The organism is Sphingomonas sp. H160509 (genome assembly GCF_024124765.2).
In the GTDB taxonomy this organism is placed as follows: domain Bacteria; phylum Pseudomonadota; class Alphaproteobacteria; order Sphingomonadales; family Sphingomonadaceae; genus Sphingomonas.
In genome coordinates, this window is the sequence record NZ_JAMXSR020000002.1 from 85,001 (window position 1) to 197,959 (window position 112,959).

Annotated in this window: 111 protein-coding genes, 3 tRNA genes, 2 rRNA genes and 10 pseudogenes (1 of these 126 running past the window's edge); 76 read left to right on the top strand and 50 right to left on the bottom strand. The window is 60.5% G+C overall.

From position 1 onward, the window contains the following. The first annotated feature begins 133 nt into the window (after positions 1-133). The 5 genes from NHF48_RS02015 to NHF48_RS02035 all read left to right on the top strand — a co-directional run bounded on the left by NHF48_RS02015 (position 134) and on the right by NHF48_RS02035 (position 4,107). Positions 134-210 (top strand) — tRNA-Ile (locus tag NHF48_RS02015). 15 nt (positions 211-225) lie between these two features. Then, a tRNA-Ala gene (locus NHF48_RS02020) sits at positions 226-301 on the top strand. Between the two features lie 464 nt (positions 302-765). Beyond that, positions 766-3,565, top strand: a 23S ribosomal RNA gene (locus NHF48_RS02025). A 224-nt stretch (positions 3,566-3,789) separates the two neighbouring features. Next, positions 3,790-3,904 (top strand): 5S ribosomal RNA (gene rrf, locus NHF48_RS02030). Between the two features lie 126 nt (positions 3,905-4,030). Then, positions 4,031-4,107, top strand: a tRNA-Met gene (locus NHF48_RS02035). Between the two features lie 74 nt (positions 4,108-4,181). Here NHF48_RS02035 and NHF48_RS02040 read toward each other — a convergent pair. The 4 genes from NHF48_RS02040 to NHF48_RS02055 all read right to left on the bottom strand — a co-directional run bounded on the left by NHF48_RS02040 (position 4,182) and on the right by NHF48_RS02055 (position 9,926). After that, entirely contained in the window at positions 4,182-5,732 is a 1,551-nt protein-coding gene (locus NHF48_RS02040) for a recombinase family protein (protein WP_342454546.1), read from the bottom strand. A gap of 267 nt (positions 5,733-5,999) precedes the next feature. After that, positions 6,000-7,229, bottom strand: coding sequence for a hypothetical protein (locus tag NHF48_RS02045; protein ID WP_253070027.1), 1,230 nt, complete (start codon positions 7,227-7,229; stop codon positions 6,000-6,002). A 749-nt stretch (positions 7,230-7,978) separates the two neighbouring features. Beyond that, positions 7,979-8,800 (bottom strand): SAM-dependent methyltransferase, encoded by an 822-nt coding sequence (locus NHF48_RS02050; protein ID WP_263816630.1) that lies wholly within the window; start codon positions 8,798-8,800, stop codon positions 7,979-7,981. Between the two features lie 223 nt (positions 8,801-9,023). Then, complete coding sequence (locus tag NHF48_RS02055) at positions 9,024-9,926, bottom strand: hypothetical protein (protein WP_253070029.1); 903 nt, start codon at positions 9,924-9,926, stop codon at positions 9,024-9,026. Positions 9,927-10,394: 468 nt separating this feature from the next. Between NHF48_RS02055 and NHF48_RS02060 the strand changes: the two genes are divergently transcribed. The 9 genes from NHF48_RS02060 to NHF48_RS02100 all read left to right on the top strand — a co-directional run bounded on the left by NHF48_RS02060 (position 10,395) and on the right by NHF48_RS02100 (position 18,894). After that, on the top strand, positions 10,395-12,998 hold the full coding sequence (locus NHF48_RS02060; protein WP_253070030.1) for a MobA/MobL family protein: 2,604 nt from the start codon (positions 10,395-10,397) through the stop codon (positions 12,996-12,998). 118 nt (positions 12,999-13,116) lie between these two features. After that, positions 13,117-14,052 carry a hypothetical protein gene (locus NHF48_RS02065; protein WP_253070031.1) on the top strand — a complete coding sequence of 312 codons (936 nt, stop codon included), beginning with the start codon at positions 13,117-13,119 and terminating at the stop codon, positions 14,050-14,052. A gap of 270 nt (positions 14,053-14,322) precedes the next feature. Continuing rightward, positions 14,323-14,559 carry a hypothetical protein gene (locus NHF48_RS02070; RefSeq protein WP_253070032.1) on the top strand — a complete coding sequence of 79 codons (237 nt, stop codon included), beginning with the start codon at positions 14,323-14,325 and terminating at the stop codon, positions 14,557-14,559. 41 nt (positions 14,560-14,600) lie between these two features. Beyond that, positions 14,601-14,885: a hypothetical protein gene (locus tag NHF48_RS02075; protein ID WP_263816631.1), complete on the top strand. Its 285-nt coding sequence runs from the start codon at positions 14,601-14,603 to the stop codon at positions 14,883-14,885. A gap of 411 nt (positions 14,886-15,296) precedes the next feature. Continuing rightward, positions 15,297-15,794 (top strand): hypothetical protein, encoded by a 498-nt coding sequence (locus tag NHF48_RS02080; protein ID WP_253070033.1) that lies wholly within the window; start codon positions 15,297-15,299, stop codon positions 15,792-15,794. A 1-nt stretch (position 15,795) separates the two neighbouring features. After that, positions 15,796-16,422, top strand: a complete 627-nt coding sequence (locus NHF48_RS02085; RefSeq protein ID WP_253070034.1) for a hypothetical protein — start codon at positions 15,796-15,798, stop codon at positions 16,420-16,422. A gap of 109 nt (positions 16,423-16,531) precedes the next feature. Beyond that, positions 16,532-16,876, top strand: a complete 345-nt coding sequence (locus NHF48_RS02090; protein WP_253070035.1) for a hypothetical protein — start codon at positions 16,532-16,534, stop codon at positions 16,874-16,876. A gap of 48 nt (positions 16,877-16,924) precedes the next feature. Continuing rightward, positions 16,925-17,116, top strand: a complete 192-nt coding sequence (locus NHF48_RS02095) for a hypothetical protein (RefSeq protein WP_263816632.1) — start codon at positions 16,925-16,927, stop codon at positions 17,114-17,116. Positions 17,117-17,658: 542 nt separating this feature from the next. Beyond that, positions 17,659-18,894, top strand: a complete 1,236-nt coding sequence (locus NHF48_RS02100) for an integrase (RefSeq protein ID WP_253070038.1) — start codon at positions 17,659-17,661, stop codon at positions 18,892-18,894. A 22-nt stretch (positions 18,895-18,916) separates the two neighbouring features. Here the strand turns inward: NHF48_RS02100 and NHF48_RS02105 are convergent, their stop codons facing one another. Together NHF48_RS02105 and NHF48_RS02110 are read right to left on the bottom strand one after the other, a co-directional pair. After that, on the bottom strand, positions 18,917-19,453 hold the full coding sequence (locus NHF48_RS02105; RefSeq protein ID WP_263816633.1) for a hypothetical protein: 537 nt from the start codon (positions 19,451-19,453) through the stop codon (positions 18,917-18,919). Positions 19,454-19,583: 130 nt separating this feature from the next. Beyond that, positions 19,584-19,901, bottom strand: coding sequence for a hypothetical protein (locus NHF48_RS02110; RefSeq protein WP_253070040.1), 318 nt, complete (start codon positions 19,899-19,901; stop codon positions 19,584-19,586). 238 nt (positions 19,902-20,139) lie between these two features. On the opposite strand from NHF48_RS02110, the gene NHF48_RS02115 reads away from it, so the two are divergent. The 3 genes from NHF48_RS02115 to NHF48_RS02125 all read left to right on the top strand — a co-directional run bounded on the left by NHF48_RS02115 (position 20,140) and on the right by NHF48_RS02125 (position 22,303). Further along, positions 20,140-20,310 (top strand): hypothetical protein, encoded by a 171-nt coding sequence (locus NHF48_RS02115; RefSeq protein ID WP_253070041.1) that lies wholly within the window; start codon positions 20,140-20,142, stop codon positions 20,308-20,310. A 288-nt stretch (positions 20,311-20,598) separates the two neighbouring features. Next, positions 20,599-21,576: an SDR family oxidoreductase gene (locus NHF48_RS02120; protein WP_253070042.1), complete on the top strand. Its 978-nt coding sequence runs from the start codon at positions 20,599-20,601 to the stop codon at positions 21,574-21,576. A 190-nt stretch (positions 21,577-21,766) separates the two neighbouring features. After that, entirely contained in the window at positions 21,767-22,303 is a 537-nt protein-coding gene (locus NHF48_RS02125; protein ID WP_253070043.1) for a class I SAM-dependent methyltransferase, read from the top strand. A gap of 99 nt (positions 22,304-22,402) precedes the next feature. Here the strand turns inward: NHF48_RS02125 and NHF48_RS02130 are convergent, their stop codons facing one another. Then, positions 22,403-22,768 (bottom strand): DUF4440 domain-containing protein, encoded by a 366-nt coding sequence (locus NHF48_RS02130; RefSeq protein WP_253070044.1) that lies wholly within the window; start codon positions 22,766-22,768, stop codon positions 22,403-22,405. Positions 22,769-23,071: 303 nt separating this feature from the next. Between NHF48_RS02130 and NHF48_RS02135 the strand changes: the two genes are divergently transcribed. The 3 genes from NHF48_RS02135 to NHF48_RS02145 all read left to right on the top strand — a co-directional run bounded on the left by NHF48_RS02135 (position 23,072) and on the right by NHF48_RS02145 (position 25,318). Continuing rightward, positions 23,072-23,656, top strand: a complete 585-nt coding sequence (locus NHF48_RS02135; RefSeq protein ID WP_263816634.1) for a DUF937 domain-containing protein — start codon at positions 23,072-23,074, stop codon at positions 23,654-23,656. A gap of 468 nt (positions 23,657-24,124) precedes the next feature. After that, on the top strand, positions 24,125-24,694 hold the full coding sequence (locus NHF48_RS02140) for a hypothetical protein (protein WP_253070046.1): 570 nt from the start codon (positions 24,125-24,127) through the stop codon (positions 24,692-24,694). Positions 24,695-24,916: 222 nt separating this feature from the next. Further along, positions 24,917-25,318 (top strand): DUF3617 domain-containing protein, encoded by a 402-nt coding sequence (locus tag NHF48_RS02145; protein WP_253070047.1) that lies wholly within the window; start codon positions 24,917-24,919, stop codon positions 25,316-25,318. A 264-nt stretch (positions 25,319-25,582) separates the two neighbouring features. Here NHF48_RS02145 and NHF48_RS02150 read toward each other — a convergent pair whose 3' ends face one another. Further along, a complete protein-coding gene (locus NHF48_RS02150; protein WP_253070049.1) occupies positions 25,583-25,732 on the bottom strand; it encodes a hypothetical protein in 150 nt (49 codons plus the stop codon). A 202-nt stretch (positions 25,733-25,934) separates the two neighbouring features. Then, positions 25,935-26,279, bottom strand: coding sequence for a hypothetical protein (locus NHF48_RS02155; RefSeq protein WP_253070050.1), 345 nt, complete (start codon positions 26,277-26,279; stop codon positions 25,935-25,937). A gap of 2,067 nt (positions 26,280-28,346) precedes the next feature. Between NHF48_RS02155 and NHF48_RS02160 the strand changes: the two genes are divergently transcribed. The 6 genes from NHF48_RS02160 (at position 28,347) to tnpC (ending at position 33,080) form a co-directional block, all read left to right on the top strand. Beyond that, the gene (locus tag NHF48_RS02160; RefSeq protein WP_253070051.1) at positions 28,347-29,210 is read left to right on the top strand and encodes a hypothetical protein; all 864 of its coding nucleotides are present in this window, start codon (positions 28,347-28,349) and stop codon (positions 29,208-29,210) included. 150 nt (positions 29,211-29,360) lie between these two features. Next, positions 29,361-29,843 carry a hypothetical protein gene (locus tag NHF48_RS02165; protein WP_253070052.1) on the top strand — a complete coding sequence of 161 codons (483 nt, stop codon included), beginning with the start codon at positions 29,361-29,363 and terminating at the stop codon, positions 29,841-29,843. A 230-nt stretch (positions 29,844-30,073) separates the two neighbouring features. Continuing rightward, positions 30,074-30,259 carry a hypothetical protein gene (locus NHF48_RS02170; RefSeq protein ID WP_253070053.1) on the top strand — a complete coding sequence of 62 codons (186 nt, stop codon included), beginning with the start codon at positions 30,074-30,076 and terminating at the stop codon, positions 30,257-30,259. Positions 30,260-30,722: 463 nt separating this feature from the next. Next, complete coding sequence (gene tnpA / locus NHF48_RS02175; protein WP_253070054.1) at positions 30,723-31,121, top strand: IS66-like element accessory protein TnpA; 399 nt, start codon at positions 30,723-30,725, stop codon at positions 31,119-31,121. After that, on the top strand, positions 31,118-31,465 hold the full coding sequence (gene tnpB, locus NHF48_RS02180) for an IS66 family insertion sequence element accessory protein TnpB (RefSeq protein WP_253070055.1): 348 nt from the start codon (positions 31,118-31,120) through the stop codon (positions 31,463-31,465). Before tnpA ends, tnpB begins: the two co-directional genes overlap by 4 nt. 61 nt (positions 31,466-31,526) lie before the next feature. Beyond that, the gene (gene tnpC, locus NHF48_RS02185) at positions 31,527-33,080 is read left to right on the top strand and encodes an IS66 family transposase (RefSeq protein WP_253070056.1); all 1,554 of its coding nucleotides are present in this window, start codon (positions 31,527-31,529) and stop codon (positions 33,078-33,080) included. A 1,211-nt stretch (positions 33,081-34,291) separates the two neighbouring features. On the opposite strand, the gene NHF48_RS02190 is transcribed toward tnpC, so the two are convergent. The 3 genes from NHF48_RS02190 to NHF48_RS02200 all read right to left on the bottom strand — a co-directional run bounded on the left by NHF48_RS02190 (position 34,292) and on the right by NHF48_RS02200 (position 35,814). Next, positions 34,292-34,612, bottom strand: coding sequence for a Rap1a/Tai family immunity protein (locus tag NHF48_RS02190; RefSeq protein WP_263816637.1), 321 nt, complete (start codon positions 34,610-34,612; stop codon positions 34,292-34,294). Positions 34,613-34,703: 91 nt separating this feature from the next. Next, positions 34,704-35,102 carry a hypothetical protein gene (locus NHF48_RS02195; RefSeq protein ID WP_253070058.1) on the bottom strand — a complete coding sequence of 133 codons (399 nt, stop codon included), beginning with the start codon at positions 35,100-35,102 and terminating at the stop codon, positions 34,704-34,706. Positions 35,103-35,514: 412 nt separating this feature from the next. Then, a complete protein-coding gene (locus NHF48_RS02200) occupies positions 35,515-35,814 on the bottom strand; it encodes a hypothetical protein (RefSeq protein WP_253070059.1) in 300 nt (99 codons plus the stop codon). 117 nt (positions 35,815-35,931) lie between these two features. Here NHF48_RS02200 and NHF48_RS02205 point away from each other — a divergent pair, with 117 nt between their 5' ends. After that, on the top strand, positions 35,932-36,306 hold the full coding sequence (locus NHF48_RS02205) for a hypothetical protein (RefSeq protein WP_263816638.1): 375 nt from the start codon (positions 35,932-35,934) through the stop codon (positions 36,304-36,306). 19 nt (positions 36,307-36,325) lie between these two features. Here NHF48_RS02205 and NHF48_RS02210 read toward each other — a convergent pair whose 3' ends face one another. The 4 genes and pseudogenes from NHF48_RS02210 to NHF48_RS02225 form a co-directional block, all read right to left on the bottom strand. Beyond that, complete coding sequence (locus tag NHF48_RS02210; protein ID WP_253070061.1) at positions 36,326-36,985, bottom strand: SOS response-associated peptidase family protein; 660 nt, start codon at positions 36,983-36,985, stop codon at positions 36,326-36,328. Positions 36,986-37,321: 336 nt separating this feature from the next. Continuing rightward, a pseudogene (locus tag NHF48_RS02215) lies at positions 37,322-37,486 on the bottom strand (IS3 family transposase); the annotation flags it as partial. 827 nt (positions 37,487-38,313) lie between these two features. Continuing rightward, positions 38,314-38,421 (bottom strand): annotated as a pseudogene (locus tag NHF48_RS02220) (30S ribosomal protein S21); the annotation flags it as partial. Between the two features lie 16 nt (positions 38,422-38,437). After that, positions 38,438-39,194 (bottom strand): IS5 family transposase gene (locus NHF48_RS02225; RefSeq protein WP_253070063.1). Its coding sequence is split into 2 segments (ribosomal slippage): positions 38,438-38,870 and positions 38,869-39,194, totalling 759 coding nucleotides; the frame shifts between segments, so codons are not numbered across the junction. Positions 39,195-40,890: 1,696 nt separating this feature from the next. Between NHF48_RS02225 and NHF48_RS02230 the strand changes: the two genes are divergently transcribed. The 6 genes from NHF48_RS02230 to NHF48_RS02255 all read left to right on the top strand — a co-directional run bounded on the left by NHF48_RS02230 (position 40,891) and on the right by NHF48_RS02255 (position 43,645). Then, positions 40,891-41,460, top strand: coding sequence for a GAF domain-containing protein (locus NHF48_RS02230; RefSeq protein WP_253070064.1), 570 nt, complete (start codon positions 40,891-40,893; stop codon positions 41,458-41,460). 397 nt (positions 41,461-41,857) lie between these two features. Further along, positions 41,858-42,070 (top strand): hypothetical protein, encoded by a 213-nt coding sequence (locus NHF48_RS02235; protein WP_253070065.1) that lies wholly within the window; start codon positions 41,858-41,860, stop codon positions 42,068-42,070. Between the two features lie 384 nt (positions 42,071-42,454). After that, positions 42,455-42,625, top strand: a complete 171-nt coding sequence (locus NHF48_RS02240) for a Flp family type IVb pilin (RefSeq protein ID WP_056489358.1) — start codon at positions 42,455-42,457, stop codon at positions 42,623-42,625. Positions 42,626-42,665: 40 nt separating this feature from the next. After that, on the top strand, positions 42,666-42,812 hold the full coding sequence (locus NHF48_RS02245) for a hypothetical protein (RefSeq protein ID WP_253072518.1): 147 nt from the start codon (positions 42,666-42,668) through the stop codon (positions 42,810-42,812). Between the two features lie 16 nt (positions 42,813-42,828). Then, positions 42,829-43,461, top strand: a complete 633-nt coding sequence (locus tag NHF48_RS02250; protein WP_342454713.1) for an SOS response-associated peptidase family protein — start codon at positions 42,829-42,831, stop codon at positions 43,459-43,461. A gap of 28 nt (positions 43,462-43,489) precedes the next feature. Further along, the gene (locus NHF48_RS02255) at positions 43,490-43,645 is read left to right on the top strand and encodes a hypothetical protein (protein WP_253070067.1); all 156 of its coding nucleotides are present in this window, start codon (positions 43,490-43,492) and stop codon (positions 43,643-43,645) included. A gap of 901 nt (positions 43,646-44,546) precedes the next feature. Here the strand turns inward: NHF48_RS02255 and NHF48_RS02260 are convergent. Further along, positions 44,547-45,368: a hypothetical protein gene (locus NHF48_RS02260; RefSeq protein WP_253070068.1), complete on the bottom strand. Its 822-nt coding sequence runs from the start codon at positions 45,366-45,368 to the stop codon at positions 44,547-44,549. Positions 45,369-45,554: 186 nt separating this feature from the next. On the opposite strand from NHF48_RS02260, the gene NHF48_RS02265 reads away from it, so the two are divergent. Then, positions 45,555-45,812, top strand: a complete 258-nt coding sequence (locus tag NHF48_RS02265) for a hypothetical protein (RefSeq protein WP_156362105.1) — start codon at positions 45,555-45,557, stop codon at positions 45,810-45,812. Positions 45,813-45,902: 90 nt separating this feature from the next. On the opposite strand, the gene NHF48_RS02270 is transcribed toward NHF48_RS02265, so the two are convergent. Both NHF48_RS02270 and NHF48_RS02275 read right to left on the bottom strand, forming a co-directional pair. Next, positions 45,903-46,082 carry a hypothetical protein gene (locus NHF48_RS02270; protein ID WP_253070069.1) on the bottom strand — a complete coding sequence of 60 codons (180 nt, stop codon included), beginning with the start codon at positions 46,080-46,082 and terminating at the stop codon, positions 45,903-45,905. A gap of 381 nt (positions 46,083-46,463) precedes the next feature. Then, entirely contained in the window at positions 46,464-46,841 is a 378-nt protein-coding gene (locus NHF48_RS02275) for a hypothetical protein (RefSeq protein WP_253070070.1), read from the bottom strand. 270 nt (positions 46,842-47,111) lie between these two features. On the opposite strand from NHF48_RS02275, the gene NHF48_RS02280 reads away from it, so the two are divergent. After that, a complete protein-coding gene (locus NHF48_RS02280; protein WP_156362102.1) occupies positions 47,112-47,453 on the top strand; it encodes a hypothetical protein in 342 nt (113 codons plus the stop codon). 877 nt (positions 47,454-48,330) lie between these two features. On the opposite strand, the gene NHF48_RS02285 is transcribed toward NHF48_RS02280, so the two are convergent. Continuing rightward, the gene (locus tag NHF48_RS02285) at positions 48,331-48,717 is read right to left on the bottom strand and encodes a hypothetical protein (RefSeq protein ID WP_263817010.1); all 387 of its coding nucleotides are present in this window, start codon (positions 48,715-48,717) and stop codon (positions 48,331-48,333) included. Between the two features lie 198 nt (positions 48,718-48,915). Further along, positions 48,916-49,050, bottom strand: a pseudogene (locus NHF48_RS02290) (type IV secretion system protein VirB10); the annotation flags it as partial. Here NHF48_RS02290 and NHF48_RS02295 point away from each other — a divergent pair. Together NHF48_RS02295 and NHF48_RS02300 are read left to right on the top strand one after the other, a co-directional pair. After that, a complete protein-coding gene (locus tag NHF48_RS02295; protein ID WP_253072519.1) occupies positions 48,995-49,276 on the top strand; it encodes a hypothetical protein in 282 nt (93 codons plus the stop codon). The pseudogene NHF48_RS02290 and the gene NHF48_RS02295 overlap by 56 nt on opposite strands. Before the next feature lie 3 nt (positions 49,277-49,279). Next, positions 49,280-49,567, top strand: a complete 288-nt coding sequence (locus tag NHF48_RS02300) for a hypothetical protein (protein ID WP_253070071.1) — start codon at positions 49,280-49,282, stop codon at positions 49,565-49,567. 782 nt (positions 49,568-50,349) lie between these two features. Here the strand turns inward: NHF48_RS02300 and NHF48_RS02305 are convergent. Next, positions 50,350-50,556 carry a hypothetical protein gene (locus NHF48_RS02305; protein WP_253070072.1) on the bottom strand — a complete coding sequence of 69 codons (207 nt, stop codon included), beginning with the start codon at positions 50,554-50,556 and terminating at the stop codon, positions 50,350-50,352. A gap of 333 nt (positions 50,557-50,889) precedes the next feature. Between NHF48_RS02305 and NHF48_RS02310 the strand changes: the two genes are divergently transcribed. The 4 genes from NHF48_RS02310 (at position 50,890) to NHF48_RS02325 (ending at position 53,048) form a co-directional block, all read left to right on the top strand. Continuing rightward, positions 50,890-51,174, top strand: a complete 285-nt coding sequence (locus NHF48_RS02310; RefSeq protein WP_253070073.1) for a helix-turn-helix domain-containing protein — start codon at positions 50,890-50,892, stop codon at positions 51,172-51,174. Next, complete coding sequence (locus NHF48_RS02315; protein WP_253070074.1) at positions 51,171-51,890, top strand: hypothetical protein; 720 nt, start codon at positions 51,171-51,173, stop codon at positions 51,888-51,890. Before NHF48_RS02310 ends, NHF48_RS02315 begins: the two co-directional genes overlap by 4 nt. Further along, positions 51,832-52,458, top strand: a complete 627-nt coding sequence (locus NHF48_RS02320; RefSeq protein ID WP_253070075.1) for a type II toxin-antitoxin system HipA family toxin — start codon at positions 51,832-51,834, stop codon at positions 52,456-52,458. Before NHF48_RS02315 ends, NHF48_RS02320 begins: the two co-directional genes overlap by 59 nt. A gap of 317 nt (positions 52,459-52,775) precedes the next feature. Further along, positions 52,776-53,048 (top strand): hypothetical protein, encoded by a 273-nt coding sequence (locus NHF48_RS02325; RefSeq protein WP_253070076.1) that lies wholly within the window; start codon positions 52,776-52,778, stop codon positions 53,046-53,048. Between the two features lie 52 nt (positions 53,049-53,100). On the opposite strand, the gene NHF48_RS02330 is transcribed toward NHF48_RS02325, so the two are convergent. Both NHF48_RS02330 and NHF48_RS02335 read right to left on the bottom strand, forming a co-directional pair. Then, the gene (locus tag NHF48_RS02330; protein WP_253070077.1) at positions 53,101-53,304 is read right to left on the bottom strand and encodes a DUF5818 domain-containing protein; all 204 of its coding nucleotides are present in this window, start codon (positions 53,302-53,304) and stop codon (positions 53,101-53,103) included. Positions 53,305-53,413: 109 nt separating this feature from the next. Further along, positions 53,414-53,596 (bottom strand): hypothetical protein, encoded by a 183-nt coding sequence (locus NHF48_RS02335; protein ID WP_263816641.1) that lies wholly within the window; start codon positions 53,594-53,596, stop codon positions 53,414-53,416. 575 nt (positions 53,597-54,171) lie between these two features. Between NHF48_RS02335 and NHF48_RS02340 the strand changes: the two genes are divergently transcribed. Then, the gene (locus tag NHF48_RS02340) at positions 54,172-55,602 is read left to right on the top strand and encodes an IS1182 family transposase (protein WP_253070079.1); all 1,431 of its coding nucleotides are present in this window, start codon (positions 54,172-54,174) and stop codon (positions 55,600-55,602) included. 240 nt (positions 55,603-55,842) lie between these two features. Here NHF48_RS02340 and NHF48_RS02345 read toward each other — a convergent pair whose 3' ends face one another. Beyond that, positions 55,843-56,262, bottom strand: a complete 420-nt coding sequence (locus NHF48_RS02345; protein WP_253070080.1) for a GNAT family N-acetyltransferase — start codon at positions 56,260-56,262, stop codon at positions 55,843-55,845. Positions 56,263-56,898: 636 nt separating this feature from the next. Continuing rightward, the gene (locus NHF48_RS25690) at positions 56,899-57,270 is read right to left on the bottom strand and encodes a DUF6894 family protein (RefSeq protein ID WP_446741103.1); all 372 of its coding nucleotides are present in this window, start codon (positions 57,268-57,270) and stop codon (positions 56,899-56,901) included. A 173-nt stretch (positions 57,271-57,443) separates the two neighbouring features. Here NHF48_RS25690 and istA point away from each other — a divergent pair. Both istA and istB read left to right on the top strand, forming a co-directional pair. Continuing rightward, positions 57,444-58,974 (top strand): annotated as a pseudogene (gene istA, locus NHF48_RS02350) (IS21 family transposase). Between the two features lie 11 nt (positions 58,975-58,985). Beyond that, positions 58,986-59,727, top strand: a pseudogene (istB, locus tag NHF48_RS02355) (IS21-like element helper ATPase IstB). A gap of 185 nt (positions 59,728-59,912) precedes the next feature. Here the strand turns inward: istB and NHF48_RS25695 are convergent. Both NHF48_RS25695 and NHF48_RS25700 read right to left on the bottom strand, forming a co-directional pair. Continuing rightward, entirely contained in the window at positions 59,913-60,323 is a 411-nt protein-coding gene (locus NHF48_RS25695) for a helix-turn-helix domain-containing protein (protein ID WP_253070081.1), read from the bottom strand. After that, complete coding sequence (locus tag NHF48_RS25700) at positions 60,301-60,714, bottom strand: cyclic nucleotide-binding domain-containing protein (RefSeq protein WP_446741104.1); 414 nt, start codon at positions 60,712-60,714, stop codon at positions 60,301-60,303. Before NHF48_RS25700 ends, NHF48_RS25695 begins: the two co-directional genes overlap by 23 nt. Positions 60,715-60,959: 245 nt before the next feature. Between NHF48_RS25700 and NHF48_RS02360 the strand changes: the two genes are divergently transcribed. Beyond that, positions 60,960-61,721, top strand: a complete 762-nt coding sequence (locus NHF48_RS02360) for a Crp/Fnr family transcriptional regulator (RefSeq protein WP_253070082.1) — start codon at positions 60,960-60,962, stop codon at positions 61,719-61,721. Between the two features lie 12 nt (positions 61,722-61,733). Here NHF48_RS02360 and NHF48_RS02365 read toward each other — a convergent pair whose 3' ends face one another. Continuing rightward, a complete protein-coding gene (locus tag NHF48_RS02365; RefSeq protein ID WP_263816642.1) occupies positions 61,734-62,147 on the bottom strand; it encodes a BLUF domain-containing protein in 414 nt (137 codons plus the stop codon). A gap of 570 nt (positions 62,148-62,717) precedes the next feature. On the opposite strand from NHF48_RS02365, the gene NHF48_RS02370 reads away from it, so the two are divergent. Continuing rightward, a protein-coding gene (locus NHF48_RS02370; RefSeq protein WP_253070083.1) for an IS630 family transposase occupies positions 62,718-63,664 on the top strand; the annotation gives its coding sequence in 2 pieces (ribosomal slippage) (positions 62,718-63,057 and positions 63,057-63,664; 948 coding nt in all). Positions 63,665-63,688: 24 nt separating this feature from the next. Beyond that, a pseudogene (locus NHF48_RS02375) lies at positions 63,689-64,393 on the top strand (pyridoxine 5'-phosphate synthase); the annotation flags it as partial. A 54-nt stretch (positions 64,394-64,447) separates the two neighbouring features. Here NHF48_RS02375 and NHF48_RS02380 read toward each other — a convergent pair. Beyond that, on the bottom strand, positions 64,448-64,909 hold the full coding sequence (locus NHF48_RS02380) for a VOC family protein (RefSeq protein WP_253070085.1): 462 nt from the start codon (positions 64,907-64,909) through the stop codon (positions 64,448-64,450). A gap of 606 nt (positions 64,910-65,515) precedes the next feature. On the opposite strand from NHF48_RS02380, the gene NHF48_RS02385 reads away from it, so the two are divergent. Next, a complete protein-coding gene (locus tag NHF48_RS02385) occupies positions 65,516-65,890 on the top strand; it encodes a hypothetical protein (protein WP_056487123.1) in 375 nt (124 codons plus the stop codon). Between the two features lie 11 nt (positions 65,891-65,901). Here NHF48_RS02385 and NHF48_RS02390 read toward each other — a convergent pair whose 3' ends face one another. Next, positions 65,902-66,993: a TonB family protein gene (locus NHF48_RS02390; protein WP_253070086.1), complete on the bottom strand. Its 1,092-nt coding sequence runs from the start codon at positions 66,991-66,993 to the stop codon at positions 65,902-65,904. A gap of 187 nt (positions 66,994-67,180) precedes the next feature. On the opposite strand from NHF48_RS02390, the gene NHF48_RS02395 reads away from it, so the two are divergent. The 11 genes from NHF48_RS02395 (at position 67,181) to NHF48_RS02440 (ending at position 75,253) form a co-directional block, all read left to right on the top strand. Then, on the top strand, positions 67,181-67,393 hold the full coding sequence (locus NHF48_RS02395) for a hypothetical protein (protein WP_056487126.1): 213 nt from the start codon (positions 67,181-67,183) through the stop codon (positions 67,391-67,393). Between the two features lie 18 nt (positions 67,394-67,411). After that, complete coding sequence (locus NHF48_RS02400; protein ID WP_253070087.1) at positions 67,412-67,981, top strand: recombinase family protein; 570 nt, start codon at positions 67,412-67,414, stop codon at positions 67,979-67,981. A gap of 73 nt (positions 67,982-68,054) precedes the next feature. After that, positions 68,055-68,258 carry an antitoxin VbhA family protein gene (locus NHF48_RS02405; RefSeq protein WP_253070088.1) on the top strand — a complete coding sequence of 68 codons (204 nt, stop codon included), beginning with the start codon at positions 68,055-68,057 and terminating at the stop codon, positions 68,256-68,258. Then, positions 68,258-69,850, top strand: coding sequence for a KfrB domain-containing protein (locus NHF48_RS02410; protein WP_253070089.1), 1,593 nt, complete (start codon positions 68,258-68,260; stop codon positions 69,848-69,850). The genes NHF48_RS02405 and NHF48_RS02410 overlap by 1 nt, the downstream gene beginning before the upstream one ends. A 115-nt stretch (positions 69,851-69,965) precedes the next feature. Next, positions 69,966-70,883, top strand: coding sequence for a GGDEF domain-containing protein (locus NHF48_RS02415; RefSeq protein WP_253070090.1), 918 nt, complete (start codon positions 69,966-69,968; stop codon positions 70,881-70,883). A 166-nt stretch (positions 70,884-71,049) separates the two neighbouring features. Continuing rightward, complete coding sequence (locus tag NHF48_RS02420) at positions 71,050-71,544, top strand: MucR family transcriptional regulator (protein ID WP_253070091.1); 495 nt, start codon at positions 71,050-71,052, stop codon at positions 71,542-71,544. Positions 71,545-71,579: 35 nt separating this feature from the next. Then, positions 71,580-71,909 (top strand): DUF805 domain-containing protein, encoded by a 330-nt coding sequence (locus tag NHF48_RS25705; RefSeq protein ID WP_446741105.1) that lies wholly within the window; start codon positions 71,580-71,582, stop codon positions 71,907-71,909. 437 nt (positions 71,910-72,346) lie between these two features. Continuing rightward, on the top strand, positions 72,347-73,114 hold the full coding sequence (locus NHF48_RS02425) for a hypothetical protein (RefSeq protein ID WP_253070092.1): 768 nt from the start codon (positions 72,347-72,349) through the stop codon (positions 73,112-73,114). Beyond that, positions 73,111-73,722 (top strand): hypothetical protein, encoded by a 612-nt coding sequence (locus NHF48_RS02430; RefSeq protein ID WP_253070093.1) that lies wholly within the window; start codon positions 73,111-73,113, stop codon positions 73,720-73,722. The genes NHF48_RS02425 and NHF48_RS02430 overlap by 4 nt, the downstream gene beginning before the upstream one ends. 294 nt (positions 73,723-74,016) lie before the next feature. After that, positions 74,017-74,703 (top strand): hypothetical protein, encoded by a 687-nt coding sequence (locus NHF48_RS02435; RefSeq protein WP_263816645.1) that lies wholly within the window; start codon positions 74,017-74,019, stop codon positions 74,701-74,703. A 79-nt stretch (positions 74,704-74,782) separates the two neighbouring features. After that, a complete protein-coding gene (locus NHF48_RS02440) occupies positions 74,783-75,253 on the top strand; it encodes a DUF805 domain-containing protein (RefSeq protein WP_253070095.1) in 471 nt (156 codons plus the stop codon). 187 nt (positions 75,254-75,440) lie between these two features. Here NHF48_RS02440 and NHF48_RS02445 read toward each other — a convergent pair whose 3' ends face one another. The 3 genes and pseudogenes from NHF48_RS02445 to NHF48_RS02455 form a co-directional block, all read right to left on the bottom strand. After that, positions 75,441-76,499, bottom strand: a complete 1,059-nt coding sequence (locus NHF48_RS02445) for a M48 family metallopeptidase (protein WP_253070096.1) — start codon at positions 76,497-76,499, stop codon at positions 75,441-75,443. A gap of 519 nt (positions 76,500-77,018) precedes the next feature. Continuing rightward, positions 77,019-77,195, bottom strand: coding sequence for a hypothetical protein (locus NHF48_RS02450; protein WP_253070097.1), 177 nt, complete (start codon positions 77,193-77,195; stop codon positions 77,019-77,021). Between the two features lie 233 nt (positions 77,196-77,428). Further along, positions 77,429-78,305: pseudogene (locus NHF48_RS02455) on the bottom strand (LysR substrate-binding domain-containing protein). 108 nt (positions 78,306-78,413) lie between these two features. Between NHF48_RS02455 and NHF48_RS02460 the strand changes: the two are divergent. From NHF48_RS02460 to NHF48_RS02500, 9 genes are all read left to right on the top strand, one after another. Beyond that, positions 78,414-79,505 carry a YeiH family protein gene (locus tag NHF48_RS02460; protein WP_253070098.1) on the top strand — a complete coding sequence of 364 codons (1,092 nt, stop codon included), beginning with the start codon at positions 78,414-78,416 and terminating at the stop codon, positions 79,503-79,505. A 357-nt stretch (positions 79,506-79,862) separates the two neighbouring features. Next, a complete protein-coding gene (locus NHF48_RS02465) occupies positions 79,863-80,267 on the top strand; it encodes a DUF305 domain-containing protein (protein ID WP_253070099.1) in 405 nt (134 codons plus the stop codon). Beyond that, a complete protein-coding gene (locus tag NHF48_RS02470) occupies positions 80,191-80,964 on the top strand; it encodes a YncE family protein (protein WP_263816646.1) in 774 nt (257 codons plus the stop codon). The genes NHF48_RS02465 and NHF48_RS02470 overlap by 77 nt, the downstream gene beginning before the upstream one ends. A gap of 43 nt (positions 80,965-81,007) precedes the next feature. Further along, positions 81,008-81,784, top strand: coding sequence for a YncE family protein (locus tag NHF48_RS02475; RefSeq protein ID WP_253070101.1), 777 nt, complete (start codon positions 81,008-81,010; stop codon positions 81,782-81,784). Beyond that, positions 81,784-82,293, top strand: coding sequence for an RNA polymerase sigma factor (locus NHF48_RS02480; protein WP_253070102.1), 510 nt, complete (start codon positions 81,784-81,786; stop codon positions 82,291-82,293). Before NHF48_RS02475 ends, NHF48_RS02480 begins: the two co-directional genes overlap by 1 nt. Continuing rightward, positions 82,290-83,054, top strand: a complete 765-nt coding sequence (locus tag NHF48_RS02485) for an anti-sigma factor family protein (protein ID WP_253070103.1) — start codon at positions 82,290-82,292, stop codon at positions 83,052-83,054. Before NHF48_RS02480 ends, NHF48_RS02485 begins: the two co-directional genes overlap by 4 nt. A gap of 181 nt (positions 83,055-83,235) precedes the next feature. Continuing rightward, the gene (locus NHF48_RS02490) at positions 83,236-83,946 is read left to right on the top strand and encodes a serine aminopeptidase domain-containing protein (protein ID WP_253070104.1); all 711 of its coding nucleotides are present in this window, start codon (positions 83,236-83,238) and stop codon (positions 83,944-83,946) included. Between the two features lie 200 nt (positions 83,947-84,146). After that, positions 84,147-85,037 carry an alpha/beta fold hydrolase gene (locus tag NHF48_RS02495; RefSeq protein ID WP_253070105.1) on the top strand — a complete coding sequence of 297 codons (891 nt, stop codon included), beginning with the start codon at positions 84,147-84,149 and terminating at the stop codon, positions 85,035-85,037. Between the two features lie 110 nt (positions 85,038-85,147). Then, on the top strand, positions 85,148-85,975 hold the full coding sequence (locus NHF48_RS02500; RefSeq protein WP_263816647.1) for a retropepsin-like aspartic protease: 828 nt from the start codon (positions 85,148-85,150) through the stop codon (positions 85,973-85,975). 232 nt (positions 85,976-86,207) lie between these two features. Here NHF48_RS02500 and NHF48_RS02505 read toward each other — a convergent pair whose 3' ends face one another. The 5 genes from NHF48_RS02505 to NHF48_RS02525 all read right to left on the bottom strand — a co-directional run bounded on the left by NHF48_RS02505 (position 86,208) and on the right by NHF48_RS02525 (position 89,448). Continuing rightward, a complete protein-coding gene (locus tag NHF48_RS02505; protein ID WP_253070107.1) occupies positions 86,208-86,651 on the bottom strand; it encodes a hypothetical protein in 444 nt (147 codons plus the stop codon). A gap of 106 nt (positions 86,652-86,757) precedes the next feature. Further along, on the bottom strand, positions 86,758-86,961 hold the full coding sequence (locus tag NHF48_RS02510; RefSeq protein ID WP_253070108.1) for a DUF5818 domain-containing protein: 204 nt from the start codon (positions 86,959-86,961) through the stop codon (positions 86,758-86,760). Positions 86,962-87,071: 110 nt separating this feature from the next. After that, on the bottom strand, positions 87,072-87,269 hold the full coding sequence (locus tag NHF48_RS02515) for a hypothetical protein (RefSeq protein WP_253070109.1): 198 nt from the start codon (positions 87,267-87,269) through the stop codon (positions 87,072-87,074). 328 nt (positions 87,270-87,597) lie between these two features. Further along, positions 87,598-87,771, bottom strand: coding sequence for a hypothetical protein (locus NHF48_RS02520; RefSeq protein ID WP_263816648.1), 174 nt, complete (start codon positions 87,769-87,771; stop codon positions 87,598-87,600). Positions 87,772-89,001: 1,230 nt separating this feature from the next. Beyond that, on the bottom strand, positions 89,002-89,448 hold the full coding sequence (locus tag NHF48_RS02525; RefSeq protein WP_263816649.1) for a hypothetical protein: 447 nt from the start codon (positions 89,446-89,448) through the stop codon (positions 89,002-89,004). 562 nt (positions 89,449-90,010) lie between these two features. Here NHF48_RS02525 and NHF48_RS02530 point away from each other — a divergent pair. After that, positions 90,011-91,090 (top strand): AraC family transcriptional regulator, encoded by a 1,080-nt coding sequence (locus NHF48_RS02530; protein WP_253070111.1) that lies wholly within the window; start codon positions 90,011-90,013, stop codon positions 91,088-91,090. Between the two features lie 45 nt (positions 91,091-91,135). Further along, positions 91,136-92,614, top strand: a complete 1,479-nt coding sequence (locus NHF48_RS02535; protein WP_263816650.1) for a S41 family peptidase — start codon at positions 91,136-91,138, stop codon at positions 92,612-92,614. Between the two features lie 109 nt (positions 92,615-92,723). Here NHF48_RS02535 and NHF48_RS02540 read toward each other — a convergent pair whose 3' ends face one another. Then, a complete protein-coding gene (locus NHF48_RS02540; protein WP_253070113.1) occupies positions 92,724-93,314 on the bottom strand; it encodes a hypothetical protein in 591 nt (196 codons plus the stop codon). Positions 93,315-93,672: 358 nt separating this feature from the next. Here NHF48_RS02540 and NHF48_RS02545 point away from each other — a divergent pair, with 358 nt between their 5' ends. The 5 genes from NHF48_RS02545 to NHF48_RS02565 all read left to right on the top strand — a co-directional run bounded on the left by NHF48_RS02545 (position 93,673) and on the right by NHF48_RS02565 (position 101,072). Further along, entirely contained in the window at positions 93,673-94,014 is a 342-nt protein-coding gene (locus tag NHF48_RS02545; RefSeq protein WP_253070114.1) for a type II toxin-antitoxin system RelE/ParE family toxin, read from the top strand. Further along, positions 94,011-94,295, top strand: a complete 285-nt coding sequence (locus tag NHF48_RS02550; protein ID WP_056485555.1) for a helix-turn-helix domain-containing protein — start codon at positions 94,011-94,013, stop codon at positions 94,293-94,295. The genes NHF48_RS02545 and NHF48_RS02550 overlap by 4 nt, the downstream gene beginning before the upstream one ends. 99 nt (positions 94,296-94,394) lie before the next feature. After that, positions 94,395-95,510, top strand: coding sequence for a metallophosphoesterase family protein (locus NHF48_RS02555; RefSeq protein ID WP_253070115.1), 1,116 nt, complete (start codon positions 94,395-94,397; stop codon positions 95,508-95,510). Further along, complete coding sequence (locus NHF48_RS02560) at positions 95,507-98,140, top strand: AAA family ATPase (RefSeq protein WP_253070116.1); 2,634 nt, start codon at positions 95,507-95,509, stop codon at positions 98,138-98,140. The genes NHF48_RS02555 and NHF48_RS02560 overlap by 4 nt, the downstream gene beginning before the upstream one ends. A gap of 736 nt (positions 98,141-98,876) precedes the next feature. Continuing rightward, complete coding sequence (locus tag NHF48_RS02565; RefSeq protein WP_263816651.1) at positions 98,877-101,072, top strand: AAA family ATPase; 2,196 nt, start codon at positions 98,877-98,879, stop codon at positions 101,070-101,072. Positions 101,073-101,607: 535 nt separating this feature from the next. On the opposite strand, the gene NHF48_RS02570 is transcribed toward NHF48_RS02565, so the two are convergent. From NHF48_RS02570 to NHF48_RS24540, 10 genes and pseudogenes are all read right to left on the bottom strand, one after another. Further along, the gene (locus NHF48_RS02570) at positions 101,608-102,675 is read right to left on the bottom strand and encodes a LacI family DNA-binding transcriptional regulator (RefSeq protein ID WP_253070118.1); all 1,068 of its coding nucleotides are present in this window, start codon (positions 102,673-102,675) and stop codon (positions 101,608-101,610) included. A gap of 10 nt (positions 102,676-102,685) precedes the next feature. Further along, entirely contained in the window at positions 102,686-104,197 is a 1,512-nt protein-coding gene (locus NHF48_RS02575) for a tryptophan halogenase family protein (RefSeq protein WP_253070119.1), read from the bottom strand. Next, entirely contained in the window at positions 104,194-104,994 is an 801-nt protein-coding gene (locus NHF48_RS02580; protein WP_253070120.1) for a cupin-like domain-containing protein, read from the bottom strand. Before NHF48_RS02580 ends, NHF48_RS02575 begins: the two co-directional genes overlap by 4 nt. Before the next feature lie 224 nt (positions 104,995-105,218). Next, a complete protein-coding gene (locus NHF48_RS24515; protein ID WP_253070121.1) occupies positions 105,219-105,563 on the bottom strand; it encodes a SapC family protein in 345 nt (114 codons plus the stop codon). Between the two features lie 85 nt (positions 105,564-105,648). Beyond that, positions 105,649-105,930: pseudogene (locus NHF48_RS24520) on the bottom strand (SapC family protein); the annotation flags it as partial. Next, on the bottom strand, positions 105,930-106,160 hold the full coding sequence (locus NHF48_RS24525; protein WP_342454548.1) for a hypothetical protein: 231 nt from the start codon (positions 106,158-106,160) through the stop codon (positions 105,930-105,932). The gene NHF48_RS24525 and the pseudogene NHF48_RS24520, both read right to left, overlap by 1 nt. Then, positions 106,157-107,518 carry a tryptophan halogenase family protein gene (locus NHF48_RS02590; protein ID WP_342454549.1) on the bottom strand — a complete coding sequence of 454 codons (1,362 nt, stop codon included), beginning with the start codon at positions 107,516-107,518 and terminating at the stop codon, positions 106,157-106,159. The genes NHF48_RS24525 and NHF48_RS02590 overlap by 4 nt, the downstream gene beginning before the upstream one ends. 314 nt (positions 107,519-107,832) lie before the next feature. Then, positions 107,833-108,702: a TonB-dependent receptor domain-containing protein gene (locus NHF48_RS24530; protein ID WP_342454714.1), complete on the bottom strand. Its 870-nt coding sequence runs from the start codon at positions 108,700-108,702 to the stop codon at positions 107,833-107,835. Next, entirely contained in the window at positions 108,584-109,498 is a 915-nt protein-coding gene (locus NHF48_RS24535; RefSeq protein ID WP_342454715.1) for a TonB-dependent receptor domain-containing protein, read from the bottom strand. Before NHF48_RS24535 ends, NHF48_RS24530 begins: the two co-directional genes overlap by 119 nt. 901 nt (positions 109,499-110,399) lie before the next feature. Further along, positions 110,400-110,882 (bottom strand): annotated as a pseudogene (locus NHF48_RS24540) (TonB-dependent receptor plug domain-containing protein); the annotation flags it as partial. A 243-nt stretch (positions 110,883-111,125) separates the two neighbouring features. Between NHF48_RS24540 and NHF48_RS02600 the strand changes: the two are divergent. Further along, positions 111,126-112,959, top strand: a pseudogene (locus tag NHF48_RS02600) (beta-glucosidase); it runs 385 nt beyond the window's last position.

A 112,959-nucleotide genomic window follows, 5' to 3' on the forward strand; every position in this document is an offset into this window, starting at 1 on the left:
CAGCATCCGCTGTCTTGGCTGTGGGCAAGCTCGGCCAGCGCGCGAAGCGCGCCCTGGGTCCCATCAAAGTAGTACTTTGATGGGGGGCCCTATTAGGCGCAGTTCTGCTGCGTCTGACGGGCGCAGCGGGTGTGGGCCTGTAGCTCAGTTGGTTAGAGCGCACCCCTGATAAGGGTGAGGTCGGTGGTTCGAATCCACCTAGGCCCACCACACACAAGTGCGTTTGGGGCCTTAGCTCAGCTGGGAGAGCGGTTGCTTTGCAAGCATCAGGTCATCGGTTCGATCCCGATAGGCTCCACCATTTCGCAGGATACGAGACGAGGCAGCAAAGCTGCCGTGCACGTATCCAAGAACGGCCAGCGCAGAGAAGCGCGCCCACAAGGCGCAGCTTGGCTGCGACTGACGGGCTCGCGGGCAACGCACCATCAGCCACAACCTAGAGATGAAGAGAAACGGTTCGCCGTGCGAGAGCACGGTGATTGACGGGCACGCCCGTCGTATTTGACATTGTGAATGGGTTTTTTAAAATCGATGCCGTGAGGTGCTCGATTTTGGAGACGAGGATTGCTTCGGCGGTTCGTGAGGCACTTCTGTGCAGCGCGGATTGGACGAGCGGTTCGAGGCTCCAGATATCGACATCATCATAACTAATAATCTGGCTGAGATTATAATCATCCGCACCTGACAAAGGCCAACGCGCACTGCTCTGCCGAGTTGGTGACCTCTTCGGAGGCACCCAGTGATGTCGTTGGTGGTGTGGACTCTCAAGCGTGAGGTAAGGGCAATTCGTGGATGCCTTGGCACATACAGGCGATGAAGGACGTGGCACGCTGCGATAAGCGTCGGTGAGCTGTGAGCAAGCTTTGACCCGACGATTTCCGAATGGGGAAACCCACCTATCCCGATTAATTCTACTTGAGCAGCAATGCTGGGGTAGAGTTAATTAGGTTAGGTATCACTTAGCTGAATACATAGGCTTCGTGAAGCGAACCCGGCGAACTGAAACATCTCAGTAGCTGGAGGAAAAGACATCAACCGAGATTCCGTTAGTAGTGGCGAGCGAACGCGGACCAGGCCAGTGCCTGAATTTCAACTAGTAGAAGTCTCTGGAAAGTGACGCCATAGCGGGTGACAGCCCCGTATACGAAAGTGAGAATTCAGGACTCGAGTAGGGCGGAACACGTGAAATTCTGTCTGAACATGGGGGGACCACCCTCCAAGCCTAAATACTCGTATGTGACCGATAGCGAACTAGTACCGTGAGGGAAAGGTGAAAAGCACCCCGATGAGGGGAGTGAAACAGTACCTGAAACGGATTGCCTACAAGCAGTTGGAGGGCTTTTATGGCCTGACAGCGTACCTCTTGCATAATGGGTCTGTGACTTAATGTATCAAGCAAGCTTAAGCCGATAGGTGTAGGCGCAGCGAAAGCGAGTCTGAATAGGGCGCCAGAGTTTGATGTATTAGACCCGAAACCCGGCGATCTAGGCATGACCAGGATGAAGGTGCAGTAACATGCACTGGAGGTCCGAACCGATTAACGTTGAAAAGTTACCGGATGAGTTGTGTTTAGGGGTGAAAGGCCAATCAAGCCGGGAAATAGCTGGTTCTCCGCGAAAACTATTGAGGTAGTGCCTCGCACGAACACCTTAGGGGGGTAGAGCACTGGATGGGCTAGGGGGGTCGCGAGATCTACCAAACCTAACCAAACTCCGAATACCTAAGAGTGATATGCGGGAGACAGACGGCGGGTGCTAAGGTCCGTCGTCAAAAGGGAAACAGCCCTGACCTACAGCTAAGGCCCCCAAATCGTATCTAAGTGGGAAAGCATGTGGGACTTCCAAAACAACCAGGAGGTTGGCTTAGAAGCAGCCATCCTTTAAAGAAAGCGTAACAGCTCACTGGTCTAAACAAGAGGTCCTGCGGCGAAGATGTAACGGGGCTCAAGATACGTGCCGAAGCTTAGGGTGTGCCACTTATGTGGTACGCGGTAGCGGAGCGTTCCGTAAGCCTGTGAAGCGATCTGGTAATGGGTCGTGGAGGTATCGGAAGTGCGAATGCAGACATGAGTAGCGATAAAGAGGGTGAGATGCCCTCTCGCCGAAAGACCAAGGGTTCCTGCGCAAGGCTAATCCGCGCAGGGTGAGCCGGCCCCTAAGACGAGCCCGAAGGGGGTAGTCGATGGGAACCACGTTAATATTCGTGGGCCTGGTGGTGTGTGACGGATCATGTGTGTTGTCATCCCTTATCGGATTGGGATGGCTTCGAAATGGTTCCAGGAAATAGCCCCACCGTATAGACCGTACCCGAAACCGACACAGGTGGTCAGGTAGAGTATACCAAGGCGCTTGAGAGAAGTGTCCTGAAGGAACTCGGCAAATTGCCTCCGTACCTTCGGAAGAAGGAGGCCCCTCACTATGCGCAAGCACTTTGAGGGGGCACAGGCCAGGGGGTAGCGACTGTTTAGCAAAAACACAGGGCTCTGCTAAGTCGGCTTCAAGACGACGTATAGGGCCTGACGCCTGCCCGGTGCCTGAAGGTTAAGTGGAGGGGTGCAAGCTCTGAAATGAAGCCCAGGTAAACGGCGGCCGTAACTATAACGGTCCTAAGGTAGCGAAATTCCTTGTCGGGTAAGTTCCGACCTGCACGAATGGCGTAACGACTTCCCCACTGTCTCCAGGACATGCTCAGCGAAATTGAATTCTCCGTGAAGATGCGGAGTACCCGCGGTTAGACGGAAAGACCCCGTGCACCTTTACTGCAGCTTCAGAGTGGCATTAGGGAAGAAACTGTGTAGCATAGGTGGGAGGCTTTGAAGCATCGGCGCCAGCTGATGTGGAGCCATAGGTGAAATACCACCCTGTTTGTTTCTGATGTCTAACCTCGTTCCGTAAGCCGGAACAGGGACCCTCTGTGGCGGGTAGTTTGACTGGGGCGGTCGCCTCCTAAAGAGTAACGGAGGCGCGCAATGGTGGGCTCAGGACGGTCGGAAACCGTCTGTTAGAGTGCAATGGCATAAGCCCGCCTGACTGCGAGACTGACAAGTCGAGCAGAGACGAAAGTCGGTCATAGTGATCCGGTGGTCCCTCGTGGAAGGGCCATCGCTCAACGGATAAAAGGTACGCCGGGGATAACAGGCTGATAACCCCCAAGAGCTCATATCGACGGGGTTGTTTGGCACCTCGATGTCGGCTCATCACATCCTGGGGCTGGAGCAGGTCCCAAGGGTTTGGCTGTTCGCCAATTAAAGTGGTACGTGAGCTGGGTTCAGAACGTCGCGAGACAGTTTGGTCCCTATCTGCCGTGGGCGTCGAAATTTGAGAGGAGTTGACCCTAGTACGAGAGGACCGGGTTGAACATACCTCTGGTGTACCAGTCGTTCCGCCAGGAGCGCAGCTGGGTAGCTATGTATGGACGGGATAACCGCTGAAAGCATCTAAGCGGGAAGCCTCCCTCGAGATAAGATTTCATAGAGCCGTCGGAGACCACGACGTTGATAGATCGGATGTAGAAGTGCGGTAACGCATGGAGCTAACCGATACTAATTGCTCTATTCGCGCTTGAGAGTCTCACACCATCAATGACAACACTGGGCAACCAGCTAGCCATTCGATAGTGCGGATGATTAAGACGACGCCAGATTGCCAATCCCCTCGCCGTCGAGGGATTGGTCGAATACCACTACAAACCTTGCACGGTATCGATTTTAAAACCCTCAAGCTTCGCAGCAATGCGAAACTTTGAGGGACCCAGATATGAACGCAAACGCATGTCGCACCGGCTCCATTGCCTGGTGGCTATAGCGTCGGTGTCCCACCCGATCCCATTCCGAACTCGGCCGTGAAACCCGACTGCGCCAATGGTACTATCGCTCAAGCGATGGAAGAGTAGGTCGTCGCCAGGCATTGAAGCCCGTGCAACATGCAAACACACACCATATCCAAAACCCATTCACAATTTCTCATACACTCAGTTCCGCACAACGCGGACACTCGGGCCCCATCGAAGTACCACTTCGATGGGATCTCGGCGCGGGGTGGAGCAGCCCGGTAGCTCGTCAGGCTCATAACCTGAAGGTCACAGGTTCAAATCCTGTCCCCGCAACCACCACTATAGAACTCGACATGCCGCCCTTACGGGCGGCGTTGTCGTTTGTGGCAAAGGCGACGAGGTCTGCGACCTTAGCGACGACCTCCGCCTCCGGGCCATCCGTGCCGTCCGGGTAGATCGTCACGCTTTCGATAAGCGTCGACAGGATTTCTGCGGCTCCGCCGCGGACCGTCTCGGCATCGAGCGCCTCGCGCAAGCGGCCGACCTTCTCCTTGAACAGTTGCTGCACTGCCGGACGCGACAGAATCGTCGCGGAGGGGCGCGACCGCCGTTGGCGTATTCAACTGTCCTTCAAGGCGCGCTTTCTCGGCCTCGCGGTCGCCAAGGAGCTTCAGCAGGGCGGGGCTCGCCACCGCGGCCAGCATGTTGGCGGCCAGCGTGTCGATCTCGCGGGTGACTACGGCGAGGCGGTCGATGATCGATTGATCCTGCCTCGCGGACGTGCTCGTCAGCCGTGCCAGCTCCCGCTGGAACTCCTCGGCGAACAGCCGAGCATGATCCTCGGTCAGCAACTGGTGTTGGAGAATCGAGAGGGTCGCCGTTTCGAGGGGGCCCTTGCGTACCGAGACCGTGTTCGAGCAGGTGCCGCGCTCCTTCTGGCCGGCGCAGCGATAATAGTCCTTGCCCGATATAGTGTAGCCCGACCCGCAGCAGCTGCAGCGGATGAGTCCCGACAGCAAGTGCTTCCTGCGGTTCTGACGGGCGACCGGAACACCGGTGCTGGGACGCGAACGGTGCTCGATCTGGGTCTGAACCGCGCTCCACTGTGCGTCATCGACGATGCGCAGATCAGGTACGGCGACCTCGATCCATTCTGAATGTTCGCGTAGGCGATAGCGTCGCTCGCGCTTCTCGCTGTCCGGGTTGCGACGCCATTGCCGGCGTCCCCATACCAGCCGGCCGACATAAAGCGGGTTGTTGAGAATGCCGGTCGCCTTTTTCGGGTCGCCGCGGACCGTCGAGGCATTCCATTGCCCGCCGCGCGGACCGGGCACGCCGTCGGCATTCAGCCTGGTCGCAATCTGGATGGAAGACGCTCCGGCCGCGAACTCGGTAAAGATCCGCTCGACGATTGCGGCCTGTGCCTTGTCGACCTCCAGCAGGCCGCGAACGCGCTCGCCGCGGTCGTCGAGGCGGATGACCCGCTTGTAGTCATAGGAGCGACCGCCGGCACACCGTCCCGCAAGCACCGCTGCCTCCATGCCGCGCAAGGTCTTGTCAATGAGGTGCTTGAGGAAGATCGCGCCCAGCAGCCCGGCGACGGCGAACTTGATCTCGTCGACATGCCCCTCGCTCACCGTGTGCAACTGCACCCGGTGGTATGCCAACTTCTTGCCGAGCCACGCCACATCCTCCGCGTCTCGCGCAAGCCTGTCGAGCGCTTCGCAGACGATCAAGTCGACTGTTCCCGACTCGATGTCCGCCAGCAGTTTCCTCAGGCCGGGCCGATCACGGCGATAGCCGGACTGCTCGGGGTCGTGATAGGTCGCTATCACCGCGCCGCCAACATAGGCGACAAGCTTCATGCACGATTCTGTCTGATCAATACTCGACGTAGCCGTTTGCATCGCGGTCGAGTGGCGCCCGTAGAGGACGATGCGGGGGGCAGGGCGCATCAGCATGGCGGAGGAGCACCTTGTGTCAGGAGTACATTAAGGAGCGGGTGTGTCGGGATCATTGGTTGCCTGCGAGGCGGATGCGCAGCGTGCATAATGTTCGGCTGCCGCCTGCCTCGCCATCAGTCGGACGAGCTTTGTCATGCCGATGGCGAAGGCTGGATTGGCAGCGTGCGATGGGTTGGCGGGAGCAGGAGTGGCAGCGGGTCTCATCCATGATGGGATGAAGGCTCGGACGATGAGCGGACAGGGTACCTAAAACTGCTGCGGCGATCATCGCCGCAGCCACTCCGCGGGCGAGATCTGAAGCAGGGCCGCACCGTGCGGCGGCTTCGAGTCTGCCAAGAGCTTAATGACCCGCTGATGCAGTTTTCTGCCCGCCTTGTTGTCGGGGTCGGTACTCGTATCGCCGATATGCCGGTCGCAAAGGCTGATCGCCTTCAGCGCGGTGGCAGTCCGGCGCACGCGGTTGGCGGTGCCAGGCAAGGCAGGCGGTGTCGGCGCCGCCATCGACACCTGCTGTCCTTCGTCGATGGCGTGGAGTGCCGCATCCAGTCGGCCGGGCAGGGCGATAAGGTTCATGGCCAGGACGGTAACGGCCTCGGGAACCGACAGTCCGAGCTGTGCCTGCGCGAAGCTCTCCTTACCCATCCCATCGGTGCGAAGCATCTTCGGGGTGATGGCGGTCAGCGGCGCGATCTCGGTCTGGATGCTTGCAGCTATGCGCGGATTCGCTGTGGCGTCGAACGCGGCGGGACCGATGCGTTGGTAGATGCGGCGTGCCATCGAAAGGAGCCGATGATCATAGGCGAGCCGGCCGCTGGCGATCGCGCGATCCAGCGTTTTTCTACCCGAGCCGCCCCCTGCCATGCCGAGAAACTGGTCTAGGCGTCTAGAGGGTTTGACGAGCCGATCAATAAGAAGGGTGCCTTGCCTCGCCCAAGCTGGATCGTCATCGACGAAGCGCGGACCCATCGGCTCGGTCGCAAGGCGTCGTAGATACTCGGCGAGGAGTCGGGCGCGGACGACACCGAGGAGCAGTGCGTGGTCGCGTACGACTGCGCGGAGAAGCGTTCGCTGGTCGGGTGAGTCAGGTGCCAGCAGGTAGAGGCCGGCAAGATCGCCTCGAAGGAGAAGCCGCCAGCCGATGGCAGACGAGGCGCGAAGTGCCTGCAGGTTTACCGTGTGCCGCACGATGTCGAACACGAGATCCTTCTGTAGTTGGTCGACGTCGGCGATCGTCGTTCCGCCCGTCAGCATGCGCGTTACCCATACGCCGATGCTGCCGGGCAGGCGATAGTGGCGGGGAAATACCAGCGGCTTGAGAAGCAGCTCGCCGGAAAGATGGCGAAGGTCTCGCTGCCGGCCCTCGACAGCAACCTTCAGTGTGTATTTCCTCCAGGTGACGTCGGCGCGAAGGGCGGAAGGCGCCACCGGCTCTTGTCGCTGGTCGTTCAGGACCGAGGAGATATAGGCAGCGGCCAGATCCTCGATACGGCTCAAAGGAGTGCCGCTGGAGAAGAGGGGCGTGGTTTACGAGGCTCGCGGGGCGATGACGACCGACGAACGGCACCGTGTTCAAGTATGTGTTCATAGAGAATACTCAGGTCAGTGCATACGGTCCCTGGAACCGTATCGATCAACCCCGAAGGGCGTTTGCTGACCCGCACTCGCAGCGGCGGGAGACGGAAAGGCGGGGTTGATAGCGCGCCCCGGCGACCTGCATGCAGCCGCTCCAGGTGGCGACCATGAACCTAGTGCTTCGTTCGCGCATCTCAAAACGAAGCGCTGGCTCATTAATACGTGAGACGCCTCATGTCTACAGGCGATAAATCTTAGTTGCGCCAAAAGCACTTGGCGGACTGCATCCAAACGCAAGACGGGTAAAAAAAAAGTGCCACCGCAGGGTCGAACGTGATCGCATGTTATGGTGAAGCGCGAAATTCTTTTTCGAAGGGTACGACCGGTGACAGCGTAATCGCTTAAGCGTAGGCAAGGCATTGGGTGTCAAAAGATAGAACAATCGCTCTCTATCCCAAGCCGGTTATTCTGTTCTGGCGAGCCACTTTACGTCATCGATGTATGGTCGAAATAAGAATACGCTGTTCCGACACACGACCGAATGAATAGGTTGATTTCCCGACTGTCGCGATCTGGCGGCCACTGAAGTCTTTCCCGCTGGAATGCCGGTTGTATTCAGTGCTCGAGAGGAGGCTTAGCTTCAGCTGCTAAAGTTGTTTGGTAATGGCATGCTAGCTAACGTTAAGTTTCGGATTTTTCTTTCGCCAGTCACGATACAGTGCGACGATCTCGGACTTCGCGAGGCTGGGATTACCTGCAACGTCGCCAGTGACTCTAGCGAAGTCAAGTTGTTCCATCACGTGCTTGACGTTCCCCTGTATGAAATAATGCGCAGACGGGCTCTTGGAAAAGTCCTGATGCACTCGACCGGCCTGTCCACCTACGCGCTGAATTGCGAAATCGGCACATTCCTTCGTCGTGAATTTGAAGTCGGGGTGTCGCGTCTGGACTGGGCGCAATTTGCGGAGTTCCGGCTTGCGACGCCAGATCTGGAATACCGCTGGCACATCGTACGGCTTGGACCGGAACAGGAATGCGTCGGCAGGCACATCCCATTCGCGCACCAGATGGAAGGAACGATCAAGCCGGTTCACGATCGATGCCTTCCGGAACGTCCTTGGTAGAATGAACGCAATTACGCTGGACTGGCGAGCAGCATGGTTGAAGAATCGGACTGCTGTGCTGGAGTTCTTGCCAAAAGGCGGATTGCCGATGATTGCAATTGGTCGGTCAGTTTTGATTATAACGTCGAGAAAGTTGGCGTTAATGATGCCAGGGTATTTAGGTTCGATATCAAAGGCGATACTGCCGCTGGGCAATATCTTGTAAAACGATCCCGTCCCGGCGCTAGGCTCGACCATTCTGTATTCGGAAGGATCGAAATATTCTTTGAAACAGTCGTAGAAAAAGGCGGCGACATCTGGTAGCGTATAGTACTGATCGTACTTCCTGTCTGACGCGCTATTGTCGTTGCTTGCCGCTCGTTTCGTCATGGCTGACGGCTTTGGTTCGAACGTCAACTTCCGGGGAGGATGAGGCGGCCTTCCGAAGGCCGCTTACCGGATGTGTCGAAACCCTGGAGGCTGTGGTCTTAACGTCGTTGATCTTGCCCATCGTCTTTGCTCCTCATTCATGTCCGTATGTTCGACGAAAAAATCCCGGCTGCTCGACAATTTGAGCCGAGCAGCCACTCGCATTTGCTTCCCACGAATGAACTCACGCGGGCTCGTCGTTGTCATTGGAAGCGTCAGACCGCAGGCTCGCGAAGGCATCGAAAACATCGATGACGTCTGCCCGCGGTGCGGCCGGGTGGACGTCGCGCTGTTGCGCCTCGGAGGTGCGGCGTACCGCCTGTCGCTTCCTGACGGTGGGCAACCTCTGACCAGCTTCACGCGCTGCCGCGTTCTCGGCCTCCCTCTCGTCATGAAAGGCCCGAATCACCTTCAGCATGGCGCGATGAAGCTTCAGTTCGAGCGCCTGCTCGCCTGCGTAGCGGTCGAGCCGGTCGAGCATCTCGCGACTGTCTTGTTCGCGGGTTTGGCGACGCTCGTTCAGGAGGATACGCCCCTGATCGTCGAGTGCGTTTTCGAACGCCAGATCCTGCTGCAGATAGGGTGAGACCGCGCGCGCGAGGGCATAGAGAGGACCCAGCGCGATACCGGATGCCTGACGGCCAATCTCGACCATGATTCGGTAGACGACCACAGCGCGGAGCTGGTCTGCACTACGTTGACGGTCTGCTTGGGCAACTACCTGTTCCTGCTTCGCCTGCACCAGCTGCGCTTCCAGACGGGCGACTTTATCCATTGCCGACTGATGCTTGGTCGTCGCTGCTTGCACTGCGCCACGTGCGGATGGCCGGGCGCTGTTCTCCGGGTTCTGCAGACTGGCCGGGACTGGCGGCTGGTCGCCCTGTATCCAGGCAATCCATTGGCCGGCATCGATCGTTGCAGGCAGGATGCCGAACAGCAATTCGGTGACGAGATCACGTCGCGCAGGCATATCGATCAGAGCGGCGATCCGGTCCATACTCCACGGTTGCCGATTGGCCGTGATGCCTAGTTCGACGGCGAGAGCAGCGAGCACATCCGTGATGGCGGGATCGGTTTTATCGGTCATTGTCTTTGGCTCCTGATGATGCAACAGTGCGTCATTGGCCGTGTCTTAAGGCGGCTGACCGAACCCCGGACAGGGTACCTAAATCTTCATTTCACACAGGCGCGGATGTGCGCGCCTTCACCCATGACGTGCTCACCCGCACATGTGTGTTCGCGTGCACGTGTACGCGAGGGGGAGAAAACAGTGAGAAGTTCAGGTTTTTGTGCAAAGCTGCAAACAACGGCTCAAGCCGTTATTTGCGCGCGCTGCGCTATAATCGGATTTCCGCGTGCGGAAGTCGGGGGGCAGGGTCGGCCTGCACGCCGAGCGCGCAGGGGTCCTCTGGCTGTGCCTCCGGAAGGCGGGGCAGGGGCAGCATATCTTGGGCGATTGTTAGTTACCCATTACTGCGTATCGCCATTCGGGCATGCTGGTTGTCGCACCATCATCCTGGACACCGAGATGCCCGTTCCCGCCGACATAACTCATATGACCGAAGCGCTGCGTCGACGTATCGATTGGCAGGAGCGGGAAGCGCTTGTCGGGACAGTCAGACCCGGACGGGAGCGTGGAATCCAAGCCGTGACGAGCCGGAAGTCTCGTTGGGTCGGTACCATCAATCTTCAACGACCGGCTGCCGGCGAACGGCCGACCGTGGCGAACGGCGCAACCAGTTTTCACACGCGCCTTTCGACGATCTCCAGAAGCGACGGCGTGACCGCAGCAGGCCGTAGTTCAGTCAATGCTGCCGTAGGGCAAGAACGGTATCTTACCGACAACTGGGCCCGTGAATTGTCGAGGGCAGCAGGTTCCGAGCGCTATGTCGTCGATGGTGATCAAGCCGATGATTCAGTCAACGACCCGGACTCTCGCGTCGTCTTCATTCACTCGAACATCTCGGACGTTGGTGTAGAACGCGTCGCGTTCTGGGAAGAAGCTTGGAGGGTCGAACGCAAGGCCGGTGCGCCGCGCCTGCGATTGAACCTGACCACGATGAGCGAAAGCGATTGGGAGATGCTGAGCGCCGACCCGAACGCCCCAGCAGCTCTGATCGACATTGTTGCGGCGCTCAGGAGAGGGGAGCAAATTGATCAAGGTCGCTGCTACGTCCGCGATGGCAGCCGGTTGCTGGAACTCGAGCTTCGACAAGAAGATCTCGACTGGGCAGGACAGCTTGGCACAACCTACGGCGCGGACCTGAAGACACGAGGGCTGCACTTCGTTCGACCACGTTTTGGGCAAGTGCAAAAACAGTTCGTAGCATCACTGCCAGCCGAGCTTGATGCCGCCGCGCATAGGGACATCGTCACACAGTTTGGTGCAGAGCTTGACACCCTTGGCCTTCCCTTCACAGCAGCACTTCACAGACCCAATGGCTACAACCACCGCGCCAATCATCATCCTCATTTCATATTCTATCCAGCGATTTGCAGGCGCGGCGCGGACGGTCGCTTTGATCTTGCTTCGGGCCGCAAGCTCCGTCCTGGCGAACTGGCGGGCTGGACGAAGGAACGTCGGCAAAGCACGTTTCATCAAACCAGTGCCAGCGCAGACGTTGTTGCCCTGCGCAAACGTTTTGCCGACATATGTAACTTCCATCTCACGCGGGCACGTTCCGGACGGTTGTACGATCCGCGCACCTACGAACAGATGGGCATAGCAGCGGCGCCGATGATGTCGCTCGGCAAGGCGGCTTCGGCGTTGGTGAAGGCGGGCATCGATGTGCCGAAAGATCGCGACAATGCGCAAACATACTGGTCTGCACGCAAGCTCGAGCTGGCCAACCGTTCGCGCGAGCGCCGTGATCGTCACGTCGAAATTCTTAAGGCCTTTCGAGCGGTCGAGCCGCGTGTTGGCGACGTGCCGATGGCAAAGCTGCGAGACGAGCTCACTGGCATATTTCAACATATCGAAGAAGGCCGTGATGGACTTGATGAGGTGGCTCTACAGCTTGAAATGGCTTTGTCAGCGGCAGTTCGGCTGGCCGAGAACTGCGCTCGCCTTATTGCGGATATCGGTGCCGGGCTGGCGAAATCGGCGGATGTTCGAGAGCGGAGCAGGATCGCGGCCAGGCACCAGCTGGCGCTCGCCCACATGGACGAAATTGAGCAGGCCATCGCACCGTATCAAGCCACAGCGAAACACCATACCTTGGAAATGGAGCGCCTGGAAGCGCGGGCTCAAAAGCTGTGCGACCGGATTGCGTTAGAGCAGGCCTGGGTTGCCGGCTCGGTGTTGGCCGCGCGGCATATCACTCGCCTGTCACCGCACCGGCACTTCGACAAACTCATCCGATATATCCACCGGCATCCACAACAGGCTGATGACGCTACGACGTTTGTTCACCTGTGGCGTGAGGACGGGCGCACGCAGTTTAAGGGGCTCAAGTCGCTCGACCTTGAGTTGCTCGTAAACCCCGCCTTTGCGTTTCGTGCAGACCGTGCTCTGGAAGCGGCCATCTTGGCGCAGACCGACGGCGTTGAGCGCCTGCTCCGCTACGTCGCGAAACACGGTGTTGACCAACTTGAAGCCCGGACACGGCCCCCGAAAACAGCCAACGATGCGATAGCAACACTTAACCGGCGTTATGGGGCGCATCCGCTGTTTCTGCGAGGCCGCTTCGACGCTGACGTTGCCTTCGTCAACAGGAATGCGCCGAACGAGAAAATCCTGATTGGCGAGCCGCATGCGACGCAAGAACGCGGCGAGATGATGAAACCCGTAACGGATCACTCGACGGTAAAACTGGTGTCGGCACTCTCGCCGCTACGTGCCGGTTCAGACGGAGTCAGCGCTGCTGTTGTCCCAGTCGCGACCCGGACGTTTCGGCCAAACGACGCCGGGCTGTTCGCAAAACAACCGACATCTGCAGAGACCAAGTCTGTGGAAACTACGGCCCCGATTACCGCCAGTTGGAATCTTGACGAGGATGTCAGGGCCGCACTGGGCGCAGCAAACTTCTACCCACGTTTGAGCGGCGAAGACGATGGTGGACCGGGATCGATTTCTGGGGCGGACGTCCAGGCCCCTGCCATGGAAGCTCCAGATACGAGGGGGGAAGGATATCGCCATAAGCCAACTCCCAGAGGTTGAATTAAGCGAGAATGATCAAGTCGAAAACGAGGCGAGGATCCATGATCGTCCCGTCCAAGAATCTGAAAACATCGATTTTACTGCGTCGCCAAAACTGCCGAATACCACTGACAAGCCGATGTCGGCTTCTGCCGCTCGCATAAAACCGATCTCGGGCGATGCGGTTGAACTAATCGGTCCCGACAACGTTGCGACTAAAGCCGCGCTCCAGAATGAGCCAGACACACCCGCGCGCATTAACGGTCCCCCGTCGGACAATCCACTGACCCGTTCGTCAGATGAAGCTTCTCCGAATAGTTCGGCTAAGCAAGCGAGCGCCGTTGATCACACTGAGCCAGCGCCAAAGCTAACAGACGATCGCATCCCACGGCGTCCGAAACGCCGTCCAATTTCGCCGGTCATCGCGATGGATCCCGCTTCTGTCGCGGATCAGGAGACGCTGCCCCGCGGGGAGAAGCAGTTGGAGACTGAAGAGACTGGGAGCGAGGACGGGATCTGCTCGAAAGCAGACGACAGCCATATGCCGAAAACGCCGGCGAAAGGCGAAATTCGCGTAAAGTCATCCACAGAGCGTGCCCGCGATATCGCTAAAACTCGGACGGTTGATCGAGCGGCCCCTCCGATGCCAGTAAAATTTCAGAACGGTGCATTGCTTGACATCGCAGGTCGTCCTGTAGACGGCCGAGCAACGCCGACGACGTCGGCGCGTGCGCAAGCGATGCTTCCAAATAGCAAACCTGTCGGGCGCACTCACTCGGCCGTTGAAGAGGCACTCTTTCCTGAACCTTGGCTCTCCAATCAGTTAGCCGCCCACCGAGAGTCACCGCAGTATCGGGCGTTGCCAAGCCCGCAGCGCGATCTTCTCGATGAAGCGGCCGCAATGCCATTGCATTACCTTGGGGCAGGTCTTGGTGCGATCGTGCGAAGCGACGATTGCATCAATATCGGCTTCAGTTCTGCAGCGGTCTGGGAAAGCTTTTTGCGCGTTACGGGACATTCCCGGTGGATGGCAAATGCTCAACGCCGTTGCGCGGCCATCGTCAGCAAACGATAAATTTAAGTCCAATCTTCAATGGAACCGAATACTCATCGCAGATCAGGTCGAGGCAGAAATGCCGAGTTCTGGTATTGGTAGACCTCGCGATCGCGGGCGCTGACACCGTCAATGCCTGATTAGAAATATCAAGTCCAGCCAATGTCTCTGTCGTGATTGTCCTACTACCCAAAAGATCCCTGATACGAAGTTGAAGCCTGAGGAGCGTCGGGTCGTGATGGGAAGGAGCAAAAAAGCAGTTCGCCTGGGCCCCCGCGACGCGGAGGACATATGGACGGTCTCAACAACGTGCGGGCAGCGCACGAGTATTGGGCAGGTTTGCGCGGTATCGTCGCCCGGCTCGATGGATTTATCTCGTCACTGGCCGATCGAAGGATCGCACAAACGGCCTGCGGCGGCGAGCAGGTCGAGTGGCGCATGACCATCACGGAGGTCGCATATCTAGCGGCGCTAGCGGAGATGGACTGTGCATGCGCGCGCCGCCAGATCGCTCAGGTGACATTGTGAGAGGTGGCCGTCGGCTTGTCCTACCGCCTCACTGGACGACCGTGCGCGGCTTGTGGCTGCGATCGTCCGGTCTGAACGGAAGTGTGCTGACCGACAGCGAAACGATCTGGACCTTTGAGCAGCGACGCGTGATTGAGGTGGATGTCCGTAGCTGGACCATCATCGAAATCATCGAATGTTTGGCGACTTTAAAGACGCCACCCTTCGCTCAGCCTGAACTGCGTCATCTCGCGGCAGCCGATTTGGAACCTCTGGTCGCCTGTAAGGCAATTGGTCACATCGAGGCGCTTCGGCTCATGGCGCTCGTTCCTGGTTGGCAACCCTGAACTAAAAGCGTCGCCCAGCAGGGTAATCAATCGTCGATGAGATGGCTAATTGAGCCGAAGATTGGAAACCTGCACTGAAGGCGCGCGCGTCTTAGGCCACGAAGAAAGCCTGGACATGCACGCCCGCGCCCCGGCCAAAACCGGTTCGAATCAGGTCTTCGGCTACTTACTGACAAGGTTCAGCGCCTCAGCCTGCCTGCCGGCGAACAGACCAAACCTAGGCGAGCCAGCTTACGAGCCAAGACCATCTGTATGCGCCGATGAGCCGGCTGCACGGCAGCGGCATGACGTTAACCCAGAGACGAGTGAAGAGAGGGTGGGGGGAGCCTTTCGGTTGAACCGGAAGGTGAAATAATCCCTGACAGGCGCCGCGAACAGCCCGCGCGCCTGCTCGCCAGAGAGACGAACACAATGAACCATTATTCGAACGAGGCTGCCGCGATTGCGGCAGCGCTCATGGTTGCACGCTTGGCGGCTTTGCGCTTCGAACCTGACCTAGACGTGCCGATGTCGAGAGTCCTCAACTATCTCCACGCGCGCACTGCACGGCTGGTACTCGTGCCCTCCACCGTGTCAAACGGCAGCGATGCCGCCGCCGTGGGCGAGGTGATGGCGGCGTTCGGCTGCGACGCGCTGGTGGCGCGAGCAGATGGCGCCGATGCAGCGAGTGTCCGCTTCACGATCGGTTTGCATGGACATCGCTTGTTCTGGTCGGCGCCTGCCAGGCTGTGGCTCGGAGCAGGGGCACCGGCGCATTTCGTCCCCAATCACCCAGACGACACCGTCTTTGCGCTCTTTAGCGTAGGGCTGCGCGGTTGCGAGGTGCCACCGTGGAGCAGCGACGAGGATCGCGACGATGGATTCGCGCTCGGCGCCGACGCGCTTGCGGCCTTGATGGTGGAACGCTGATATGAGCCAGCTCCAGGTCTGGGCCAGCCCCAGCGAAGCGTCGGACATGATGTTCGATGTGCGCCAGCCGGGCGTGACGGGGCTCGGTTACGCTCTACTACGTCCCCGCTCCAAGGGGCAGGAGCGAAGTCTGTCGCGGCTTGCCTTCGCCAAGATGAATCCGATCGAGCCCGGACCGACCAGCCCGCATACCCGCTGTGGTATGCCGACGAGCGCCCGCGATCACCGGCTGCTACTCGCGCCGGGCGTCGCAGACCCGGTGTCGCTTGAACGTCTGTTCGCCGATTATGACGCGGCGGTGCCCGAGCACCAGCGGCTGCTCGCTGCTGTCCTGACGCTGCCATTCGTTTGCGGTGAACCGCTGCACGATCAGTTCGACAAGGTGACCACCTGGGCCATGCTGCATCTGGCGCGGGCGAGGCAACTCACCAGCCTTGCCGTGCTGCACGCGCCCGGTGATCAACTCGCCGCGGAAGCGCCGCACGCTCACATTGTCGTGTTCAGCCGTATCCATCATGCGTGCGGATGGGCTCAGCTGCATCCGGACCTTGCCGAAAGCGAGCATGGCGCTTGGGCCGAGCGATGGCTCGACTTCTGCGAGGCATGGCGTCGTAGGCCGGAGGCTTGAAGATGAGGGTTCCGAGCGCCTCCGGCAATCGGCACCACCGGCATCCGGATACCGGTGGCGAGACGGTGGATGATCTCGATGGGGCAACAAGCCCGATGGAGAAAAGACGATGATCGCGCGCAATCCACCCATGGTGTTCCGCTTCGCCGCCATGCTGCTGCTCAGTTCTGCTGTGCTCGGTCAGTGGTGGCAGCGGCAGCCGCTTGGCGCCGATGGCCATGCTTTGGTGACCGTGATGCACTCCTATTGTCCTGGCGTCGGTGGCGAAGCTGGCCCGCTCACCGTGGCGGACAGCGCCCGTTTGCTCGACCGCTGGGGCTACGCCCTTCTCGGCGATCGGACCGGATGGAACGGTAGGGATCGCTGCACGCTGCCGCGACCGCGGAAAGGGGAAGGGATCGGCAGGACAGGCAGGCGAAGCCCGGGAAGCGCGATGAAAAGCGAACGGGCCTGATCCGAACCAGTCGGTTCGGGGATCACGCCGAAAAGAAGGTCTACCGTCATGCACCGCATGCTCCATGAACCGCTGCCGTCCACGTCGAACGCGTTGCTCGACTATTTCCTCGCCGCGCTCGGCGGCGAAACCTACTACCCGCTCGGCGGCAACACCGGCTTGCCCGCCGGCGCCCTCGAGAGCCTCGACCACAACGTCGTGCTGGCCGCCACCCCGGTCAGCGTCCCGCGTTTTCGATGAGGCGCTGCTGCGCTCGGCGGAGTATCGTGACACACTCCTTGTGCGTCACGGCTTCTACCCCGAGACGCTCGATCCGGTGCGGGTCGATGTCGCCCCTCAGGTCGACCACCGGGCCGATCCTCTTGCCCGACCTCAGTCTCTTCCGCGACATGGACGGGCAACTCCACCTCGTGCCACAGCACCAGGACCTGTTCCTCACGGTCGGCCCCGATGGGATCTGGGTGTCGCTCATCGCACCGTTCGACCGGTGGACCGATCGTGCGGCTGGGCTTGAGCGAGCCGCAGCTGATGTGGTTCGAGCCTGTTGCAAAGCACGAGCCGGTCAATAGGTACCGAAATGCGGGCGGGGCGGCATTACTAACGCCCCGCCTCAAACTTGGATTTCGTAGTGATCTCGATGCTCAATGCGGACGACACCTACTCTGTTTGCTTGGTTTTTAAAGAGCGCCGAAGCACTTACCATAATCGGACATTATGGTAATTACAGCGATGTGCTACTTAGCCGGAATGCAGGGTAAAACGGACCAGCGGGCAGGTGCGGTATGAGCGAGATCGTCGTCCATCGTACCGACGGGGAGGGGCTGCCGATCCGCGCGCGGCGAGGCCTGGTTGAGCCGATCGATGTCCGCGTTACCCGGTTGCTGGGTCTTGCGCTGCCGGCTGAAGGTCTCCCCGTCAGCGAGATCGGCTTCGCCGCGCAACTTGGCGCTATGGCAGCGGCGAGCAAGGCGGCGCTGGCGTCGGACCTGGCCTGCTATCTGCGGTGGTGTGAGGACATTCGTGTCGCCCCGCTGCCCGCCGAGCCCGAAAACCTGGTCCGCTACATCGCCATGCTCGAGGCGCGGGGCGCCAAGCCCGCCACGGTCGCCCGGCGGGTTGCCAGTCTCGCGACGGCACACGGCCTGTCAGGCCTGCAGGAGAGGGGGCATGCGCCCACGAGCCACGTCATGGTCCGCGCCGCCCTCAAGGGCCTGCGCCGGCGTCGTGGCGCGGCCCAACGCCAGGCGGCCCCGTTACGCTTCGGGGCCTCCCTTGATCCGCATACCAAGGGTTTCACGCTGACGGCGCTGCTCGGTGCCTGTGGCAGCGACCTGCAGGGGCTGCGCGATGCCGCACTGCTGTCGCTCGGCTATGACGCTGGATTGCGCGTCAGCGAGCTCGTCGCGGTCACCGTCGCGCACATCGATCCGCACAGTGATGGCTCGGCGCTCCTGTTCATCCCGTCGTCCAAGACCGATCAGGAAGGGCAGGGGGCCTGGGGCTGGCTGTCCGCCGACACGATGCGCCGGGTCGGCGCCTGGCTGGTAGCGAGCGCCATCACCGAAGGGCCAGTCTTTCGCCGCGTGGGGGTCGATCGGCGTCGGCTGCGCGCGGCGGTTCCGCCGATGGCGTACGAGGCGATCCCGGGGCACACGCGGCACTGGCAGGAGAGGCTCCGTGGCAAGAAGGCCGAGCCCGCGCGCACCGTCTATACCGTCGGGACGGCCCCGCTTAGTCGTCAGGGCGTCAACGGAATCTATCGGCGGGTGGCATTGAGCGCATTCGATCAGGGGCTGGTGGAGATGCCGATCGCCAAGGTCGAGGAGGCGGCGCGCGCCTTGTCGAGCCACTCCCTGCGCGTTGGGCTTACGCAGGATCTGTTTGCCGCCGGCGAGGACGGCGTTGGCATTGCTCAGGCACTCCGTTGGTCGTCGCCGTCGACGGCACTACGCTATGGGCGGAAGCTTGCCGCCAGGAGCAATGTTGCAGCGCGCGTGTTGTCGAAGATCAGAGGCTGATAATCGCCTTACCCGGTGCGTCTTACGGGACAGACAGCGGTCCCGGCAGCTGCCGGGGAAACCACGTCAGGAGGGCATCAGACAGGGTTGCTGCAACAACCGAGGGATCGCCCGTTCGTGTGCCACTAGCGCGCACCGTCGTCGCCTGCCCCGTCCACACGACGTGATTGTCGCGCCGCAGCGATACCGTCACCTGGAGACGGGTTACGATCAGACCGCGCAATTGATCCTTTCCCGAAGGCAAAGTCAGCGACAGGCCTCGAAGGCCCGCTGCCATGCCCGGTCGGTCTGATCGGTCGTTGCCGGACCGGACGACGCCGCGCTGTGTCTGCGATACCTCAACCTTGGCGACGTAAAGGCTGTGGTTTGCGTCGGGCAGGGGCAGGAAAGATGTTCGAAGGAGGGTGCGCTGAACGGCGTCCGTGAACGTTTTCGTGATAGTGGGAGACGTGGTCGGACTGTCAGCAGCAACGATCGCTATCGTGCCCGGCTTCACCACGGATCCGGCAACCGGAGATTGCACTAGAGCTGCGGCCGCAGCGAACAGGAGAACGTACATCTGACAGGCGCCGATCAATTACAGGAGTGAGGAGCGCCAACGGCATCGGGGCCGGCAATCCGCGTTAAAAGTGGTGATGAACCGTGATCGAATGCTGATCGTTATCGCGATCTTCCGCTCCGACAGCCTTTTAGTCGAGCTTCTCAACGTGTCGATCGGCCCATTCCTTTCCCTCATCGCCTCCCCAAAGAAGCCAAGCGATGTAGCCCGCGGACGGATCAGTGTCCGATCCCCACTCGTGCGTTTTGCCGTCTTTGTCGACCTCGTGACGCGCGAAGTAGCTGTGCATCGACTTCACATCCTCGGCGGTCACAATGTCCTGCGCTGCCAGTTGCTCGGCACGACGAACCCCGACGTCCGTACCGCCTCGCCCGAAATCGTCGCGCAACTTTAGTCCCTTCTTGGCATTGGCGGCGATTTTCGCAGTTGGTTTGAACGTATCGGACATCATGCTCTCCCTGTGACGATGTTCAGAACGCCTAGATTTTCCAACATATTCATGAGGGCGTAGCGGCAGAATTGCCTCCGGTCCTCCCAGGTGATGCTGGATGACTTGGCCATCGGACCGAGTGAGCCGAGACAGTGTTCTCGGGGTTCCTGTCTCCTGACAACAAGTAGTTAAATCGTTGAGTTGATCGGAAACTAGCCTCGCTTGGAAGGTTCTAGAGCGAGCAAAGGAGATCGACATGGCAACCGAACAACCGAACATTGCACCTGACGACATGAAGCCGGAGCCGAACGACGCCGATAGCGCGGCGACCGTTTTAGACGATGCGCAGATGACCGAAACGCCGGGCGGCGGGGGGTCTAGGCGGTGCCGATGCCGCGGATGTCTTGAGCGGATCGGGAAAGCTTAGCGGTGGTGCAACGCCGAACAGCCCTATCGACGTGCCAGTTCCGCACGGCGGTAGTGGAAACCCAACCCGCGAGGCGCAGGTGAGATCGTTGAACGATGGCCCCAAGGAACCGCATACTAATCCGAACTGATCATCCCTGTAGCGATCCCCGAGGCACATCGTGCTGTCTCGGGTGGACACCCCTGCGCCTCCGAGACGTTGAGTGTCTATGCATGATGATAGGACAGTTCGTCTAACGCGACCGCGTTGTCTTCCCGTAATTGAGGTAGCCGACTTGAGCATCGTCCGATGAGCGCTGATCGTAATCTAGCCGGGCGCCGCATAATAATCACCGGTGCATCGAGCGGTATCGGCGCGGCAACGGCGGTGGCTTTCGCAAAAGCGGGAGCGCGGCTTGTCCTGGGGTCTCGCGGCAAAGAAGGGCTGGACGACGTCGCGCAGCGCTGCGTCGAAGCTGGCGGCAGCGCAATCGTCCGTCCAGTCGACTGCACCGACGCAGGCGCCGTGGCCGTGTTCGCTGCCGACGCGCGCGATCTGCTCGGTGGCATTGATCTGTGGTTCAGCTGCGAGGGTGTCGGTGTGCTTGGGCGATACGAAGACGTCCCGATTGCGGATCATGCCCGCGTCGTCGACGTGAACCTCGTCGCCCATATGAACGACGTCCATGCCGTACTGCCGATCTTCCTCGCGCAGGATCACGGCATTTGGGTAAACATGATCTCAGCCGGCGGTTTTGTTGCAACGCCTTATGCCGCGGCCTATTCGGCGAGCAAGTTCGGGTTGCGCGGGTTCAGCGCGGCGTTGCGCGGTGAGGTGTCGAAGCGCCCGCACATTCACATATGCGACGTCTGCCCAACCTTCGTCGATACGCCCGGCGTGGACCATGCTGGCAACTATACCGGTGCCCGGCTTTCGCTTCCCCCCGGTTCGCTCGCACCGGAGACGGTCGCGAAGGCAGTCGTGCGGCTCGCCACGCACCCTCGTAACCTTACCGCGGTCGGCGCGCCGGCAATCGCATTCAAACTCGGCGAGTTCGCGGCGCCGAATCTGCGGGCGGCGATCATGAGTGGCTTTCTCGACTCCTGGTCGGCCCGTGCGGCCGACGGCAACGATAACGATGGGGTGTTGTTCGAACCTGGCGTCCCCGCCGGTCCAGATGGTGGCCGGCGCGATCCACACCGGGGGCGCAAGGTGGCAGCCGCGGCAGGCGGTATGGCGGTTCTTGGCCTTGCGGGGGTCGGTGTCTGGCTCGGCCGTCGTCGGTGATTGAGGACGATCGCTACCTCGCGGTGCGCTCGGGCATACGGGTACGAACGGACGCTGTGGTTGCAAATACCGGCTGGTTTACTCGGCAGGGGGTTCACCGCGTGACCGAAGCGATCGAGTTGGGACTGCCGGCGCAGGCCTTCGACCGACAGGATGATGGCGACGACCTTGGCTTCTACGCGCCCCGCGTTTGCTCACGCACATTGACGAGGCAGCTGTCGGCGCACTGACCAGCCTGTACCGCGATGCAATCCCCGCTGGCGGGCGGGTGCTCGACCTCATGTCGAGTTGGGTGAGCCACCTTCCGGACGACGTCGCCTATGGCGAGGTCGTCGGCCACGGCATGAACGCAGAGGAACTCGCGGCCAACCCGCGCCTCGATCGCTGGTTCGTCCAGAACCTGAACGATGTGCCTGACCTGTCCGAAGAGGACGCGCGCTACGATGCCGTACTGATCTGTGTCGGCGTTCAATATCTGCAACACCCCCTGGCGGTACTGCGCGAGGTTCGTCGTGTGATGAAGCCGGGAGGCCGCGTCATCATAAGCTTCTCGAACCGGTGCTTCCCGACCAAGGCCGTGGCGGTCTGGCGTGCTCTTGATACGCAGGGCCACACCTCGCTTGTACGCCTCTATCTCAAGACGGAGGGTTTTCGCGGAGTCACGGCATCCTTACTCGCCGACGGTCGCCTGGGCGATCCATTGGTCGCGATAACCGGTCGCAGTTGAGGCTGTTGGGATTATACCAGCAATGGGGGCGCTGCCTTCCCGGTTTAGTACTGTCGCGCCTGTTACAGGTATGTATCGGGCGCAACGGCAAGCCCGCGGTCAGGCCTCGACGCTGGCGGTTAAGGGTGGCGTCTGCTGATGTTGGACGACCAGCCAATCGTCGTGTCCCCGCATCCGCAAAGTCGAGGTGCAATGTGCCTCGTACTTCTGGTCGCCGCTTGCGCAGCGCGCGGTGTACGCAACGACGATCAGGCCCTCTTGAGGTCGTGACACTCGTCGATCCGATAGCTCGACCGTATCCCAATCGGGCGTGACCTTGACCGCATCCTTCGCTTCCTGCCCCTGGAAGACATAAGGCGGACGGGGCAACACCATGACGATCTCCTCGTCGATCCGGTTCTGGTAATGCTCATCGCTGGCATCCCATAGGCTCCCTTCGAATTCCCACACGCGCTGGTCGTCCATGCCGTATCTCCTTCATGGCTCAAGCGCGAGAGGATGGGGGGAGGGTTCCAGTGTCTCGGCACCATCGCGTCAATATCTACCGACGGATAAAACGTTTTGGCGCCCGTACGCCCGAACTCCCCGACTAGTTGCGCAGACAGCGCATGCCTACCGATCCATGGTCCAAGCGCGATCGAAGGGGACCGGACCTATAGGTCGCAGCATCTGTTGGTACCCGTCACAACAAGGAAGCTGCCATGAATCTCAATGACCTCCTCCCAGATGGTGGCATCGATGCACTCGCCGCCCAACTAGGCATACCGCGTGAGCAAGCTCAGCGCGGCGCAGAGGCGCTGCTGCCGTCGGTTCTGGGCGGCATGGGGGAATAACACGACGCAGTTAGACGCCCATGTGAACACGCTTGGCGGCGCAGACCTTGCTTCGAACGTGTTGGGCAACGAGCCGACGCAGATCGATCGCGGTAATCAGATCCTCGGCGGTATCTTCGGGTCGAAGGACGGCAGTCGTGAGGTCGCCAACAGCGCGGCGCAAAGCAGCGGCCTGGCGCCCGAGCTTCTGAAGCAGATGCTGCCGATCCTTGTCATGCTGGTGGCGGGCCATCTGACAGAGCGCTCGGGCGGGCAGCAAGGCGGCCTTGGCGGGATCCTTGGATCTGTACTTGGCAGTCTAAGTGGCGCTGGAGTCGCAGGCGCTGCGCCCGGGGGCGGTCTTGGCGGCGGACTCGGGGGGCATTCTCGGTTCGGTCTTCGGCGAGCGGCGATAGAGCCGTCCGGACATAAGACGGTCCTGCTCGATCAAACGGGTGGACTTGAGGTCCACGAACATCTCGTCGCCACGTGGCTATGGCACGGCGATACCTTCGACGGTATGACCAGGGAGCGCATGTGATGCGGAGACGAGGAAACAAGCGAGCCGGTCCTGTGGCAATTGTTATCTTCGTGATGATCGTGGCACTCGTCGTCACGATCTGCGGGCTCGCGGTGCGTGGCTTTCACAAAGAGCCGAATGGACCGCCGCGTGGTAGTCAGACGCTGCCAGCTCAGGCAGCGCAGGGGACCGTCGCTGGGACGCCTCCGAACGCTAGTCCAGCTCGCTAGATCGAAAGACGATTAAGCCAGCAGTCTAAGGCAGGAGGGGGCCGCATAGGGTGCGGTCCCCTCCGGATCGGGCGCGTTAGTTGCGCAGGTTGTCTGGAACGATACCGCCGTTATCGGCAAGCTTCTGCATCCCTGTCTGTGGATCGGCGCCAAAGGCGGGCCCCCGCCTCTGACCGACCCAACTACTTAGGATGTCCTCGAAAGATGGGATAATGATGGGGTCCCGATGGACGCCGATTGGAAACCTTGAGGCTGAGAAATGAAAGGCAAATTGAATGGCTTAGGTAAGACCTGCTGGGGTCCAACTTCCGACGCCGGTCGACAGTCAGGTGTTTATCCCTACCTTATCCGTGCGTCGGCGCTGAAGAGGGCGGCGAACAGTCGCGACGGCGGACTGGACGGAAATGGCTCGGCACCGGTCAAAACTCGGTTCAGGGCCGAGATCACCCCCTGCTATTCTTCTTCTTCGTTGGCAAACGACAGGGCGTCCGCCGTGCCAAGTTTCTGCTCGCCCGCGAACAGTCGGTTCAGCCTGTTGTTGATTTCGCTCCGTTCATCCCGCGATGCGTTCCGTCGGTATGGCCCGATCGAAAGCTCATCGCCGATTGCCCCCCTTGATCCGTGTGAGCGCGTCGTCGCTGAGGACGTTTGCGCCCCGCAGTTCAATACAGAGCTGTATCAAGCCAACCGCAGTCGCTTGGGCACGCAAGCCGACGTTCGTGACGTCGTGATGCAGCCGTTTCTGTTTCTCGTAAGCGTTGCTCATCGCGTCCTAGTCTCTTTTCGCCAGGCCGCTCTGTCGTCGAACGATCCCGTGGCTGTTGCATAGTCTTCGCATAAGTCCGTTTCGTCTCTGAACCGCCTCTAATGTGCAACGTCGAGACATGTATGGCAATTCTCATCCGGGAGCGGTTGCGGCAATGAGGGGCCGCTCGATCGAGTGGCCAGTGGCTATACGGGCAACGACCGACTACCCTCTGGTCGCGCTACATTTGTCGAGTTAAACGGCTAAATGCCCATATACCATTCTCTGACCCTTGTCCTTGCGTCCATGGTCGCCGCGGCGAGTGCGCAAGTTGTCGTTCCAGGTCGTTGGGATGTCACGTCGACCGTCGTTGAACTCTCGGTTCCCGGTGTGCCCGGCTTCCTCGTCCGGATGATGCGCGGCAAGTCCAAGGCAGAGCACAAACGCGTGGCGAAGGGGCAGGGTATCGAGCAGCTGTTACTACCCGATCAGAAAGCGCAGTGTCGTGTTGAGAGCCAGAATGTAGCGGATGGTCGCTATGCCCAGACGTTGAGCTGTCCGCAAAAACGCGGCGAGCCGCTGCATATTGTGCGAACGGGAACCTACGATCGCTCTGGCTTCATGGGCGACGCGATTGTAACGGGCGTTACGCCGAAAGGGGCGATGAAGATCGTTTTGAAGCAACGCGCCGCCCGCATCGGTGACTAGGCGCTCGTGCTCGGGAACACCGCAAATGGTCGAGGCGAAGGTGCCACGCGCGCTGCGTCGTCAAAGCACGGCACTCAAGGACCAGTTGCCCTCAGTCGAACATAGAAAGACCGTCTGGGATAGCGCGCAACGCGGTTGCCCTAACGAGACACCCGTAAAGATGAGCTCCCAGCAGGGTTTGATCTCCGTCGTCGGCAACGGCCAAAGCTTCGCCGATTATGGCGATCAACCGTTCTAGGTGCTGTGCGGTAGTTTCGCCTTCGATCACAGCTTCATGGCCTTGATCATCTCGGCATACAACGCGGCACGACCTAGGTGCGCGATGCGAGCGGAAATGTCGTCGCAGGTTGCTGCTTGCTCCCGCGCTTTCATCTCATTCCGAACAAGGTCGTCGAGGCTATCCGGTTTGTCCATAGCGTGGCTCCCACTAAGCGGGAGCGCTCCAGCGTCTCTCAGTCGCCGCCATGCCGTTGGCGAGTCGCGGCGATATCTAAGCATATAACGTTACGGCTGCAGATCATATCGACAAGAACGACCTGACCCACGAATCTTTCTGGCTAGGACGGCATGCTAATAGCGGGGTGATAGTACATCGCGCTAATTTTTCCCGCCGCGTTCAAAGCCAGGAAGAAATCAATTTTCGAGGTGGCAAAGGTGATGCGGAATAGATAGCCGCCGGGGGATCGCCGAGATAGGTGACGGACTGCGGGGTGCCCAGCTTGATTATCATATCGCCGCCCTCCGGATGGTCGCGCACGGCCTTTCCGACTTCCGTCGTGAGTATGCTGTAGTCCATTTTGGCGCCCGGCGCGGCGCTCTTCAACAGAGTTTGAACGTGCTTCTCTGCCAAGGTTGCCCCGGCGGTCATCGAAGGCGCCGCTTGTTGGGCCGCGGCAAATTGAATCGCGAAAGTCGGAAGTGCGACAGCGCTCAACGCGGCGGCGGCGAGACGGATTTTCATGAGAAGGCTCCAAATCGAAAGAAGAGGAACGCCATACTGAACCGCGATACAGTTCGACCGCTGATGAAAACGATGTCGGTCTCGATATTCGCCGTTGCCAGACAATAACAGACAAACCGCTGCTGATCGAGAGGAACAATCGGAGCTACGGCAGCAGGCGGCACCGCTATTTTATGACGTTCCCGCAATCGAACCGTGGCGGCTCAACCTGGAAGGCTGTTCGCTGGGTACCCCGTTTTAGGCACTGTTTTGGGCGCTGTGGGGTGTGGATCGGCGCCGAAGGCGGGGCCCCGCGTCTGATGGACCCAATTACCTCGGATGTCCTGGGAAGACGGGTTTATGATGGAATCTCAATGGACGCTAACTGGAGGCCGTGAACCTGATAATGAGAAGTAAGCTCAAGGGTTTAAGTAAGACCTGCCGGGTCAAACTCTGATGCCGGTCGACATCGCTTCTTCTGGATTGAGGCCAAGGCCTAATGCCGCCGCGTATAGCCGGACGTTGTACCCAAACCATGCGGATTTCGCCCACCGGCTTGACAGGCGGCGAAGCTATTCTGGCCCTTGGCGTAATGCAGGAGCGCGAGAACGTCGAAAGGCTATCGTTGTACGGGCAGGGGAGGCCTTGGTGCTCTCGGCTTGTCGAGAAGGGGCCCTGCTTTCGGCGCTGATTCACTTTCTCAGCTGACAACCAATCGTTAAGCCCCTGGCAGCTGTAGCTTTAACCCGGCGTTGTAAATTCGCTGTGTAAGGCCATCGCCGTGAACAACACTGAATCGCGTTAGGAACGCATATTAATCGGTTCGTCGCGCCGATGATTCGCCCTGTCGATGCGTCAAAAAAATACTTAACTTTTCATTAACCATTTTCCGGTGGTTGTCAGGTTCGTCGTTTCCCCGCGACGCAATGGAGACGGACGTGCCGACTGATGCAAATCTCGAAATGGAATGTGATCGGGTACGGCGTATCGTCGCAGGATTGAACGATGAGCTTTCTCGCCAACTACTCGGCGCATATGCGGCCGATCTAAGAGACGCGCAGCAGAAGCAAAGGCTCGTTGAACGGGAATTGGATCTTCTACGTTCCGTTGGCCGTTCGCCAGCTCGCAGGCGGCGTTAACACGTCGTTCACCCTTTCCCGTCAGGACAGGGGCGGGGGACACAGTATGCGTTATAGAATTTATGAGCTAGGCAGTTGTGGTGAAATTGTAAGTGGTGCGGACCTTTCCGCTTTGCACGACGAACAATCGATTGCTGAGGCTGCCGATCACATCAATCGTTACGGACTTGAGATCTGGCAGGGAAATCGCAAGGTCATTGTCATAAGTCCGCCAATATCGTGTTTCAGGAGGCCGCAGGCGGCATCGGCGCCCCAGAGGGCAGTTCTCAGCCCGATGTCGCGTGGTTTCGCGTAAAGGTCAGGCCTCATTTAACGTTTTTAATGAGGCATGCACCTGCGCCGATGCGCGATGGCGCTGAGCCGCTATCTCACATGCATCATCTGATCGCGAAAATCTTACCCGAACTTCGGCCTGCGTAGATGCAGACGGGTTACTTCCATTGCATGGAGGAAGGGCCCGAGAGCCTTCTGGCGCCAATCCAAGCGGAGTTCGCGAAATGCGGGTTGTCGCCCCACGCAATGGCGTTTGGGAAATAACGAATGTAATTGCCGCCGAACGTATCGCAGACCTAATCGAGCAGGCTCCCGGCTAAGCTCTCGGGGCCCTTAAGGTGCCGCAGGAGCGGTTTAGGGCGGACGCACGGCGGGAGGTTGCCGAACACGGCTAGGGTGCCCTCTACAGGCCGATCGATGTTGACCCTGGCCTAGCCTCAGGTGAAACTTGTCCTCCCCGGCGGCGTCGATCATTATCGCGAACTACAGGGGAGGTTGCGTATGAAATGGTTGATGGCGGTGGCTGTCGCGTTGGCACTTGCAGCGCCGGTAACAGCGCGGGACTTAACGGTCCCGATGGACAAGGGCTGGAAGCATGCTGAGACGGGGTTAATCCTGATGCCGCAACTGGCCGGGATGTCACGTACCGCGCTTACTGATACGACGCAGACTGAACATGACGTCGCTGCTCAATATGATACGCCGGACAAGAACGTTTTTTGCGACGATCTACCTGTTTCACCCTGCAATAGCCGACGTCAGCCTCTGGTTCGACCGATCACAGACGGCGCTCGAAACGCGGGACCTCTTCAAGAACGCGTCGCCCGCGACCGCCGATCCGATCACCTTCGCCGTCGGTGGCGCCAAAACTGCGTCGTCGATGCGCCAGGTCTATGCGACGCCTGCGGGGCAATACCGGAGCACCGCGCTCTCGGTTGTGCCGGTGGGTGATTGGATCGTCAGCGTTCGTATGAGCGCGAAGGCACTTACATCGGAGCAACTCGACGCACGTCTTCAGGAAGTGCTCGCCGCCATTCGTTGGCCGAAAGTCGTTGGCATCGAAGCGGTCGCCGCCGCGCCGGTGAAAGTATGCACCTCACCTCTGACGTTCGGTAAAGCGAAGCTTGCCAAGCCGGACGGGGCTGATCTGCTGATGTCCCTGATGGGCAGCAGTCTAGCGGCCAAGAAGAAGGCGGAGGCTAAGTCCCAGCCCTCGGAGCGGGCAAATTGGTGCCGCGACGGGGATGCGCGGACGGAATACGGAATGTACCGATCGGACGGCGCTTCAACGGGCTACGTGCTCGCGTTGTATGACGCAGGTCGTGTCGTCAGCGTGTATCCGTCAATCATGGGACAGATCAACAAAACGGGAATATATTCGGTCTCTCTGGAGGACGTCGAAGGGACGGTATCATCTTTCCAGTCCTTCACCGCATTACCCTCGCCCAAGCAAGTATGGAGTTTGATCGGGTCTGGACAGCGCACGGGCACAAAGACCGGCAATCAACTGACGATCAGTCCTAAAGCATTCTCGAAATGAGGACTTGATCCGGGGGCGTTCACGTCCGATTGATCAGCGGGGCAGGCCCAAGAGGATCGATCCTCGGCGGCTGTCGCTACCGATCACGACTAGTGCATAGTGACTGGGGGGCCGCCGAGCTAAGGACCTAAATCGCTGGGAGTTATGGCCATGCGCTACGTAATCCGTAAAGACGGCGAGATGTCCACACTGGGCGTTCACCGCAACACGTGCGAAAATCGGACGATTGACGAAGCCGAAGTAGCCACGTTGCTGCCGCAAGCTCACCGGACCCCGCCGCCGCGGCGTGATTGCGCTGTGGAACGATCTGGCCGGCGAGCGATTACGACCTGTCTAGATAAATTGAACTACGGGGATCGAGAAATGAAGAAGGCATTCGTTATCGCGATGGCGGCAGGGCTAGTCTCCCTGTCGGCGTGCAACTCCAGCCCACGTGAACAGGCAGCCGACAACATCGAGTCCAACACGGAAGCCGTCGCAGACAACCTGGAAGATGCTGCAGACAACGTCAGCAACGACGCCGCCGAAGCAAGCCTTGAGAACAAGGCTGATGCCGTCCGCGCGACCGGCCAGAATCAAGCGGACGATATGCGGACGAACGATCCCGACACGAACCTGTCGAACGGCATCTAGTTTCACGAGACAGGACGAGCCGCTCCCAAGCACAGCTCGATCTGGAAGGGCGCCTGAGGAAACTTAGGCGCCCTTTTCGTGTGACCTATTCCGGGAAACGGCTTGCGGGGGGCCGATCTAAGGCAGAGTTTAGGAAAGTCGGCTTTCACTCGTGGTTAGTGTGATACTAGCCCACCCCCGCCACCTTGACACGAGGCTGTTCAGCCAAGCGAGATTTTTGAGGAAAACGAATGAACGGCTATGTGGAGTTTCAAAGTCCAGAGGGAGAACCGATCGTCGTCAATGCCGATCGCGTAAACTTCGTCCGCCGGTTCAGGGGCGGGAATGATGCTAGCGCCGTAAACTTCGAGAAGGGCAGCTACGTCGTTGTCAGGGGAGGCTTGGCGTCGGTAATGAAAGCGCTTGAGGAGGCATAGCACGGGCGCCCTATGATGACTTTTGAGTAGGTTATAGTTGCTTCACTCTGGGACTGACGTTGCGCTTGATCCTTGCCCGATGCCCGATCTTCTGTGAGGGGATGCGCAGAGCTGGCCAATCCAAGACGGTCGAGCTCGGCATCCCGCCCGCGGCATCGATGGTGTCACACGGAGCGGGCGGGGTGCTTCACCGAAAATTAGGATGTTTGTTTTAGACAAAGTGATGAAGCCTCCGCTTCCAGTGTCGAGTATCCTCAGCGCCTCGCTTGTTTCAGTCACACGGACACGCGGGGCGCTTATTTGATTTGGCGGGCTCCGAAGCTAGCGCGTAAGCGTGGTCTGAAGGTCGCCTTGTAGGCGGAGCGTTCGACGGGTTGATGGCGGCTCTTTGAACGGGGCCGTGATGTCAGACGAGACTATCGAACCAGCCGCAGATGTAGCGAGTAGTCATACGACCGGTCGTATGAGTGGTCGTATCGAGATTGTCGGTCGGGTGTCGGGTCGACGCCGCTGGACGGTCGAGCAGAAGCTGGCGATCCTACGCGATGCGTTTGGGCCGGATGGGTCGGTCCGGGCGGCGGTCGAGCGTCACGAGGTCGGCAGCGGCGCGATCTACACGTGGCGGCGTCAAGCTATGTCGGGTGCACTGAGTGGAGTGCCGGCCCGGCCCCAGACCGCATTTGCTGAAGTCCGGATCAGCGAGCCGCCCGTGATGCTGTCGGCGCCGCCCGTCGAGGTGGCAGCGGACGCCCGGACCACGGGGCAGATCGGCATCGAGCTGCCTTCGGGTGTCCGACTGACCGTCGACGGCACGGTCGACGCCGAGGCGCTGTCGCGCGTGATCAGCGTGCTGGCGCGATGATCCCGCAGCCGACATCGACGCGGATATTCCTGGCGTGCGGCGTCACCGACATGCGCAAGGGCTTCGATGGCCTGGCGGTATTGGTGCAGCAGGTGCTCCGGGAGAAACCACATTCCGGTGCGCTGTTCGCGTTCCGCGGCAGGCGCGGCGACCTGATCAAGTTGCTATGGTTCGACGGTCAGGGACTTTGCCTGTTTTCGAAGCGGATGGACCGGGGCCGTTTTGTCTGGCCGGTGACCGCGACCGGCACAGTGGCGCTGACATCGGCGCAGGTCTCGATGCTTCTGGAGGGCATCGACTGGCGCCGCCCCGAGCGGACTTGGTCACCAACATTGGCAGGCTAAAAACATAGCTTTTCTGCCATTTTTGCTCGTGTGAGAGTGGGCGAACTGCTATGAAAATGAGGTGTCGCAAGCCCCTCTTGCCCCATCTGATGCCGAGGCCCGGATTGCCGTGCTGGAGGCGTCGCTCGCCCGGGCCAATGCAGCACTTGCCGCTCGCGACCTGCTCATCGAGACACTGCGTGGTCAGATCGCCCGGCTGCGGCGGATGCAGTTCGGCGCATCCTCCGAGAAGCTGACGCGCGAGATTGCTCAGCTCGAACTTGCGCTCGAGGAACTGGAAACCGAGAGCGCAGTCCCGGAGACCGGCGCAGCCTTGTCAGACACGCCCGGGCGACCGGCATCAGTCCGTGCGTTGCCCGACCACCTGCCACGCGAGGAGGTCGTCCACGAACCCGCCTCCGGCGCCTGCACATGCCCGGACTGCGGCGGTACGCTACGCCGTCTCGGGCAGGACGCCCATGAGATGCTCGACGTCCTGCCGGTGCACTGGCGCGTGGTGCGGAACGTCCGACCGAAATACAGCTGCCGGACGTGTGAGAAGATCGTCCAGGCGGCTGCCCCGGTGAAGGCAGTCGCACGCGGAAAGGCGACATTCGCAACGCTGGCCCATGTCGTCGTCTCGAAGTTCGAACATCACCTGCCGCTTTATCGGCAGTCCGAGATGATGGCGGCCCAAGGCTTGGACATCGACCGCTCGACGCTGGCGGGCTGGGTCGGTCATGCAGCCGCGCTGCTTGACCCCATCGTCAGTCGCATCCGCGAGGAAGTGCTGAAAGGCGACAAGATCCACGCGGACGACACGCCAGTCCCGGTGCTCGACCCAGGCCGCGGACGCACCGCGACCGGGCGACTATGGGTCTATGCAGTCGATGACCGCGCCTCCGGTAACACGGCTCCGCCAGCGACATGGTATCGCTTCACGACCGACCGTACCGGTGCACATCCGCAAGCCCATCTCGCCGGATTTCGAGGCTTCCTCCAGGCCGACGCCTATGCCGGTTACGACGGGCTCTATCGAAGCGGCGTCACAGAAGTCGCGTGCTGGGCCCATTTCAGGCGCAAGGTGTTCGACCTGCACGAGCGGGTTGCCACGCCGCTGACCACCGAGATTCTTGAACGCATCGGTGCCTTGTACAGCATAGAGGCCGAGGTCCGCGGCAGGCCGCCTGACGTGCGGCTGGCGGCGCGGCAGAACCGGACGAAGCCGCTAGTCGATGCGCTGCGCGAGGCACTGGACGCAGCACTGCGCCGCCTGTCGCCAAAGTCCGACATGGCCAAGGCTATCGCCTATGGCACGAAGCGATGGCTCGCACTGTGTCGCTTCCTCGATGACGGGCGCCTGGAGATCGACAACAACATCGCCGAACGCGCGTTGCGCGGCGTTGCCGTCGGACGGCGAAACTGGCTGTTCGCTGGTTCGAAAACGGGCGGCGAGCGCGCCGCGGCGATCTACACCGTCATCCAGACCTGCAAGGCCAACGGCGTCGACCCGCAGGCCTACATCGCCGACGTCACTGGGAAGATCGCAGCGGATTGGCCGGCCGCGCGATGGGACGAACTCATGCCCTGGAACTGGTCCGCGCAAACCGCAGAGCCAGTGGCGCAAGCCGCGTAATCTGCGGTCTGCCGGCCACGCTTACGCTAGCGCGATGTGGAGAGTCCTCGAAAGCGGGACCCCGGTCACGAAAGGCAACTCCCTTTACTCGTTCGGAAAGTATGAGTTTTGAATGGGCCCCGATCGACGCGTATCAAGCCCGTGACCAATTAAGCTTTGGTGCCGTTTCAAGAAGTTGGTAAATCTACCGGGGTCGCACTTTCGACACTAAACCCAAATACTCAATGTCTCGCATTGGCCCGGCATTTGCAGGCCCAAGTGTAGCGCTAGTCTGATTCCAAACGCCTTTCGGCAGGAGCCTTGAGCAACGCTCGCAACTGCCTTTGCAGCGCCATACTGCTCAGATGCGACCTGACATGGTCGAAACCCTCGCGCGACAACTGCAAGCGAATGTCAGTGATAGTGCGCGCTTTACCGCCCCGCGCGATCTCGAATGCTCGTTTTATGATCGCCATACGTGGCATTACCACGAGTAGCGAGCGATGAAGACCGTTTCCTTGCGATAAACAAATGTTACCTTTCTGGCGCCGTTTTGCTGAGTCCGGCGTTAAGTCTATATGACCACCGATCCATTGCGCGCCGCCTACGACGCGGGCTTGAGAAGCGGTCTGGCAAAGGGCTTGCCGAATACGTGCCCGTTTGCTGTGCACGAAGCCATGGACGAGCGGTTTGCTTGGTTAAGCGGGTTTAGCGTAGGGAAAATCGTTCGGACCGGGAAATCTTGAAGGCAAGACGCCGCCCCCAGTCAACATCATAATTTCAGTTCGAACGTTTCGTTGATCACGAAATCATCGCACCTAGAGAACTGGCTAGATCGTACAATTTTGTGCCGACCTGCGTATCCCCTTTCCTGCCTTCAAGTTTTGAACGCGGTCAGGACTGCTTTGCTCTTCGAACGCCTTGGACGCTACCAGACCGCTGCCGTCTCCCTGTGTAGCTATTTTGGACGTCGAATTTGTTTCCGTTCCTGTGGTGCAGAACGGTCGCATGCGGGCTCACGGCACCGATCGGTCCGCTGCCTCCAGCTGGCTACCCTCCTTATTGCCCTGTGCCACGTTGGCTAGCGCTTTCGATTTTCCGACTTTTCCCATGGGAACTCACGCGTACTGCCCGTTGCCAGACCGGCAATGCTCGCTTGGAAGGCAGGGGGAGCGGTTCGAACGGCCTGACGCTACCCGCTCGCTAGAGTTACTCGGAGATCGAAGCTCGTGCTACTGCCGCTTGCACGGAAACGCGCGCTGTAGTGCGTCGCGTACCACGAACGACGGTGCCCTCGTCGCCTTCTTGCCCCGGGTCCGCAGATGTTTACGCACGGTCGCCATGACTTCGATGTTGGAAGAGCGCGTCGGCGACGGGCAAATCTGGCGGGCCAGCGACAGCGCGTCGAACGCCGCCAGGATGTAGCCTGTGCAGAATGTTGGCGCGGGGTCGTTGTCCTTTCCGCGACACTGTTCGACGAGCTGATTGGTGGTGAGCGCGCTTACGACGACCGGTCGATCTACCGCGGAAGCAAGGAGGGCAAGCGTCAACATCATCGTCTTCGTCCCTTTCAACGTCGTCCGGACCGCGATCCGCCACTGTTCCTGCGTATCGGCAAAGCACTACAGCCATGCCGGGATACACTTACTCGCTCGCCAGGCTGGTCAGATACGGCAGCAGGCGCACGCGTGGGAACACCTCGTCGAGCGACTTGGTATCGGGCAGGATATAGACCACGCCGCCTTTGCGCTGAAGCAGTGGGCGGAGCTTCTTCGTGTAGAAACCGGTCCCCACATTGATGCAGCCGAAGCTGATCCGGTTGTCGTCAGGCGTCGGAGACAGCAGCCGTTCAACACGATGCTCCGACTTGTGTGTGGTGATCACCGCATGCAGTGCCACCGAATTCGTGTAATCCACCCAGAGCACTCGCTGGCGCCCCAGCGCCTTGCCGAATTTCGCGACGAACCTGCCCGCGGGCGTTGTCCGTTCGGCCGGGCCGATCTCTGCAAGGTTCTTCGCGCCCACTCCGGGAGACGAGATCATCGCCTATGCTGACGCCCAGCAGGACAGGCGCATACCCCTGATATTCGCCCTTGGCACTGAACAGGAACAACGTCGCCGTCGGCTTATCGATCACGACATAGGGTAGCGTCCCGTTGTCGTGGGCAGCAGTCACCCACGCGATCATACGGTTTGCCGCTTCCGATCGCATGGGTTCCGGGTATGCGGTCACGTCCTCGGTCGGAACGGCCTTTGGGCGTGGTTTCGCTAGGACCTTGCGGTCGCGGGCGTGCGACGCGGGGAGCGTTGCGAAACCCGGTTGCGCTGCAAGCACTGCGATCATGATCGCCGCGGCTATGCCCGTACGCGAGGCGATACGGCACAACCCGTTTACGGCGGCGGTCCTGTTCAGCAGATTTGTCCCTTCAGGCAACCGAAGTGCGCGATGCTGGGCTTAGCCGCGTGGCTTGCGCTGCCGCTGTTGCATCTGCTGCTCCATGCCATCGACGCGACCGTTGATCTGGTCGATCCGCTGACCGTTCTGCTGTGCTTGACCGGCAGCAGCCTGAGCCTGTGCCAACGCCTGGCCGGACGTGCCCTCGACGGTGCGCAGACGCCCGTCCATGCCGTCGATGCGGGTGTTCACGGTAGCGATCTGCTCCCGGACGAAGCCCTTCGTCGCGCAACCGCCAAGGCCCGTGGCGCCGACCATAATCAGCGCGACCGTGGTAAATTTAGGAAGATTGGAACGCATATACTCACCTCTCCGATCGTGGATCGCATCTTACATCCCACGCCGGCGGCGCACGACAATCGATTTTAGTCGAAACGTGCGACTAATAGGTCAGGGACCAAACGCTCAGGGCTTGCGTTGGCAAAGGTTCAGAACGAGGAAGCGGCGATGAGCCATGCGAGCAACATCTTTATCTGCGATGGACCCAATAGCCCCCACGCGTTCGACGTCGTGCCCCTTCAGCCGCGTAATGGCAGCCTGGATGCCATGTGCCCGGTCTGCAAGGGCCGCGGGCAGTGGAATACCGAGATCGATCTCGCAAGCTTCCGGTGCAAGCGTATGGCGTGCGATTGGTGCCATGGTGCTGGGTGGGTAGAAACTGGAACCGATCCGATCGGCCTGCCTGACATCGAAGTCTCACCGCAAGGGTATCCCCGTTGGACGATCCGTTTCGAACCCAGCGACACGGATGTAGAGGTCGACCCGGCCCAGCCTGGTCTGGCTAAAACGTAGTTCAGTGCCCTGATCGTCGCTAGATCAACCTAGGCGCAATCGTGCGTGTCGGGAACACTGGTCCGCGTACCGTCATCCGGTCGGCCAGATATGGCCGCTGCAACGACAGAACGTCGTCATAACTACCGGTCAACCACCGATCGTGATCGTCCGGCCGCAGGATCGTGATCATGGCCTTGGGGTGGATCGGTGCCACCAGTTCGTTTGCATTGCAGGTAACCATCGCGAAGTAGCGCTGTTCACCGACCTGTCGCCAGAAACCGGCGATCGCGAACACTGGCTGGTCGGTCACCCCGAACCACATCTCCCCCTTGATCGGCTTCTTGCCGTCGCCGAGGTCGGTAGGCTCACGCGCCCATTCGCAGAACTCCGTCAGCGGAATCAGGCACCGGTTGGCCGGATCGCTGACGAGGGACCGCCATTGGGGTAGGTGTAGGGTGCGCACGTTCGTCTGTGCAACCTTGCGACCAGCCTGCTTCGCTTGGCCCGCCAGAACGTCCCATTCCATCACATCGAGCCCGCGGTGGTCACTTTCGTTCCGCACGACATAGGCTCGACCGAACGGACGCAACTCCTTCGGATCAAACCTGTTGTCCATCGGCTTGTCGGCAAGCCAGTCCGCGCCAAACCGTTCGGTTATGGTTTCCGGTTCGCCGTCAAATCGTGCTCGGTTACACATTAAAGGCCCACTCGACCAACAAGCGCGCCGATCACGAGCACGGTGCCGGTGATCGCCCAGCCCTCCCAGGTTCGAGGGGACCAACCGATCCCTACTACCTTCGGCTGAAACCATTCGCGCGGGTTATTCATGATGGTTCTGATACCGCTGAGAATGATCAAGGTCCATGATTGCCGGGCTACTCGAGCGCAACAGACAACCGTAGTCGTAGCAGGGAAAAAGGACCCATCAGGAGCTACGAGGAACCGGATGGGCTCAGTTCCATCATCCCAACAATAAAAACCAGTCGCATCTCAATGAACCGCCCCGGGTCTGCCGGAGGCCTTAAGCTGTGAGTCATGCTGCCATATCGATATTGTCCGCGGCAGCATAATATTGATCTTCGGCTTCGGCGGGCGGGATGTTGCCGATGGGCTCCAGCAGCCGACGATGGTTGAACCAGTCAACCCATTCGAGCGTGGCGTACTCGACAGCTTAGAAGCTGCGCCAGGGTCCGCGCCGCATCCGCCCGATTCTTGCTGGACGCGGTCGCTCGTAATTGACCCGGTTCGCGAGATTCCGATGCGATGAAGGCGAAGACTATTACGATCAGGACCGGCGCACCACACGCTGTTGTTTAGAATAATACCTCCGTCGATCAGGTTGCGTAAGTCGTCGACTGATACTCGGCACCCGGGATAGAGTCGGACGAGAGACCCTTTATATTCAGGTCGTAGGGAACATACTTAACCGCGATCGCTTTCTCCTTTAAGAATATAGGTGAGAGAAAATGCGATTGTTAACATCAATAGCGGCTGCAGCCCTGATTATGCCGGGTGTAGCGCTGGCGCAGACGACCGGTAGCACCACCGGTGGCACGACAAGCGGCGGTATGAGTGGATCGGCCACTGGTACCATGAACGGGGGAGCGTCGACCGGTTCTATGGATCAGACTAATCCGACGCCAAGTACATCAGGGTCGACCGCAACGACGCCCACGCAGCATGGCACTAAGGCTCGCGGCAAAACGCGTAGCACAACGTCAGGTACGACGGGTGGCACGATGTCCGGCACGACCGGCAGCACGACTGGCCCGGACACGATGGGCGGTACGACCGACGGCACCGCTGGTTCAATGAGTGGCACGAACCCTGGCGGCACAATGGGTGGCACGACCGGCGGTACGATGGGCGCCCCCGACAGGGGGAGCGACCGGTACCACTCCGCCGCGCTAATCTTACCCTTTTTGCTAAAATGAAAGGCCGGGCGAGTGATCGCCCGGCCTTTTCGTATTCGTTTGTGTAAATAGCACGCATCCACACGGTGACGACCTAAACAAACCCTGAGGCTTACTGATCCTTCTCGGCACGCTTGCGATCGGCTTTACGCGCTCGGCTGACGGCCGCTGCGTGTTCGCGAGCACGCTTCTCCGACGGTTTCTCGAAATGGCGGCGTAGGGTCACGACTCATTGATCAGAGCCAGAAGATGACGGTGGCGGCGAGCGCGATAGCGGAAAAGAAGACGGTCGGGCATCGATCGTAGCGGGTAGCGACGCGGCGCCAGTCCTTCAGACGACCGAACATAATCTCGATACGGCTCCGGCTTCGGTAGCGGCGCTTGTCATATTTGACGGGGATGATCCGGGATTTTCGCCCCGGAATGCAGGGCGTTATGCCCTTTGCCTGAAGTGCGTCCCTGTACCAGTCTGCGTCATAGCCGCGGTCGCCCAGCATCCACTGCGCCTTGGGTAGATCATCAAGCAGCGCGGCAGCGCCGGTGTAGTCGCTGACCTGGCCCGCGGTCATGAAGAAGCTGAGCGGTCTGCCTTCTGCATCGGTGACGGCGTGCAGCTTCGTATTCATACCGCCTTTGGTGCGACCGATGAGGCGCCCAAGGCCCCCTTTTTACCCGCAGGCTGGACGCCGTGCGGTGCGCCTTCAGATAGGTCGCGTCGATCATAATCGTCTTCGGCGTGGCGCTCGCGGCCGCCAGTCCTTCCATTATGCGGAGGAAGACACCCCTTTCGCCCCACCGCTTCCAACGGTTGTAGAGCGTCTTGTGTGGACCATACTCTCGAGGGGCATCGCACCATCGTAGCCCGTTGCGGTTGACGAAAACGATGCCGCTCAACACTCGCCGGTCATCAACCCGTGGCTTGCCGTGGCTCTTGGGAAAATACGGTTCGAGCCGCGCCATCTGCTCGTCGGTCAGCCAGTACAGGTCGCTCATCCTCGGTCTCCTCACGGAGCCTGAATCAGATCAAGCCGCTCAGATCAATGGGTCCTGCCCTAGATGCTTGAGCCACCTCGATATCACCGCGGGCGATCCGCCACGTCGTTCAGCCACCATTCGTGCTGTGATTGCTTCGCCCTTTGCGTCCGCAACGAACACCTCGAGTAGCAATTCCCAAGCAGGTTCACCAAAGATCTCCGGCGAGAGTATCTTCTCGCGGAACCGGCGGAACCGCAAGATCGAAGCAGCGAGTTGGGCAGCCTGGTCGTTCCCCTTCATTCGTCGCTCCCAGTTCTATCGGCAGCGTTATCGCGGGAAACGGTAGCGTAAATCAAGATGCCTACCGGACTATATGGCTATCCTTAATGTGCTCGAGCGCCTGTAAGAGCCAAGCGGCCAGAAGATAGTCTTGCTTTTTGTCAGCGAACTCAATCATGTGCTCAAGCTGCTTGGCTATGACGCGCGGACAATTCTCGCTCTCGTTCTGGTTCATTGCGGCCAATCCCCTACAGGTGACGCGCATAGTGCGACTCAGCCTGACAGCAGCGGTTTGGATCATACCGAGCTACGTGACGCAAGCGTCAATCGGCTGATTTAGATCAGCTACCCTTACGTATCGCCCAACCGTTTCCATTGGCGCCAATTGAACTTCACGCGGCCTATATGGATTATGCCCCGTACTCTGGCCCTTCATCATCAGGATAGAACGCGGCAGCCGGGCACGATCTGACGCGTTGATCGTTTCTCGGCCATTGGAGGACCCCGATGGCCGAGAAACCGCTGACTGATCCGCTTACCGTTTGTGCATCTAAGGGGAAGGTGCTTGTCGAGGGGCCGGGCGTTGCAACTACCCTGGGCGTCGAATGCGCCGCTAACCTCTCGGACGATCTGCTTGCTGCATCGGGCTCGGCACGGTTGCAGCAGCACCGTGCGATAGGACAGGGACCAAAAGCCAGACCCACGGCAGCCGAGTAGCAGAGGGTATTCCAATCGTATTGAGCCAAAGCAGGACCACGATCCAATACGGTCGGCGGGCGTTGTCGTCGTATTGGAGAATGTTGATGCCCGATGCGCAACGGCGAGTAGAATTGGCAAGTATAGCTATTGCCTCCGGGCCGATGCAGACGGGCGTCGAGGCTCAGGATGGTTTGGTGTGTTTGACTGAACCCCTTCCGATGTCGATGACCATAGAGAACGCGCTCGCATTCGCCGGCCTCCTTATTAAGGGGGCCAGCGCCGCGGTAAAGCAGCTAGCACCTCCGTCGCTCGAACCGGGCACGGAATGGGTCTGACTAGGCCCCGAATTCCGGCCCGTCGTCATCCGTGTCGAAGGCGCGGTGATCGCACACCGGTCGCTGCCCCGGCCGCAGTTGGCGGGGAGGCTGGGGCTTTAGAACATGAGGGATTGGGTCGGGCAGGGCAGGTAACCCGCCTCTGAACGCATCAGGATAAAGGCTCCGTTCGCATGCATACCGCGCATCACAGCCGTACCCTCGTCTTCCTCCACCGTCGCCGGTTTAAAAAGCGGTTGGCGCAGGCATGGCTCGATAGCGCTCGGCAATGGCATGCGGTAGCTATCGGCGTATCTGGGCTAACCCTTTGTTAGTAAATGCACTTTATCGCGTTACACTGGGCAAAAAGAATGCTTCGGCTACCTCTCTGCTCGCTTTAGCAAATAAGTGCAGGACACAAAATGTCGTTCTCGTTCTATACCATGGCGGATAAACCAGAAAATGAACGAGAACGCGAAGAAGCCATTGCGAGAAGCAGGCTCATTAACAATCCGCATGCGGACAGGCTCCGTCCAATATTAAACGATCTTCGGGCCACGCTGAAGGTCAAATCTTCTGCCATTACCATAGTCCATCAAGACTCATCATATGTTCTGTCGGCAGTTGGTTTCCAAGCTGGCGTATATAGTCGGTCGAAATCGTTCTGCGCCCATGCCATTCTGTACCCAGACCAACTGACTATAATTCCGGACACTGGTGCGGAGGAGCGTTTCGCGGGCAACCCGTTCGTGGATACAGCCCAAGGTATTCAATTCTATATTGGTGCACCTCTACGTGACGAGTACGGTACTGTACTCGGAGCGCTGTGCGCATTCGATGCAAAAGCCCGTCAAATTATTTCAGACGATGTCAAAACACGAATAATCGACCTTCAGAGGGAAGCAGAAGCAACTCTCCATGACATAAGCAGGCGATCTTATGGCTCTGGCGGCCAAGCATTCAATGCCGCCACGCAAAGGGTGTGCCTGTGATGCTCGCTTGGACGTCGGGAAGTCTAGGCCGACAATCGAGGTGGTGAGTTCGTCTATGCTCTCTTGCAGCAGTCGTCGGTTCGTACGGACTAGATTAAGCGGTCATAGCAGATATTGCGAATATACGCCGCCAACGGTTTCCTGGAACCTTGCAACGGACAGGGACGGCGCGCGAGCATCAGGCGTGCGCCGTTCCGCTTATAGGCGCAGATAATTTGCCCGAATCGGTCTACCGCGCATAGGCTAGGTAAATGACGAATCCGCCTCTCCATGTCGACGTTATCGAGTTCCTCGACGATCGAAGCCTACTGGAAGAGTATCAGCGAACAGATAGGGAGCCCGGGACCCGTGTCGTAGATGATCTACTGGCCGAGATCGCGCGGCGTAACCTTGACATATGACGGTCCGTAAGATCGTCCACACAATCGCGGTAGATCATACGAAGGATGTCGATGTGTTCGAGCATGACCTCGGTCCGAACGTGATCGTCCAGGTTCGCAGTGAGCGCGGCCGCATCCTCAAGGTGCTGGTCGACGTCCTAGCGAACCGTGTACTGGTTCACTTCAAGGACGGAGCCAGCGAGGAATTAAAGGTCGTAATCCTTGGCTAGCGGTCCGCAGATGTCGGAACGGGAGGTCTGGTTGAAGGCCGCTGAGATCGTCCAGGCGCATGGGCATGCGGCGCCGAGCGCCGTTCTGCATTCTCTTGGCGATATCTTATCTGATCCCTGCGCTAGTGATGATTGGCAGCGCATTGCGAGAGCTATCGATCAAATCCTATTTGCTTGCCCGCAGTAAGCCGCTTTGGGATGAACGCTTAGGCGTTGTACTTTTCACAATTACCCCGCAACGGCGCGTCGAAGCCTCGATGACGAAATCGTCGCTTGGCCGCATCGCAAAACCTGGCTGAAAAGTACGCTGCGAGTAGGCGAGGCCACCCCGCGCAAATTCAATCTTAACAGTTATGGTCCACCAACGCGGAGGAAGGAACGATTATGCGTCAATATCTAACTGCACTTTTTCGAGACTCTCGCGGAGCCACGGCTATTGAGTACGGCTTGATTGCCGCACTTATTGCCGTTGCTGCCATCGCTGCCATGCAGGGCTTGGGCTCTAGCCTGACCAAGACGTTCAACAACGCGGCGTCGAACATGAAGGCCAGCTGAGCGTTTGCCCGAATCGGCCGGCCGCGCATAGGCTGTGCATATGATCGAATGCACGCATTTTGAGCAGGTAAAGGCGATGCCTGATGCCGAAGTGCTCGCCGCGTACGAACGGACAAACGGCGAACCCGGCAATCCAGAGGCGGACGCCTTGCTCGCGGAGTTCAAGCGACGAAATCTCGGCGAGTGAGGCGGTCCGATGTGTAATCGCGCGCTTCAGCGGCGAACCTGAGACGATAACGGAGCGGTTCGGGGCACGATGGCTTACCCCAAAGCCGATAGACAACCGCTTCAATCCCCAGGAGCTTTACCCGAAAAGTCGGGCCTACGTCGTGCGGGAGAAGGACGGCGAGCGCGGTCTTGATGTGATGAACTGGGACATCACAGCGGGTGCCGCTCCGTGGCCCATGACGAACGTCCGCAACCTAGCGCTGCCGCAGTGGAAGGCACTTGCCGCGAAGCCAGAGAACCGTTGCCTGATCCCGTTGACGGAGTTCTGCGAATGGACCCCGCAGCCTATCGACCAGAGCGACGGCAAGAAGCCGCTCAAGGGCAAGATGTGGTTCGACGTTCTCGATCAAGATGTGTTCGCGATCGCTGGGTTCTGGGGCCAGATTGGCAACGAACGATACTTTGCGATGGTGACGTGCAATCCGAATGAACTGGTAGCACATATCCACCCGAAGGCTATGATTACGATACTCAAGCCGGCCGACCACGCGCAGTGGCTGTCCGGCAGATACGAGGATGTCGTCGCTCTGCAGCGGCCTTACCCGGCTGATCAGATGCGCGTCCGTGGTCCCGTTTTCCCTACTCGGAAAAGTCGTGCGAATGTGTGACCTGGGAATAAGCGAGCGCGGCGTATGGTTGAAGCCCGGCACGATTGTCGCCGAGCATGGGACGCTTACGACCGACTACATCATCTCGCAGCTGGGCGATGTCATCGACGATAACGTAGCGGTTGAGGTCTGGTGCCGGGTCGCTCCTGCGGTCGATGCCATCACAAACGCGGTGCGTCAGTAGGAACAACATGAAGCTGAACATCGTACGAGTCGCAGACTGGGTCGCGATCATAATAATCGCAGCGTTTTTGCTCTCCCTGCCGTGGCTTGTTATGCAATATCTTCCAATAGAGCGCCGATAGCCGGATCATAGGTTGAGGCGTTCACCCAGAATAGGCGCCGGATCGGCGCAGCTGACGAACGATCCCGTTAAACGATGCCGTCACACTCTCGCTGCGCCCAATTTCATGCTCTTGCTGTGCGCCCTCCCAGAACATTACGAGCGGCCAGCGCTCAGGGCAGTGGGCCCATAGGCAGCGCAACGCCAGGCGAACCGGCACGGTGTCGACGCGACCGTTCGACGTTTCCGCCAACGTATCCCGAAGGATCTGGACCGCCAAGTCGACCGTGATTCGCGTTTGCCGGTGCATTACCTTATGGAACGCAACGGGAACAAACTTGCAAGGATTTGATATGTCTGCACGGTGCAGGCTCTGCGTGAGCAATGATGAAGATGCCGTGATCGAGCATGTCGCAGCGTATATGTGGGAAAGTCGTATGGAGCGCGTCGAGGACCGGACGCCGTAGGATCAGGCAGGCGCTACGTGAAAGACTGCGTTTCGAGAGATGGCGGTCGCCGCCCAGCAGGCATTGAGGAGCTGGTCACTTCCTTACAAGTTACGCTGCATTAAGTTCTTACCAATGAAATTGCTGGCAGGGAGGCCATGTGATGGACCGGAGCTCGAGCCCGGCCGCTCGGTTAACCTCGTCCGCTCGCTAGGCTCGTACGCGCTGCACCGTCTAGCGCGCGGGCGATCTTACTCAACAAGCTGGCACATGAAGCCGTCAACGCGACGATCGACGCAACGCCACGCTGCGCAGCTTACCATGCAGACGATATGAACAGCCGCGCCCCATCAGCTTCACGGGTTGCCCGATACGCCGCAGAAGCGGCTGCTACCTTCGACGATCAGCGCATCGATGCGCTGAGACAGCTGCTCGTCTTTGCCCTGCGCACGCGAGATCTCCGCGTTCAGATCCGTTACTGCCTGGTCGAGCGTGGCCTGCGCCGCCGTCACCCGGCCATTGGCTGCGGCGATCTGCGCATTGGCTTCGGCGACTGCTGCTGCGGCCTCCACGGCTGCTGCCGTGATCCGGGCGTCGGCCTGCGCGACTGCGGCGTTGACCGCCGGGATCGTCACCTTTTCAAGATCGTCGAGCGACTTTAGCAGATCGGTTGCAGGCTTGGTGATGTAGAAGTTCGTCGGGTCGATATGTTCTTCCGCCGCGATCATCTCGGGCGGAAACTCGTAGAGCACCGGCAGTTTGGTGGGCGCGTTGACCGTGCCGTCTCGAATGCCGCGATATTCCTTGAGCTCGCTCTTGAACACGCCTTGTGGCGGCTGATCGGACTGCGTCGTCAGGAAGAGCGTATAGCCTTCCGGCCGCGACGCCTGCCCGCCATGATCGAGTTCCGAGCTTTGGATGGCAGCATCTCTCGGCACAGAGGGGGCACCACGTATCAGCTTCTCGACGGCGCGCATGTAAACCTCAAAAATGCCGGCGTTTTCGAGATCTTTGATACCGAAGAACTCATTCGGAAAGTCGTGGATTGACCATCGCTGAAGGTAGAGAGCGCCGCCTCGGCTGAAAATGCCAACGCCGATCTGTTCCTCATTAAGCGGGAGCAGTGTCCATTGATTGCGGGGGAGCATGACTAGTGCGGGCAGTGGGTCGACGGGCATCATTATGCCTCCCGTTCTACGGATCACCGTCTGCAAACAACCAAGCGCAGTTACAGCGCAGCCTGCTTGGCATCATCGCTCAAGCAGGCTGGAAGATGTACGAAGGCCTACAGGTTGGTTCAGCAAAAGGCTTGTTTCGCCGTCGTAGTTCCGTCTTCGCCCGATCACCGGGCCGGAGTTGGTACGATGAAGCTCACAGGTTTAGCCGCCCTGGCAATGATGGCCGCTAGTGTTACCGTCCCGTCGGTTGCGGATGCGCAACGCCACTATGACCGGTCCGGTGAATACAACCAGCGCGATCGCGGCGCCTACCGCAATGCGCACGGTCAGAGCGGCCGGTATGGCAACCACAATACCCGCGTACGGCGTAACCTGCCGCAAAGCGCGTATCCCTGGCATTGCAATGACTACAAGCTGCGCCACCACATCCGTTGCCACGACTGATGTGCCGCTTAACCGCCAGACTGGCGGACGTATAAAAGTCTGATCCGATAGCCCGTCACGCCGCAGCTGCGGTGTAGACGGGCGGTAGGGTCACCTCCCTCGCACAGCAGCCCGAAGGTCAATCGCTGCCTGCTCAGCCTGCTCGATCAGGCGCTCGCTGTGCCCCTGATTACGTGACCCTGAGGCCATGTCCTCGGCAATACGCAAAACGCGCATGCCAATCGCCTCGACGTGGTCAGCGGTGGTGAGGTTCAATTGCGGCGCTGCCATGTTAACCTCCGTTGCAAAGATTGCAGCGATTGGAACCTAAGTGGCCCGTATTTCGGGCATCCCACCGAACAAGATTAGTATTCGCCAAGGTCTCGACCATTGTTGCAGTGCAGCAGAGGGAGTCGGTTATGATCGCTATGTTACTCATCGCAGCGAAGTACGTGTGGGGCGCGTCCGCGGTTGCCTCGGTTGGGATCGGAGCCGCAAGCATGTGCTCACGTCGTATCAAGGCATCGATCTTCGGTGAGCCAACAATCGAGAATACGCGCCGATATTCAGCGAACGACCAATGAACGCTTCCATACCGTAGGACAATCGCTCGGAGCGCTACTCCTGCTTAGGGGATGACGGTGGCATGCCGCTGCGATCATCGCGGTCCGCTTATGCGGCAATAGGCGTATCTTGTACCGTATCCGTTCCAAGCAGCCAAGACCCAATCTTCATATTGATGCCGGCGAACGCAACCAGCACGAACTTGCCGTCGCCGTCCTTTACAACCTCGCCTGACAAACCGGCGCCGGGGCCCTCCGTAACCGTGACGGGCTGACCGATCGTGAACGCCTTCCGATGACCCATGCGAGCAGCGCGCTGGCCGCGCTCCTCGACGCGCCTTGCTTCAGCGATCTCTGCGTCGGCGATCGTCGGGATCGCGCCAAGGTAGCGGAAGACTGAGAAACTCGGATGTTCCGAGAACGGCTGTGCGGCGATCTGCGCAAGCTCATGCCGGCGGTCGGCACGGGCGAAGACAAACGTCGGCATGATCGGAGCTGCGTACTCAACGCGACCCCGGGCAGGGCCACGGCGCCGGGTCAGCGTTTGCACCGGACTCCATACGTCGAAGCCGGCCGCCTGAAGCGAGGCGACCAGCGGCAGCGTACGAGACGCTCCGGTTCGAAGAATGCACCAGTCATTTCCCCGGCTCATGAGTTCAGTCCTGCCTTTGTTCGAGAATGTCGCGGGGGGCGCACCGCTCGCCTGCCGATTTACGGCTCGTCGTGCGTTGACGGGTTCCAAACCACGGAGATCATCATGACCGACAAGAACGTGCCCGAGCCCGTCGACAATGTCAGCATCAAGTCGGGCGATGCCGATCGAACCGCTGACGGCTTCGGCAAAGGCAAGGGCTACTCCGGCGACGAATACGACAGCGCGGACCATGCGGCGGAACGCCACCTGCAGAACCGTGATGGTGCTCACAACGCAGGAGCCGACGAGCCTGCCGACGGTCGCGACATCCCGCCGGAAGCTGGCAAGCGCGCCTACATCGACAACAAAACCGGTGAAGTGCACGGTAGCGGATCGGGGGCCGGTGGTGGCAACCCCGGCGAGGATATCGATCTCGACACGTCGCGGAGCGGTCCCGAGGACTGACTTTCCAGTCTTTAAGTAATTGTAAGGATTGAAAAAGTAGATCAAAATTAAGCTAAAAGAGCGATTTCGATCAAGGATTTGGGGGAGCAGCGCATGCCAACGGACAGCAACAGCTCGAACAGCGACGAGCATCCGATCAACCGCTCTCCCTCCGACCAAGCTGATTATCTGAAAATGCTGGGACGCTGGGCCCGAGGAGATATCCCGGAGTCCGGCCCCAGCGGGGACGGCGAACGCCGAACCTCCGGCGACAACCCCTGAACACGATTTAGCGGCCAAGGTCACGCGTGCTCCTCCAGCTTGCGCTGGTCGGCTGGCGGACCCGGTATGGCCATTCGACGGTAGCGGTCTGCGGTTGACCGACTGGCCTCCCGGGCCTCGTCCTGCGCCGCAACCTTCGTTCGCAACCGTGCCTCAATCCACGAGACTGGCTCGGCCCGGCCGGCAGCGCTGAGCAACGCTGCGTTCGTCGCCTCTTCGCCGTGAGTGTTGAACCACTTGGCGATCAGCGCTCGTGCCGACTAGGCGGACAGTCCAGCCGCTCCCAGCAGCGCAACGCCAGCGTCGAACAACGCTTTTTTTTGGACCGATCGGCGACGGTACGGCGCCCGTTACGATAGTAACGGAATCTTTCTTCTGTCCCTCTTCCCGTCCCTTGGGAGGCTCAAGTACTCCCAAAGCAGTCCCTGGAGGATCGCTGTGGGAATGCTGTTGGTCATCTTTCTGGGATCCCCACCGTTTGCTGTTCCCCTTTTTGGAGCGTTCTCGATACGAAAGTTTCTTGGCCCACGCCTCGGTCGCTTTTGTCCCATTTAACGCCCTTCGGAGCAACCTCACTCGTTCCCACTTTAAAATCGATGAGACGGCTTCGCATTGGTTACGCAGGTCTGCCTCGCACCATGAGGACGCCTTCGAAGAGCTTGGCGACACGCTCGTTTGTCGGAACGGCCAAGGCAGCGATGATCGCGGCTTGGTTCAATCCACGCCCACCCGTTGCAGTTGCTCCGCCGGTTGCGACGAATTCCGACGTCGGCGCGGCGCCTGGTGTCGACGAGGCGGCATGGGCGTCATCGGGGGCCTGCGTAGCCTCGATCACGCGAAGGCTGTTGGCAGCGATGGCTGGGTCGACACGGATCTGGGGCATCTCCGGGGCCGGTATCTTGATCCGCGCCGAGAGCTTCTTCTCGGCATAGTAGCGGACCTTCTTTCCATAGGTCGCGTACATGCCTCGCCGGAAAACGATCAGATCGTCCTCCGGCAGCAACTCGACTTCCTGAGGGAGCATCAGCGGCCGGCGCTGATCGAAATCTGAAGTGGAGCCGCCCCCCGCCGCCCCATGTTCCCATCGAGCGCGAGCGCGCCTTGAACGTGTAGCTGCCGAGCTGGTCCGAAATCTTCTTCGCCTCTTCTTCAAGATCGGTTTGATGTTCATTGTTTGCTGAAGGACGGTCTGCCCGGTTTGTCCGGGAACCTGCGTGGTGTTGCTCCCCTCATTGGCAACCGCTCGACCGGCGATTTGCGAGGCATCTTCCAGCACCGAGATGACGAGCCCAACGCCGAAACGTGCCCAGAACTGGGTATCGACGCCGCCTGGCAACCCGGCCCGGCCAAGGCTGTCTGCTGCCGGCGACCTGCTGCACCGCGTTGGCGAGATGTCGTTCCCTCACCGGACCGGCCGCGGCGATGGGGCCAAGCATGCCGGATCGCCTGACCGGGGTGATGCGGGGTGGAAGCCGGAGCCGCGCAACTGTTACTGGCCGCCGCACGCCGAGGGCATGGACCCTGAGGACGGGGTGCGCTTCAAATCGCACGACTTTCGTTGAGCGATGGCGGAGCTCGCCCGCCACCAGCGTGTCGTCATCGCGCTATCGGTCCATATCCTTCGGAGCGGCGTTGCCCGCTGCTCGGACGCACGCGTGGACGGCGCGGAGGTTCGCTTGGCACTTCGGTGCCTGCTGCCGCACTGCCCGGAGCGTTGGCCGCTCGAATTGTATTGGGATGCAGCGCGCCAGGAGAATGAGATCGGCAGGGCACAGGGAGTGACCGCTGCGTTCAACGGCATTGTCCGTCAGCTACGCCGTGCAGGCCGATATGAGGAAGTGCTGGATCAGTGAGAACGATGCCGCCCGCATCGTGGACTGTGGCACCTCGAGGGTGGTGCCGGTCGGATGCTACGGGTCGATCGCGCTGACACTGCCATCTCCCCTAACCTAAGCCTCTACGTCGGCCGCAGTCAGCAAGATCGGGGGGCTCCCCCGCCGAGCCGCTTGACGAATTCGCGCCGTGTTATGCGGTGAATGTCGCTTTCAAACTCGATGAAGACCTCGAGGGCAGTTTCGGAATCGAGCGTATCGCGATCGGGATCGAGGAGCTGCGTCAGGGCCTCGCTGGTGATGAGGAACTCAACGACCCCTAAGTTGGTGGTACCCGTGAAACCGACGCTCGCGCGTTCGGCAACCCAGTAATAGTCCCCCCATCTCGAAACGGACGCTGGGATTGGCCATGCCGGCTTACTCCTTGGGTGAGCTGGAAGCAGGGGAGATGGTCCGCCAGGGCTGCAATGCCTTCACCGGCAAAGGTCGTGCTGGAGGCGCCATCGATCTGCACAGGATGCTCAACCGTAAGGACAGCCGCGGCTTGGTGCTCGGGGTCCAATTCGCGCCAGTCGCGAACCGCTCGCTCGAGGTTGGTGACCTCGGCGACGTCGCTATCGCCACGTGGGACGTTCTCGAGGGACGCGCTGATCCGCCAGTTGATTTCGGGGGGTCTTGGCGCTTTCACCCCAGGTCGCTTCCGTCATGATCGTCTACCTTCTCGCGTCTGGTTTCGGGCGCGATTTCGAATGTAGCCCGACAGGGCGCGTCCGTGCCAGTCCGAAGCCCACAATCCTCGATCTTCAAGGGCCGCGAGGGGCGACTGCGATGATATCGAGCTTGCGCAGGGCTTGTGCCATGCGTTTGGCATCGAGCAGCCCGATGCCATGTGCGCGAAAGGCGCTGGCGAGTTGTCGCTCGGTCAATGGCGCCGACACCTGATCGAGAACGGCAAGCGCTGCTGCGCGCACCTCAGGGGGTGCAGCCTTCAGGGCGTCTAGGGCTTTCATTCTGCCTCGTGAAGGTTGCTCGGTCCAATCGGTAGACCAACAACATAGCCCCACGCCATTTGACTTGCACGTACCACGCTCCGCGGTGCCGGCGACCTGAAGAACAAGCCGCCACGGCCGACGCTTTGTGTGAGATTACCGGTTCTGTCGATGCCGCCAAGCAGGCATTGCATCCACCCCTGTCGAACCCAGGCAATGCGCCTTGAACCGGCTATCTCGACTGGCGACATAAGGTCGTGTATAACGTACCGTATTGCCCTGATGGGCGCTTATATGAGACGCTAGATGCGATCGACTGTCGCTGACACCCTCCCGCCCCGCGTGCGGCGTAGCTTGTCGAAGCTGGGCGCCGATATCGCCCTGGCGCGCAAGAAGCGCAGCCTCACGGTGGTCATGATGGCCGAACGCATCGGTGTGGCCAAGAGCACATATCTCAAGCTGGAAAAAGGCGATCCGACCGTCGCATTGGGTACATACGCTATGACCTTCTTCGTTCTGGGTTTTGGCGAGAGCCTTGGAGAGATCCTCGATGCCAGGAACGACGAGCAGGGTCTGTTGCTCGACGTGGAGCGCATGCCGCAGCGCGTCCGCAGACCCAAACCGCCGGTTTCTCTGTGAGGCGGACGATCGGCATCCAGATCGGCGACGAAGCCCGCGGAGTCGGGTTGCTGCACTATAATCAGCAGGGAAGCCGCGAGAGCGCAGGCTTCGAATATGATGCCGGCTGGCTGGCCGAGCCCAACCGCTTCGCCCTCGAGCCCGCGCTGCCGCTCGTTGCCGGTCCACAATTCCACCGGAAGATCGGCGTTGGCTCTGTCTTCCACGCAGCGATTGCCGACACCGAGCCCGACGGATGGGGTAAGCGCGTCATCCAGCGAGACCATGCCAAGCGACGGCAGGACGCCCGCCGCCGCGGCGAGGAGGTCGACGCACGCGCTTTGAATGGACTCGATTATCTGTTGGCGGTCGACGACGTCAGCCGGGTCGGCGCGCTGCGTCTCGTCGACGAGCAAGGGACAGCGCAGCGCGCGACCGAAGATGGTCGCCGGACAACGCCACCGTTGATCGAGCTGGGTCATCTCCTGGCCGCTAGTCGGGCGGTCGAGACCAACACCGAAACCGCAGCCGATCTCGCCTATCTACGCGGTCGCGGCACTTCGCTCGGCGGACTCCGCCCGAAATGTACCGTCGTCGATAATGAGGGGCATCTTTCGATCGGCAAGTTTCCGAGCGTCGCCGACGAGCGCTCGGTGACGCGGGGGGGAGGTGCTGGCGATGCGGCTCGCTCGCCGCGCTGGAATCGACGCAGCCGACGCCCGACTGATCGACAGTGATGGTGACGCGATCGCGCTGATCCGACGGTTCGATCGACCCGCCGGGGGCGGGCGGCTCATGTACGTATCGGCAGCGACAATGATCGGTGCGGAGCCCGGCGATGCGCAGGAGCATGCCTATACCGAGATCGTCGATGCGCTTCGGGTAAATGGCAGCGCCCCCACGGCCGACATCGAGGAGCTATGGCGCAGGATCGCTTTCTCGATCCTGATCACCAACGTCGATGATCACCTAATGAACCATGGCTTCCTGCACGTCGATAGGGGACTGTGGCGGCTGGCGCCAGCGTTCGACATCAATCCGTTTCCGGAGAGGCTGCGCGAGTTGAAAACTTGGGTCTCGGAAGAGGTCGGCCCTGAAGCTACGATCGACGCTTTGATGTCCGTGCTACCTTACTTTCGCCTGACACAATCGCGCGCGAAGGAAATGCTGTCGCAAATTGAGCAGGCCGTCGCGGGTTGGCAGGACGAGGGACGTGCGCTTGGCATGACCGGCGCTGACCTTGATAGCTTCGCCGACGCTTTCGAGCATCGGGAGCGCGATGCTGCAAGAGCGGTAATGACGTGAGATACAGCAATGTTATAACAAGCCATATGCTATCGAGCTGAAGCGTATTGCCTGAATCTGGTGGAACTTGCGAAACGGGTCAGGAACGGGTGGCCACGTGAGCGATTGCCGTCCGAGGCATATCCGGATTAAGCGGTAACGCCTGGGATGTCGGTCGCCTGCGCCGCTGCCGCCATGAGATTGACGTCCGTCAAATCTCGGTGATCGATCCACCATTTGGCGTCAGTTACCTGAAGGCAAGCGTAACAGTTAGCGTCGCTGTCGGGATTGGTTAGCGCTGCCAGCCGCTTGGTTCTGATCGTCGACGCCCAGCTCATTTGCCGATCGGTGCCGGCAAGCGGGGGAAGATCGAGGTGGGAGATGGCAGCGCTGCTGAACGCTGCCGCAGCGGCTTCCTCTGCCTGCTGTTCCGCAACGAAGCAGTCTCGACAGGTAGTTGTCTCAAGCCATTTGGCTTTGCGTTCCTGTTGGCTGTCAAAACCGGTAAGATAATGACCCTGCTCATGACCGCAGGCGTGAATAATCCGCTGTTCCATGGCTGGGATGATGGCTGTTCGTGGTTTATGCGCAACGGCAATGAGTCAGGGTGAATCGGAATTGCGGCAAGTGGCTGACGATTGAACGGGACAAATGTCCGGCTCACTAAGCTGGCCCAACGCCGTCAGCGTTTACCAGATCTAGGCCAACCAATGTGCCGATGAGCCGTACGCGTTTTTCTACCAGATCTACGGGGGTGCGGTGCAGTTCCAGCTCGTAGCGCCCACCGACATCGCGGCGCAGATAGAAGGCCCCGCCATCGCGGACCAGAGTGCCTATCTCATTGATCCGGGTGCCAATCGCTACCATCGCTGCGTCGTCGCCTTATTATGATCGTGTAAAGTTGCGGGAGATTCTCCGCGTAACCGATGTGCCTCGGTGGGGCATAGGATTCTGCTACTCCGTTCCCGACGGGCGCTCAGAGACTGATATTCCGACGCGCCATGTCCGCGAACGCCATATCCCCGATTGGCGGGCGGGGCTCGGCTTTGAAGATGTCAGCCAAATCGAGCAGATCCTCGTTCGAAAGGTTCGCGATAGAGGCTTCGATTTTGGCAAGGCGCCGCACCGCGTGATCGTCGCGATCGGCGACCCGCTTCATTCTTGTCTTAAGCATGTGGTCTCCTATCATAAACGTCGTGGCGGAAGCAGGGGCATTAGAGCGGTTTCTGATCAGTCTGCATCGTAGCCAGCGGCAGCGAAGTAGTTCGAGCATGACTATCGATAAGAGCGCCTTCTTCGAAGCCACGAAGGCTCTGTGGCCCCAAATCGTGAGGGTATCTGACAACCCGAACGCCACTAACGAGATATATCAGGCGAACGAGAAGGCAGTTCCGCAGGGAGACGACTGGCCCTTTGGGCATTTCATCAGGCCTTGGGAGGGCTTGAAAAGCGAGCGCTGGCGAAGGGTCTGCCGCTTTATCCCCATGAGGTCGTCTTTGATGAGTTCGACACCCGGATGCGAGCCAACCTAAACGGCGCTGACTGCTGGTCGGACGAGCGAGCAGAATACGAGAGTAGCTGAACGGATGACCGTTCTCGGGCAACGGCAACGTTCCCCAGAAAGGGGAGAAAATGGGCGATTTTGACCGTTTGGCGTTCTCGCAGAGGATCGCAGACCGTGCGAAAACTCGCTGGGTGATTCCACAAGGTTGCTGACGGGCGTATGCTGTAATCATGGCATATATCGAGGGTCATGCGCGCGACCAGGCGCTGCTGCTGCCGGCATCGGTAGAGGATTATGTGGCAGCGGATAGTCCGGTTCGGTTCATAGACGCGTTCGTTGATGACCTCGATCTGGGCGAGGCCGGTTTTCATCGGTCGCGGCCGAAGGCGACGGGGCGCCCAGGCTATGACCCGGGCGACATGCTCAAGCTGTACCTGTACGGCTATCTCAACCGGGTGCGGTCGAGCCGACGGCTGGAAGCCGAGGCGGCACGCAACCTCGAGCTGATCTGGCTGCTGCGTGGGCTTCGGCCAGACTACAAGACCATCGCTGACTTTCGGCGCGACAACCGGAGCGCCTTCAAGGCAGTGTTCCGCGCCTTCGTCGTCCTATGCCGCAAGCTCGACCTGTTCGGGCGCGAGCTGCTGGCGGTGGACGGCACGCGGCTGAAGGCGGTGAACAACCCGGCACGCAACTTCTCCCGTGACAAGCTGGCCAGGTATATTGCCGCGGCCGACGAGCGGCTTGAGGGGTATATTGCCGAGATGGACGCCATCGACCGCGGCGAGGATGGCCATGCGCCTGGCCGCAGCGGGGCACTGGCCGCGAAGATCGCCAGGGTGCGCGAGCGGCGTCAGGCCCAGGAGGCGATGCTGCACGAGCTGAACGCCAGCGGCGAGAGCCAGATATCGCTAACCGACCCCGATGCGCGCGCGATGGTCACGGGTCGAAAGACCACGGTCGGCTACAACGCGCAGGTAGCGGTGGATGCGAAACACAAGCTGATCGTCGAGCAGCACGTTACCAACGCCGGCACCGACATGGGTCTGCTGGCACCCACTGCTGGGGCGGCGAAAGACGCGCTAGACGTCGAGCAGATCGATGTGGTCGCCGACATGGGTTATTACAAAGGCGAGGACATCGAAGCATGCGAGGCGAATGGTATCACACCCTTCGTCGCCCGGCCGAGACGGGGCAGCGCCATCGCCAATGGCCGTTTCTCTAAGGATCTCTTTCGTTACGATGCCGAGGCGGACGCGTACCACTGCCCGGGTGGCCGGACCCTCGACATCAGCTATCGCGCGGTGACGCGCGGCCACGCCAACATCCAATATTCCAACCCCGCCGCCTGTTCGGACTGCGCAATCAAGTTGAACTGTACCAGCAGTCGCTGGCGGCGCATCAACCGTTGGGAAAACGAGGCGGTGCTGGACCGCATGGCGGCGCGCTTGGTTGCGCGCCCTGATATTCTTGCCGTTCGCCGCGAGACGGTCGAACACCCGTTCGGCTCGATCAAGCAATGGATGAACCAGGGCGCATTCCTGATGCGCGGGCTGGAGAAGGTTCGCGCCGAGTTCAGTCTGACCGCGCTCGCCTACAATCTAAGAAGAGCCATTACCCTCATCGGCGTGCCGGGGTTGATCAGGGCCGTACAGGCCTGATCAAGCTCGCCAAATCTGCTGCGCAGCGCTCAATGGCTTCCCCTTGAAGCCACCACAGCGCCACCAGAGCGCCACCACGGCAGTAACTCAAAAATATTTGCGCCCAGCTCCACCGTTTAACAAAAGACGTCCGTGCTCATGTGACGGCGAGTTCTCGCACGGTCTGCGTGTAGTTTTGAGAATGGCAGGGTTGGTGGTTTACTCGATCCGCTATTGGTGCGAACCGCAGCAAGCCATTTTTCAGAATTGCTTGCGAAGGAAAAACTTTTTCTGACCAACGGGATGGTCGTCGAGGGTGCCGAATACCTCAAAGCCTAACTTCTCATAGAAACCGCGCGCCTGAAACTCGTAAGTGTCGAGCCAAATTCCTACGCAGCCGTTGGCACGCGCGATTTCCTCGGCCTGCTCCATGAGCGTCCTTCCATGGTTCTCGCCCCGATGCTCTTCCGGAACGGCAAGAAGGTCCACGAAAAGCCAGTCATACGCACATTTGCCCCATAGACCGCCGACGTGATTGCCAGCCTCATCGGCCAGCAAAATGGCGACGGGGTGAAAGCGAGGATCGCCTGCACGCGCCGTGTTGTAGGCGAGAAGTGGCTTAAGAACCGCCTCGCGGTCGGCATCCGACGGGTTGTTGGGAATGACAATGCTCAGGGTCATCATGTGATCATACGGTGCAGCCTTTGAACTTCAATGGCGGCTCGTGGGATCAGTTCGCGACGCGCTAAACAACCGTCATTGCGCGACAGCTACTGACCGACCTTTCCCGCAAACGATCGATTTTCGAGCACCTTTGTCGGGAGCGATGGACGGCCCCCGATGGTCTGCGTGCAGGCAAATTCGCGATTAGCTTTCAGTTTTGATTTCAGTTAGATTTTGTCATCACCGCAACTCCCAATGGCACGGCGGCGACTGAGAGACGCTGGAGCGCTCCCGCTTAGTGGGAGCTACGCTGTGGAAAAACGTGATCGTTTGGATGACCTTGTTCGGAATGAGCAAAAGGCGAGAGAACAGGCAGCAAGCTGTGAGGACGTTACCGCTCGTATCGCGCACTTAGGTCGCGCTGCGCTGTATGCCGGGATGATCAAGGCAATGAGGCTGTGATTGAGGGCGAGACGACCGCCCAGCACTTGGAACGGCTAATCGCTATAATCAGTGACGCTTTAGCGGTTGCTGACGATGGAATTCAGCCGCTGGTAGGAGCGCATCTCCACAGCGTGCTCAGAACGGCAACCGCATTGCGTGATATCCCCGATGGACCGTCTCGGTTCATCTGGAAACAACCACCCGGCAGGTTCATGTTGACGCAGGCTCTAGTGATCGGCCGGCAGGAGAGGTTTGTCCATCAAGATGGATCTCCCACATAATCAGGCCGTCTGCGTTTGTTACAGAGACGCTCCACGGGCGTGACCCCCAAAATATCTCTGGGACATCCTGCATCATTTGGCCGGCCGTTCTTATGCCTTCGGCCCGCGCTTCGATGTAACTGGGGAACTCTGTACCCTCGGTGTCAGTCACTCGGTGGTCGGTTTCGGTATGAAAAAAGAACAGCGCCATTCCCGTACTCCAAAGTCGTGCGCGTGAGCCTACCCGAGCAAAGGTCTGCGTACTTTGATCCAAGTCGGTAAGATGGCGGGGTGCGGATTCCGGGATCATCGCGCTCAGCATTCCGGGATAATCGCGATCAGCGTTCCGAGATGATGGCGATCAGCATTCCGACATCATCGCGATCAGTGTTCCGACATGATGGCGATCAGATGCGGGATGTTTTGGTGGTGTGATCCGGTCGTCGCAGGCTGCTTCTTTTTGAGGAGCAGCCAATGCCGACGGAGCGAATTGCGATGCGCAAGGTGCGCGAGATTTTGAGACTGACGTACGACGCCAAGCTGCCGTCTCGGGAGGTTGGGCGCCAGGTGGGCGTGGGCAGCACAGGCGTACGTGTGATGCTTCAGCGTTTCCGGGCATCGAAGCTGGAGTGGCCGTTGCCGGACGGGCTGACAGACACCGCGCTCGAAGCTGAGCTTTACGGTGTGGCGGCGACCAGAGGCGGGCAGCGCGATCGCCCCGAACCGGACTGGGCAGCCGTGAACCGCGAGCTGAAGCGCAAGCACGTCACCCTCCAGGTGCTGTGGGACGAATATATCGAGGTTCAGCCCGACGGTTACCGATATTCCCGGTTCTGCGAGCTTTACCGCGCCTGGGAGGGGACGGCTTCCAGTGACGATGCGGCAGACGCATCTGGGCGGCGACCGGATGTTCGTCGACTATGCTGGCGACACGGTGTCGGTGGTGGTCGACCGGCTGACCGGCGAGATCCGCGAGGCTCATCTTTTCGTGGCCGTGATGGGCGCCTCGAGCCTGTCGTTTGCGTGGCCGACCTGGACCGAGACCCTGCCAGACTGGACGGACGCGCACGTTAGAGCCTTTGACTTCTTTGGTGGCGCAGCTCGCCTTCTCATTCCCGACAATGCCAAGGTCGCGGTCATCAAGGCGTGCCTTTACGACCCGCAGGTGAACCGCACCTATGCCGAGCTCGCCGCGCACTACGGTACGGCGGTGCTCGCGGCGCGACCGTATCGGCCGCGAGATAAGGCCAAGGTCGAAGCCTGTGTCGGCATCGTCGAGCGCTGGCTGTTTGGGCGTCTTCGTAACCGGGTCTGGTACGGCCCTAGACGATCTACGCGCCGCCATAGCCGAGATGATGACCGCGTTGAACGCCCGCGTCATGCGCCGGTTCGGCCGGTCGCGGCATGAGCTGTTCGAGGAAATCGACCGCCCCTTGCTGAAGGCATTGCCGGCTGAGCCATACGTCCTGGCAGAGTGGCGCCGCTGCAAAGTTGGCATCGACTATCACGTCGAAGCGGCGAAGCATTCTACTCGGTGCCTTACCGCCATGCCCGGGCGCAGGTCGAGGTGCGGCTGACCGCGCGCACCGTCGAGATCTTCCTCAGGGGCGAGCGGGTCGCCTCCCACATGCGCGGCTCCGGCAACGGCCATCACACTACCATCAACGACCATATGCCCTCGAGCCATCGCCGCTACGGCGACTGGACGGTCGAGCGCCTGCTCGATGAAGCCGGACGGCTTGGCCCGTCGGTCAGAATGCTGTGCGAGATGATCCTGAGCGACCGGCCACATCCCGAGCAGGGCTACCGCTCGTGTCTCGGTATAGTGCGGCTGGCGCGCGCGTATGGCGCCGTCCGTGTCGACGCGGCTTCGCTACGCGCCCTCGAGATCGGCGCGCGCAAATACGGCGCCGTCAAATCCATCCTTGAGAAGAAGCTCGACGCAGACCCGCTCCATCGTCCCCGCTCGGCCGGAGAGGTGAGCGTCGACCACCCCAATATCCGCGGACCCAAATACTACCACTGAGGAGATAGCTCATGCTGATACATCCCACCCTCGACCAGCTGCAGGCGCTCGGCCTGCAAGGCATGGCCAAAGCCTTCACCGAACTCGACAAGCATGGCGGCACCGCCACGCTCAGCCATGCCGAGTGGCTGGCCCTGCTGCTCGACCGGGAAACCACCTGGCGGCACGACAAGAGGCTCAGCGCCCGCCTTCGATACGCCAAGTTGCGGCACCAGGCCGCACCTGAGGATGTCGACTACCGGAGCCCCCCGCGGTCTCGAGCGCCGGCTGTTCGAAACGCTGTTGAGCGGCGAGTGGATCGACGCGCACGACAATCTGGCGATCTGCGGCCCGACCGGTATCGGCAAAAGCTGGCTCGCGTGCGCCATCGGCCACAAGGCCTGCCGCGACAACCGCTCGGTCCTCTACGTGCGCTTCACGCGTCTGCTCGACGAGCTTGCCCTGGCACGCGGCGACGGCCGCATCGCCAACAGGCTCAAGAGCCTCGCCAGCGTCGAACTACTCATCCTGGACGACTGGGGTCTTCAGCCCCTGGATGCACAGGCCAGGCATGACCTGCTCGAGATCCTGGAAGATCGGTACGGCCGCAAGTCGACCATCGTGACCAGCCAGCTTCCGACCGCGTCGTGGCACCATGCCATCGGTGATTCCACCTATGCTGACGCCATCCTGGACCGCCTGCTTCACAACGCTCACCGCGTCGAACTCGAAGGTGACAGCCTGCGGCGCACCAAAGCATCCATCAGCGATTGACCCTACCTTACGAAACTGACACCAAATCCATGTCGACCGGGTGACCGCCACTGATCGCGATCATCTCGGAACGCTGCGCGCCATCATGTCGGAATGGCTGCGCGCGATCATCGAAATCCGCAGGCGGGGTGCGCGTTCGGGCAGTTCCATTTCGCCTATGCCAATATGTGCAGGGCTAATTGCTCCTACACGGCAACTCCGTTTACTTGAGGCGCGAGTACGAATGAGCCGTTCGGGATTGGCATCGATGTCTTGGTATCATCTCCGTGCATATATGCCGCACCAAAATCGCCAACCGCTGAAAGCGCCTTCCAATCCTCGATCTGGACTGCCCGCCTGTCCCTCGTAATAAGTCCGTCCTTACGGAGGGCCTGAAGCGTGCGATTAACGTGCACAGGGGTAAGCCCCGTCGCGTCGCCAATCTGCTCCTGCGTCATTGGCAGTTCGTAGCGGTTTCCTGTCATCAGTCCTGCTGACCTAAGGCGTACTGCAATTTCGCACAGAAGGTGTGCAACACGCGTTCTCGCGTCACGTCTGCCAATATTGGCGATCCACTCACGAAATATCGAGGCTTCAACCAGCGTTTCGAGCCACATTGCGCGGCCGATGGCAGGAAATGCAAAGGCGAGATCCTGTACCGCCCCCCGCTGCTACATATGCCACGTCGCCAGTGGTTAACATCTGAATGCTGTGATCTGCCACACCTAGGAAAGCGTGCTGAAGATCAAGCATATCGCCTGGTATGTGAATCGACAGGATTTGACGTCCGCCATTTCCGACGAGCTTACTCCTAAATGCAAAACCGGAAAGTAGGACGTAGCAATTCTTGGTAAGGTCCTGCTCGCGTATTATGTAAGAGCTGGGATGCAAGGTCTTTACGAAAAAGGGAAGGGCGTGAAATGCATCACGATCATTCTCTGATAGAGCTGCACGTTGTTCGAGTTTGCGCAAAGCTGGCGCAAGATACACCTTCGAGGACAGGGGCATAAATTTTCACCGTTGCGGTGATGCGCAACCCATGCGGGTAGGTATTTGCCTGCAATGCGCAGAGTAAATCACGTTATTTTGCAAGTCTCTGCGCTAGATCATAAGCCTTGATATTATCATGGCTTTGTTTGCTCAGAACATGTGTGCTGAATGAGCGGGTATTATCGAGTGCGGTGCGTTCTACCAACATGGCTATGCCGCGGCCGACAAGGCATGCGGTACGCTCCCAACGGATTGAGGACGCAATGAAAAATCCCTGGGCAATGAAAATGGAGCAATTTACGTCATTTACCGACGGAGAGCGCGCTCGCCTTGACGCCATCATCACATTCAAACAGCGTGTATTTCAGGCGCAAGAAGACGTGATCGCGGACGGGGCGCACTCGGAATACTGCCATGTTTTGCTGACGGGGCTGGCATGCCGGTACAAGCTACTGCCGGATGGCGAGCGCCAAATCATGGCATTTCTGGTCCCAGGAGACCTGTGCGATGCCGAGATATTCATCCTGAAAAGGATGGATCACGCAGTTGGCACGCTGACCCCGAGCACAACAGCCATGATCCACTCGAGTGAGATGAAAACGCTTTTGCGTGAAACCTCATCAATATCTGACGCTCTCTGGTGGGGGACGATGACGGACCTGGGGGTGCTCCGCGAGCGCATCATTGATCAGGGCCGGCGCGATTCCAGCGAACGGGTCGCTCATCTGCTGTACGAAATGCCGGTCCGCTACCGGGTAAGCGGAGCGACGAGCACCAACGCAATCGACTTCCCAATCACTCAGGCAGATCTTGCCGATGCTACCGGCATGACGGCCTCACACGTTAACCGCGTGTTGCAGCGCTTCCGTGAGGACGGCACAATCGAGCTTCGGAACAAGACGTTGACCGTAACCGATCCGGCACGCCTCAGATCGCTCGGGCAATTTAACCCTGCGTACCTGCACCTGGACAGGACTGAGGCGAATGACCCCGCCGTTGCGGGTCGCGTCGGCGATCTGATTTAGTCTGAAAACGCGTTAGGGAGCTATCGCGGGCGGCGGCGCCAATGTCTGAGGTGACCACGCCATGATCGTGGAAGGGTTCGTAACCGCGATCTGATGAGGCGAGGGATGTATCGGAGTGGTGTTGATCAAAGCCATGAAGTGCGCGCGGACGCCATCCGAAGCTTGATGTAGCAGCCGTCGTACCTGGGCATCGTATAGGCTAGTTTCTTCCCTCGCACGCCGGTGCACCATGTTCCACGTGCCAAACTCGTGGCTCGTGATGCGCTGGTCGGACAATACCGTCAGGTAGTAATGGCGGGTATCACGTTTGATCCGCTCGAAGCAGGCTTCAACGCTCACTCGAGGTCCTTCAAGAGCTTGAAGAAAGCGTTTCCCATCGGACCAGAGCAAACCGGTAATGCCGTCTATAGCGTTGTTATGACGCAACTAGTTCAGAATGCCAGAGAGGTCGGCCCCGTCACCTGGTACGCTGCTCAGGCTCACATAAACGATTTGTCGCATCGGATTGCCCTCCAATTCGAGAGCAGAGTTATCGCGTCGATTCTGATTGCGTCCTCGATCTGGATTATAAGTATCGCGCAAACATATGTGTCGTACCCACTTGCCAAGTTGACGTATTTGACAAGCAGGAAAATTGCCGCTCGAGGGTGAAGAAATTGGAAACGGCCATACTTATCAAACGACCGTTATCGGGACTTGGATCGCCGGCCTGAACGTCCGAGTGTGGGCGTTCTCGCCGATCACGCCCTTCTCGAGAAGGATCGTGAAACGGGAATTGCAGGCAACAGCGGTTGCCCTGCCGTTTAACCCATGGCTTGCTCTCGCCATTGGCCGCTCCATGCCATAATTCCCGTCTCAAAGGCGATTTGGGATCGGTGTTTATGGTGCGTCTAAGTGTGAACCTAGAGCGGTTTCTCACCTTGCTGAATCATTGGGGATTCCCATCGAGGCGCTTTTCTGATTCACAATCCTTGCTGGTGCTGGAGGCCAGCACGGATGGCACGAGCATTATCAACGGATCTTCGGAACAGGGTAGTGGCGGCAATTGCGGGTGGCCTGTCGCGCAGACAGGCGGCGGATCGGTTCGGTGTCAGCGCGGCAAGCGCGATCCGCTGGCAGCAGCGCGTGATGCAGCACGGGACGCCGGAGCCTCAGCAGCAGGGTGGCGATCAGCGTTCGGGTAAGATCGAGGCGCATGCGGACCTGATCCTGGGTACGGTCGAGACGACACCCGACATCACCCTGGCGGAGTTGCAGGCGCTGCTGGCCGACCACGGCACCGAGGTTGCGCTCGGCACGATATGGCGGTTCTTCTCGCGCCGCGGGATCACGCGTAAAAAAAGACGGCGCACGCGACCGAGCAGGACCGCCCCGACATCCTGAAGCGGCGCGAGGAGTGGTTCGACAGCCAGCTCGATCTCGATCCCGAACGACTTGTCTTCATCGACGAAACCTGGGCGTCAACCAACATGGCGCGTCGCTATGGCAGGTCTCCACGTGGCGAGCGGCTGCGCGCTGGCGTGCCGCACGGACATTGGAAGACCACCACCTTCACAGCCGGGCTGCGTCGCTCCGGCATGATCGCACCCTGGGTGCTCGACGGGCCGATGAATGGGGACGCCTTCACCACCTACGTTGCCCGCGTCCTTGTGCCTGAACTGTCACCCGGCGACATCGTCATCATGGACAATCTGTCGAGCCACAAAGCCCCGACCGTACGCACCGCCATCGAAAAGGCAGGTGCCGCCCTCCTGTTCCTTCCGCCATACAGCCCCGATTTCAACCCGATCGAGATGGCCTTCTCCAAGCTGAAGGCGCACCTGCGAAAGGCTGCCGAACGCACCATTCACGGCCTCTGGGACGCCATCGGTCGTATCGTCGACCTCTACTCGCCAAAGGAATGCTCGAACTACTTCGCTGCCGCTGGCTATGATGCAGACTGATCAGAAACCGCTCTAAACAAGGTTGCCCTACTGCGAAACTCGCGGCGAACAGGCGTGCCCGATCTACTGGCCTTTGCTCGCATTGCGCATGAGGCTGGCGCGGACGGGATTACAGTGCATCCGCGCCCCGACCAACGCCATATCCGTGATGACGACGTATCGGCACTCGCGGAGTGGATGAAGCCACTCAGACCGACCTTTGAACTGAATATCGAGGGCTATCCCGATGATCGGCTATTCCGCATCGTGTCTGCTGTGCGGCCTGAGCAATGCACACTCGTTCCTGATCCTCCCTCCGCGTTCACATCGGAGGAGGGCTGGAAGTTTGACGATCGAGATGCAGCAATACGTATCTATAATGACGTCGCCCGATTCCAGGCGGTCAGCGGACGCGTAATCCTGTTCATTGATCCGGACCCAACGGCAGTACGCGGCCTCATCGAAAGCGGGGCTGATGGCGCGGAAATCTACACCGGCTCCTATGCAGCCGAGCATCGCGCCAATGGTCCCAGTCGTACTCTCGCGGCGGCAGCGTTGGCAGCGCGGGCGGTACATGTTGCCGGGCTGAGGGTGAACGTCGGTCACGACCTCAACCTCACCAATCTACCTGATTTGATCAGCGCTATGCCGCCGATCGCCGAGGCGTCCATCGGTCACGAACTGACGGCAGACGCATTAGTGATGGGGTTCGGACCAGCAGTTGCGGCCTACAAGGCGGCACTCGGCTAGGCGTCTTCCCATTCTCGATTTGGATGGTGAAGCGGGAAAACATCCGCAGGCTCATTAACGGGCCGGCGATTGCATAAGCTCTATCGTGATATGATCGGGGCCTGAAACGTATGCCACCAACGTACCCTTCCGGGGACCACCCGCGATAGGCAGCGGACTACCCTTGGCCTTCCATCCTGCTGCCTCGACGTGGGCAATAGCGGCATGAATATCCTTTACGGTCAGCCCCAGGTGGGCCGCCCCGATCGATCCCGCGCTGGAAGGCACCGCCCCGTTCTGGTGCCCTCTTGAATATTGCAACAGTTCGACAACGTAGCCGTCTGGCGCCCTGACGATCGCCGTTTTCACACTCGGATCATCGACACCTGTCACCTGATGCAGGAAGTCGCCCCCCATCTCCGATTGCCGCTCCAGCGTGAAACCGAGCGCTCTCGTCCAAAACCGAACGGCTTCGTCCAAAGACGATACAGCGAAACCTGTGTGGTCCACGGCAATTGCGTTTGCGGCGTCGTTCATTGCTTCACTCTCACTGGGCCGTGCTTACGCTGTCTGGGCCTGCGCCCCGGCTGCAACCGACGCCAGCAGCATGGCGAACATGATTTTCATAGTGCACCTTTAACACTTTGGACTCTCTTCGAATAGGAAGGGCAATCGAGAGGTCGAGCGCTTTCCCCGATCCGATCGTTGGATAGGAATGTTTGGATCTGGCGAGAGGAGTATCATCAGAACGAAGACAGAACGTATTACGCGAGTGTAAATATGCCAGTTACCCAACGCTTTCGATGATTTTGTCGGATATTTTGATATGGATCAATGTGCTTTATCTTGAGAGCACTTTGAATTAGCCCGTAGATAGCGGAATCGGGGGGTAGTGCTCCGACCCGCCCCTAGCTGGGAATCTGTCACTCATGGAACGTAATAGCGGTAATCAATGCCCCCGTGTGTTCGCGAGCCAACTCGAAGATATGATTGCATTTGCTGATGCAAAGCAGGACTTCGCCTTAGCAGCTTGGCTAAGCCAAGCGCTCGATCGAATGATGGGCGATCATATTAAGCCCTAACCGGGGTTGCCTTCCGCTACGGAATTTGTTGATATCGCTACTCAATGAACTGGAGTGGCGCGTGAGGGGTAACGACGAGGCTGTTCAGCTAGCGATGGCGATACTGCGCTTCCGCAAGTATCGAGCCTCCGTGTTGTCGCGTGATATATTCGGCGAACCGGCCTGGGAAGTGCTTCTTGAGCTGTTCGTCGCGGACGCAAACAGCGTAGGTATTACCGGACGAATTGTTGCGGAAAAACATGACATCTCTACAGCGGTCATAGGGCGTTGGCTCAAACATCTTACTGCCGAAGGCCTTCTGATTGGCGACGGCACCGGGAATGTGGACGATGAGCTAACGCTATCCGGGGTAGGAATGGACAAGATGGAAACCGCGCTACTCGAAGCACGGTTTCTCAAAGACCAATTCGGCCCACAGCCTAGCATAGCAAACTGAAATAGTGCTCGTTACCGGGTCCCCTTCGGTGGAAGCTTGAACTTGACCCGCTGAACGCAGCCTCGACGGCCTGAACCACTCTCTACTACCCGAGCATTGGAAAGCGCATTGCGCGCGGTATCGCCGAACGCCTCGTCCGGTTCAGAACCTAGAACCCTTACGTTGCCTACTGCTCCCCATGGCGCCGTATCATAGCCAATTACGGCCGCCCCTTCGATCCCGCGGCGCCAGAACGCTCTAGGGTAGGCGCTTCCGTCGAGAAGACCCGGGATCGACTTGGGATCCACGATACAACCGGGCTGATCTCCTGTATCAAGAGGCGTGTCTGGCACCGGTACGGGCGCCGCAAGGTTGGCGCGTCCGTTATAGTAAAAGTGATAGGTGCATCCGTGAAACCCCGCTCCCGGCTCGTAGCGGTTGGCGAGCAAAGCTTCCCGGCCGGCGCGCTCGAGCCCTGTATCGCCGGACGTACCCAATGTCTGGACGTTGCCAGGCTTACCCGCGGCGTTAACGTCGAATGCTAGAAACACCCAAGCTGGTCGGCGCGCCGGTTGCGACAGCTTCTCAAAGGCAGGCAGGTTAAGACGCCGGTACTGGCCTGGCTCGCGGGGGCAATTTGAGTCTGTAGGACGAACTCGTTCAAACAGGGCAGGCGCAAACCCTGTGGCATCCGGACGGCTCGCCAGCTCGTACAAATCCGGCATCGACGCCTTCTCGATCGGCGTGACCGATGCTTTGAAGGACACGCTGCATTTCGCCTGCGGCATTCCGGTTGGAAAGCTCGAAGCCGCCAGCGCAGGGGCAAGATCACTCGTGTCGACATACCAACCCGGAGATTCCGTCATATCACGGCGGATCGTGCGGGCACGTCCCTGCGCGTCGATTACGAAGGAGAACCGATATGTGGGTGAGGGGCTTTCGGTAACAGCGGGACCGTAACGCGTCGCAACTGCCGTGAAAGGCCGAACGATACTATCGGCTGCTATCGGCTGCCCTGAACAGGTGACATCGCTGGCAGTGAACGACACGACCTCCGTTCGCTGGGTGGCGAACGGTACCGGGGGGGCAGGGACACTGAGCAGCGCGAGCATCGCAACGGGCATGGCGTGATCTCCGAATTTAAACGTTGATTATCCCGCTGGCGACAACGTGCCTAGTGATCGCTCTAGTGAAAACTCTTGAACCTGCAGAGGTCATAGCCCGCCAAGATTTTCGCTTTCTCAAAACACGTTCTCATTATATATTCTCATTGAACGCTAACTTTGTTGGCTAGCTGAGAAGGGTCGAACCATGACGATCGACGACGCGCTGCGCGCTTATGCCTCAGGACACAGCTCGTCCAAGGAGACGAAGGAACGTACCGGGCTGGATTATGCTCAGGTCCTGGATGGTCTCGGCCGGCTGAACCTTCGCGTACCACCGCCCGCCTTCGACGGCCCCGACGGCCAAGCGCTGCGTGAGAGCGCAGATCGCTTCACCGCGTTCCTGAAGCAGGCGCGCTGACATGGCGGATCCCCGCTGATGCTCATCGGATATGCCCGGGTCTCGACGTCGGACCAGAATTTGACGCTGCAAACGGACGCTCTGACCGCTGCGGGATGCGAACGGATCTGCAGTGACACGGCGAGTGGCGCGAAAGTCGACCGTCCGGGTTTGTCGGAAGCGTTGAACGTCGCTCGCCGGGGCGACACGCTCGTCGTCTGGAAGCTCGACCGCCTTGGCCGTTCGATGAAAGGCCTTGTCGAACTGGCGGCTGATCTTGCTACCCGCGGTATCGAGTTACGGTCCCTGACCGACGGGATCGACACAGCGACGCCGACCGGCCGGTTGCTTTTTCACATTCTGGCGTCGATCGCGGAAATGGAGCGTGAGCTGATCCGCGAACGAACAATGGCCGGGCTACTGGCGGCCCGTTGCAAGAACGGGCCGGGCAGGGGGCGCAAGTCGGTCCTGACGCCAAAAAAGAGGGCCACAGCTATGAAGCTGCTCGCTGCTGGCGATCGTCCGCGAGACGTGGCCGAGGCGATCGGCGTCTCGGTCGCAACCTTTTACAGGCATTTTCCGGCTGGTGGCGGCGAGCCGGCATCGTGAAGACCTGCCGCCTACACATCGTGCCCTTTGGCGGCTATGATCGCCGTCTGACGACCCTGGAGGCCCTAACGCCATGAACGTCTACCGGCAGATCGAAACCCCTGCGATCAACCCCGACGAACAGGCTCGCCGGCAACGTGCGATCGACTTTGCGCGCGGCAGCGTACGGTACGAAGGCTTCGTTCTTTCCGAAGAAGCCGAGCGTGTTGGAGAACGCTTTGTCGCCGGGCACCTGACGGTGCCTGAGTACGTCGATGCAATCAAAGCCATCGGCTAATGTCCGCTTCTCGCCCGATCAACGAGGGCGAAGTCTGCAATGCGCGGATTGTCGAATTGGAGCTCGACCCGGTCCGCGGCACATTCGATGCTGCGCATCTGCGAGAGATCCATCGCCGGATTTTTCAGGATCTCCCTCATCACAATCCTGGTGAGTATCGTCCCGATGCACGCGGCCACGTCAAAGAACGTCGGCTCGAAGCCAATCGGGCTGTCAGCTATCCGGTCCACTACGCTCTGCGACCGGAAGTAGACGCCCGCCTTGATAGGGTACTGAGCGAGCTACGTGGCGGAGACGCTTTCAAAGGCCTCACGCCCCTCGAGTTCGCGGGCGCGCTGGCGAAAACCTACGGCGATCTCGACTATCTGCATCCCTTTTCCGAGGGAAACAGCCGCACCCTTCGCAGCTTCACCAAACATCTTGCCGAGCATGTCGGGCACCATCTCGACTGGAGCGCGACCGATGTGGACGCGGTGACGCGAGACAACCTCTACATGGCGCGAGACATCGAGGTGCTACACCGGGCTTTTCCCGACATCGAGGCGGTCAAACTTTCTGACGAAGGCCCACGGTCCTTGATCCAGGCGCGCATGTCGCTGAACATGATCAACGGCGCAGACAGACTGCAAGAGATCGTCCGGCAGTCGGTCGATCGCGGTCCCGCCTCGATTGCGGGACCGCATACACTGCCCATCGGTGAGGCCGAAGCCGAGCTGTCAGCGCTTTTGCCTGCCGCGCGCCGGCAAGCCGAGAGCATCGCCACGCGTCTTGCTACAGCCTCGTATCGCAATCGTTCGCTAGAACCGGCCTACAAGCACGCGACAGCGCGAAAGGCGGCACTAGACGGGGAGCTTGGCCCAGAGCAGCTGCTTAGCGCGCTGCAAAGCCGGGGGGATGCCGACCTCACCTTCGAACGTGTGCCGGGTGCAACGGCACTCGATCGGGTGCTTGCCTACCGAGAAGGTATGGAACGACAGTTGGCACAGCAGCATAAGGAGAGACACAATGGACCGCCCCGGGAAACCTCCGAAAGCCAAGCCCACGGACCGGAACTCGACGCCAAAGTTTTCGATGTTCGAGGACGCCATGCTGAAGAGTTTTCAAGACCTCAACACGAACGAAGCTCTGCGCAAGGAGGTAGCGTGCAAGGACTCCTGAGCCTGGGCCGGGGAAGCACTCTGGCAGGGTTAGCCGACAAGGTGCCGGCTGGTCGATCTATCCCCGACGGTGCGGAACAGGTCGTCGTCATGAACGGCAGTCGGCTTCACGAACGTCGATATGAGGGTAAGTGGGAGGTCCAGAAGTCGGATCCGCAAGGCATGCTGCCAAAGGGCGTCTTCCGCCTCGATACCGCAGCATCAGCCAAGGCCGACGACGGGGCAACGTACGCCGGGTCGATCTTACACGTCAGCGCCAGAGGCGTTTATCAGGTACACGGCAACGGGGTCGCTCGACACGAGCCTGCCGCTTTCCAACAGGTCCCGAAGATCGGCGACAGTCCCAAGATTGTCTACGTGCAGGGGCGGGCGACGATCACGGGCCGTGATCCACAATCACAGGGGCTGGGGCTGGGGCTGGGACGCAGCCGCTAGGCCCCTCGTTCCGCACTGCAGTCAGAGTAGGTCGCCGGGGCTGTATCACCGTGTTAGTATCCATAATCACAGGCCGTTTTAAAGGCGTCCGCGACCATGCGAGTTGAGGACCGAAATGCGCCGAAAGATCTCCTTAACTTCGAGAAATCCTCAATCGCAGTTGACGCCATTGGAACTCGCGCTCCGCGAATCGGCGGACTTGAACCGTTCGGGAGCTGCCGTCGGCCTGACGATAATTTGGGTGATCGTATTCATCCTGGACGGATCCACCGGACCGCACTTCTCGCTGAATACGGTCTACCTGCTGCCACTATGCTTTACCGTATGGTGTCTCGGCCGGGTCGCAGGGTTGCTGTCAGGTCTGCTGGGCGTGGCTGTAACCCTGTATCTCAATGGCTTCGGAGACGGCCTCTCCGCGCAGGCGTCGACCGTCCCTACTGCAACCGCTATTTGGAATGTAGGTGCGAGAGCCTTCGGGGTCCTCTTTATCATTCTGTTCGTAAGCGCGTTCCGGCGAACCTTCGATCGGGAGCGTGCCACAGCAAGCATCGATCCCCTCACAGGTCTCGGCAATCGACGAGCCTTTCAGATCGAATGCGCTCGCCTGGAGTTAGCCAGTGCGCGTGACGATCGGATTCTCCTGTGCGGCGTGATCGACGTAGACGATTTCAAGTCGGTAAACGACCAACACGGTCATGCGGCCGGTGATGAGGTTTTACGCGTCGTAGCAACAGCGCTTGCGTCCGCCGTTCGCCCTTACGACATCACGGCACGGCTGGGGGGTGACGAATTCGCCTTCTGTCTCGCAGTTCGCGACCAGGCTTCTGCCGAGAGAAAAAGTGGTAAGATCCACCGCGCCATCATGGCGGCGCTTCAATCAACTGACGTGTCGGCAACGTGCAGCGTGGGGGCGGCAACAGGGACCGATTTCACAGACACATTGCTCACCGCCGATCAAACCATGTACCGCGCCAAACAGGCTGGAAAGAGCTCGTGGAGGTTCGATAGCGCGCCCACTTCGGGTCACCGGTAACTTTCGAGAGTATTGGATCGATGATTCGTATGTTTACGCAAACAGCACCTAACTGACATTTGCGAGCCATTATTGTTAATCATGAAATCCGACCGAAACGTTCCACTCGCTTGAATTCTAAACGTTTTCGTCTAACTACGAGCCTTCAACTTCAAGCGAGATACTAATGAGCGATGATATCAACGCGGTCGAATTGGCTGCTGAACTGACGGCCGCATGGTTGGCAAACCCTAACACCCGCACCAATGCGGACGACGTGCCTGCTTTTCTGATCTCGATGCATGCCGCTGTCTCGCAGCTTTCAGGCACATCTGCGCCCGTTACGCCTGAGGAGCCTGCGCAGACCTATGAGCCGGCCGTGACCGCGCGCAAGTCGCTGTCGTCGCCAGATCACATCATCTCGCTGATCGACGGGAAGCCGTATAAGACCCTGCGTCGCCACCTGGCGACCAACGGGCTGACGCCGGAGGAATATCGCGCCCGTTATAACCTCAAGGCCGATTATCCGATGGTCGCCCCGACCTATTCGGAAGCACGCCGGACAATGGCGAAGTCGATCGGCTTGGGACGTAAGCCTGGCCAGACTGCTTCAAAGCCTACAGACGACGCCCCGAAGGCGCAGCGTAAGCCCCGGGCTGCCAAGGCGACTGAAGAGGCCTAAGTCGAAGCGGGGGGCAGTGAGGTAAGGCGTCAGCTATGACACGCGCACTGCCCCCCTTTCGTAAGTATGCAAAATTCAGCGGACGCGCCCGGCGCCGTGAGTTTTGGCCGTTTGCGATAATGGCATTATTCATTTTGCTCGTGACAAGCGTCGTTATGCCTCCCCTTGGCGCCCTGATCGGCGGCCTAGTGTTCATACCATTATCGAGTTGCGCCGTCCGCAGGCTTCACGACATTGGTAGGTCTGGGTCATGGCTGATCCCGCTTATTGCCATTCCCGCTTGTATGATCATCGTGTTCGCGATCGGATTGTCGATCCTAGGCGTGGTACTTGTTGCTGCGCTTGGAATTGAAACGAGCCCCTAGCCAGTATGAAGACGGTATACGTGTAATCGAAACTGCACTGGCTTGGACGTTCGCGGTATACTTGGTATTAATGTTGGTAATGCTCTCGTGGACAGGCAGTCAGGCCTCTAATCAGTTTGGTGAACTATAGTGATTATCTGCGGGACAGCCCTCTGCACCGGATAAACCTGAGAGGGGTGCACTTGCTCGTCAGAAGAATCTGTATGTTGAAACGTATAGGGATTGTTCTGAACCGTCCCCGCCCGGTCATGCGGTGGTTCCGGCTGATTCTAGGTTTTCTGGCTTGCGTGCCCGCAGTCAGCCAGGCGCAGCGGGCTGGAATATGGGAGACCAGGACCAACGTCGCTGGTGCGTGGGTAGGTCAACCAGTTCGATATTGTGCACCTGCTGATGCGCCGTTGCACTCAATGAACTTATGGCCGGCGAACTGTACCGCGGTGAAAATCCGGAAGACGACCGCAGGGATCGTTTCCAAAGGTGAATGTCAAAGCGGCCAGCCCGGTACGCTGTGGATCATACGGCGAGAATTGTCGGGGGATCTAAGCCGCCAATATCGTTTCTCCACCGAAAGTCACTTGGAACAGGCCGGCAAGCCGGCGCAGTGGATGCAACGCGTCGAGACAATAAATCGCTTTCTCGGACCATGCGAGGAAGTCGCCCGCAAAGCGGTCCCCAACTCCATAAAACGACCTGAAGGTGCGTGGGGAATCCTGGAGTTTGCGCTGGTTTTTGTCCTGCAACTCATGGCGTTCGTCGGACTAATATATGCGACATACCGCGGAATGGCTTGGCTGACGTTGCGGCTGGGACGTCGCGCCTACGAAAGAGCCGTGGTCGCCAATATCACCGTCGACGAGGCAGGTGCGGCGACTATACCCGTACTCGCAACCTTCACGGGAGTTCGCGGCCTGCCGTGGTGGTATGCAATCGCGTCGAACAACGCCAAGCCGCTGCTCGTGATTGAACCTGGCGGCATTCGTTTCCGTGTCGTTGGCGAGCGCGAACGTCGTTACGGCGAGATCGAATGCGTCGATGTCAGGCAGGGCAGGGGAACCGTCAATCTCAACTTCACCTTCCATGAATCATTGCTGAACTTCACTGCCAATCTCGGTGCCGTGCCCCTGGCAGCCCATGTGCTTTCTCTGCTGCCTCAATCCGTGCCGTTGTCCACGCGCGCCCTTGCTGTGAAGGCGATCAGCGTATGAATGGACTTATCCTTTCCATGTTCGTCAGCACGATTCTGAGCGGCGTGATCGCGACGGTCAGGGATCGTTCGGTAATCTTGTGGACGATACTAGGCGTGCTCACAGGCCCAATCGCCATCGGGTTGCTCTTGTGCATGCCATCGCGGAAGGCTGTCTTGCCGCCAATATCGATCCGATCGCTCGCCAGCGAAATCCGCGAACTGGAAGAGCTACGGGAGCGAGGTCTCCTCTCCGCCGACGAGTTCGCCCAGGGCAAGGCGCGGGTGCTGGCCTCGCCGCCCAAATGGGAGATCACGCCTTCGCTATCGCCAAACCGAGCTTTGTCGGATAGCGGATGGACATGGGCGAGTTATCAGCCAGCTACCCGCGCAGCCTTTATCGATCTGGCGCAACGCCATCGCCTCAATCTACAATGGCGAGACGACGTGCCTTTCGAGGTCGTCTGCACCTTTTCCGTGCAGCCGAGGCTTTCCTTCATGATCACGCTGGCGCTCAGAAAGGCTCGATCCATTGCTGGGGCGACGGATGGGCTTTCGATGGCACGGCCCCGGGAAACCCGGAAATCGGCCTGCCGGCCGACCTTGCGGAAGGGCTGGGAGCCTTACTAGAAGGATCAGGTCGATTGGTGGTGCGAACTGCCTACCGCGACAAGTCCCCCTTCTGGACATCGTTGCAGGTGCCCCGGAATGGGCGTTGGCGGACGGTTCGGTATCAGGCGGGAATTCCCATTCTACCGGTGTGGCGACGTATCGTTATCAGGAACGATGCCGTCTGACCGACAACGCCAATGAATCCCTACCTCGAGCGCAGCTGCGCGACGAGTTGCTTGGGCGGGATACCGGGCGCATGAAATAGCCATGCAACTCCGCGCCCCGACCCTCCTTATGTTTACCGCCATAGCGTTGGCGCAGCCGGCCTGGGCTTGGCAACAGGCCCCGTCCACGCGACCAGCGAATGCGACGATCATTGGACGCTATGAGTACCGCGACCGCGAGTTGGCTGCCCATCTCGATTTGCGAGCCGACCACAGCTTCGAGTACGGGGTCGACGGGCTTGAAGCGCCTGTCGAGGGTGAAGAACAGCTCCACATGCTCGTGAAGGGCATCTGGCGGTTCGCAGACTTCGGGACCATCGCCTTGACGAATGCACCGACTGCTCCGCCATCCTTCCGTCAGACGTCAGCCGTCCGTGATCCCAAGGTGCGCGCTGCTTTCACAATCGTGGCAACGGACGGCAAGCCCGTCGAGAACCTCGGCGTGCTGACCGATGGCGGCGGGAGCGGTCAGCTGAATATGATCTCGGACGAGGGATGGACCATCCCGCTGCTCCATGGATGGAACACGGATGATGGTGAAAAAGGCTCACCAACCAAATTGCCGAAAAGCTGGGAGATCGTCCGTTCGAGCGACAACCTGTCATTAGCCAAGGTCGCATTGTCGCCGAGCGGTCCAAACCGTTTTACTTTCAGTTATACGCGCAGCGCCATCGAGCCCTTCACCCTTGCGGCAAGGCCCGCCGACGGCGAGCCTGGAACGATGGAAGTCGAACTTGGCACTGCGAGCATCACAATGCGCAAAGTGGCAAAATAACTTTCCTATCGTATGATGTCAGCTTTGCATTTAGCCAGCGAGCGACCGCTATTGGGTGGTTAAGGAGCGGATCGCGCTGATGGGTGAAACACCGGTAACCCAGACCGTTGCCAGGGCTGCTCTACGTCCCCTGCGACGCTACGCGCGTTATGCTGGCCGCTCATCGCGAATGGAATATTGGTCCTACACAATCGCGACGAATGTCCTGCAGATTGCCTTGGCGTTCTTGGTAGGTCCAATATCGTGGATCCTATTCATCGTCCTATTTATCCCCTCGGTTGCAGTGCTGGTTAGACGGCTGCATGACGTCGACCGATCTGGCTGGTGGGCTTTACCCATGCCCTTGTTGAGCTTCCTGCTGCTGATCCTTTACGGTTTGACCGGAATCATGTTTGGTAATGAAGATGGGACAAAGATCGTCATCGGTATTGGGTTGACGGTTCCGACCATGCTCGCGCTCGGGATCACCTTGCTGGTTTGGACTTGTCGTCATGGCACACCGGGTTCCAACCGCTACGGGCCACCCCCTTCGTTTGTTGCGACGGCGTAATGCGCGAAAGTGGCAGGCGTTCCGGCTACGTCGAGAGGCGATCAAGGTCATCGGCAGTCGCACTGGACATGACATATCGGACTTGAAATCAGCCGTAAGTTGCGTCTTCTTCCGCCCGGGATACCGCTAACCCTAGCTAACTTCCTCAAGGTCCGCCTACAGCTCGTGGCAACCGATTGAGTTCGCTTTAAGAGCGCAGAACAGGCTTGATCATCTCGGCGCCAGACACATGATCCTTTTTCCACTGCATCGCACGACGTATGCGCGTTGCGCCTGAAGGGTGATCGAAGAACAAGAATTCCTCGATGGGACCAGGCTCCAGCTTGCGATATTCGGAAAGCCGGATCGCGATCAGCGCAAAAGCATCGGGCTGCTGCGCGGCATCGAGACCAAACGCGTCCGCCTCGCTCTCAGCGGATCGGACGATCGCGCTCTGGAACGGCGTCGCTAGTGCCATAACAACGGTGGCGACGAGCAGCAGCGCCGGAGCCGCGGCGACGTCGGAAACGCTCTGAACGCGCCAGCGTGAATGCCGGGCGATTAGGATCGGCGTCGCTTTTGCTACAGCGAAGAACATCGCCAGGAAAAGCACCGCGAACCAGGCGGCGTTCCGCCAGACATGACCGAGCACATAGTGCCCCATCTCGTGGCCCGTGACTGAGGCAACTTCATCGGGGCTCGTTCGGGAGAGTAGGTTGTCAGTTAGCGTAATCTGGACGGTCGGACCCAAGCCCGACACGTTTGCCGAAATGCGCTTGGTTTGGCGTGACAGGTCGGCAACGTAGATGTGGTCCGCCGGGATGTCGTGTGCCTGCGCCATCGCCACGATCCGTTCGCGAAGTGGGCCTGCCGGCAACTCGCTCATCGTGAAGAACAGCGGAGCGACCAATACAGGGAGCACGGCGCTCGCGAGTAGAACGAAGGCCCAAGCCATGCCTGCGCCCCAAACCCACCAGAGACGCGGCGCGCGCCGTATCACTGCGTAGATCGCCGCAAACGCCAGTGGGGTAACAATCAGGGTAAGGAGCAACGCCTTCAACTGATCGACAGACCAGAGCGCAAAGCTTTGACTCATCAATCCGTATTGGGCCTCGCGAACGTATCCCGTGTATATCGAGAAAGGTAGCATGATGATCGTGGTCACGAGCGTAAGGCCGAGTGCATAGAGCATCGTCTCAAGCACCTTCCGCTTGGTACGCGCTTCAGCCCAGGTCCGCAGCTGAGCCGAAAAGCCAGTCGTCAGCACGGCCCAATAGGTGACGCATGCAACAACCGTGCTCCATAGGATTAGCCAGTATCCGCCCCTCAAAATAGGCGTCGGATTGCGCCCGTGCCGGTCCGTGAAGCAGGTTAAGGTAAGCGCGCGTAGCCTGGCCGACATCGAAACCCTGCGCCACTGCCACCGCAGGAGCACAGAACGCCACGAGCGCTACGCCCACTACACTCATGCTTCGCGTGACAAAATGCATGACGACGCACCCCCTGGAAGTGGATGTAACCACGATCCGTACGAAGCTACAATCAAGATTTGAATGCGCTTTTCGAACAGGCGGTGTTTAGGTAGGGCTGCGTCTTGTCGCAAATGTTCCGATTTTCGCGACAGCGTTATTATGAGCGGCAACCCGAGGAGGAAATTCTCACTAATGTCGTTCACGAAACGTGTGGGATTCGAAACACTTTCGCGACGCAAAGATCGCGGGCGATCAGTTAACGCCATTCTTCCACCGCAAGGCCAAGCAGTCAGCAAATTACTACTAGGTCAATATTAGGTGATGATCACTGTAGCGACACCGATGATGGACAGAAGAACACTGGTGGCGACTAGCCACCGAAGATGTGGTCGATTCAGCGGCAAGCTGGCGCGATGCACCGCTACCAGCAACAAAGCCGTGCTGAGGAGTACCATCGCACTGCCTAATAGATCGCCCTGCGTCTCGGTCATGACTAGTCCAGTCGGTTCGCGTCCTAATGGGTGTACCAACCCGCGGTTGTCGTAGGCATGACAGCCGGATGAAGGACGGGCGTAAGCTGCGCTCAAATTCCGAATTCCGAGCTGGCTCGACTGTCGATCAGCTCTTAAGGGAGCCTCCAACGGCTTCCCGCTAGATCGCTTGGTACGCCATGCTTACGCAGCAGGTCACAATCGGAAAGTTATAACGCCGCCCCCACCGGGTCTCAGCGCTGCGCACCGATCATTTCCAACAAGGCGTCCGCAGCCCTAGTTCGATAGCGCTCTTTATGGCGAAGACCAAAAAACGGCCGAGGCTGGAATTCGATCGGCGCATTGTGCAGCGTTCCCGCCTTGATCGCGGGCGCAACTACCAGAGACGATAAAACTGCAACGCCCGCCCCCCGCCTCGACCGCAGTACGCACGCTCTCGTTGGACGGCAGCACGAGCGCGACATCAAGTGTAGAAGGATCGACCCCGAGCGCCCGCAGGTGGCGATCAAGGGTCGAACGGGTGCCTGAGCCCTGCTCACGTCCTACCCAGCGCGCGCGTCGCAACCACGCAGCATCGATCTTTGTCTCCGTGAAAGGCACGGATTGGACCAGCATCAGGCTATCTTGACCGATCGGCCAATGCGCTAGCGCCGGATCATCGACTTCACCTTCAACGATACCTAGGTCGGCCTCGCCGTCGTGCACACGAACTGCCGCTTGTTCGGTGTTGCCGATCGCCAACTCGACCGAAAGCGACGGATAGCGATTGTGGAAAGCCGCCAGGATTTGTGGCAGCCAGTAGGCTGCGATGGTTTGGCTCGCAACGACGCGGAGCGTTCCACGCTTCAGTTCGCCGAACTCCGCCAACATCGCTTCAGCCGCCGCGGCACGACTGAGCACGCTGCGTGCCTCTTTCAGCAGCATTTGCCCAGCCTCTGTAAGAGCGATGCCGCGTCCCACACGGTGGAAAAGCTTGACCCCGTGCCGCGCCTCTAAGGCTGCGATCGCAGCTGATGCCGCTGATTGGGTGACATGCAGCGCGCGCGCGGCTGCCGTCATATGCTGACGTTCGGCGACGCCAACGAAGATGCGAAGCTGCTCAAGGGTCATACCGCAAGCCTACCTTAACCGATCCGATTTGGCGATCGGAATGACAATTTTCATGCGTTAGAAAGAATGGTCATAACCGCATAGCTGAAGGGCCGGAAGGAAATCCCGATGGCTTCTCTCGCTTCTCAGACGTTCCCCGCATCCCATAACGAGGGCAATGAGCGCATCAGTGTCCTGCCAGGTATTGCCCTGTGCGGGATCGTCACATCGGCAGCTTACGCCCTGGAAGCGGGCGAACGGGTGATCGTTGGCAAGGCTTGGTTAGAGGCTCTGGTTTTAGCCATACTCATTGGTACCGCGGTGCGCAGTATGTGGGCACCTGATGCCAAATGGCATGCCGGAATTGCGTTCAGTGCCAAGTACCTACTGGAGATTGCTGTGGTTCTGCTTGGCGCATCAGTAAGCGCCTCCACGATCCTGACAGCTGGACCCGCGCTTCTGTTTGGTATCGTCGGAGTGGTGGCGAGCGCTATCTTCCTTAGCTTCGGGATCGGCCGCCTGTTGGGCCTTCCAACCCGCATGGCGCTGCTGATCGCGTGTGGGAATTCGATTTGCGGCAACTCTGCCATTGCTGCTGTTGCTCCGGTAATCGGCGCTGACAGCGATGATGTTGCCGCCTCGATCGCCTTCACAGCGGTCCTTGGCGTTGTGGTAGTGCTTTGCCTGCCGCTTCTTGGGATCGCGTTGGGAATGAGTGGTGTTGCCTATGGCGCGCTATCTGGGCTCACGGTTTATGCGGTGCCCCAGGTGATCGCTGCCGCGTCGCCACTGGGCGTGGTAGCTGTCCAGACGGGAACGCTGGTGAAGCTCGTGCGCGTCTTAATGCTAGGGCCGGTCTGCCTTGTCCTGTCGCTTGTGGCGCCGCGACTTGCTCCTCAAGAGGTGCCTGACGGCGAGATCGTCGCCGGCGCAGGAGCAAAGAAGCGTCCCGGAATTTCCCACATCGTACCATGGTTCATCGTCGGCTTCCTTATTGTCGTCGCCTGTCGCTCACTGGGCTTGATCCCGTCCGTCGCTATTGTGCCGATCAGCCGGATCGCGACGCTACTCACGGTCGTATCCATGGCGGCGCTGGGTCTTGGGGTAGATGTTCGCACCGTTGCGAAAGCTGGCGGCCGGGTCACTGGGGCCGTCGTCCTGTCGCTGATCGGACTTGGCGGGATCAGCTTTGGATTACTTGCACTACTGAGCATGACTTGAGACCGAATAAACAAATATTTGAACGTCATAGCCGAAGTCTTGCTAGCGCGGAGCAAGCGATGCGCTGCTGAAACAACCATAGTGTTTACCGGCTACGCCCTGATTGACGTGACATTGTTGGATATAGAAGCGTAGTTCTTTTATCGTAGCATTTAGCGGCAATGCATGGCGATCGTAGATGGTCATCCCCTCGAAGGGCGCGTCACTGACATGCGGCAAGCATAAACAAAGATACTCCGGCAAACGTCACTAAACCAGGATTCTGGCACCCGATCGGAGAAAATATCACGTGACGGGGAATAAACTGCCGAGTGGCGACGTCTAACCTGACATACCGCTTTTGCGTAGGAGACCATCTTGCCTGTCACCCGATCATTGGTCCGATTTTACATAGCCATAGCTCTTGCTTTCGGGGGCAGTGCCGCCTTCGCGACGGTTGCGAATGACGAGAAGCCTTATCTGACCGAGGTCAACGCCGCGATGGAGCGGATGATGGCGGGCATGATGGTCGCCCCGTCGGGCGATGTGGATGCGGACTTCGTGACGATGATGCTGCCGCATCATCAAGGTGCCATCGAAATGGCCGTGGCTCAGCTTCGATACGGCAAGAACGAGCAACTCAAACGCATCGCACAAGAGATTATCGTCGACCAGCAGCAGGAGATCGCCGCCATGCGCCTTGCGCTTGGCCAGCCGCTCCCGCCGTCTGCTCCAGTTCCTACGCAACAGTCTGGTCTTCCCCATCCGCATATGGAGCCTTGAAATGAAGCGATTTTTTCTATTGGCAGCGAGTTTTGCCAGCGTTGCTTCCGCGCAACCGGGCGTTTGGGCAGCGCCAGCCGCGCTCAACATCCCAATCGTCTTTGACGACTCTGCACCCGATCAGACAGATGGGAAGCACGGGCAGGCGCCTTGGGATCGCGAAAATCAAAAGGTCGGCAGCGGCGACCGGGTCTATGCAGCGGAGCAATTCTCCAACACGGTGTCGGTGACCGACCCGTCGACGAACACCTTGCTCGGCGTCATCAAGTTGGGTGACCCGCAACCTGGCAATTTCAGTCCGCTCTACAAAGGGCAGGTGCTCGTTCACGGTCTCGGCTTCTCGCCGGACGGCAAGACTCTTGCGGTCGTCTCGATCGGTTCGAACTCTGTCACTTGGATCGATACCGCAACGAACACGGTCAAGCACACGACCTACATCGGCCGCAGCCCGCATGAGGCGTTCTTCACGCCCAACGGCAAGGAGGTATGGGCGACGGTCCGAGGTGAGGATTACATCTCCGTGCTTGATCCAAAGACGTACGAAGAGACGAGCCGGATCAAGACGCCCGGCGGTCCCGGCATGACCATCTTCTCGCCCAACGGAAAATACGGCTATGTCTGCTCGTCGTTCAACCCGGAGTTGGCGGTGTTCGACGTCGCGACCCACAAGGAAGTGGGGGAGGGTTCAGCAACCTAGTCCGTTTTGTCCGAACATCTCGGCCAGCCCCGATGGCAAGCAGGTGTGGTTCACGCTCAAGGATGTCGGCAAGACGGTCGCCTTCGACGCCAAGCCACCCTTTGCGATCCAGAAGGTGCTCGACACCGGTCCGATTACAAATCACGTCAATTTTGCCGTCACGTCGAAGGGGCAGTTCGCCTATGTAACCGTCGGTGGTCTAAACCTTGTCAAAGTATTCCGGACCAAGGATTTCAGTCAGGTCGCGACCATCCCCGTCGGGAAGCTTCCGCACGGTATCTGGCCGTCCGGAGACGGCAAGCGCATCTACGTAGGGCTTGAGAACGACGACAAGCTGGCGGTCATCGATACGGCACGCAATGTGGTGACCGGTACGATCCCGATTGGGCAGGCACCGCAGGCGATCGCCTACGTTCCAAACGCTGTCCCCGATGGTCCAGGCACGGCCAATCTTCAGCCGCTCGGCACGGCCGGGAACGCCACCCACCTGACACTTGCTGCGCCCGGCAACGCGGTAGCGAGCCCGACTAGCATCACATTGTTCGATCAGGGCCTGATCCAGGTGGTACAGGGATCGGTGACCGGCTTGGCACCCAAGCGTTCGTATATTCTCGCACTGGCCGGCAAAGCCGACGGGTCGGGGGAGCTCGAACCCTTGGCAAATTTCATGACGAACCCAGCAGGATCGGCGATCGTCAACGTTTCCGGACCGATCCGACAGATCGTCACCGCTAAAACGGTTTCCGAGCGACGCTTTCTGGTGGTGGCGGAGAGCAATGACGGTGTTCCAGGCTCAGTCTTGCAAGTGCAGCAGGACTGATGGACGCACGCGCCGCCCTGATCGAGCCACTCATCCCAGGTCTTCGACGATATGCTCGCGCTTGGCTTCGAGATGCGGCGACGGCGGACGATCTTGTGCAGGATTGTCTCGAGCGAGCCGTTGGATCTTGGCGTAAGCGTCATGGCGACGCGGTGCGCCCCTGGCTCTATGCGATTCTGCACAATCTGTTGGTCGACCATGGCAGGCGACAGGCGCGGCGTGGCACGCCGGTAGCGATCGACGCGATCGCTGACGCGGTCCTTGCTGTACCGGCCGAACAATCGACAGGGATCGAACATAGCGATCTTATGCGCGTATTGGATCTCTTGCCTCCAGACCAGCGTGCCGCGATCTTGCTCGTGTCCGTAGAGGATCTGTCTTACGCGGATGCTGCCGCCATCCTCGGCGTCCCGACCGGCACGCTGATGTCGCGCCTGTCGCGGGGTCGGGATCGTTTGTCAGAGCTGATCGGCGCCAGCGAGCGGCCGAAATTGCGGAGAGTAAAATGACGACCCCGATCGGCGAAGACGATCTCATGGCTTGGGTCGATCGCCGCCTGCCCCCAGAGCGGCATGCGATCGTCGATGGATATCTAGCTGATAATCCAGATGTCGCGCGACGACTCGCTCTGCAAGCGGAGCACCGAGCCGTCATTGCGGGCATGTTCGCCTCTGTGTCGACCGAGCCGATCCCGTCGGCGATGCGGGTCGGCACGATTGTATCGCACCATCAAACGAGGCCGCAGTGGTGGCAGGCGATTGCCGCGGCACTGCTACTTGCGGTCGGTTTCGGTGGCGGTTGGGGTATGCGCAACTCGACGCTACCACCGCGTGCCGGCATCGGTGCACTGGCCCAGGAAGCGACGGACAATTACCGGGTTTACGCCGTCGATGCGCAGCGTGGAGCCGAGTTTGGACCCCAGGCTCAGGACGAGCTTGTCAGCTGGACGTCTGAACGGCTCGGTAGCCGTGTAGCCGTCCCCGACCTCGCTGCGGCGGGGTACCGCTTCGCCGGAGGCCGTCTGGTCGCAACGCCGCACGGTCCTGCCGCGATGTTTCTCTATGACGGTCCTTCGTCAACTCGGCTCGCTGTAGTGACCCGCCCAATGGAGATCGATAAGGCGGCTCGCATGACGGAGAGCGCGGACGGTGACCTCGGTCGGGTGAGTTGGGCTGATCGCGGTGTTGGCTTCAGCATAGTTGCGGCCCGACCAGCAACAGAACTCCAGTCGGTTGCAGAGGCGGTGCGGCGCCAGTCGCAACGTGTCTGAGATTCCATCAGATCGAAGCTGAACTTCTCTCTGGTGTGGCAGGAAGGGCCGAGTAATCGCATTGCAGCGGTTTTCCATAGAAATGTTTGTGACACGATTGCGCTGTCACTTGTCATTCCGCGGTCATCTGAGATCGCCCAGTAACAAACAGCGCAGTTATAAGGATTGAGCCGTGACCGTTATGACAAAGACGACGGCTATATTGACGATGGCGTCACTGTTTATGGTGGCGAAACCGACGACCTTCGCGAATCCAGCTGCTGCACAAGGTCATGATCGGCGCCCCGCCAAACCATTGCGTGTATCCGAGCAATTGGTCGAGTTGCGGCTTCGTCAGGGCGAAACGCAGAAAGTGCTGCTGGTCGCTCCTCCAGATGCGCGTGCGGCGATTGTCATGCTTCCTGGGGGAGCAGGCGATGTTGGTCTCACCGGAAGCGCCGACATTCGGCACAGCGATAATTTCGTCGTGCGGACCCGCACGATGTGGGCGCGACGCGGTTTCACGGTCCTCATTCCGGATACGATCGGCCACGCGAACCTCAGGGGAATCCGTAGTTCACCGGGTTACGCCAGCGTGGTCAACGACTTGGTCAAGCTCGCGCACAGGCAAGTAACTGGTCCTGTCTTCTTGCTTGGCACCAGCCAAGGGTCAATCGCGGCGGTAAACGCTGCTGCACATGCAACTGCAGGTACCATCGCCGGTGTCGTACTCACTGAATCCGTATCGGTAATGGGCGGAAGCGGGGAGACAGTTTTTAGCGCCAGCCCCGAGCTCGTCCGCGCACCTGCTCTGATCGTCGCCAACCGGGACGACCAGTGCAATGTGGCCCCGCCAGAAGCCGCCTCACAAGTCGCTCGGGCGATGACGATGAGCCGTGACGTCAAGTGCTGATAGTGACGGGCGGGTCTAACCGGTCCGCCAAAAATTGCGGCTCTCTCACGCCTCATGGCTATTACGGCATCGAGGATCAGGTGATTGCGAAGATAAGTCGGTGGATGGACGCGCATGGCGGATGAATTACGAGGCGGTCTGGCAGGACAACCAATCGACCTGATCCAGGATGTCCATGAGTTGCCAGACGGGAGAAGCCGATGATCGTTCGCACGGAATTGCTTGAGATCGGCTATCTGAGCGGGGGGCCCGAGCATGGCCCCCCATTACTTCTTCTCCATGGTTGGCCTGACGATCCGACTGGTTGGACAGGCCTCACCCCGGCGCTCGAGGGGGCAGGCTATCGATGGTACGCTCCTTGGCTGCGTGGCTTTGGCCAAACACGCTTTCGATCATCCGATATCTTGCGCGACGGAAGCTCCGTTGCGATCGCACAGGACGCCTTCGACTTCGCCGACGCACTCGGTATCGAGCGATTTGCGGTCGTTGGTCACGATTGGGGAGGGCGTGCAGCATATGCGATGGCCGCCCTGGCACCGGAGCGACTGGCCGCTATGGCGGTTCTCGCCATAGGTTACACGCCACGGGGGCGGTACGAGGTGCCGTCGCTCGATCAGTGTCGACGCTGGTGGTACCAGTGGCTTATGACGTCGGAAGCGGGGGCAATGAAGGTGGCCTCGGATCCGCTCGGCTTCGCGCGTACGCAGTGGGACACCTGGAGTCCGCCTGGCTGGTACACCAACGCTGACTTTGAAAGCGCTGCCTCAAGCTTCGACAACCCCGACTGGGTCGCGATCACGCTGCATGGCTATCGGCACCGCTGGCAGCCTGAAGCGCTGGACGCCCGCTATGCTCTGCAACGCGCGGAGGTCGACGCTATGGAACGGCTCGGCGTCACGACCTTGATGATTCAGGGGGGCGACGATCGCTGTGACCCACCCGAGGAATCCGAGGGTCAGGAACAGTGGTTTACCGGTGGGTATCAGCGGATCGTCGTCGATGGCGCTGGACACTTTCCTGCCCGTGAAGCGCCAGCTGCGGTGGCAGGTGCCGTAATCGCCCATCTTGTTGAACAGGGGTACGCGCAGTGAGAACGTTGATCGGTCGGTCTTGTACTGGTGCTTCGATAATCGCAGCGCTGCTTGCCTGTTCGGGACCGCTTGCGGCGCGTTCGGTACCGCAACACTCCACCGCTCTGGTCATGCGCGGCGATTGGGCGGTTGTCGAAGTGAGGTTGGGTGACGACCGTCATCCGTACCGCTTCATTGTCGATACCGCCGCGGGTGCGACGGTGATTGATCAGGCGCTTGCTCCCCGTTTTTCGGAGGCCGCGTCCGGGACCAGCAATGTGCAGGGTGCCAGCGGCGCTCAGTCGTCGTTTCAAAATGCTCGGCTGCGCAGGTTGAAGATCGCGGGCTTAAGCTTCCGCAACCTTGACGTGGTCGTCACCGACATGGCGCAGTTCAGCGACAAGTCTGACCAGCATTACGACGGCATACTGGGTAACGATGTCCTTTCGCATTACTCCTACGTTTTTGACGTCCCCAATGGGCGCCTTTCCCTGATCGACGCTGATCGACCTGATCCACGTCGGTGGGGACGATGCATCGACAACCCGTTGTTAGCTCGGCCTGGCGGGGCAAATGGCTTTCTATCCGTGCCAGTGTCGCTGCATGGGGGCGCTCATGCCCTGGGCATCGTCGATACCGGAGCGGGAGCTACAATCCTGAATTGGCCTGCCGCGTCGGCTTCGGGATTATCGAAGAACGGTAGTGGCGTCAGTGCCGCAAAAGGGGTGGTCGGCTTCGCCCCCAAGGCGAGCACCGCGTCATACAAAGCGACGATCGCCGACGCGACGATCGGATCAAAGACATTGCCTGCTTTTACTGCCCGTCTGAGCGACCTGGCGGTGTTTGAAGGCTTTGGGCTCAGGGACAAGCCGGGGATGATCGTCGGCGCAAACATTTGGCGTACTGTGCCGTTTGCAGCTGCTCGAGGCGCAAAGGCTTTCTGCAGTTCGACGATTTAAGCGCTACGGGACACGTCAACGACGCTGCGTCACAAAGGCTGCCATGCTGATCAAGCAGGAGTGTCAATCGAGGTATACCCTGAGCGAGCATGTGGTTTGAATACAAATCCTGTTCAAACAGGGTCGGTAACAGCGAAATGAAACACCTCCTTCAGGAGGTCTAGACCCCTGCTTGAATACATTAGGGATGCGTCTGGCTTATCCGCGTGACCGCTGGGTCAGCCTCTGCCTTTTAGAGAGCAATCACGGGATTCGTAGTCGATGGCATGAGCGTCGGCACGCTTTGCATGTTTGACGCCTGGTTCGCGGCTGCCATCAGATCAACGTCAGTAAGATCGCGGCAATCGATCCACCATTTGGCGTCAGTGACCCGAAGGCATGCGTTCCAGTCGGCGTCGCTGTTCGAGTTAATCAGCGCTGCGAGCCGCTTGGTCCTGACCGTCGACGCCCAGCTGATTTGCCGATCGGTCCCAGTCAGCGGCGGAAGAACAAGGTGTGAGACAGCAGCGCTGCTTAACGCTGCCGCAGCGACCTCCTCAGCCTTCTTCTCCGCAACGAAGCAGTCACGACAGATAGTCGTCTTCAGCCACTTGGCCTTACGTTCCTGCTGGCTTTCAAAGCCGGTGAGATGATGAGCCTGCTCATGACCGCAGGCATGAATGATCCGCTGTTCCATGACATGGAGGATGCCCGCTCGTGGTTTGTGCGCAACGGCAATGAGTCAGGTTGAATCAGAATTGCGCCCAGCGGAAGACGACTAGACCGGAGGAGTGGTCAGTCTGCTAAGCTGGCGCAACGCCGTCAGCGTTTACCAAATCTGGGCCGACCAATGTGCCGATGAGCTGGACGCGTTTTTCAACGAGGTCGACGGGGGTACGGTGCAGCTCCAGCTCGTAGCGCCCACCGACATCGCGGCGAAGATAGAAGGTCCCGCCATCGCGGACCAGAATGCCTATCTCATTGATCCGGGAACCAATCGCTACCATCGCTGCGTCGTCGCCTTGATTATGATCATGTAAAGTTGCGGGAGATCCTCCGCGTAACCGATGCGCCTCGGTGGGGCACAGGATTCCGCTACGCCGTTCCCGACGGGCCCTCAGAGACTGATATTCCGCCGCGCCATTTCCGCGAACGCCATATCCCCGATTGGCGGGCGGGGCTCGGCTTTGAAGATGTCAGCCAAATCGAGCAGATCCTCGTTGGAAAGGTTCGCGATCGAGGCTTCGATCTCGCCAAGGCGCTGCACCGCGTGATCGCCGCGATCGGCGACCCGCTTCAATCTTGTCTTGAGCATGTGGCCTTCTATCATAAACGCCGTGGCGGAGGCAGGGGCATTAGCGGCCGGTTGGTTGAGGTTATTCGGCAAAGACACCCGCTACCCACAGGCGAAAGAAGCTTCTCCAATGGAGGACGGCACCACGTTCTGGCAGCAGATCCTGAAGCGGCAGGAACGCACTGCTTTCACAGTATACGGCGTAATAAGGTGCATGCGGACTGTCCGCATTTACGGTGAGACTGGTGGAAAGCGGACCGTCCGCTATGGACATAGATACCGCGTCGCGAACTATCCGACTACCGACAGCAACGGCATTTTAATCAATGAAGACAGCAGGTAGGCAACGTTATCTCAGAGTAGGTTTGTCACGTTGTCGCACAATGAAGTCCGTCATCGCGATCCGCTGGGAACCTGCTGGAACTTGCTCTTCAGTGACATACAAGGCTTTAAGCAGGAATCGGTCTAGGTCGGTTAACCCCTTGGGTTTCTCTTTAGTCATACCAACATCGAACAGCGCCATAATCGTTCCGCTTGCTCCATCGTTCGTGTGCTCGGGGTTAGCTAACACTACCATAGTAAGGTAGGCGGAGAGTTGCCCCCACGTTACATTGGCACATCGAGGTAAATCGACAATAACCAGTAATCGATCTTTGTTTTCCCTCGATGGTTGGGAAAGCCGAGACGCTACGCCCAAGCGCAATTCTCTTACCGTGCCCACCGTCCATCGTATCGGCACTGGACTTAGCAGTTCTGCCCGGTCACGCGAGCGCGGTCTTCCATATCGGGCAACGTCCCGGAACATATTGGGTTGATGATGCAAGAACCGACTCGCGAGCGCGTCCGCTTGTCCCGAAATGAAGATTTCGACGTTCGGCGAACATGATCCGCGCTCAACCACCACCCCTACTTCTCGCGCATTCAGTTCGAGTGTGTCAGCGATAGAGTGGGCTCGATCTGGCAGCACGCCTCGTACGGCAATGCAGATAGAGGAGTTCCAACGCGGAATTTGCGCTTCATAAGAATTAGTCATTCTTTTAACCGTGCGGTCAATTCGTGCTCTTGTCGTACCCATCACGACTATGTCCCCAGCCACTGACGTGGATGCCGACTTGGCCTGTTGAGGCGCCGCCTGCGCAGGTACGGAAATTAGAAACGCCACGAGTGATAAAGCGCGCGAAGACGATTGAAGCAGTCGTTTGATTCTCGTCATTTTCCCATCCTGACGTCCGCTAATAGGCAGGGCAAGAGCGTTTGCGAACGTCCACAAGTGGCTCCAGCAGGACGGCCGAACGGGCAGGAAAGCGGACTGGGGGCTTTGGGGCTGCACTCTGGGAAACCTACCACCGAACACGCCCGCCAAATGCTCGGATTTCTGCATCAACGTAGGAGGAGCGGGCGGGTTGATCCTGGGTTGTGGATCGGTCATTCTGTCGAAATGATGGTAGCCACCGCACATCCAGCGTTTCGGAGCAGCACAATGCGAGCTATCCTCTGCATCATTGCCTGTCTGGTAGTTGCCGGAGTTGATGCGAAAGAGCCACGTCGCAACATAGACGCGCTTAAATCTATGGATGCATTTGGAAGATGCGTGGGGCAGCATCAGGTTGACGGTATGAAATTGCTGGCGACCGTCCCCACAAGTCGCGAAGAGTACAAGCAAGCCTTAAGAATATTTACGTCCACATGCCTTCCGGGCGGAGAGTTACGTTTCCAGGCTAGCTTGCTCCGTGGCGCAGTGGCAGAAATCTTTTTAAGAAATGGTCAGAAGGCGCTTCATCGCGCGAAGGTAGTGCAGGCCTTCCAGGCTCCACCGACGGATACTCTCGCCAGTGCCCCCCGAAGGCCAACGTGCCGCTGTTGCGCTTGTGCTCTTTGGTGAATGCGTCGCTGAACAGGACCCGGATGGGGTCATGACGTTGCTAAAAACCCCTGTCGAGAGCCAGGCTGAAATTGCAGCATTCAGGCCATTGAAAAAGCCGATGTCGATCTGTTCACAGGTAACCTTCAAGGTAGATCGGTTCCAGATGCGCGGATACTTAGCGGAGGGTGCGTACCGTGTTGCCTTGAAATCCATATCTTCTGCCAGCTGAAGCACAACTTTTGATTTCTGCATCACGAATGACGGGGTTGGTGGTGTACGGCCTGACTGCTTTTCGTTTGGGATGGAAAGTATGTCGACACCGCTGCGAGCAGTCATTTCCGCTGTGTAATTGGCAGCTGTTCGCCAGAGCTTATTGAGCGATGCCGCGACGCCGGTAGAACATCAATGCTGACAGGGCGGCTAACCCCATGACTGAACCGAGGGCACGAAGTTGGAGGATGTTTTCGGGTTCTGCCGCAGAATGCCCCCGAAACTGCCAAGAGCGAAACCAACAGCAAGAAATAGTCCAGCTACGCGAGCATGCGTCCGGTGCCCCAGCCACCCTACGACAGCCCACCCCAGAAGCCCGTAAATTAGGACGTTCGCGCAAACTGTAGCGACGGTGGGCATGCGGGATGTTTCCTCAGATAGTTGGCATCGTCGTAATGAACGGATGTCCGCTTGCAAGACTGCAAGTTGCTCACCGGAACGTCCGGCTTTGGGCGTTCTCGTCCGATCCGGCTTTCTCGAAATCGATCGGGAAAAGAGAAAATGTCGGCGTTCTCGCAACCTGCCCAGCCTTGTATTTCGAGAACCCTGACGCCTGCACCTATCCACCTCGATCACCCATTGACGTTGTCGGCGGGGCGGGGCTGATGATCATATGAGTATCGGTCCCATGTCCCTCATCCTCGGTCTGTTCGAGGCACAAATGCTTGTGCTGGCGGCTGCCATCATTGGGCAGGGCGGGATGGCGCGACGTTCTCTCGGAGCGTTGCTGATCGTCCTGTGCGGCGTGCTGACGCCGTTCACTATCGGCTATGCAGGTTTCTACGATCGATGGCCGTGGCTTTCGTTCGCGCCGTTCGCCGTTCCTCTGGCGATGGGGCCATTGCTCTACGCGCACCTGAACGCCCTGATCTTCGATCGCCCGATACCCCGTTGGCACGCCGCGTTACCGGTTGTTCAGTTCGCTTATCAGGCTGTCGCTTTCTGCCTGCCGCTCGATCTGCGCGACGCGTTCGACCGGCAGGTGCAACGCCCCTGGCTTGATCCAATCCTGGCGGCGCTGCTGCTCGCGTCGATGGTCGGATATGCCGTTGCAGCCCTGCGTGCGCTGCGCCGGCATCGAGGCTGGCTCGTGGCGCGCCGATCCGACCTCGCCGCGGCAAGGCGCGTGCGGGCCGTGCTGATCGCCTACGCCGCGATCGTGACGGTGCGGACGGGATACCTGATCGCTGATACGTTTATCGCGCCACTCTCTTACTTCGATATGTTCGGTTTCTACGTCGTGCTGGCAGTCGTCGGCAATTACTTGGCGATCGAGGGCTGGCGGCAGGTGGACGCCCGACCGCAGCCGATCGTGGAGCCGATCGAGCGCGACTGGCGGCCGATCGCGGCCGGGTGGATGGACCGGATCGAAGCGCATGGATGGTGGCGCGATCCGGACCTCGATCTTGCCGAGCTGGCCCGCAGACTGGGGACCAACACCGCCTATCTGTCCCGCGGCCTCAATGAGGGGCTGGGGCTGGGGTTCGCCGAAGCGATCAATGGGCAGCGCGTCGAGCATGTCGCCGCCCGCCTGCGGGGCGGCAGCGATGGCGATATCCTGACGCTCGCGATCGATGCCGGCTTCGGATCGAAGGCGACCTTCAACCGCGTCTTCAAAGAGCGGTTCGGCGTCACGCCTTCGACCTATCGTCGCGTCTCAACTGACAAAAATGACGCGGAACGCCCGAATTTGCAGCGCATCACCTGACCGGCATCGGCATCTCCTCGGGGCACATCCGCTCGGAGCAAGACCATGATACATCTCGATCGCCGGCACCTTATGACGGGAGCGTCGGGCCTAGTTGCAGCCGCCTTTCTGCCCGCTCCCGCCAAGGCGAACGATACGCTGCTGTCACCCGTGGCTATGCGATCAGATATCGCCATCCTGTGCGACGCCTATGCCAACCTGCATCCCGGCCTCTATCGCTATCTGACCCCGGCGAACTTCCAGCGCCAGCGCCAGTGCCTCGATCGCTTCGCTGCGACGCCCCATACGCTGGGAGACTTCTACCTGGCGCTGTCGGCGTTTACCGCAAGCGTGCGGTGCGGTCACAGCTTTCCTAATCCCGCCAACCAGACTTCGGCCGTCGCGTCGGCACTGTTCGGCAAGCCCGATCGCTTACCGTTCGCCTTCAGATGGCTGGACCGGCGCATGATCGTCACCGCCGATCTAGGCAGCGGGCATCATCTGCCGATCGGAAGCGAGGTCGTCGCGATCGACGGTATCAGCGCACGCGACATGCTGGCGAAAATGCTCCCTTATGCCCGCACCGACGGCAGCAATGATGCGCGGAAGGTAGCCGACCTCGGCATACCCGGCGATGCCGATGAGCCGACATTCGACGTGCTCCGGGCGCTGCTGTTCCCATCGTCCGGCCCCTCGGCCCGTGTCGTGGTGCGGATCTCTGGCAGAGGCGAAACGATCGTTTGCCCCTTGATGACGGCCGCAGCGCGGAACGGGGCGTTGCGCCATTCCTCCAAGGATTCCCCTTATGGCTGGACGTTCGAGATGCGCGGCCAGGTCGGCATCCTGACCATGCCCACTTGGGCGGTTTTCCATGAAAAATGGGATTGGCAGGGCTTCATCGACACCAGTCTGGACACCGCGGTCGATCGCCAGCTCTCGGGCATCGTCATCGACGTGCGCGACAACGGGGGCGGACTCGATTGCGGGGCGGCGATCATTGCCCGCCTGATCAAAGCGCCGCTATCCGCCGACAGCTATTCCCGCCATGTACGCTACCGCAAGATACCCGACCGGCTGGCTCCCTACCTCAAGACCTGGGACCGCAGTTTCAAGGATTGGGGAGCGTCGGCGATTGGTCCCGACTCGGCCGGCTTCTACACTCTGACCCGTCCCGGCGACGCCTCCGACACCGACACTATTCAGCCCAGGGGTCGCCGGTTCGCCGGCAGGGTCGCCGTTCTCGTCGGCTCCAAGAACGCTTCGGCCACCTTCGGCTTCGCAGGCCTCATGCAGCGTCAGCGGTTGGGAACGCTGGTTGGTGAGCAGACCGGCGGCAACCGCCGTGGCATCAACGGCGGTGCCTTCTTCTTCGTTGGGCTGCCGGAATCGGGCGTCGAGGTCGATCTGCCGCTAATCGCCTATTGGCCTGGGACACAGCAGCCGGATGCTGGAATCATGCCCGATATCACCGTGTCGGCCCGGACTGCCGATATTCAAGCCGAACGGGATATCGCGCTAATGCGGGCGGTCACCGTGGTAAGCTGAACAATCAGCCTTCCCAATTGGAATCGAATTTCAGGAATGGCCGGTATGGGAAGGAAAGCGGACCGGCCGCTTCCGGCACCACGGGTTGGATAACGTCCGGATTGATTGGTTATCTCAAAGCGATCCACATCACGCCGATAATGGAAGCGCTAAGCGTGATGCACGAAGCCGGGATTGCCAAAAACGCATATAGTGCGTTCGAGGACTTTCTGACCGATTCTGTTAAAAACCCGGCCTTGGCTTGTTCTAAGATTACCAGTATGTCACCGGGATCACACTCATAGTCCTCGGCCAATATGACTAGCTTGCCGCCACTGTGTAGAGGTAAGACTATCGAGCGCGCCGCACTTTTACTATTTAAAATCTGCAATACGGGTTTTCCCAAGGCGGACCAAGAATGGTAAAGCCTCGTGCCATTCACGGTCAGTTCTACCCCGTCTATAGTCACGCTGAGCAAATCAGGATTAGCTAACCGACGAAGCGTGCGCACTAAAAGCCACGTGAAGATAAGCGGTAAGGCTACCATGATCGCAAACATAGCAAGATCGGCGAGTTCTACGTGATGTTTACCGGCCAGGGCGTAACCGGAAATAATAGCTAGGAGCAGAAATGGAAGCAAAAATGCTGCAAGAACAATTGCTTGCGGCAGGATTTTCAGCCTGCTTGCCCTCAGTGGCACGGTGCGGTTTTCGGCGCTCATGAGCGACCCCTACCTAATAGTGGTTGCCGAAACCTTCTCTTGAGGACCTTGCTGATGGACGAGGGTTTACTCCATTTGCCGATCCAAATGATCGAATGGCTTATATCGGGAGCGCGGATCGCCGGCATGAACGTCTGGAGATGGGCGTTTTTGCCCGGGCCGGCTTTCTCGCGAGGGATCGAGTTTTAGGAATGTCCGGGTTGGGAAGGAAAGCGGCCCGGCCGTTTTCGGGGAGCGATCGGCGTAAGCGGACGTTCGTTCAGGCTGTGGGGTAGGGGATCAACCAGCCGCTTTCTGGCGCTCCCCAGTCAGACGGTATGCGCTTGACTAACTACGGGTAACCCGTACATGCTCTGGCATGCAGTCGGTCATCGAAACCAATGCCTACCTTGCGGCGGCGAAGGACGTTGGCATGAGTGCCGAGGAGCAGCAGATGGTGGTGGACCTGGTCGCTGCCAATCCGGAAGCCGGTGAGATCATGCCGGGGTGTGGCGGGGCCCGTAAGTTACGGGTGGCGCGGCCGGGTGGTGGCAAATCCGGTGGATACCGGGTCATCACCTATTATGCAGGCATCGATGTGCCGACGTTCCTGCTGACCGTCTTCGGAAAAAACGAAAAGGCCAACCTCACCAAGGGTGAGCGAAATGCCCTTGCCGCTTTCACCAAGACGCTGACCGACAGCCTTAGGAGGAAAAAATGAAGAGTGCCTTCGACAAGATCGCAGCCGGCCTCAGTGATGCTATTGCCCATGCCAACGGGGAAACGGGTCACGCAAGAGTAGCAGCGCCCATCGACGTGGCTGCGATCCGCAAACGTACGGGCAAGACACAGGATCAGTTTGCCCGCGCCTACCATCTCCCACTGGGTACAGTGCGGGACTGGGAGCAAAGCCGCAGCCAGCCAGATGCGCCGGCGCGAGTCCTGTTGTCGCTGATCAAAGCCGAACCAGACACCATCGAGCAACTCGTTCAGCGCGCGTAGCGTCCTGAACAAGAACGCAATGACGATGATGTTTGCCAGCAGAACGGCAAAGTGGCGGCAGCGTTCGACACGTGGGCCAGAAGTTATCAAGAGAGCCCTATGCTACGCTTAATCCACACCGCAGACTGGCAGCTCGGTAAGCCGTACGGTCGCTTCGACAGCGATGTCCGCGCAGCCCTTAGCGAAGCGCGCTTCGACGCGATCGATGCGATCGGCAAGGCAGCGGTCGAGCATAGCGCGGCGCATGTCCTGGTCGCCGGCGACGTCTTCGATACCGAGGGGCCAGAAGATCGCGTCATTGTGCAGGCAGTGTCGCGGATGCAGCGATATGCCTGCACGTGGTGGCTGCTCCCTGGCAATCACGACTTCGCTCGTAACAGCGGTCTGTGGGACCGTGTCCGCGCCAAAGGGGCGGCGAACATCCGCATCATCACCGAGCCCGAGCCGTGCGAGCTGGACCCTGGACACTGGCTTCTGCCGGCACCACTGACTCACCGGCACAACCTCGATGATCCAACAGCCTTGTTCGACGCGATGGAGACGCCGGGCGCGAAACTGCGCATTGGCCTGGCCCATGGCTCGATCCGTGACTTCTCGTCACGCGGCGAAGCGCAAAACCAGATCGCTCCCGATCGCGCCCAGCGCTCCAGCCTGGACTATCTGGCGCTCGGTGACTGGCATGGTGCGCTACGGGTAGATGCACGAACCTGGTATTCCGGCACACCGGAAACGGATCGGTTTCAGCGCGACGAACCGGGATACGCCTTGCTCGTGGCGCTTGAGCCAGGCGTCGAGCCGGTCGTGTCACCGATCCGCACGGGCAGATTCCAATGGTTGATGCGGGATTGGACGATTGCTGACGCGGATGGCTTCGTAGCCGAGTGCGATCGGCTGCTCGGCCCGATCGAACCGTCGGCGACGCTCCTGCAGCTGTCGCTGGCCGGGATCGTCAGCCTCTCCGACCGGATCGCGATCCTTGGCAGGCTCGACAATGACCTGCGCCATCGTCTGCGCCATCTGGCGGTTGCGGCAGACGATCTGGTCGGTCGGCCGAGCGAGGAGGATCTGGCAGATCTGCAGGTCGAAGGGATGATAGGAACGGCCGCGGCAAAACTGATGGGCATGATCGAGGCGGGGGGTGCCGACGCCGTCACGGCCAAGCGGGCGCTCGAACGCCTGTTTGTAGAATATCAGCGCGGACAGGACGCAGCATGAGCCTCAAGATCCGGCGCATCGCGCTGTCCAACTTCCGCAAGTTCCGTGATCCATTCGTTCTCGATGGGCTCACCGACGGCTTGAACGTCATCATCGAGCCCAACGAGACCGGCAAGTCGACACTGCTGGAAGCCATGCGCGCGGCCTTCTTTATTCGGCACAACACAGCCAACCGCCTGGCGCGGAGCTATACGCCGCACGGCGAGTCGGTCGCCCCGCAGATCGAGATCGGTTTCGAGGCGAGAGGCGAGGAGTGGCAGGTCAGCAAGCGCTTCCTGAAAGGTGCGTCGGTCGAGGTGCGTGGCCCGAACGGCCGGGCACAAGGCGAAGATGCCGAAGCCCAGCTGCAGGCATTGCTCGGCGCGCGGCGTGACACGAGCCAAGCCGGCGACGCGGCCGCACACGGCGCGCTGGGGCTGCTTTGGGTAGGGCAGGCCCAGGCGCTCGAAGTCACGGCTCCGGGTGACATAGTCCGCGACAGCGTGCGTGCGACGCTAGAGGCTGAGGTTGGCACGATCATGGGCGGCGCAGCCTACCAGCGTGTCCGGCCCCGGATCGACAGCCAGTTCGCAGACTATTGGACCACCACCGGCCGGCCTAGCGGTCGCCAGACGACAGCACGTATCGAGCATGACGCTGCCGAGAGCGCTGCGACCGAGGCGGCCACCCGGCTTGCCACCCTTGAACAAGGGTTCTCCGATCTCGAGGCAGCTCGGGCAAGGTTGAAGGTGTTGGACCGCGATCTTGCTGATACAACGGACGCAGATCGGCGAAAGGCTCTGGTTGGTCAGATCGACGTGGCGCGGTCCGCGGCGCAGTTGCGCGATACCCGACTGGCCGAGCAAGGCCGCCTTGCTGATCAGGTCAAGGGGCTGGCGGATCTCACCGCGCGCCTCGCCGATGCTCGTAAGGCCGTCAGTGACACGGCTGCGGCGCTAAGCAAGGCACGTGAGAAACGATCCGGCCTGGAAGAGGAATTGATCAGCACGCGTGAGCGAGCGGGTACGGCGCGTGATCGGCAGGCTACCGCCCGCGACAACCGGCGCAAGGCGCACGCGGAGCTCGACGGTGCCACGAAGTTGGTTGCTGCACGAGCACGTCACGTTGAGATCGCTCGGGTACGCCAGCGGCACGCCGAACTGCTGCCCCTCGAAGCCGAACTGCAGGCAGCGCGCGAACTTGGTGCGACCGTGATCCCCGCCAGCGTCATCAAGACGCTGGAGGATCGCGAACGTGCCGTCGACAAGGCGCGCGCGGCAGTCGAGGCGGGCGCGACCCGGATCGAGTTCGCGGGTGATGTCAGCGGTGTTCGGATCGACGGAATGTCGGCTGAGCCCGGTGACCGTACGCTATCGCGTGAGACGCGCATCCAGCTTGGCGGCGCCGAGCTGATCATCCGACCGCCAGCGGGGCTGCAAAGCGCCGAGACGGCTCTCGCCAACGCCCGCGATGATCTGGGCGCCGCGTTGGCCGACCACGGGGTGACGAGTGTCGCCGACGCGCGGTCACGTAATGAGGTCGCACGTGATGCTGTTGCCAACGTGCGGACGCTTGAAGCGCGGATATCTGGAATTACGCCGGCCGTGGCGTTGCTCGGTCTCGACGCCGGTGCTTCGGCCCTGAAGACCTTCATGGCAGGATTGCCGGAAGTCACTGAACGGGAGGGCAGTGAGGAAGGACCTGACGTCGACGCGCTGAGCGTGATCGCGGCGGAAGCGGATTCAGCGCTCGCAAGGGCGGAGGGTGTCGATGAGGCGGCGTCTGCGCAGCTGCGCGAGCTGGAGGCGCGCAATGCGCCGCTGATGGTTCAGGCGGCTAGCGCAGAGCGTGATACTGCCAACGCCGGAGCGCAGCTGGCTGCTCTGGAAGGCAAGCCTGAGGTAAACGGTCTAGATGAGGCTCTGCTGGATGCACGTCAGCGGGAAGCGGCAGCGCTGGTTAGTCTGCAGGACGCCGAACGTGCTGCGACAGCGCATGATGTAGCGGCGATCGAACGCCAGATCGGGGTGTTGGACAAACGTGTCGAGGTCGCCCGGACGCAGCGGGTCGATCTTGAGAAGGTGGTCGCCGGGCTCGAGGCGCGGATTGAGGCGGAAGGCGGCAAAGGACTGGCGGACCGCGCTGCTGCTGCGCGAGAAGAAGCGGATGCTGCGGCCGCCAACTTGGCGCGCGTCACGCAGGAGGCGGAAACGCTGAAGCTACTTCGCGACACGCTGGAAGGGGCGCGAGCAGAGACCTCACGGACGTTCGTGGGGCCGGTTGCGCGGCGCGCGCGTCGGCACATCGAACGGCTACTGCCTGGTTGCGATCCGAGCTTCGGGGATGATCTGGGCCTGACATCGATCGTGCGTGGCGGGCTCGGTGAGAATTGCGGCGATCTTTCCCGTGGCACCCAGGAGCAGCTTGCGGTGCTCACTCGGTTGGCTTTCGCCGACATGCTGCTCGAGCAGGGCGTGCCGGTGTCGCTGATCCTCGACGACCCGCTCGTCTATTCGGACGATGCCCGCCTCGATCTGATGACCGAGATCCTGACCGACGCGGCGTCGCGAATGCAGGTGATTCTGCTGACCTGCCGTGACCGCGCGTTCCGACATCTTGGAAACAGGGTAAATCTAATCGGAGCTCGGTGAAAACGACGACTGGAAGCCTGTTGGTAGAGATTGAAGCGTCCGCTTTCCGGCAGCGATCGTGCTAAGCGGACGTCTGTTCAGACGGGGCACCGTTACATTTTCGAGCACTAATGGTAGATGGCAACTACTGCTTTTGAGCACGACCCGGCACACTCGATGGTTTGCTCAAATTCCTTTGCTCGAGGCGCCAGTCCATCGGATCGATTTAGTTGAAACCCCACTTGCTTCGGCCACGGGACGCAATCATTCTGGCCGTACAGGGGAGGGGAAATGGCCAAGGATCTGATGAGTTGGGCTGCGGAGCAGCCTGACTGGGTGAATGACAGCCTTCGTCGGATCGCTGCGGCGGCAGATCATTCTGTTGCGCAGACGGATGCCGACTGCATCCTCGACAACGTGCGTGCCGCGGCCGGTGCCAGCTCTTCACCCCACCCCATGACTGCAATCGACGCCTCGCACCTCGGTGGCCCCTCGGGCGAGACGCGGCGGACGGTGCTTGCGCAGCTAGGTCCCGTGCAGAACATAGACCGCCTAGCCGGTGGTCAGAAGTTGCGCATGGCCGGTGTGGGCATCACTCTAGTGTATGGGGAAAACGGGAGCGGGAAAAGCGGCTACACCCGCATAGCCAAGCGGCTGTGCCGGAGCCTGACGTCGGATCAGCTGAGGGGGGAATGTCTTCAACGCCGGCGGCGGACCTATGCGGGTGCATGTGCGCTACCAGGTCGGCGACGATGCGGTGACCGAGATCGAGTGGGATCCCGCGACACCGCCTCCATCACAACTCCGCCAGATCTCTGTGTTCGACAGTCATAACGCCCGGCTCTACGTCGATAGCGGAAACAGGATCGCCTATCTGCCCCGCGAACTCGCAATCCTCGAACACCACGGCGAGCTGTGCCAGCGGATGGCCGCGAAATTTTCGGCGGACGAGAAGGTGCTCACGCCGCGGCTGCGCGTCGGGCTGCCGGCCGGATACACCCCGGGTAGCGTAGTCGCATTGACCCTCGCCAAGCTGGACTCCAGGGCCCCCTCGCTGCCCACCGAGGACGAGATCCGCAGACTGTCCGAGTTGAGCCAGCCGGACCTCGCCGAGCTTGCCCGCCTCGAAGCCGAGCTCGCCGCAGATCCGGTGGCCCTGGCGGCGACGCGTCGCCGCGCCGTCACTGTGCTAACGCGCGTAGGCCAGGTGCTGGCGACCCTACAAGACGGACTCTCGGAGACGATGGGCGAGAGGCTCGCGTCGGCCCGGCGCGAGCTGGGCCAAGCGGTGGAGGCAGAGAGGATCGCGGCGACTGTCAGTTTTGGGGACGAACCTGTAGCGAATGTCGGCGGCGAGTCTTGGCGCATCCTGTTTGAGGCAGCCCGCGAGTTCGCTGCGGCTGGCGTGGAGATACCGCCAGAGCGCCTGCCCGAGACGACCGGCGACCTGTGCCTCCTGTGTCTCGAGCCGCTAACCCCGCCGGGCGCTGCGCGGCTCGCCCGGTTCAATGACTTCGTGAGCGGCGAAGCTACGAAGCGCGCCGACGGCGCGCGCGATACCCTGAAGAAGCTCTTGGCGCAGGTCGAGCAGGTCAAGGTGCCTGAGGCAACCGTCGTCGAAGAGACCCTGTCTGGATACGGACAGCTCGACGCGACCAGGGCCGCGGCCGTGGTCGACCTCCTCAAGGCGCTGGCCGGATTTGAGGCAAGGCGCGCCGCACTTCTGAACGAGACGGCGACGCCGGCACCAACGCCGGAAGTTACTGGCCTCGTAGATACAGTCGCGGCGGAACTCACACGCCTCGAGGACGAGGCTGCGTCGCTCCAGCGGAACGCTTCGCACACCGAGGCGCTTGACGCCATGCGGACACGGCTGGCCGAACTCCAAGATCGGGCCAAGCTCGGGAATGACCTCGAGACGGTGCTCCAGCGACTGCGTGACGTCTCTGAGCAGAAGTTGCTGACGGTTTGTCAGGCGCGGGTAGCCACGCGGTCGATCTCGACGCAGATCACCGCCCTACGCAAGCAGCTAGTGACCGAGGAGCTCGAACGAAGAATTGCAGAGGAGATCGCCGCGCTCGACCTGACCCACCTCCCGTTCAAGGTTAGCGACTCCAGCTCCGGTGGGAAGAGCCTCTTCTCAGTTGGCCTGCACGGCGCCGGCGCGGTGAAGAACAACCAGGTGCTGTCAGAAGGCGAGCAGCGGGCGCTGGCGCTCGCGTGCTTCTTAGCCGAGATCGGAGGCGACGACGCGCGCTACGGAATTCTTGTAGATGATCCCGTCTCTTCGCTTGACCATCTGCGTATTCGCAAAGTCGCGCACCGTCTCGTGACCGAAGCGAAGAAGGGACGGCAGGTGATCATCTTCACGCACAACCTGGTGTTCTTTAACGAGGTGGTATCGGAGGCCGCCAGAGCAGGAGACGGCGCACCGCTGGTTAAGTCAGTCGTCGCTAAGACCCAATCCGAGGGCTTCGGCGTGATCCGGGAGAACCGCGAGCCCTGGGTTGCCGACCTTGGCGCGCGGATCGAGACGCTGAGGTTACGCGCGAAGGAGCTCAAATCCGTGACCGACTTTGACACGGACGAATACCGCCGGCAGGCGAAGGACTTCTACTCTGATCTGCGCGAATCTTGGGAACGGGCGGTCGAGGAGGTGGTCTTCGCGAAGACGGTTGTAAGGTTCGTGCCGGACGTGATGACCGGTAGGCTGAAGGAGGTGACCGTCACTGACGAAGACTACCGGACTATCTTCTTCGCGATGAAGCGGGCCTCGGAACGTTCAGGCCACGACATGTCAGCCGGCCGCGACATCCCGCAGCCGTCCCCGGACGAGATGGAGGCCGACCTTACGGTGCTCGACAATTTCAGAATCGAGCTCGGCAAGCGGCGGAAGGCGACGTCTGCAACGCGTTCCGCTCTCGAGAATCCTGTAGGCGCGACGCTGCTATAGGTGAGGCATTTGTCCGCTGGAGTTATAGTCATCAGGATGGCGGGTTTTGCCACTCTGGTCTGAAATTCTGAATACAGACAATCGCGGAGTGATTTGTGGCGACGCGCCCGAACTTGGCAAATTTGCGCGCAAGCTCGTAAGTGCGCGCCTACTGCCTACGCGTGAGGCTGGCGATGAATTTTCCAAGCTGTCGCTCGATCCGAACTCAGCGTAGAGGACGCTTTGCGCATCCGTTAATCGGCGAACGAGACCCGCTGAATCGATTGCAGGAGTTTGCGGCGCCCAAATCACTTCCGTGAACGAATGTCTGTTTTGGGCCGCACAAGTAGGCCCTGAATGACTGGGAATGGGGCCTAGCGCCTCGCCAGCAACGCTAACGCTTGGTGGAAAGCAGAATGGCCGCTTTCGAGCGAACCGTGGCCTGAGCGGACGTTCGTTCATACGGCGGAGCGGATTTAATGATTGAATCCGGCTCCAGACCCAGCGCGTTCTTCGGATCCGCTGGTCACGACGACCTATTGAGCTATGTATTTGATCAGGTGTTTCCTTTTCCGCCAAAAATCGATGCGGTGGACTCGCGAACGGTCATCCTCGCGGGTACCGTAACCGGGGTGGCGGTCGTTGGGCCGTTGACGTGAGCGGCGATGATGAGGTTGACGGCCAGCGCGGTGACTTCGGCGATCGGCTGGACGATGGCGGTCAGCGACGGATGCGCCAAGCGGATGATCGGGGTATCGTCGAAGCTGATCAGAGATAGGTCCCCTGGCACGGCGAGGGTACGCTCGCGCGCGAGTTCGAGCGTCGCTAGCGTCATCTGATCGTTGCTCGCGATGATCGCGGTCGGCGGCTCGTTCAGCGTCAGGAGTTCCGATGCCGCGGCGCGACCAGAGGCGTGGCTGAAGTCGCCGATCGCCAGCAGATCGTCCGTCGCCAGGCCAGCCGCCTGCATCGCCGCACGCCAGCCGTCGACCCGCCACGCGCTCAGCTCATATTCCGCCGGCCCGGCGATAAAGCCGATCCGCCGGTGGCCGAGGTCGAGCAGATGCTCGGTCGCGATCCGTGCCGCTCGCGTGTCGTCCATGATCAGTCGGATGCCAGGCCCGTCGGTCAGCGAGCCGATCCGTGCGAAGCTGATGCCGTGTGCCTCGAGCAGGTTGATGATCAGCGGATTGCCCGAATGCGGGGGCGTCAGGATCACGCCATCGGGTTGCAGTGCGGCGATCGCGGCCAGCAACTCGCGCTCGATATGGTCGCTATGCGTGTCGACGAGCTCAACGATCAGGCGATAGCCGTGTTCGGCGCAGGTCAGCATCCCGCCGAGCATCATCTGGTCGAACCAGTCGGTCCCTTGCCGCGCGCGCCAGTCGGCGATGGTTCGCTCGCGGTCGTTGAGCGCGAGGATCAGGTACGAGCGTGATCCGCCCATGCGTTGCGCGGCGATCGACGGGACATAGCCGAGCTTGTCGATCGATGCCTGGACGCGTTGCATCATCTCGGGCCGGACACCCGTTTCCTTGTTCACCACGCGGCTGACAGTCTGCAGCGAGACACCAGCATCAGCCGCGACATGCTTGATCGTTACCGCCTGACGCCGCCGTGCCATGCGTCTGAACTCAGGCTGCGAGGACGGGTGAGGGGGCGGGTGCGGCGCCGCAGTAGCGCGCGACGTACTCGGCATGCTCGGGCAACCCCGCGACGGTCGCGTTGGTGCCGTCGCGCAGGCCGCCGAGCAGCCGCGCCAGTTCGTCGTCGCGCAGCTTGGTCGCGATCGGGTGATAGCTCCGCGGGACGATGCCCTGGCCGAGCATCACCTGCACCCAGCTGTTCTCCGCGAACAGCTCCTCGTTCTTGCGGAACACGCGGCCGGTTTCGCGGAATAGCTCGATCTTGTGTTCGAGCGAGGCGGGGATCGGCATCGCCGCGCATTGCCGCCAGAACGCGCTGTCGCGGCGGTTCGTCGCCTTGTAGTGCAGGATCAGGAAATCGCGGATCTGCAGCATGTCGGTATGCTGCTGGTCGTTGAACTCGGCGACGTCGCGGGGGCTGACTGGGCCCGACGGGAACAGCCGCAGCAACCGCAGTACGGCACGCTGGATCAGGTGAATGCTGGTTGATTCCAGCGGCTCCATGAACCCGCCCGACAGCCCAATCGCGATGCAGTTGCGATGCCATTGCTGCCGCCGCGCGCCGGTCACGAAACGGATCACGTTCGGCTCCGTCAGCGTCTTGCCCTCGATATTGGCGAGCAGCCGGTCGAGCGCTGCGTCGCGGTCGAGATAGCGGCTGCAATAGACGATGCCGTTGCCGGTGCGATGCTGGAGCGGGATGCGCCACTGCCAGCCCGCATCATGCGCCATTGCCCGCGTATAGGGCAAGGCAGGCCGCACGCTCTCGGTCTGAATCGCGATCGCGGAATCACACGGGAGGTAATGCGTCCAGTCATCGAACCCGGCGTGCAGCCCGCCCTCGATCAGCAACGCGCGAAACCCCGTGCAGTCGAGGAACAGGTCGCCCTCGATCCGCGCGCCGGACTCGAGCACCAGCGCGGCGATGTCACCGCTCTCACCGTTCAGCTCGACCTGCGCGATCCTGCCTTCGAGGCGGCGCGTGCCGTCGGCCTCCGCCATCTTCCGGAGGAACTTGGCGTAGCGCGTCGAATCTAGCTGGTACGCATAGTTCATCCGGTCGTCGGGCAGATGCGCGAATTTGCCCTGCAACGCAGCACGCAGCTCGAGACAGTAATCGTCGTAGGGCTGCGCGTGACCCTTGGTCAGGCCGTGCAGCCAGAAATGCTGGAAGCCCGCGGACCAGTGATCCTTGCCGGTGATCCCGAACGAGTGGAAATAGCGCTCGCCACGATCCTTCCAGTCGTCGAACAGGATGCCGAGTTTGAACGTCGCCTGCGTCTCGCGCATGAACTCGGCTTCGTTGATCCCGAGCAGGCGGTTGAAGGTGATCATCGGCGGGATCGTCGATTCGCCGACGCCGACCGTGCCGATCGCATCGGATTCGACCAGCGTCAGCTCGATCGTGCTGCCCATCGTGCGCGCGATCGCGGCGGCGGCCATCCAGCCGGCGGTGCCGCCCCCGGCGATTACGACGCGGCGTATAGGGTGTTCGGTCATCGGCTGAGCGCTCTCAGGAGGAAGGCGCGGAGGCGACCCGCGGTGTCGGCGGTGAGCGGCGCGAGCACGCCGCGCGCCGCCTCGGGAATATGGTCCGTGACGTCGGGACCGTTGGCGAAGACATACTGGTCGAACATCTCGCGCCAATGCGCCTTCTCGTCCGCGGGCAGGTCGCGGATCGCCAGCATCGCGTGGTTGAGCGCATCCTGCGGCTGGCCGAGCCACCGCGGCGTCTCGCGCCACCAGTAATTCACCAGCACGTTGAAGTCGGACAGCCCCTCGACATGATGCCACCACATCGCGGGAATGTAGAGCGCGTCGCCAGCCTCCAGTTCCGCGACCTGGCCGTGCTCCAGCGCCTGTCGGAAACGGGGGTGTGCGGCGAAGTCCGGATCGTGGAAATCGACCATGCTGACCGCGCGCCCGGCCGGCGTGTTGTCGACCGGGCCGAGGTAGAGATTGCGGAACTGGTCGCGCGGGAAGACCGTGAAGCGGCGTCGCCCGACCGCGACGCAGGCGAGATTGTCGGGCACGTCGTTATGCGCGGCGATCCGCGTCCGGGTGCCCATCCAGATACTGGCGAGCGGCGTGCGGACGCCCAGCGCGACATGGTTCGCCTCGTGCAGCCCGACGAAGAATTGGTGCATGTCGATCGACGCGAGATAGATGGCATGCGCGTTGGCCACGCCTTCGTTGGCGTCGATCCGTGCGAAGATCTCGGGCAGTTTCGCGCGCAGCATCTGGAAGTTCATCGCGTGCGCGGCGTCGTAGAACAGTCGCCCGCCGCTGTCGGGCATCGCGACGGAGACCGCGAAGGGCAGGTCGCGGGCGTGGCCCCTGGATATAGTCGCGTGCCGCTCGCGACGATTGCAGTCCCGCGCGCACCATAGGCCAATCCGCGATCAACCCACGGCCAATGAACGGCGTGGTCGCTGCGCGCAGATGCACGTCCAAGTCTGCGGGATCGCGGATCTCGATCTCGCGGATGCGCGGCATGGTCGCAAAGATACCGGGATCGGCGTCAGCCACGCGTCATCCGCCGGTTCTTTCGCGCGATCAGGTCGCCGATATTGCCGAGCGACGCGAGCGCCATGAAGATCGGCATCAGGTACCCCGCGGCGTGCAGGTCGGCGACCGCGGCATCGTCGAGCGCGACCAGTCGATCCTCGTCGATGACGTGATAGCCGACCAGCCGGTTCTTCGAGCCATCGTCGAGCGTGACGTCCATCGTCAGCGGTTCGAGCAATTCGTAGCGGCGCAACGTGGCGAAGAAGTCTGCGGACGCGACATAGTCGGTGTCGAGTGCGCGGAGCTGATCGGCGATCCGTTCGAGATACGGCGTCGGCCGCCCGGTATCGTCGAACACGCGCGTGCCTTCGCGGGCGCCGATACGGGGGGCTGGCCATGTCGAGGTGGACCTGGCGGACGTCGCCCGCGCCGCGCCCCACCAGGAACGGCTGGCTGTCGATCGCGAGCGGGCGATAGCGCGCGTCCCATCCGGCGTCGGTCAGGAACAGGTTCTCGCCGGGCTCGAACCCGAACATTGCGAGCGCGGTAAAGCTGTCGCGCGTCTGGTCGAGCTGGAACAGGATCGGATAGTGCGTTTGGACGCGGCGAAACTCGCTGGGGACGGTGATGCAGGTCATCACCGCGTCGCCGAGCTCGGGCGTGCGCTCGGTGCGGATGCGCAGGTCGCGGTGGTCGTCGGCGGTGAGGATGACGTGGTCGGACATCAGGCTGATAATTCCATCGCAGGAGCAGTCGTATGCCGCAGGGCGTCGAGATACGCACGATTGCTCGGCAGGCCGGCAGCCAGCATACGCCTGCGCTGATCGATCTGTGCGAGCAAGGTTTCCGTGCGCGCCCGGTCCGCCGTCGCGATCGGTCCGCGGGTCGGCGGCGGAAAGCCCATGCCGTACAAGACATACTGATAGCTCGCGGCGGGGAAGATCTCGTCGATCATCGGGAAATCGGCGCGCGACGGTGGCTGGTGCCGCCACAGCGCCAGCAGTTCGACGAGGCGCGGGGGATAGAGGCGGCGTCGCGGTGATCGCGCCAATAGGGTTCGTCGCGTTCGCTGAGCACGTAATGTAGCTTGAGGAACTCGACGATCCGGTCCCAGCGATAGCGGAACAGCGTGTTGAAGCGGGTCGCTTGGATGTCCATCGCGCCGCGGTGACTGGGGAAATTATCGAGCAGCGCATCGAGCGACAGTTCGATCAAAACGATCGCCGAGGCTTCGAGCGGCTCCAGGAACCCGGCGGAGAGCCCGACCGCGAGGCAGTTGCGCTCCCAGAATTTCGCGCGGTGGCGGGACTGGAACTTGAGCTGGCGGAAGGTCGGCAGCGGCGCGTCCGGCGCGTCCGGCGCGGTGGCGCGGATATGCCGCGTAAGCGTGTCCGCCGCGGCATCGTCGCTCAGATGCCCGGAGGAATAGACGCAGCCGATGCCGCGCCGGGTGGGCAGGCCGATGTCCCAGATCCAGCCGGCGGCATGCGCGGTGGCGTTGGTCTGAGAGGCGATCGGGCTGCCGGCCGCGACGGGCATCTGCACGGCGAGCGCGCGGTCGTTGAACAGTTCGCGGTCGCGGTCGATCGTTGCGACACCGTAATGGTCGCCGATCAGCAGTGCGGCGTGGCCGGTGCAGTCCACGAAAAGGTCGCCGGCGATGGCGCCCGATGCGCGCGTGCGGACCGCGACGATATCGCCGTGCTCGGTGCCGTCGATGCCGACGACGTGGTCGCGGACGTGACGGACGCCGAGCCGCTCGGTCGCGTGACGCGTCAGCAGCGCCGCGAGCTTGCCGGCGTCGAGATGGTAGGCATAGTTCAGCGTGCCGGCATAATCGGGCATCGCCCGCTGGCGTGGTGCGAGGTCGTGATGGCAGATCGCGCCCTGCGCGCCGACCATGTCCGCGAACCGCCCGCCATGCTCCGACCAGGCCGAGACGAGATCGCGCGGGTCGCCGTCGACGGGGGCGGTAAAGGGGTGAAGATAGCTGTCGTCGGCCGCGCCCGTGCGCCAGCCGTCGAACCGGGAGCCCTGCTTGAACGCGGCATCGCAGGCGAGAAGGAAGTCGGTTTCGGTGATGCCGATACGTTCGAGCGTGCGACGCATCGTCGGCCATGTGCCTTCACCGACGCCGATCGTCGCGACATCGGGGGACTCGACGAGGGTAACGGAGAGCGGGCGCGCGGTGTCGCGATCGGCACGCGCGGCGATCAGGCAGGCGGTAAGCCAGCCGGCCGTGCCGCCGCCGACGATCACGATGTGCGTGATCGGGTGGTCGCTCGTGATTCCGGGGCCGGTATTCGTGGCCATCGTCCGTTTCCTGTTTCCCTATCTGCGCGTGCCAACTCGTTCCGTCCGCGGCGGTTGCGCCATCCTTGGCCGTCATTCTGACGAAAGTCAGGACCCAGGGTACCTGAAGACGGTCGTCATTGGCTCTGGGTCCTGACTTACGTCAGGATGACGGAGCAGTTCGAGACCGTCCATACCTCACGCTCTTCCCCCGCCAGGGTGAGGTGGCGCCGTAGGCGACGGAGGGGGAGGACACGGAACCGCTGTTACCCTTACCTCCCCTTCCGTCTGGCAAGTGCCAGCCACCTCCCCTTTGCGGGGGAGGATCGTTCGCCTTAGAAGTTGAAGCGGAGGCCTGCCGAGTAGCGTGCATACCCCGGTTGCGCGAACGTCACGAAATTGTCCGAGCGACGATGCCCGCGGCGGCCCTGGCCGGTGAGGTTGATCGCTTCGGCGAACACCGCGAGCCCCTTGGTCATCTGGACACTCGCGCTCGCATCGACCTGGCCATACGCCTCGACATAGGTCGGGTCGAACGCACCCCCGGCATAAAATTGCCCGCGCCAGTTATACGCGACGCGCGCCTGGATGCCGTTCTTGTCGTAATAGCCGACCGCGTTGGCGCTGTCGCTCAGCCCGGTCAGCGCGAACTGGCCGATGTTGGGATCGAGCGTGTTGTCGTATTTCGCGTCGCCGTTGACGATCGTGTAGTTCAGGATGACGCCGAAGCCGGTTTCCCACAGCCGGTGCTGGATCGCGAATTCCCAGCCGTTGATGTTCGCGGTCTGGTCGCTGTTGAACGGCTGGCTCAGCTGGAAGTTGAACAGATCGTCCTCGGGTAGGCCGAAGATGTTGCCGTTCAACAGGCCGGCATCGCTCGTCCCCGTAACCTGCGACGAGGCGGGGAAGTTGCGCAGGATGTAATCGCGCACGCGCAGATTGTCTGTCGTTCCCAGCGCCGCCACCGCTTGGCGATAGCGCGGGCCCGAGCCTGGGTTGCGGAGGTTGAACGCGGGTGTGTTGAGCTGAGTCGTGCCGATGAAGTTCTTCACGTCCTTGGTGAAGTATCCGACCGAGACATAGCTCTCAGGCCCGTAATACCATTCCGCCGACAGATCGATGTTCTTCGATTTGAAGGGGAGAAGGTTCGGGTTGCCCTGGCTGCCCGTGCCGCCGCCGATACGCGGGTTGGAATCGATGTTCAGGCCACCCCTGCAGGCTGCCGTAGTCCGCGCGCGTGATGGTGTGGCTGTACGAGGCGCGCAGCTTGACGTTGCGCACCGGTTCGATGTCGAAATCGACCGCGGGGAGCCAGTTGTGATAGTTGCCCTTGAGCGAGGTGAACGAATTGGCGCCGTATGTGAGGGCGAATTCATTGGCGCCGGTCCAGCGCGTGCCGTTCGGAATCGGCACCAGTGCGGACGAGTTCACCTGCGTCTCGTCATAGCGGACTCCGCCGATGATGTGCGCCGGGCGACCGAACACGTCGAACTTGCCGTTGAACTGGATATACGGCGAGATCGTCTGCTCGCGAATCCGGCGATCGTTGGTGTAGTTGGCAAGGCAGGTGCCGGGCGCGGCGACGCCGGTCTGCGGCGCACTGCAGATGTTGTACTGCGCGCGCAGCAATTCGGCCATCTGCTCGAAATTGAAGGTGTAGATCGACTGCGGGATCGCCGGATTGCCGGACCCCGAGACGCCCTTGAACTTGTCGGGGATGCTGGTGAGGTTGAAGAAATCGTCGGGCACCGCGGCCGCACCGAACGAGGCGCCGCGCGGATCGATGCCGCCCCAGGTCTCGTTCTGGATGAAGCCGTAGGCCGAGCGGACCTTGTTGTCGACGTACGAGAAGCCCCAGTCGATGCTGTCGAGAAACTCGCCGTCGTGGTCGTAATGACCCTTCAGCTGGAGCTGGTTGATCTCGTCCTTGAAATACGCGTTGCGGAACGCGTTGCCGGTCGGCGTGATCAGCGCAGCGTTGAGCGGGTCGATCCCCCGGATACATCTGGTACGAGATGATCGGCAGGTCGTTCTCGAAGTTCACAGTCTGCGACTGGACGCCAAAGATCGCGCCGCCAATCGACGTGCTGCTGCCGTAATCGTTGGTCGGCTTTGAGACCGCGGTCGAGTGATGCGCGTCGAGCGACATCGTGACGTTGCCCGGCGCTTCCCAGGTCAGGTTGCCGCCGATCGACTTGTTCTCGGATTTGTTTGCGGTAAGCGAGCTGCTGTACGACAGATCCTTGCCGGGCGCGAAATTCTCCGAATAGAAGACCGGCCCTGCTGCGGGGCCATTGGTCCAGGCGCTGCGCGTGTCGCCGAAGTTGAACCAGATCCCTACGCTGCTGTCGCGCACCTCGACCTTGTTGCTCGAATAGGTGAAGTCGAGCGTCGCGGTCAGCGTGTCGGTCGGCTTTGCCTGCAACACGAGCTGGCCGTTGATGCGCTCGCGATCGATGTCGATGACGTCGTAGGCGGCGCTCTGCGGGATCTCGTAAACGTCCGTCGGACCGGGGCGATTGGTGATGTTCGCGGCGCCGGGCGTGCCGGGCTGCGCCAGCGTGCCCCAGTTGTTCTCCGCACCGAGGAACCCATCGCGGAAGCCGACGCTCGCCGAGTTGTTGCTCGCCTTGCGACGCTGGTACGCGCCGCTGAACAGCACGCCGATGCGGTCGTCGGCGAACGTGGTGGACAGGATACCCGAGACTTCGGGCGTGATCTGGTCCTTGCCGTTGCGCGAGCTGTCGAGCACGCCCTTTGCGGCGATGCTGCCGCGCGTGCCCGGCTTGTCGAGCGGGCGCGGGGTGCGGATGTTGATGCTCGAACCGATGCCGCCCGACGGTATGGCGGCGCGACCGGTCTTGTAGACCTCGACCGCGGCCACGCCTTCGGAGGCGAGGTTGGCGAAGTCGAACGAGCGCGAGGCGGGCGCGCTGGCGCCGTCGCCGAGCGTCGAGGTCGGCATCTGGCGGCCGTTCAGCGTGACGAGGTTGTACTCGGGACCGAAGCCGCGGACGGTGACGGTCGAGCCTTCGCCGTTCGAGCGGTCGATCGACACGCCGGTGATGCGCTGGAGCGACTCCGCGAGGTTTGTGTCGGGGAACTTGCCGATGTCCTCGGACGAGATCGCGTCGACCACGCCCTGGCCGTTGCGCTTGATGTCGATCGCTTCACGCAACGATGCGCGGATGCCGGTCACGACGATATCGTCGGTGGTCGCGTTGGGGTCGGTCGGGGCGGCCTGTGGCGCGATGTCCGACGGCCCTGGATTGCCGACGGTTGCGGCCGCGTCCTGCGCCATGGCGATACCGGGCGTGCCGACCAGAGCCAACGCGGACGTGCCGATGATGAAACGCGAAAGCGAGCGAGCTGCGAAGCTACGCATGGTAATCCTCCCCTGTAGACGACGCTATGACCTGCGCCTTTTCCCGTGAACGTTCACTTTCCCGCTGCATGACATAGTGTCAAGCGCGGTAGCGCTACCGTTGTGAACGTTCTCAAAATATGCTGTTGATAGTGGCTCTGGCGCAACACGCCGCCGGACGACCGCCTTCGAGAGCGGTCGCCGCATCGGGAAAGGACGCAAGAATGTCGAACAGGTTTCGCGGGATGCTGCTGGGGGGCGTCGCTGCTTGCACTCGCAGGGGCTGTCGATGCTCGGGATGCGGGCAAGCTCGGCACTACGATCGTCGCCAGTGCCGATGCGCGCGCGCGGGCCCTGGCTATCGTCGCGCGGATGACGCTCGACGAGAAGATCGCGCTGGCGCACGGGCTGTTCCCACCGATGGCCGCCGGCAAGACCGCCAGTGAACTGATCCCGTCGGCCGGGCATATCGACGGCATTCCGCGGCTTGGCATCCCGTTGGTGCGAGAGAGCGATGCGTCGCTCGGCGTCGCGAACCAGGTCGAACAACGCAAGGGCGACGTCGCTACCGCGCTACCGTCGAGCCTCGCGACCGCGGCGAGTTTCGACGTCGCGATCGCGCGTGCGGGCGGCACGATGATCGGCGCGGAGGCGCGCGCCAAGCGGTTCAATGTGCTGCTGGCGGGAGGCGTGAACCTGACGCGTGACCCGTGGAACGGGCGTAATTTCGAGTATCTGGGCGAGGACCCGTTGCTGGCGGGGGAGATGGCTGGCGCGCATATCGCCGGGGTGCAGTCGAACCACATCGTGTCGACCGTGAAGCATCTTGCGCTCAACGCGCAGGAGACCGGGCGGATGGTGGTCGACGCGCGGCTCGACGAGGCGAGCCTGCGGATGAGCGACCTGCTCGCCTTCCAGATCGCGATCGAAAAGGGGCTGCCGGGATCGGTGATGTGCGCCTATAACAGGATCAACGGCGACTGGGCGTGCGAGAACCGACACCTGATGACCGACGTGCTGAAGCGCGACTGGGGCTATCGCGGTTGGGTGATGAGCGATTGGGGCGCGGTGCATTCGACCGCCAAGGCGGCGAATGCGGGGCTCGACCAGCAATCGGGGCAGGAGCTCGACAAGGCGATGTATTTCGCTGCCCCGCTGAAGGCTGCGGTCCAGTCTGGCGCGGTGCCGGTCGCACGGCTCGACGACATGATCGCGCGCTATCTGACTGGGCTTATCGAGACCGGCGCGTACGACAATCCGGTCCCGGCTACCGCGCAGGTGCCGCCCTATGCCGCGCATGCCGAGGTCGCGCAGCGCGCTGCGGAGGCGGGCATCGTGCTGCTCAAGAATGACGGCGACCTGTTGCCGGTGGCGCGGACAGCCAGGCGCATCGTGGTGATCGGTGGGCGGGCAGATGTCGGCGTACTGTCGGGCGGCGGATCGAGCCAGGTCCGCTCGGTCGGTGGCGCACCGATCGAGATTCCGCTGACCTCGGGCGCGGCGATGTCGTTCGCGCGCTACACCTATCACGCGTCGTCGCCGCTGAAAGCGCTCCAGGCCGCGCTGCCGGGTGCAACCGTGACGTTCGTCGACGGAAAGGACGTCGGGGCAGCGGCTGCTGCGGCGCGAACGGCGGACATCGCGATCGTGTTCGCGACACAGTGGACGACCGAGGCGCAGGACGTACCGAATTTGTCGCTTCCCGATAACCAGGATGCGCTGATCGCCGCGGTCGTCAAGGCCCAGCCGAGAACGGTCGCGGTGCTCGAAACCGGCGGGCCCGTCCTGATGCCGTGGATCGGATCCGTCCCGGCGGTGCTCCAGGCCTGGTATCCGGGCCAGCGTGGCGGCGAGGCGATCGCCGACATCCTGACGGGCAAGGTCTCTCCGTCGGGCCGGCTGCCGATCACCTTCCCCGCCGCGGCATCGCAGGCGCCGCGCGTTGCACCGGTCGGGCTGGACCGGCTGACGTCGGTCGAGGCGCAGGCCGCGGCAAACCCCGCGAACGCATCGACCTTCCAGCTCGAGAGCTTTCCGGTCGATTATGTCGAAGGCGCGAACGTCGGCTATCGCTGGTACGAGAAGCAGGCGCAGCGTC

Coding starts and splice junctions, on each gene's coding strand:
- NHF48_RS02040 (WP_342454546.1), bottom strand. CDS start 5,732: ATGCTGATGCGCCCTGCCCCCCGCATCGTCCTCTACGGGCGCCACTCG.
- NHF48_RS02050 (WP_263816630.1), bottom strand. CDS start 8,800: ATGACGAAACGAGCGGCAAGCAACGACAATAGCGCGTCAGACAGGAAG.
- NHF48_RS02055 (WP_253070029.1), bottom strand. CDS start 9,926: ATGACCGATAAAACCGATCCCGCCATCACGGATGTGCTCGCTGCTCTC.
- NHF48_RS02060 (WP_253070030.1), top strand. CDS start 10,395: ATGACCGAAGCGCTGCGTCGACGTATCGATTGGCAGGAGCGGGAAGCG.
- NHF48_RS02065 (WP_253070031.1), top strand. CDS start 13,117: ATGTCGGCTTCTGCCGCTCGCATAAAACCGATCTCGGGCGATGCGGTT.
- NHF48_RS02070 (WP_253070032.1), top strand. CDS start 14,323: ATGGACGGTCTCAACAACGTGCGGGCAGCGCACGAGTATTGGGCAGGT.
- NHF48_RS02080 (WP_253070033.1), top strand. CDS start 15,297: ATGAACCATTATTCGAACGAGGCTGCCGCGATTGCGGCAGCGCTCATG.
- NHF48_RS02085 (WP_253070034.1), top strand. CDS start 15,796: ATGAGCCAGCTCCAGGTCTGGGCCAGCCCCAGCGAAGCGTCGGACATG.
- NHF48_RS02090 (WP_253070035.1), top strand. CDS start 16,532: ATGATCGCGCGCAATCCACCCATGGTGTTCCGCTTCGCCGCCATGCTG.
- NHF48_RS02095 (WP_263816632.1), top strand. CDS start 16,925: ATGCACCGCATGCTCCATGAACCGCTGCCGTCCACGTCGAACGCGTTG.
- NHF48_RS02100 (WP_253070038.1), top strand. CDS start 17,659: ATGAGCGAGATCGTCGTCCATCGTACCGACGGGGAGGGGCTGCCGATC.
- NHF48_RS02105 (WP_263816633.1), bottom strand. CDS start 19,453: ATGTACGTTCTCCTGTTCGCTGCGGCCGCAGCTCTAGTGCAATCTCCG.
- NHF48_RS02110 (WP_253070040.1), bottom strand. CDS start 19,901: ATGTCCGATACGTTCAAACCAACTGCGAAAATCGCCGCCAATGCCAAG.
- NHF48_RS02115 (WP_253070041.1), top strand. CDS start 20,140: ATGGCAACCGAACAACCGAACATTGCACCTGACGACATGAAGCCGGAG.
- NHF48_RS02120 (WP_253070042.1), top strand. CDS start 20,599: ATGAGCGCTGATCGTAATCTAGCCGGGCGCCGCATAATAATCACCGGT.
- NHF48_RS02130 (WP_253070044.1), bottom strand. CDS start 22,768: ATGGACGACCAGCGCGTGTGGGAATTCGAAGGGAGCCTATGGGATGCC.
- NHF48_RS02140 (WP_253070046.1), top strand. CDS start 24,125: ATGAAAGGCAAATTGAATGGCTTAGGTAAGACCTGCTGGGGTCCAACT.
- NHF48_RS02145 (WP_253070047.1), top strand. CDS start 24,917: ATGGTCGCCGCGGCGAGTGCGCAAGTTGTCGTTCCAGGTCGTTGGGAT.
- NHF48_RS02150 (WP_253070049.1), bottom strand. CDS start 25,732: ATGGACAAACCGGATAGCCTCGACGACCTTGTTCGGAATGAGATGAAA.
- NHF48_RS02155 (WP_253070050.1), bottom strand. CDS start 26,279: ATGAAAATCCGTCTCGCCGCCGCCGCGTTGAGCGCTGTCGCACTTCCG.
- NHF48_RS02160 (WP_253070051.1), top strand. CDS start 28,347: ATGACGTCGCTGCTCAATATGATACGCCGGACAAGAACGTTTTTTGCG.
- NHF48_RS02165 (WP_253070052.1), top strand. CDS start 29,361: ATGCGCTACGTAATCCGTAAAGACGGCGAGATGTCCACACTGGGCGTT.
- NHF48_RS02170 (WP_253070053.1), top strand. CDS start 30,074: ATGAACGGCTATGTGGAGTTTCAAAGTCCAGAGGGAGAACCGATCGTC.
- tnpA (WP_253070054.1), top strand. CDS start 30,723: ATGAGTGGTCGTATCGAGATTGTCGGTCGGGTGTCGGGTCGACGCCGC.
- tnpB (WP_253070055.1), top strand. CDS start 31,118: ATGATCCCGCAGCCGACATCGACGCGGATATTCCTGGCGTGCGGCGTC.
- NHF48_RS02190 (WP_263816637.1), bottom strand. CDS start 34,612: ATGTTGACGCTTGCCCTCCTTGCTTCCGCGGTAGATCGACCGGTCGTC.
- NHF48_RS02195 (WP_253070058.1), bottom strand. CDS start 35,102: ATGATCTCGTCTCCCGGAGTGGGCGCGAAGAACCTTGCAGAGATCGGC.
- NHF48_RS02200 (WP_253070059.1), bottom strand. CDS start 35,814: ATGCGTTCCAATCTTCCTAAATTTACCACGGTCGCGCTGATTATGGTC.
- NHF48_RS02210 (WP_253070061.1), bottom strand. CDS start 36,985: ATGTGTAACCGAGCACGATTTGACGGCGAACCGGAAACCATAACCGAA.
- NHF48_RS02230 (WP_253070064.1), top strand. CDS start 40,891: ATGTCGTTCTCGTTCTATACCATGGCGGATAAACCAGAAAATGAACGA.
- NHF48_RS02235 (WP_253070065.1), top strand. CDS start 41,858: ATGACGGTCCGTAAGATCGTCCACACAATCGCGGTAGATCATACGAAG.
- NHF48_RS02240 (WP_056489358.1), top strand. CDS start 42,455: ATGCGTCAATATCTAACTGCACTTTTTCGAGACTCTCGCGGAGCCACG.
- NHF48_RS02245 (WP_253072518.1), top strand. CDS start 42,666: ATGATCGAATGCACGCATTTTGAGCAGGTAAAGGCGATGCCTGATGCC.
- NHF48_RS02260 (WP_253070068.1), bottom strand. CDS start 45,368: ATGCCCGTCGACCCACTGCCCGCACTAGTCATGCTCCCCCGCAATCAA.
- NHF48_RS02265 (WP_156362105.1), top strand. CDS start 45,555: ATGAAGCTCACAGGTTTAGCCGCCCTGGCAATGATGGCCGCTAGTGTT.
- NHF48_RS02270 (WP_253070069.1), bottom strand. CDS start 46,082: ATGGCAGCGCCGCAATTGAACCTCACCACCGCTGACCACGTCGAGGCG.
- NHF48_RS02275 (WP_253070070.1), bottom strand. CDS start 46,841: ATGCCGACGTTTGTCTTCGCCCGTGCCGACCGCCGGCATGAGCTTGCG.
- NHF48_RS02280 (WP_156362102.1), top strand. CDS start 47,112: ATGACCGACAAGAACGTGCCCGAGCCCGTCGACAATGTCAGCATCAAG.
- NHF48_RS02295 (WP_253072519.1), top strand. CDS start 48,995: ATGACGAGCCCAACGCCGAAACGTGCCCAGAACTGGGTATCGACGCCG.
- NHF48_RS02300 (WP_253070071.1), top strand. CDS start 49,280: ATGGCGGAGCTCGCCCGCCACCAGCGTGTCGTCATCGCGCTATCGGTC.
- NHF48_RS02305 (WP_253070072.1), bottom strand. CDS start 50,556: ATGAAAGCCCTAGACGCCCTGAAGGCTGCACCCCCTGAGGTGCGCGCA.
- NHF48_RS02320 (WP_253070075.1), top strand. CDS start 51,832: ATGCGGCTCGCTCGCCGCGCTGGAATCGACGCAGCCGACGCCCGACTG.
- NHF48_RS02330 (WP_253070077.1), bottom strand. CDS start 53,304: ATGGTAGCGATTGGCACCCGGATCAATGAGATAGGCACTCTGGTCCGC.
- NHF48_RS02335 (WP_263816641.1), bottom strand. CDS start 53,596: ATGAAGCGGGTCGCCGATCGCGACGATCACGCGGTGCGGCGCCTTGCC.
- NHF48_RS02340 (WP_253070079.1), top strand. CDS start 54,172: ATGGCATATATCGAGGGTCATGCGCGCGACCAGGCGCTGCTGCTGCCG.
- NHF48_RS02345 (WP_253070080.1), bottom strand. CDS start 56,262: ATGACCCTGAGCATTGTCATTCCCAACAACCCGTCGGATGCCGACCGC.
- NHF48_RS25690 (WP_446741103.1), bottom strand. CDS start 57,270: ATGCTGAGCGCGATGATCCCGGAATCCGCACCCCGCCATCTTACCGAC.
- NHF48_RS25695 (WP_253070081.1), bottom strand. CDS start 60,323: ATGTGGCTCGAAACGCTGGTTGAAGCCTCGATATTTCGTGAGTGGATC.
- NHF48_RS25700 (WP_446741104.1), bottom strand. CDS start 60,714: ATGCCCCTGTCCTCGAAGGTGTATCTTGCGCCAGCTTTGCGCAAACTC.
- NHF48_RS02360 (WP_253070082.1), top strand. CDS start 60,960: ATGAAAAATCCCTGGGCAATGAAAATGGAGCAATTTACGTCATTTACC.
- NHF48_RS02380 (WP_253070085.1), bottom strand. CDS start 64,909: ATGAACGACGCCGCAAACGCAATTGCCGTGGACCACACAGGTTTCGCT.
- NHF48_RS02390 (WP_253070086.1), bottom strand. CDS start 66,993: ATGCCCGTTGCGATGCTCGCGCTGCTCAGTGTCCCTGCCCCCCCGGTA.
- NHF48_RS02395 (WP_056487126.1), top strand. CDS start 67,181: ATGACGATCGACGACGCGCTGCGCGCTTATGCCTCAGGACACAGCTCG.
- NHF48_RS02400 (WP_253070087.1), top strand. CDS start 67,412: ATGCTCATCGGATATGCCCGGGTCTCGACGTCGGACCAGAATTTGACG.
- NHF48_RS02405 (WP_253070088.1), top strand. CDS start 68,055: ATGAACGTCTACCGGCAGATCGAAACCCCTGCGATCAACCCCGACGAA.
- NHF48_RS02410 (WP_253070089.1), top strand. CDS start 68,258: ATGTCCGCTTCTCGCCCGATCAACGAGGGCGAAGTCTGCAATGCGCGG.
- NHF48_RS02415 (WP_253070090.1), top strand. CDS start 69,966: ATGCGCCGAAAGATCTCCTTAACTTCGAGAAATCCTCAATCGCAGTTG.
- NHF48_RS02420 (WP_253070091.1), top strand. CDS start 71,050: ATGAGCGATGATATCAACGCGGTCGAATTGGCTGCTGAACTGACGGCC.
- NHF48_RS25705 (WP_446741105.1), top strand. CDS start 71,580: ATGACACGCGCACTGCCCCCCTTTCGTAAGTATGCAAAATTCAGCGGA.
- NHF48_RS02430 (WP_253070093.1), top strand. CDS start 73,111: ATGAATGGACTTATCCTTTCCATGTTCGTCAGCACGATTCTGAGCGGC.
- NHF48_RS02440 (WP_253070095.1), top strand. CDS start 74,783: ATGGGTGAAACACCGGTAACCCAGACCGTTGCCAGGGCTGCTCTACGT.
- NHF48_RS02450 (WP_253070097.1), bottom strand. CDS start 77,195: ATGACCGAGACGCAGGGCGATCTATTAGGCAGTGCGATGGTACTCCTC.
- NHF48_RS02460 (WP_253070098.1), top strand. CDS start 78,414: ATGGCTTCTCTCGCTTCTCAGACGTTCCCCGCATCCCATAACGAGGGC.
- NHF48_RS02480 (WP_253070102.1), top strand. CDS start 81,784: ATGGACGCACGCGCCGCCCTGATCGAGCCACTCATCCCAGGTCTTCGA.
- NHF48_RS02485 (WP_253070103.1), top strand. CDS start 82,290: ATGACGACCCCGATCGGCGAAGACGATCTCATGGCTTGGGTCGATCGC.
- NHF48_RS02490 (WP_253070104.1), top strand. CDS start 83,236: ATGACAAAGACGACGGCTATATTGACGATGGCGTCACTGTTTATGGTG.
- NHF48_RS02495 (WP_253070105.1), top strand. CDS start 84,147: ATGATCGTTCGCACGGAATTGCTTGAGATCGGCTATCTGAGCGGGGGG.
- NHF48_RS02500 (WP_263816647.1), top strand. CDS start 85,148: ATGCGCGGCGATTGGGCGGTTGTCGAAGTGAGGTTGGGTGACGACCGT.
- NHF48_RS02505 (WP_253070107.1), bottom strand. CDS start 86,651: ATGGAACAGCGGATCATTCATGCCTGCGGTCATGAGCAGGCTCATCAT.
- NHF48_RS02510 (WP_253070108.1), bottom strand. CDS start 86,961: ATGGTAGCGATTGGTTCCCGGATCAATGAGATAGGCATTCTGGTCCGC.
- NHF48_RS02515 (WP_253070109.1), bottom strand. CDS start 87,269: ATGCTCAAGACAAGATTGAAGCGGGTCGCCGATCGCGGCGATCACGCG.
- NHF48_RS02520 (WP_263816648.1), bottom strand. CDS start 87,771: ATGGCGCTGTTCGATGTTGGTATGACTAAAGAGAAACCCAAGGGGTTA.
- NHF48_RS02525 (WP_263816649.1), bottom strand. CDS start 89,448: ATGACTGCTCGCAGCGGTGTCGACATACTTTCCATCCCAAACGAAAAG.
- NHF48_RS02530 (WP_253070111.1), top strand. CDS start 90,011: ATGTCCCTCATCCTCGGTCTGTTCGAGGCACAAATGCTTGTGCTGGCG.
- NHF48_RS02535 (WP_263816650.1), top strand. CDS start 91,136: ATGATACATCTCGATCGCCGGCACCTTATGACGGGAGCGTCGGGCCTA.
- NHF48_RS02540 (WP_253070113.1), bottom strand. CDS start 93,314: ATGAGCGCCGAAAACCGCACCGTGCCACTGAGGGCAAGCAGGCTGAAA.
- NHF48_RS02545 (WP_253070114.1), top strand. CDS start 93,673: ATGCAGTCGGTCATCGAAACCAATGCCTACCTTGCGGCGGCGAAGGAC.
- NHF48_RS02550 (WP_056485555.1), top strand. CDS start 94,011: ATGAAGAGTGCCTTCGACAAGATCGCAGCCGGCCTCAGTGATGCTATT.
- NHF48_RS02555 (WP_253070115.1), top strand. CDS start 94,395: ATGCTACGCTTAATCCACACCGCAGACTGGCAGCTCGGTAAGCCGTAC.
- NHF48_RS02560 (WP_253070116.1), top strand. CDS start 95,507: ATGAGCCTCAAGATCCGGCGCATCGCGCTGTCCAACTTCCGCAAGTTC.
- NHF48_RS02570 (WP_253070118.1), bottom strand. CDS start 102,675: ATGGCACGGCGGCGTCAGGCGGTAACGATCAAGCATGTCGCGGCTGAT.
- NHF48_RS02575 (WP_253070119.1), bottom strand. CDS start 104,197: ATGACCGAACACCCTATACGCCGCGTCGTAATCGCCGGGGGCGGCACC.
- NHF48_RS02580 (WP_253070120.1), bottom strand. CDS start 104,994: ATGCCCGACAGCGGCGGGCGACTGTTCTACGACGCCGCGCACGCGATG.
- NHF48_RS24525 (WP_342454548.1), bottom strand. CDS start 106,160: ATGATCGACGAGATCTTCCCCGCCGCGAGCTATCAGTATGTCTTGTAC.
- NHF48_RS02590 (WP_342454549.1), bottom strand. CDS start 107,518: ATGGCCACGAATACCGGCCCCGGAATCACGAGCGACCACCCGATCACG.